Origin of the sequence: Streptomyces tibetensis (assembly GCF_007655005.1) — a bacterium.
Classification (GTDB): Bacteria; Actinomycetota; Actinomycetes; order Streptomycetales; family Streptomycetaceae; genus Streptomyces; species Streptomyces tibetensis.
This window is the reverse complement of sequence record NZ_SZVW01000013.1, coordinates 1-112,182: the sequence shown is the minus strand read 5'-3', so window position 1 is coordinate 112,182 and position 112,182 is coordinate 1. Positions and strand designations below refer to the sequence as shown.

Below are 112,182 nucleotides of genomic sequence, written 5' to 3'. Positions count from 1 at the left end.
CCTGTCAGCGGTGCGAGGCGTTCCACGTGTTCCCACAGGTCGGGCGAGGCGACGTTGATCACGAGTTCCGGGCGTTCCGCGAGATTGCGCGCGGTGTGGCTCTCGCTGCCGAGCCCCAGGACGAGGTGCTGCCCCAGGGCCCACGCCGAGGAGATCGGGGCGAGGTTGCAGGTGCCGTCGGCGTTCTCGGTGGTCAGCAGGACCACGGGCGTGCCGAAGTAGAGGATGCTCGGCCGGATCACGAGGTGGGTGCGGGACGTCATGACCCGGGACGCTACGGGCGGGACGTTTCGACGCCCACCGAAGCGTCGACCGGCGAGGCTGGGCCGGTGACCGGTGACCGGTGTCGGGGCCCGTGGCGGAAGCGGTCCGGCCGCGCCCGGGCCTGCGGGGATCAGAACCGGTCGTGCTGCTGCGGCTGCCCGTGCGCTTGGCCGCTCGGGCCGCTCGTGCTCTGGGTCTGCAGGTGATCCGCCTGCTCCTTGGTCACCTTCTGTTCCGCGCCGCAGAAGGTGCACTGCGTCAGGTACTTCGTCGAGATCGGGAACAGCGGGACGAAGAACAGGGTGAACTTCGTGACGCGCTTCCTGAGCGTGTGGGCGGCGGGGTTTCCGCACTGGCCGCACACCAGCGTCAGTATCGCCAGCTGGTACAGGTATCCCTTGGTGCCGAAGATGATCACGTGTCGGTCCTTCCCGGTCGGATCTTCATCCAGTGTCCTGTATCGCGGCGTCGGGCGCGCGGGCCCCTCGTTCGTGTGGAGCTGCCGGCGCGGGCTGATCCGGTCGGGTGACGGTGCAGCGGCGAACGGCCCGGGCCACGTGAGAGCGGCCCGGGCCGTGTTGTGCCGGGGTCAGCCGGACAGGGCCGTCAGTACCACGGACTTGGCCTCCTCCTGGACCCGGCCGAGGTGGTCCGGGCCGAGGAACGACTCGGCGTAGATCTTGTAGACGTCCTCGGTGCCCGAGGGGCGGGCCGCGAACCAGGCGTTGTCCGTGGTCACCTTGATGCCGCCGATGGCCGCGCCGTTTCCGGGGGCCTCGGTGAGCACCGCGGTGACCGCGTCCCCGGCCAGGGTGTCGGCCGTGACCTGGGCCGGGGAGAGCTTGGCGAGCAGGGCCTTCTCCTCGCGGGTCGCGGGGGCGTCGATGCGCGCGTACGCCGGTTCGCCGAAGCGGGCGGTCAGTGCCGCGTAGTGCTCGGAGGGCGTCTTCCCGGTGACCGCCGTGATCTCGGAGGCGAGCAGCGCGAGGAGGATGCCGTCCTTGTCGGTGGTCCACACGGAGCCGTCCCGGCGCAGGAAGGACGCCCCGGCGGACTCCTCCCCGCCGAAGCCGATGGTGCCACCCGCCAGTCCGTCCACGAACCACTTGAAGCCGACGGGCACCTCGACCAGCTCGCGCCCCAGGTCGGCGGCGACCCGGTCGATCATGGCGGAGGAGACCAGGGTCTTGCCGATGCCGGTGGTGGCCGGCCAGCGGTCGCGGTGGGCGTAGAGGTAGGAGATGGCGACGGCCAGGTAGTGGTTGGGGTTCATCAGACCCGCGTCCGGGGTGACGATGCCGTGCCGGTCGGCGTCGGCGTCGTTGCCGGTGGAGATCTGGAAGCGGTCGCGCTGCTCGATGAGCGAGGCCATCGCGTACGGCGACGAGCAGTCCATGCGGATCTTCCCGTCCCAGTCCAGCGTCATGAACCGCCAGGTGGGGTCGGTGTGCGGGTTGACGACCGTCAGGTCGAGGCCGTGCTGTTCGGCGATGCGGCCCCAGTAGGCGACCGACGCGCCGCCGAGCGGGTCGGCCCCGATGCGTACGCCCGCCGTGCGGATCGCGTCCAGGTCGAGGACGTCGGGCAGGTCGGCGACGTAGGTGCCGAGGAAGTCGTAGCGGCCGGTGGTGGGGGCCGCGAGGGCACGGGCGTACGAGACGCGCCGCACGTCCTTCAGGCCGCCGCGGATGATCTCGTTCGCCCGGTCCTGGATCCAGGAGGTCGCGTCGGAGGCGGCGGGGCCTCCGCTGGGCGGGTTGTACTTGAACCCACCGTCGGCGGGCGGGTTGTGGGAGGGCGTGACGACGACGCCGTCCGCGAAGCCGGTGGTGCGGCCGCGGTTGTGGGCGAGGATGGCGTGCGAGACGGCCGGGGTCGGTGTGTAACCGTCCGCGTCGTCGATCAGCACGGTCACCTCGTTGGCGGCGAACACCTCCAGGGCGGTGACGCGCGCGGGCTCCGACAGGGCGTGGGTGTCGGCGCCCAGGAAGAGGGGGCCGTCGATTCCCTGGCCGGCCCGGTACTCGCAGATGGCCTGGCTGGTCGCGGCGATGTGGTCGTCGTTGAACGCGTTCGCCAAGGACGAGCCGCGGTGTCCCGAGGTCCCGAACGTGACGCGCTGGCCCGGGTCGTCCAGGTCGGGGCGGCGCGCGTAGTACGCGGTGACCAGCCGAGCGACGTCGACGAGATCCTCGGGTCCGGCCGGACTTCCCGCTCGCTCGTGCTGCATGGGCCCGCTCCTCCGCATGGGTTGATCCTTCGTGTGCGGTCCCATCCTTTCTCGTCACGGCGGGGCGGCGCGAGGGGCGCGCCCCGGCGAGGGTCGGATGTGCGCCAGGCCACGCGGGAGGGGGCCGCTCGGATCACGAGGAAGGCGGCGCCACGGACCACCGGACCACCCGGTGGCGCGTCGCGCCGCCTGCTCCCCCGGTGCCGGCACGTCCATCGCGCCGGCCCTGCTCAGATCCGCCCGCCGGTGAGACGGGTGAGGGGGCCGTGCGCGCCGCGTTCCGCACGGCGTCCGACCGCGTAGGACGCGGCGCTCAGGGCGGTCAGACCCGCTCCGACGCCCGCCGCCACCAGCTTGCGGTGGGCGATGACCGTCCAGGCCGTCTTCGCCGTGGTGGCGACGTGCCCGGAGGCCGTGACGACCGCCTGGCGGCCCGCCTCGACACCCTTGGCCGCGGTCTGGGCGGCCGTCTTGGCCGTCTCGGCGGAGCGCTCCGCGCCCGACTTGGCCGCTGACGCCGCCTCACCGGCCTTGCCCGCCGCACCCTTCGCCGCCTGTGAGGCCGGCGCGGTGGCCTTGTCCGCCGTGCGGCGGGCCTTGGACTCGGCGGTCCGTACGGTGCTCGCCTTCTGATTCGTGCGCTTGTTCTCTTCAGTCATGGACACCGACTTGCCTCTGACTCCGGCGGCAAACACATTCGCTCGCGCACCGGCCGGGCAGGGGGTGCCTGAGCACCTCGCCGAAGGGGTAGGCGTACTGCAGGTACGTGACATCACGACAGGAAGGAAGGTGCGTCATGGCCGGAATGCTGGACCGCATCAAGCAGTTCGCCCGGAGCCCGCAGGGGCGGCGGGCCGTCGAACAGGCACGCCGGGCCGCGGCCGACCCCCGCAAGCGGGCCCAGGCCCAGCGTCTGCTCGGCAGGCTCAAGGGCCGCCACTGACCGGGACACCGTCCCGCCCGATATGCAACTCCTCGGCCACACAGGTGTGTTCATGCCCGGCTTGGGCACTTGGGTCGCACCACACACCTGAGGGGAGCTGGTTCGATGAGCAGGGCGGGAAACGGCAGGCGGGTCTGTGCCTTAGGCGTCGCCGGAGTCCTGGCCGGGACGGTGCTGGTCGGCTGCGGCGACGAGGACTCGGGCGACGGTGCGCAGGGCACCTCGGCGAAACCCAGCGCCGGCGCCAGGGAACGGGGGACGCAGGCGGTGCGCTCGGCCTACGACAGGACGGCCGAGGAGGACACCGCCAAGGTGAAACTGCGGGTGCGGACCTCGGCCCAGGGCGCCTCGCAGACCGCTGACGGGCAGGGCGCCGTGGACCTGGACGACGGCGACAGCGTCATGACGCTCACGGTGCAGGGGCAGCAGATCGAACAACGGGTGATCGACCAGATCCTGTACCAGAAGCCGCCCAAGGGACAGGCGCCGGGGGGCAAGCCCTGGATCAAGATCGACCTGGGGAAGGTCGCCGGGCAACAGGGCGCCGGTGACGGGTCCATGAGCGATCCGGCCCGGTCCGCCGCCTACGCCAAGGCGATCACCGACAAGGACGTGACCGAGAAGGGCCAGTCCACGATCAACGGCGTGGAGACCACGCACTACCGCGTCTCCGTCGACGTCGCCGATCTTCCCGACGGCGACAGCCTGCGCAAGCAGGTCGGTCCGACCCTGCCGATGGAGGTCTGGCTGGACGACGAGGGCCGGATGCGCCGTCAGCAGCTCGACATGACCGTCAAGACCCCGGAGGCAACGCGGCGGTCGTCCTCGGGCTCCTCGTCCGCGCCCGGGAAGGTCACGGTGCGCACGGTCATGGACTTCACCGACTTCGGTACCGAGGTGGAGGCGGACGAGCCACCGGCCGGGCAGGTCACCGACATGACCGGCAAGGCCCTGAAGCAGGGCAAGCGGCAGAGCTGACCCGAGACCACCTCACCTCACCTCGCCGCGCGGCCGCGGAGGCGTCGTACGAGGTCGTCCGCGGCCTCCGGCCACTCGGGATGCCGGAAGTCGAAGCCCGCTTCGAGCAGGCGGCCGGGGACGACCCGGCGGCTCTTCAGCAGGAGTTCGGTGTCCGAACGCAGGACGAACGCGCCGATCTCCGCCATCCAGCGCGTCGCGGGCAGGCCCACCGGGATGCCCCACGCGTCGCGCAGGGCGCGCATGAGAGCGCGCTGCGGCAGGGGCCCGGGGGCGGCGAGATTGACCGGCCCCTCGATGTCGTCCCGAGCGACGAGGAACTCGACCGCCCGGGCGAAGTCCCGGTCGTGGATCCAGGACACGTACTGGGCGCCGCCGCCGACCGGGCCGCCGAGGCCGAGCCGGGCCAGCCGCAGCAGGACCTCGAAGACTCCTCCGCGGTCCGGGCTCATCACCATGGCGGCGCGCAGGGCCACCTTCCGGGTGTGCGGGGTGTCGGCCTTCTCCTGCTCCCGCTCCCAGGCCTTGGCGATGTCGACGCTGTAGCCCCAGTAACCGGGGACGCCGGGTTCGCCGCCGCCGATCACGCCGGTGGCCTCGTCGTTGGCCGCGTCGGCACGGTGGGCGTAGACGGTCGCGGTGCTCATCTGCAGCCAGACCCGTGGGGGTCGCTCCGCCGCTGCGATCGCCTCGCCCACGGCCCGGGCGGAGTGGACCCGGGAGTCCATCATCTGCCGGAGGTTGGCGGGGGTGTAGCGGCAGTTCACGCTTCGGCCGGCCAGGTTGACCACGACATCACTGCCGTCGACCTCCGCCGCCCAGGGCCCAGGCGTGGCACCGTCCCAGTGCACTTCGCCAGGCCCCGAGGGGTTCCTGCTGAGCACCACGACGTCATGCCCTGCCGCGCTCAGCGCGCGCCTCAGGATCGTGCCGACCTGTCCGGTGCCGCCGGGTATCACGAACTTCACGAAGGCCTCCCCCTCGTCGTCTGCAAGCGACTCTAGCCCATATTTGAACGCGTTCAAAAGTGCGCGCGGACGGAGGGCTCGACCTGCGCAGACGTCTCATCGGGCAAGATGGGGCCCATGAGCGTAGTCAAGATCAACGTGCTGACCGTGCCCGCCGAGCAGCGGGAGACGCTGGAGAAGCGGTTCGCCTCCCGGGCGCACGCCGTGGAGAACTCCGACGGGTTCGAGTGGTTCGAGCTGCTCCGCCCCGTGGAGGGCACCGACACCTACCTCGTCTACACCCGGTGGCGTGACGAGGAGTCGTTCCAGGCCTGGATGGAGGGGCCGATGAAGAGCGCGCACCAGGGCGGCGGCGAGGGCGGCGAACGACCGAAGCCCGCGGCGAGCGGCTCGACGCTGTGGTCCTTCGAGGTGGTGCAGCAGGCCGGGCCGAAGGAGGCGTGACCGACGGCGCGACGCAGGAGGCGTGACCGGCCGCGTGACGCAGGAGGCGTGACCGACGGCGCGACGCGGGAGGCGTGACCGGCCGCGTGACGCAGGAGGCGTGACCGACGGCTGACATAGGGGGCGTGACCGACGGCGTGACGCAGGAGGTCCCCCGTGCCGCGTGGCATGGGGGACCTCCTGCGTGAGCGCCGTGTGGGCGCTCAGGTGTGCCGGGAACGCGTGGGGGCGGCGGTGCGGCCCACCGCGGCCGCCAGTTTCCGCAGCCGGCGCCAGTCGAGGCGTGGGGGCGCCTCGGGCACTCCCGGACGGTCGCGGGGCACCCGGACGCGCAGGGCGCGGCGTGCGATGCGGCAGTGGACGGGGGCGGGCATGATGAGCGCCTCACCGTCGAGACCGACCTCCAGCTCCGCCTCGTCGGCGTCGACGACGACGCGCTGGGCGGTGAGCACCGTGAGCCCCTCCGGGCGCGGGGACAGCAGCAGTTCGGCCGCTTCCACGGCACTGTCCACACGGACGGCGAGCACGCCCAGCCGCCCGGAGTTGAGCCGCTCGCGCCGGCCGAAGCCGAAAGGGTCGTCCATGCGGTAGGCGTTGTTGCTGACCAGGATGGCCTGCGGGTCGGCGACGGTGGTGCCGTCGGCGGTGGCCGTCAGACGCGGACCGCTCTGCCGGCTGAGCAGGTCGGGCAGGCGCTCCAGGGCAGCGCCCACCTTGCCGTCGCGGTAGCCGGGACTCTGCACCACCGCCCCGTACACGCCGAACGAGGCGTTGTTGACGAACGGGCGATCGTCGGCGAACCCGAGGTCGACGCGGAGTTCGACACCGTCGGTGAGGGCGTCGAGGCAGCGGGCGGGGTCGTCCCGGTCCAGACCCAGGTCCATGGCGAAGTGGTTGCGCGTACCGGCGGCGATGACGAGGAACGGCAGACCGTGTTCCGCGGCGACGGCGGCGACCAGAGCCTGGGTACCGTCGCCGCCCGCGACGCCCAGGAGGTCGGCTCCGTCGGCCACGGCGGCTTTGGCCAGGGCGGTGACGTCCTGGTACTGGTCCGGGTCGAGCAGCACGACCTGGGCGCCCAACGCCTCGGCCTTCTCCTGCAGGTTGAACTTCTCGACCTTGCCGCCCCCGGAGCGCGGATTGAGCAGCAGGAAGGGGCGCAGTGGCGGCGGTGTGCGGTACTCCTTGACCCGTACGGCCCGCAGGCCCGTGCTGCGCAGGGCGTAGCGGCCGCTCCAGACCGCCCCGCACCACAGGAGCAGGGACAGGAAGACCACCCAGAGCAGATTCGCGGTGGCGAAGAGGGTGATGAGGCCGACGGGCGCGACGACGGCCAGCGCGGCCGACGCGATACGGACCACTCCCCGCCGGGACAAAACCCACCAGAGCGCGGCCGCGGTCACGGCGAGCCCCGCGAGGCCCGCCACAAGCAGCAGCAGCCCTCGCAGGCCGCCGGAGACGAGCGGCAGCAACGCCGCCAGCGCGGCCGCGGCAAGGGCGCCCCGGGCGGCCCATCGCTGCCGGCGGTGAAACCGCTCGTCCATCGCCGATCCCATCTCGTCCCTCCGCTCGAAGGCCGGCGCGGGCGGGCCCTGACGACCGCGCCCCGCCGTGACCATGGTGCCCGCCGACGCGTCGGCTCCACCACCGTCTTCCTGGACGGCTCCCCCACCGCCGGTCACGTCGGACGTGAAGATCCCCGGGGCGGAGCCACCGGTAGCGTACGCGGCCCAGCGGGCGTGGTTCCGCGCACCGGGTCACATCGGCACGGTCACTCATCCCTCTTCAACCTCCCACCGCTTGACCTGGTGAGTCTCATTACGCAACCTCATGGCTACAGTCCTTGCCGACGAGGAGGCCGGCACGCGATGGAGTCGACGGGCGGACGGTACGCGGACCAACCGACGGTGGAGGTGACGCCATGGGTCGCCGCCCCTCCGGGAGGGTGTGGGCGCTGGTGCCGATGTGACGCGGATGCCCGAGATGAACGACGAGCCGCAGTCCGCGCGGTGGACCGGGGGTGCGACGAGACCGGCCGTAGGGGCCCGATTCGTCGGCCAGAGCCTGCACGAGCGGTTCGGCGAGTGGGAGACGACCTCGACGGTGGTCGCGTGCGATCAGGAGCGGGTGATCGCCTGGGCGGCATGGGTTCCGCGTCGACCAACTTCTCCAACCGGGCCTACAGCCGCCTGGGCTGGCCAAGGGCCACCGGTCAGGGCGGGTAAGCTCCCCTGGCTGATCACCGGCCGACACGACCGACAGGGGGGCTCCGTGCGGGCCATGGCCACGTTGACGACGACCGCGCTCTGCCTGCTGGCGGGGGCGGCCCTGGCCGGGTGCGGAGCCGGCGGCTCCGGCGAGGACAGGTCCGCGGGCGAGATCCTCGACGAGGCCAACGCGAGGATGCGGAAGCTGGACACCGTCACCGTGGACATCACCAACCGCACCACGAGCGGCGGCACGGTCACCAGCCACCTCGTGACCGACCTGGAGAGCCGGTGCAGGTCGAAGACCACCTGGTCCGGGGGTGGCGCCCTGGAGCAGATCCGTCTGGGCAAGACCGACTACGTCCGCCCAAACCGGGCCTATCTGCGCAAGTGGAAGAACAACCTCGGCGTCACCGGCGAGCAGAAGCTGTGGGTGAGGACGCCCGTGACCCCGGCTTCCAGGGGCGGCGACGGACTCACCTCCTGCACCCGGCCCTTCGACTCGTTCGGCACGGCGAAGAAGGGCGGATCCGCGCGCGTCGGAAACACGAAGGCCGTCGAACTGATCGTCACCGACAAGGCGGACAAAGAAGGGACGTACACCTTCTACGTGGCCGACGAGGGCGAACCGTATCTGCTGAAGACGGTGTACAAGAGCGCCGCGCAGCACACCACCACGGCGTTCAGCGGTTTCGACGAGCCGCTGGACCTGCGGGCGCCGAAGCCGCGTGAGGTGCTGGGCGCCGGCGACTGAGCACCCGTCAGGAGCCAGCGCTTTCCGTCGGATTTCCGGCGGCAACCGGCCGAGAGGGACGAATCGTCACACCAGGGCTTGACGGGGCGGAGCCGGGCTCGGCCTACTGGAAGCGCAGCCGGCCGTGTCGGGGGGTCTGGTCCGGCGCCGGCCCTGAGGTCGAGTCCACTCCGTACTCCCCCACCGGAACGCAGGTCAGGGGTCTGATGGCACGGCGGCGTTGGGCAGCGGTGGTGGGTCTGGTGACCTGCCTGCTGTTGCTGCAACTCGTCGTTCCTGGGCTCGCGGGCCACGGGCGTCCGCCCGTGACGGTCGCGGCGGCGGTGGACGCGACGGCTGCGGGCGCCGCTTCGAGCGCCGCGGCCGAAGGGGCCGGAGAGTCGTGTCCCTGTGAGGACGAGCCGTCGGTTCGGCAGCTCGCGGCGCGCACACCGCGGGCCACGGGGGCGGCAGGGGTGAGCCCGGTGGTGACCGGGGCGGCCGTGGTGGGCCGCGGCGGTACGGATCTGCGTGCGGCGGCAACGAGCCCGTGTCCGGGAGCGGCCGGATCCGCCCCGAGCACCGAAAGGTTGCAGACGTTCCGCTGCTGAGCGACGGCAGTACGACAAGGGCCTGCGCCGTGCGGCCTGAGTACTGCCCTGGTGCCGAATCGCGGTGATGTGCAGGCCTTCGTGTGTCCCCATGCCGATGACACAGGAGGCAGAGTTGCCTGGAAAGCGCGTTCTCGTTCTGAGGCCGGACGAACTCGGCCCGAGCGACCAGAAGATGTGGCGGGAGATCCGGACGGAGTCCGGCGCACCGGCGAATCCCTTTCTCGACCCGGCCTTCACCGTGGCGGTGGGGCAGGTCAGGCCGGGGGCCAGAGTGGCGGTGCTGCTGGACGACGGTTCCCCGGTGGGGTTCTTCCCCTACGAGGCGGGGGTGCTGGGGCGGGGCCGGGCCATCGGCCTGGGGGTGTCCGACAGTCAGGGGGCCGTGTTGCGCCCCGGGGTCGAGCTGGACGCCCGGCGGTTGTTGCGGGTCTGCGGGCTGTCGTCCTTCGAGTTCGACAACCTCGAAGCCGGTCAGGGGGTGTTCGTGCCGCACGCGGTCGAGGAACTCGCCTCCCCGGTCGTCGACATCGGCGAGGGCTTCGCGGCGTACACGGAACGTCTGCGGGCGCGGTCGCCGGGCTTCCTCAGACAGATCCTGGCCAAGGAGCGCAGGCTGGCCCGGCAGGTCGGCGAGGTGCGGTTCGTGTACGACGCCCGGGACCCGGCGGCGCTGCGGGCGCTGATGGAATGGAAGTCGGCGCAGTACCGGCGGACCGGCCGGCGGGACCGGTTCGCGCAGGAGTGGATCACCCGGCTGGTGAGGCTGCTCGGGGAGAGCGAGGAGCCGGAGTGCCGCGGCGTGCTGTCCGTGCTGTACGCCGCCGGACGACCCGTCGCCGCGCACCTGGGGCTGCGCTCGCGCACGGTGCTGTCCTGGTGGTTCCCGGCCTACGACCGCGCGTACGCCAAGTACTCCCCCGGCCTGCTGCTGCAGTTGCGGATGCTGGAGGCCGCTGCGGCCGACGGCATCGAGACCGTCGACCTGGGCAGCGGCCCGGCCCGCTACAAGGAGTCGCTCAAGACCCGTGACCTGCGTGTGTACGAAGGAGCGGTGGTGCGGCCGGTGCCGGGCGGGGCCGCCCACTGGCTGGGCCGCGAGCCCGCCCGGGCCGCCCGTCGCTTCGTCCGCGGCCGGCCCCGGCTGGCAGGTGCGGCGGCCCGGATGCTCGAGGAAGTGGGCCGGTTGCGCGGCGGTTGAGGACGGCCGCCCGAGACCTGGGCGCCCGGCCCCTGAGAGCCGGGCGCCGTGCGGCCGGCCCGTGGCCGTCAGCCCGTGGCGGTCCAGCTGTGGGCGACGTCCACGACGACACGGTCGTCCAGCTGCTGCACCCGGAAGGGCAGCCGCGCGCGGACGCCGAGACCGATCTGGGTATCCCCTTCGAAGCTGCCGGCGAACCGGGTGTCCCGGAAGGTGCGGTAACCGGTGAGGTCCACGCCCGGCAGGGGGCGCGCCACCTGGCCGGGATAGGTGGCCGCGCCGGTCTCCGGGTCGTAGGCGGGCGCGGTCACCCGCACCTCGAGCACGGCGCCGCCGGACACGGCGATGTAGCGGCCCGAGCCGTCCTGGTAGAGCTTGTCGACGTACTGGACGGTGTACCCGACGCCGCTGCCCGCGCCGGGCACGTCGATGACCATCCGGTCGAAGCAGGTGTGACGACCGGTCCTGACGTCGGTCATCGGTGCGACGCCTACGCCGGCGTCGGTCTCGGCGAGGCTTCCCCAGCCGGTCGGGCACGCCGTGGCCCGGGTGGTGGACTGCGGGCCGGCCACCGGTGCGGCGCCGGCCGGGATGGCCGCCACGCCCACCGTGGCGCCCACGAGTGCGAGAGTCGCGCATGCTCTTCTGATACGTACCATTGCCGCCCCCGAGGCTTGCATGTGGCTGATGCCGGTTGAGACGGCCGGGCGGACCAAAAGGTTGCACTTGCCGCGCCGGAGCGCCGACCATGGCACATCCTGGTGGGAAGCGATTGGTGTCCGGTGCGTCCGTACCGGGAGGACGCGACATGGATGAGGCAGCCGCCGTACCGGACGGGCCGCGGTCAGCCGTCGGCCCGAGCCGGAACGGGGCTGAGGGCCGGGTCCCGGGCGAGGACACGGGCCGGATCGAGGATGCCCTGACGGCCCCACTGGTGGAGGCCGTGCGGGACCTCGACGGCTACGGCGGGCTGGTCTACCTGCGCTCCCGCGACCGGCGCTCGCTGGTGCTGGCGATGATCACCGGGGTGCCCCGTTCGCTGCTCAGGAGCTGGTGGCGGGTGCCCGTGGGCGGTGCCCTGCCCATGGCGGAGGCCTACCGCCGCGACGAGACGCTGTGGCTGCCGGACGAGCACGCCACCATGGTCCGCTTCCCGCACTTCACAGCCGGTCTCCCCTACCCCTTCGGCTCCGCCTACCAGCCCGTCCGGACCGGCGGCGAGGCGGTCGGCGTACTGGTCGTGCTGCGCTCGGCGGCCCGGGCCCCGATGGACGGGGAAGCGGTCGGTCTCGCGCTGCGCCCCGCCGAGCGGGCCATGGAAGAGCGCCTCGACCGCCTGGTCGCGGGCCGGGCGGGCCCGGACTCCGCCGCACACCACGTCGAGTACGACGACGAGCCGATCAGCGTGCGGCTGCCCACCTCGGCCGCCCACCCGGTCCGGGTCGGGCTCATCGACTGGGACCTGGACAGCGACCGCTGCACGGCGGACGACGACGCCCTCGCGCTCCTCGGCCTGGACCGGTCGGCCTACGGTGGCACCATCGCGGACATCGAGGCCCGTGTCAGCCCCGACGACCTGCACGAACTGCGCGAGAGCCGGCACGACGCGCTGGCCGACGGCCGGGTCAGGTCCCGGCACTTCCGGGTCCGCGACGAGTCGCGGGGCGAGGAGAAGACCGGCTACCGGCCGGTCGAGCTGTGGGGCCATCTCGTGCAGGGCGGCGCCGGATCCGCGCGGATCCTGGTGGGCGCCCTCGTCGACGCGGGCGGCGGACTCACCGCGGCCGAAGCCGCCGAGCGGCTGCCCGACGGGCTCTTCTCCCTGGACCAGGACGGCCGCCTGACGTATGCCAACCGGCGCTGCGAGGAACTGCTCGGCTCCGGCCGGGAGGACCTCTTCGGCCGTTACCCGTGGGAGGTGGTCACCTGGCTCCGGGATCCCGCGTACGAGGACCGCTACCGGGCGGCGATGCTGTCGCAGGAACAGGTCTCCTTCCTGGTCCGCAGGCCCGACGGGAACTGGCTGAGTTTCGTGCTCTACCCGGACGTGCACGGGCTGACCGGCCGCGTCTTCCCTACCGGGCCGCCCACCGGTGCCGAGCAGGGGCCGGAAGCCGGTTTTGGCGCCACCTGGGGCCTCGGCGCCGTCGCGCCGCCGCCCGGACCGGTGGCGTCCGCGCGGGCCGGAGCGCTCTACCACGTGGTGCAGATGGCGAGCGTGCTCACCGAGGCGGTCACCGTGCTGGACGTCTGCCGGGCCGTGTCGGAGCAGCTGCTGCCCGCCTTCGGCGTCCGGGAGCTGGCCCTTTACACCGTCCGCGAGGGCCGGATGTACCTGCTGTGGGAGTCGGGCTACCCGGAGGGCTTCCTCACCCCGTTCGAGGGCGTCACCCTCGACACGCAGCTGCCCGGCGTCCACGCGCTGACCACGCGGCTCCCCCTGTTCTTCGAGTCGCCCGAGGAGCTCTCCCTCGCCTATCCGGGCATCACCCTGGACCGCATGCAGGCCTGGTCGTTCCTGCCGCTGATCGCCTCCGGGCGCTCCGTCGGGTCCTGCATCCTCGGCTGGGACGCCCCACACCGGTTCACCTCGGACGAGCGGTCCGCCCTCACCGCGCTGAGCGGCCTGGCCGCCCAGGCGATGGAACGGGCACGGCTGTACGACTCGGAGTCCGCCGTCGCCCGTGGCCTCCAGGAGGGACTCCTGCCGCACCGGCTGCCCTCCGTCGAGGGCCTGCGCACCACCGGCCGCTATCTGCCCGGCACGCAGGGCATGGCGATCGGCGGCGACTGGTACGACGTGATCACCACCGGACGTGGCGTGGCCCTGGTCATCGGGGACGTCGAAGGCCACAGTGTCGGCGCCGCCGCGGTGATGGGGCAGCTGCGCAGCGCGGTGCACGCCTTCGCGGCGAGCGAGCGCCCACCGCAGGAGGTCATCACGCACACCAACCGGCTGCTGAGCGAGCTGGAGTCGGACGTCTTCGCCACCTGCTGCTACATCGAACTCGACCCGGTCACCGGACGGGCCCTGGCCGTGCGGGCCGGCCATCCCCCGCCGCTGCTGCGCCACCCCGACGGGCGGGCCGAGACACTGGATCTCGCGGGCGGCGTCATGCTGGGCGTGCAGCCCGACTCGGTGTACCCCGTCACCGCGCTCACCCTGGCCCCCGGCAGCGTGCTCGCCCTGTACACCGACGGGTTGGTCGAGCGGCCCGGCAGCGACATCGAGTCGGGCATCGACGCGGTCCGCCGCCGTCTGTCCGAGACCCCGGCGGACTCGGTGGAGCACCTCGCCGACCGGCTGGTGGGCACGGCCCGGCAGGCCCGGGAGCGGCCGGACGACGTGGCACTGCTGCTCACGGCGTACCGGTGATCGCGGTTCCGCACCCCGGGCGGGCCGCCCCGACACCCGTCCGAAAGGGCGAACGAACGAACGGCCGTACGAAGCGGCACGGAGTACGGTGGTCGGGACCGGCGAGCAGGACGGTGGTTGCGGTGGAGTGGCAACGGTACGCCGAGCAGATGGCGCGGCTCGCCAGGGAACTGGGCGCGCAGGATTCGCTCCAGGCGACGCTGGACGCGATCTCGTCGTCGGCGGTGAAGGTGATCGACGGCTGCGACGCCGCCGGGATCCTGGCGGTCTCGAAGGGCCGGGCCGTGACCCTTTCCGTGTGCGGTGACATGGTCGCGGAGTCGGACCGGTTGCAGGGCGAGTTCGGTGAGGGGCCGTGCTTCGACGCCGCACGTCGCGTGGACGGGGAGCGGCTGTTCCGGATCGCCGACATGACCCGGCCGCAGCCGTCCTGGCCGCGGTACAGCCGGGCGGCCCGCGACCTCGGGATCGGCAGCATGACGGGTGTCCTGCTCTACACCCACGAGGAGGACTTCGGTGCGCTGAACCTCTACTCGCGCCGTCCCGGGGCCTTCGGCGAGGACATCGAGGCCGCGGGCTGGCTGCTCGCCTCCCATGCCGCGGTGGCGCTGGCCACGGCCCGAACCGTGGACCAGTTGGAGCACGCGCTGGAGACCCGGCACGCCATCGGTGAGGCCATGGGGATCCTGATGGAACGCCATGAGCTGAGCGAGGACGAGGCCTTCGGTGTGCTGCGGCGCATCTCCCAGGACCACAACCTCAAGCTGCGCGACGTGGCCCGGCGGGTCACCTCCGCTTCCCCTGACCGGGGTTGACGGCTCACGCCCGACCGTCGCCCAGCCGGGAGGCGCGCAGGAGGAGCACCGCGATGTCGTCGGTGTGCTGTCCGGTGGGGGTGGTGTGGCGGACGAGCCGGTCGATGAGCCGTTCCAGGTCGTGGCCGTCGGCGGTGTCCAGGTGCGCGGCGAGGTCGGTGGTGGTGCGGGTGGCGTCGGTGCCGGGGAGTTCGACCAGGCCGTCGGTGTACAGGGCGAGGGTGGTGCCGGGGAGCAGGGGCACGGTGGTGACCGGGTAGTCGGTGCCGGTGTCGATGCCCAGCAGCGGGCCGGGCTCCACGTCGAGGACGCCGGCGGGATGCCGGGCCTGGCGCAGCAGAGGCGGCACGTGTCCCGCGCTGGCGAGGGACGCCTGGTGGCGGCCCAGGTCGAGATGGACGAAGAGGCAGGAGACGAGCAGTTCGGAGTCGAGGTCGGCCAGGAGCCGGTTGGTGCGGGCGAGGACCTGGCCTGGTGCGGCGCCGGCGGTGGCGTGGGCGTGGATGGCGGTGCGGACCTGGCCCATGAGGGCGGCGGCGGCGACGCTGTGGCCTTCGACGTCGCCGATCACGGCGGCCGCGCTCGTGTCGTTCAGGCGCAGCACGTCGAAGAAGTCTCCGCCGACCTCGGTGCCGTGGCCGGCGGGCAGGTAGCGGGCGGCGACGTCGAGGCCGGGCAGGCGCGGCAGGGCCCGGGGCAGCAGGGCGCGCTGCAGTTCGTGCACGAGCCGGTGTTTGGTGTCGTAGAGCCGGGCGCGGTCGAGGGCCTGGGCGATCAGGCCGGACAGCGAGGTGAGGACGGCACGTTCGTCGGCGGTGAAGGTGTGCGGACGGGTGTAGGACAGGATGCAGCAGCCGACCGGCCGGCCGGAGATGACCAGAGGGAGGAACGCCCAGGCCTGTTTGCCGCTGATCTGGGGTGCTCCGGGGTAGCTTGCGGCCAGCTCGCCGGGGCCGGCGAAGAAGGCGGGGGTGCCGCTGGCGAGGACCTGACCGGCGGGGGTGAGGTCGGTGTCCAGGGACAGGGCGTCGAGCCGCTCCATGACGTCGGCCGGATAGCCGTGGTGGCCGATGATCTTCAGCCGGCCCGCGTCGACGCTGGACAGCACCAGGCCCTGGGCGGCGAAGGCGGGCAGGATCTGGTGGGCGATCAGCGCGACGAGGTCGCGCACGGTCACCGACTCGGTGAGCGCGGCGGCCAGGTGCACGAGCTGGTAGAGGCGTCCCGTCGGTGCGGCCACAGGCGGCCCTGCACCGGTGGGCGGCGCGTGCTCGGCATGCTCCGCGCTCGGCAGGACGCGGACGCTGATGCCGCTGGTGTCGGGGTAGAGCTGGAAGGTCAGCGGCTGGTCCGGCGGGCGGAGCGCGGTGAAGGAGACCGGAGCACGGCTGACGATCGCCGTCCGGTAGTGGTCCTCGAAGACGGGGTCGTCGAGCCAGGGCAGGGAGTGCCAGGGACGGGTGCCGAGGAGACGGTCCGCGCCGCGACCGAGCAGTCGTGCCGCGGTGGCGGTGGCGAAGGTGATGCGGCCCTCCAGATCGAGGGCCAGGGCGCCCTCGGGGAGGCGTTCGAGGTAGTCGGCGGCGGCCAGACCGGTCTGCGCGGGGTGGCGGGTGGCGTCGACGGGGACGACGCGCGGCAGGTCGGGCAGGGACGGCGGCCGGGTGGCGTCGTCCAGGAGGCGGGCCATGCGGCGGGCGCTGGAGGTGATGTGACCGTGTTCGCGTGGTGTGACCCGGGGCGGCCGGCCGGCGGGCCACATCAGCACGAGACCGCCCCAGGAGCGTCGTACCCCGGTCAGCGGGGCGGCGACCAGGGCGAACGGGTAGGGCAGGACGGCGGCGGCCCGGGGGTACCGGCGGGCCATCTCGTCCTGGCCGGCGATGCTGACCAGCGCGTCGTCGTGGATCGCGTCGGTGACCGGGACGGGTGCGGTCAGGGGCAGCCGCTGCCAGGGGGCGCTGAAGGCCACCGGAAGACCGCACAGCGCGACCAGGCGCAGCACCGGCTCCGCCTCCTCGATGAGGTAGAGGCCGCCGATCGAGGCGCCTGTACCGCGCACGGTGTCGGCCAGCGCGATCCCCAGGGCATCGTCCGGCGATCCGGAGCCGCCGGAGTGCTCCTTGCTCCCGGGCATGATGTCCTCCCGCTCCTACCCCGGACGCTACGCCTGGCCGAGCGTGCGGGCATGTCGTCCGACGGGTGCCCGGTTTGCGGGTGGATGTGCAGGCTCGGGGCCTGGCCGTCGGACGGTCGGCGACCGCGTGCCGGCGGTTTCGCACAGGCGGCCGTACCGGCGGTTTCGCACAGGTGGCCGTGCCGGCGGACGTCTGCTGGCAGAATCGGGAACCCTGGACGGCATGGGGAGGCCGGCTTGCAGACGCTGACATCGCGGGACCCGCTGGCCGTCGCCGTCACGGAGGCGATCCGGGCCGGAGATCTGCCCGGGCTCCGTCACCTGCTGGCCGAGCATCCCGGCCTCGCCACGGTGCGCATCACCGAAGAGGGTGAGGACGGCACGGGCACGCGCAGTCTGCTGCACATCGCGACCGACTGGCCGGGGCACTTCCCCCGCGGTCCCGAGGTGGTCGCGGCCCTGGTGGCCGCCGGAGCCGACCCCCGCGCCCGTTTCGCCGGGGCGCACGAGGAGACGCCACTGCACTGGGCGGCCAGCAGCAACGATGTGCCCGTGCTGGACGCGCTCATCGCAGCGGGGGCCGACATCGAAGCGCCCGGTGCGGTGATCGGCGGCGGTACTCCGCTCGCGGACGCCCGGGGATTCGGCCAGTGGCGTGCCGCCCACCGGCTGATCGAACACGGCGCTCGCGTCACCCTGCAGGACGCGGCCACGCTCGGGCTGCTCGACCGGGTCCGGGCCTACGTCGAGGCGGATCAGCCGCCGTCACCGGACGAGATCACCAGCGCGTTCTGGGGCGCCTGCCACGGTGGGCGGCTGGCGACCGCGCAGTACCTGCACCAGCACGGCGCGGACCCCGACTGGCGCGGCTACGACGGCATGACCCCGCTCGACATCGCCCGCGCCCAGGACGCCGACGACGTCGTGCGGTGGCTGTGCGACCTGGGCGCGAGGAGCGCCTCCTGAGGGTCTGTTGCGAAAGCGGCGCCTGCCGCGCGACGCCACTTTCGCGACAGATCCTGGCGGCCCGCCCGACGGGGCCTCACAGGCAGTAGCGCACGAGCCATTCGTCCTGGTTGTACGCGGTGCGCGCCGGGTCGGGCACGCTGGCTGCCCGCTCCTCGACCATGTCCTCCACGCGCACCGGCTCCGGCAGTGCCCCGAAGCGTGCCCGGCGGGCGGCGCTCTCCGCCTCGCTCCCCTGCTGCGACGTCGCCTCGTCCACGGCGATTCCCCTCTCCGGCTGGTCGGTCCGACCGTTCGGCCCTTGGCGGGCACTGAGTTGACGTGCGAGGCCTGCTGTTGGTTCCCGTGGCGCCGAGCGGCGGTGGAAGTCGCGCTGCCACCGGTGTCCGGCGAGGGGTAGCCGGCTGTTCGTCCGTGAGCGGGCGGCCGTCCCTCAGGGCGATGGTGCGCGTGGTCGCGAGGCGCGAACCGGCTTGTTCGACCCTACGAACTTCCAACCCGCCTGTTTCCCTTGCGTCTTCACAGTGATAGGAAACCTTCCTATCAGTTCTGCACGGCCCGCTCTTCCAACCCCCCACTCTGCTTGGAGGCACCGTGAGACACCCCTCTGCCCCGGCCGGCCGCCGTACCGTCCTGGCATTGTTCGGCGCGGCCCTCGCGACCACCCCGTTCCTGAAGCCGCCGCGTGCCACGGCCTCCGTGGCCGCGGCCGGGCTCGACGACCCGGCGAAGAAGGAGATCGCCATGCAGCTCGTGTCGAGCGCGGAGAACTCCTCGCTCGACTGGAGGGCGCAGTACCAGTACATCGAGGACATCGGCGACGGCCGCGGTTACACCGCCGGCATCATCGGCTTCTGCTCCGGCACCGGCGACATGCTGGACCTCGTCGAGCTCTACACCGCCCGCAAGCCCGGCAACGCCCTCGCGAGATACCTGCCCGCCCTGCGCGAGGTCGACGGCTCCGACTCGCACGCCGGACTCGACCCCTCCTTCCCCGGCGACTGGCGCCGGGCGGCGCGGGACGCCGAGTTCCGGCGCGCCCAGGACGACGAGCGCGACCGGGTGTACTTCGACCCGGCGGTCCGGCAGGGGAGGGCCGACGGGCTGCGGGTACTGGGCCAGTTCGCCTACTACGACGCCATCGTCATGCACGGCGACGGCGGCGACCCCACGAGTTTCCGCAACATCCGCAGGCGGGCCCTGCGGACGGCGAAGCCGCCGGCGCAGGGCGGTGACGAGGTGACGTACCTCCACGCCTTCCTGGACGCACGGGTGTGGGCCATGAGACAGGAGGAGGCACACAGCGACACGAGCCGGGTCGACACCGCCCAGCGCGTCTTCCTGAACCGGCGCAACCTCGATCTCACCCCGCCGCTGGACTGGAAGGTCTACGGCGACAGCTACCACATCGGCTGACGCAGCGGCCCGGGAAAGTGGTCCACCGAGCAGGCACGGAAGTGGACTCCTTCCCGGGCCGCCCGGTTGCCTAGCGTCACCCCCATGAACGCCACGACCACGCGCGGATCCCTGCTCGCCGCGCTCGCCTGCGTCCTCGTCGGAGGGTCCTTCACGGCCAACAGCGTGCTGGGCGACTACCCGTACGCGGGCGGTCAGTTCCTGCGCTACGGGCTGGCCTGTCTGTTACTGCTCCCGGTGGCCTGGAAGGGTGCTGCCGACCGGCTGCGAGCCCTGACACCCCGCCAGTGGGGCCGTCTCGCCCTGCTCTCGGCGGTCGGCATGGTCGGATTCAACCTGGCCGTCATCGCCGCCGAGCGCACGGCGGAACCGGCGGTGCCCGGCGTGTTCGTGGGCTGTGCGCCGGTGGCCGTCGCCGTGCTCGTCCCCCTGCTGGACGGGCGCGGGCCGCAACGCACGGTGCTGTACGGCGCGTTGCTCGTGGCTGTCGGCGCCTTCACCGTCCAGGGCTGGGGGCGCACGGACGGCGTGGGCATCGCCTTCTCCGTGTGTGCCCTGGCCGGGGAGGTCGGGTTCGCCGTGCTCGCGGTCCCCGTGCTGCGGCCGCTCGGGCCGCGGCTGCTGTCCGCAGTCGTGTGCGCCGTCGCCACGCTGGAGTCGGCGGCGATCGGGTTGCTGGTCGACGGGGGCGGGTGGCTGCGACGGCCCGACGGCGTCGAGACGGCCGCGCTGCTGTGGCAGGCGGTGGTGGTCACCGTGGTCGGCTTCGTGTGCTGGTACATGGGCATGCGGCGGATCGGCGCGGAACGCGCCACCCTGTTCTCCGGCCTCATCCCGGTCGCGGCGGCCTGCACCGCACCGCTCGTCGGCACGGGCTCCTACGGACTCCCCCAGGCGGCGGGCAGCGCACTGGTGGGGCTCGGGGTGGCGCTCGGTTCGGGGGTACTGGGGCGGGCGGGAGGCGAGCCCCGTTCACGGGGGCGGGCCTTTCGGGGGAACGGGCGCCCGGAGTCTCGCGGTGTCCGCGTGCCTGAAAGGCCCGAGTGATCCCACGTGCATCTAATGGACGGCATTGACCTCCCGGCCGACACAGGAGACGACGTCCATGCCGCACAGCCGCACCGGTGGAGGGGACCAGAAGGCCGTGCGCGGGGGTGTGCTGCGGCGGCTGGGCGAGTGGTGCGCACGCCACTTCGTCATCGTCATCATCGCCTGGCTGGTGGCACTGGTGGCACTGCAGGTCATCAGCCGTGAATTCGGGGGGGCGTACTCCGACAACTTCAGCCTGCCGCAGGCGCAGGCCCAGAAGGGCCTGGACGTGCTGAAGGCGCACGATCCCCAGGCCGGCGGCTACAGCAGCCAGATCGTGATGCACGACGACCAGCAGCCGCTGACCGCGCTGGGTTCCCAGATGTCCACCACGGTCGCCGATCTGGAAAAGCTCCCGCACGTGCTGTCCGCCCAGAATCCGCTGTCCGCGCCGGCCACGCCGAGCGGTCAGCAGAACGTGGGGCCGTTGTCGGACGACAAGAAGACGGCCTACATCACCGTCCGTTTCAACGTGCAGCCCTCGACGCTCGGCGACGACTACCTCAACGGGGTCGACAGCGCCGTGCAGCCGTTGCGGTCGGCCGGGGCGGAGGTCGAGTACGGCGGACCGCTCGGCGAGCTCGCCCGGCCGTCCGCCGACGACCGGGTGAGCGAGCTGATCGGTTTCGGCGTGGCGGTCATCGTGCTGCTGGTCGGGTTCGGAAGCGTGATCGCCGCCGTCGTCCCGCTGCTGAGCGCGCTGATCAGCGTCGTCGGTGGTCTCGCCATCCTCGGGCTGCTGGCGGCGGCCTTCACCTTCGCGACGGTCTCTCCGACCCTGGCCACGATGATCGGCCTCGGTGTCGGCATCGACTACGCGCTGTTCATGCTCACCCGGCACCGGCAGAACCTCATCGACGGCATCGACCCGGTGCGGGCCGCGGGTCAGGCCGCGAGCACCAGCGGCCATGCCGTTCTCGTCTCGGGCTGCACGGTGATCATCGCGTTGGCAGGCCTGTCCGCGTCCGGGGTCTCCTTCATCTCCCTGCTCGGTGTGGCCGCCGCCGTCACCGTCGTCTCGGCCGTCGTCGGCGCGCTCACCCTGGTGCCGGCCCTGCTCGGCTTCATCGGCCGGCACATCGACCGCTTCCACGTGCGCCCTCCCATCGCCGAGACCGAAGCGGGGGCGGGTGACACGCCGCAGGGCACCTGGCACCGGTACGCGCAGCGGGTGGAGCGCAGACCGCTGTGGTTCCTGTCGGCGGGTGTCGCCGTGGTCGTGGTCCTCGCGATCCCGTTGTTCTCCATCCAGCTCGGGCACATCGGCGACGGCGCCGATCCGACGTCCTTCACGGACCGACGGGCGTTCGACCTCATGTCCGACGCCTTCGGGCCGGGCTCGAACGGCCCGCTGACGGTCGTCATCGACCAGACGAACGTGCCCCAGTCGCAGCGCTCCGCCCTGGCCTCGAAGGCCCAGCAGTCGCTCGACGAGGTCCAGGGCGCCGCCGTCGTCACTCCCCTGACGCCCACGCAGGACGGCGACATCCTGACCGGCACGGTCTACTCGACCAAGTCCCCGCAGAACGCCACGACCACGGACCTGACCAACCGTCTCGTCGACGACACGCTGCCGGACGCGGTCCAGGGCACGGACGCGAAGGGGTACGTCACCGGTACGACGGCGACACAGGTCGACTTCCGTGACATCGTCGCCTCCCAGCTGCCCGTGATCATCGCCGTCGTGGTGGGTCTGGCGTTCCTGATCATCCTGGCCGTGTTCCGGGGGCTGCTCGTCGCCGTCAAGGCGGCCGTCCTGAACGTGCTGTCGATCGCCGCGTCGTACGGGGTGGTCGTCGCGGTCTTCCAGTGGGGCTGGGGCGGACCCGCCCTCGGGGTCCACGGCAAGGTGCCCATCGAGAGCTACGTGCCGATGATGATGTTCGCCATCGTCTTCGGCCTCAGCATGGACTACGAGATCTTCCTGCTGTCGCGTGTGCATGAGGCCTGGCTCCGCACCGGGGACGCCAAGGGGTCGGTCGCGCACGCCCTGGAGATCACGGCCCGGGTCATCACCTGTGCCGCCCTGATCATGGTGAGCGTGTTCGCGGCGTTCCTCCTCAGCGACAACATCGTGGTCAAGATGCTCGGTCTCGGCCTGGCCGTCAGCGTGCTCATCGACGCGACCGTCGTACGGCTGCTCATGGTGCCGGCCGTGATGACGCTGCTCGGGCGGCACGCCTGGTGGATGCCGCGGTGGCTGGACCGGGTGGTGCCGCACATCGACGCCGAGGGAGCACAGGCCGGCTCGCGTTCGGCGTCTCACTGAAACGCAATTCCGCCCGCTTCTTCAACTCGCCCACGGCATCGGCTGCTTGCGACGGCTTCGCGCCTCACCCCGAACACCTCGGCCCGAAATATCCCTTTTTACTGTTTTGGCCTAGTGGGTGTGGTTAATCGAGGAGGGTGCGCGTGGGACGGCAGCCGGAGCGAGAAGAGCCGGCCGCGAGCCCCCGCATCCGGCCGGACGCGTCGACGCGCGGAGGTGGACGGCGTATGCCGTCGCCGCGGCGCTCCGGTCCTTAGAGACCGAATCCACGGGCGGTGCCTGAGGGAGAACACCATGAGCGAGATGGCGAACGAGAGCACCGGTCGTGCCCAGCAGGCCGGCCGGACGGCGAAACAGGAGGCGTCGGCCACGGCCGGTCAGGCCAGAGAAGGGGCGAGTCAGGTCGTGGGCACGGCCACCGAACAGGTCAGAGCCGTCACCGATGAGGCCAGGGCCCAGGCCGGCGCGATGGCCGGTGACCTGCGGACGCGGGTCACCGAGGAGGCCGAGAACCAGACGCGGCGGGGAGCAAAGGTCATGCGGCAGTGGGCGGACGATCTGTCCGGTCTCGCGGACAGCTCCGACACGGACTCGCCCGCCAGGAGCCTCGTGACGCAGGCGGCCGACCGCGGTCACCGGGCCGCCGACTACCTGGACGCACGGGGCGTGGGCGGAGTGGTCGACGATCTGCAGGACTTCGCCCGCCGGCGCCCCGGCGCCTTCCTCGGCGGAGCGGTCGTGGCCGGGTTCGCCGTGGGACGGCTCGCCAAGGCCGGCAGCAAGGCCAACGGTTCCGGCTCGGACCGGTCGGCGCAGTCGAGCACCTCCGGCACCCGGACCCTGCCCGAGGACGCGGCGCCGCAGGAGCTGCCGGGTCACGGGGAGGCGTGAGATGTCGTCGCTCACGCCCCACGCCCCGTACCGACACGCTCCGAAGCACCGCGGCGAGGAGGACAGCTCGGTGGGGGAGCTGCTCTCGACGGTGACGTCGGACGTGCAGCAGCTGCTGCACCAGGAGGCGGAACTGGCCAAGGCCGAGATCCGGGAAGAGGCCACCAAGGCGGGCAAGGCGGCCGGGATGTTCGGCGGAGCCGGGTTCGCCGGGTACATGGTGGCCGTCTTCCTGAGCCTGGCGGCGACGTTCGCCCTGGCCAACGTCATGGACCTTGGATGGGCCGCGCTGATCGTCACCGGCCTGTGGGCCGTGATCGGCCTGGTCCTCTACCGACGGGGCCGCGCGCAGATGCGCACCGTGTCGCCGAAGCCGGAGCAGACCATGCAGACACTGAAGGAGGACATGCAATGGGCACGGCACCCGACCAGATAAGGGCCGACATCGAAACCACGCGGGAGAGACTGTCCGAGGACGTCTCCCGGCTGGCCGACCGCGCCCGCCCCCGCCGGATCGTCCGGCGTCGCACCCGGCGCGCCCGCGGCGCTCTGCACGGGGTCAGGGAGCGGGTGATGGGCAGCGCCTCGGAGATCACCGGGCAGACCACCGGCCGCACCAGGCAGGCCGCCCGGTCGATGCAGGAATCCACCGGTCAGGCCGCCGACACCACGCGCCAGGCCGCCGGAAAGGCCGTCGGCACCGCACGTGAGGCCGCCGGGCAGGCCGGAGAGGCGGCACGGCAGGCCCCTGAGCAGGCGATGCGGCAGACGCAGGGCAACCCGCTCGCGGCCGGCCTGATCGCCTTCGGCGCGGGACTGCTGACCGCCTCACTGCTGCCCACCTCGCAGGCCGAGGAGCAGGCGGCAGAGCGGGCCGGAGAGGCCGTCGAGCCGGTGAAGCAGGCCGCGTTGGAGTCCGCGCAGCAACTGAAGGAAGACGCCACCCAGGCCGGCCGCGAGGCCGCCCAGGAGGTCAAGGACACCGCGTCCGAAGCCGCCCGCGCCACCAAGGAACAGGCCGGAGAACAAGCCGGGCACGTCACCGACCAGGCCCGCCGCTCCGCACAGACCACGGCGGGGGAGGCACGCGGGCAGACCGGCAGCCCCGGACCGTAGGCACCCCGCCGCCCGACCGGCCGCACTCGGAGACAAGCACAGCCCGAGCCCGTCGGCCGACCGCCCATATGAAGATTTCAGGAGATATCGCAATGATCACCCGAGAGCAGATCGCCACCGTGCTGGACCACCCGGTCCATGACGCCAGGGGCGACAAGATCGGCGACGCCAGGCACGTCTTCTTCGACGACATGACCGGCGAGCCCGAGTGGGTCAGCGTACGGACGGGCCTGTTCGGCACCAGCGAGTCCTTCGTACCCATCCACGATGCGGCCCTCGTCGAGGACCACCTCGAAGTGCCGTACGCCAAGGACCAGGTCAAGGACGCGCCCAACGTCGACATAGATGCCGGCGGCCACCTGTCCGAACAGGAGGAGCAGCGCCTGTACCAGTACTACGGCATCGACTGGGACGCCGCCTGGCAGGGCCCGCACTCCGGTACCGGCCAGGCGCCCGGCACCACCGGCACAACCGGCACAACCGGCGCCGCCGACGACGCGATGACGCGGTCCGAGGAGGAAATGCACGTCGGTGTCGAACGCCATGAGGCCGGCCGGGCGCGGCTGCGCAAGTACGTCGTCACCGAAGAGCAGCAGTACACCGTCCCCGTACGCCACGAAGAGGTCCGCGTCGAGCGGGAGCCCATCACCGAAACCAACCGGGACAGGGCGATGGCCGGACCGGACATCACCGAGGCGGAACACGACGTCACGCTGTACGAAGAGCAGCCGGTGGTGGAGACCAGGGCCGTGCCGAAGGAGCGGGTCCGCCTGACCACCGAGGAAGTCACGGAGGAGGAGACCGTCACCGGCGAGGTCCGCAAGGAACGTATCGAAACCGAGGGGACCGACGAGCAAGGGGACCAGCGGCGCCGCCGCTGATCTCCACCGGGCGCCCGGGCCGGGAGGGCTGAGAACCTCCCTCCCCGGGCGTCCGCCGTACGCGCCGGGCCGAACGGGCCCTGCTGCGATGAGGGGCGGCCGCGGTCAGTGCAGCACCAGGTGGACGAGGGCGACGGTGCCGACCGACACGATCAGGGTCCGCAGGACGGCGGGGCTGAAGCGGCGTCCCGTTCTGGCTCCGACCAGACCGCCGAGCGCCGATCCGGCGGCGATGAGCAGGACGGCCGTCCAGTCGAAGTGGGCGAAGAACAGGAACACTACGGCGGCGACGGTGTTGACGACGGCGGCCAGCACGTTCTTCACGGCGTTGAGCCGCTGGAGCGTCTCGTCGAGCAGCATGCCCATCAGGGAGACGTAGATGATGCCCTGCGCGGCGGAGAAGTAGCCGCCGTAGACGCTGGCCAGCGTCAACCCGGTGAACAGCAAGAATCCGCCGTCACGGCGCACGGGGCTGCTCCCCGTCTCACGACGGCGGCGCACCCTCTTCGCGATCCAGGGCTGGCACGCGACCAGGATGAGGGCGAGGCCCACCAGGATCGGCACGATCCGCTCGAACGCCGACGCGGGCAGGGTCAGCAGCAGTACGGCGCCCGTGAGGCCGCCCAGTACGGCGCCGATGCCGAGCAGCAGGACGCGCCTGCCCTGACCGCGCAGTTCCTCGCGATAGCCGAGGACCGCGGTGACGGAACCGGGGACCAGGCCCAGCCCGTTGGACACCGTGGCGGTGACCGGGGGCAGTCCGGCGGCCAGCAGCACCGGGAAGGTGATCAGCGTTCCCGAGCCGACGACGGCGTTGACGGCTCCGGCGCCCGTGCCGGCGGCGAGCACGGCGGCCATCTCCCACGGTGTCACGCCGCCGCTCCGCCACTCGTGCCACTCCCGGTGAGGTTCATGGGGTCACGCTAGAGGGTGGACCCTTCGGCGGCCGTCGAAGGGTGCCGGAACACGGGGGGCGGGGCGCGGGGCCGGGGCGCGGGCCGGAACGCGGGGCCGGAGCAGGAGCTCGGCGGGATGCGCGTCGGGAACACGGGCTTGGCCCGGGACAGGCGGCCGGAGCAGGGGCTCGGCCCGGGACGCTGAGCCGGAGCAGGGCCCGCCCGGGACGCGCGGCCGGAGCAGGAGCTCGGCGGGATGCGCGGCCGGAGCACGGGCCCGGCCCGGGACACGCGGCCGGAGCACGGCTCAAGCCCGGGACGCTGAGCCGGAGCACGGGCTCGACCCGGGACGCGCGGCCGGAGCAGGAGCTCGGCGGGATGCGCGGCCGGAGCACGGGCCCGGCCCGGGACACGCGGCCGGAGGACGGCTCAAGCCCGGGACGCTGAGCCGGAGCACGGGCTCGACCCGGGACGCGCGGCCGGAGCAGGAGCCCGGCGGGATGCGCGGCCGGAGCACGGGCTCGGCCCGGGACGCGCGGCCGGAGCAGGAGCTCGGCGGGATGCGCGGCCGGAGCACGGGCTCGACCCGGGACGCGCGGCCGGAGCAGGAGCTCGGCGGGACGCGCGGCCGGAGCACGGGCTCAAGGCCCGGGACGCGGGACGGCGGCGGGGTCCGGTGGGGATCCCGCCGCCGTTCACGGCTCACGTCCGGGCGTGGCTTCTAGCCGCGCCGTACCCGGCGCAGGACGACGAAGCCCGCGATGACCAGCACTGCGCCCGCCGCGGCCGGCCAGAGCTGCGCTCCGGTGTCGGCCAGGCCGCCCTCGCCGACCGCCTGGGGCTCGGTACGGGACGGGGCCGACGGGGTCGGGGCGGCACTGGTCGCCGTGCCGACGGCCTGCGACTCGCCGAGGCCGTCCGCGTCCTCGCCGCCATCGTCCTTCGGCCCGCCGTCCTCCCCGGCGGCGTTGCCGCCGTCGGCCGAGGCGGTCGCCTTCACCTCGGGCTGTGCCGTGCCCGGGGCCGTGGACGCGTCACCGGGCTCCGGTTCGGGGACCGGCTTGTCCGCCGGGGGCTTCGGGGCCTCACCCTTGCCGTCGTCACCGTCGCCCTTGTCACCGGGCTTGTTGCCGCCTCCGTCGCCGTTCTGCGGGGCCTCCGGCGCCTTCGTCGGCTCCCCCTGCGGGGGCTCCGGCGTCTTCGTCGGCTCCTCCTGCGGGGCCTCGGGAGTCTTCGTCGGCTCCTCCTGCGGGGGCTCCGGCGTCTTGGTGGGCTCCTCCTCGGGCTCCTCGCCCGGTGCGGGGTTCTGCCCGCCGTCCGCTCCGGCTCCGCACTTACGGCCGTCGTTGATGCAGTCGACCATCTCCCCCATCAGATCCTCGTCGAAGATGTTGATGAAGTCGCCGTGGTCCGTGACCGGCTTGTGCAGCTGCTCCGGGAAGGAGTCGACCGCGAACAGCGGTGTCGTACGGCCGCCGTCCTGCAGACTCGGCGCGTCGACGTCGTAGACGATGCGCTGGACGAGCTGCGGGATGGGGCGGAAGCCGGACGGGCAGTTCCCTGCGGCGTCCGCGAACGCCACGTGCGTACGGTGGTTGGCGCTGTCGATGTTGCGACCGTCCCAGCAGCTCTGGAACTTGAAGGTCCGAACGACGTCGCTGCCCTGAGGGCACAGCGGGTACTTGTCCTTCAGCTGCCGGTCCTCGAAGCCGGTGCAGCTCCAGGAGGCGTTGGCGTTGGCCGGGCCGTTGACGAACGACTTGGCGTCGCCGGTGATGATGCGCAGCAGCCGCGGCATGGCCGTGACCTTCTCGCGCGGGTTGCCGACGAACGTCAGCGTGACCTGCTTCGGCGTCACGATCTCGCCGGCGTTGCCCTCGATGCCACCGCCGGGCTTGCCGGCGTCCTGCTCCTGGGCGCCGTTCTGCAGACGCACGACGGGCCAGTAGTAGGACGACTTGTCGCCCTGGTCGGCGCAGCTGGTCTCGGCCTTCGCCAGGTCCTGGTCGCTGGCGAAGGCGTTGTTGGACTGGTTGCCGACGTAGTCGTGGAAGTGGTGGGCGCCGTTGGTGACGCCCGGCGCGGCGATGATGTTGTCGGAGTTGAACAACCCGTTCTCGTTCACGCCGCAGCTGGTGGCGAAGGAACCGCGGGATGCGCCGCCCTCCTCGCGCGGGTCGTTCACATTGGGCTGGACGCTCTTGATGTCCGCGAAGTCGGCGGCGACGGGGCCGTTGCCCGCCTGTCCGCCGTTGGCGCCCTGGCCGTTCGGCTGCCCCTGGCCTGCCTGGCCCTGCTCCTGGCCGGGCTGCTCGGTTGCGTCGGCGTCCTCGCCTTCGCCCTGCGCGGGAGGCTTGTTGCCGTCCTGGAGGGTGCAGGCGGCGAGGGCGTCGAGCCCTTCGGGGCGGTCTCCCACGCGGTCGATGGCGATGGAGATGCGCTCGAGGGTCGCGACCCGCTTCTCCTTGAGCGGGTTCACGACCGCGCTGTCGGCGAAGCCGGGGTCCTGCTGCACCTGCTGGGCCGATTCGCTCAGCCGCTGGTAGGCCTTGGCTATCTGCTCGTCCAGGAGGGCGAGTCCCTTGTCGACCTCCCCCCGCGCCTGCTCGGGGACCGAGGTCAGCTTGCTGCCGACGTCCGGGCAGTCGATCGTGGCGCCCGCGGTCCGGACCCCCGTGCCGGACCGCGTCTGGGCGGAGTCACCGCCCGAACCACCGTCCGTGGCCGAGGCGTAGACGTTCGCGGCCATCAGCCCGCCTCCGCCGAGGATCAGTGCGAATGCGGCGAAGGTCGCGCGTCGTGGGCCGGTAGGGCGTCTTCGCGTGTTGCGTCCCAAGGGTGCTCTCCTGCGCTTGTGGCGTGCCGGGCATGAAAATCCCCTCGCCCCATACGTGCGGGAGCGCCGCTGTGTTCACTCGCCTCGAAAACTTTCGGAGAATTCTCATGAAGCCCGAACCCGCCCGGGCCCCGCCGGACACGCCCTCCGGCGGGGCGGCGCAGGTCAGCGGAAGTTCACGTCACTACACAGGAAGTAGGTCTGGTCCATGTGCGAGGCCTGCCAGATCGTGTACACGATGTGCCGGCCGCTCCGTCCCGAAGTGCTCACCGGAATCTCGTAGTTCTGGCTGGGCGCGTACCTGTCGGTGCGCTTGACGAGCTGGAGGTCGTTCCACGTCAGCGGCCGGGTGGTGGGGTCGAAGCCCTGCCGCGTGACGTACACCAGGAAGTAGTCGGCGCCGTGACTGGCCTGGTCGTGGAGCTTCACCGTGAAGTCGCCGGTGATGTCCGTCGTCTTCCAGGCGCCGACCGCGTCGAGGGAGTTGTACCGGCCGCCCTCGGTACGGCCACCGCTGCACAGTTGGCCGTTGGGGACGACGGCCTGGAAGTTCCCACCGGAACCGTTGCGGTACAGGCCGTTCCAGTTCCACATGGCGTTGGCGTCGGCCCGCCACGCCTGCCAGCACATGGGGTCCTGCTGGGCCATCGCGGGGTTCAGGTGGTCGCTGCCCCAGCGCAGCCAGCAGCCGTAGTTGCGGGAGGCCGGGTCGACGACCGAGCCGTGGGCCACGGCGGTGCCGCTCCACGGAATGAGGCCGAGCAGTGCGGCAACCAGCACGCTGAGGGCGAGCGTCAGACGGGACCTGAACCAGGATGCTCGTAAGTCATGACCATGACAATTCATGATCTCCTCTTTCGGATGTGGGGGTTTGCCCTGCGTTCAGTTTCACGTTTTTCGATCATGTTTCGAGGTGGGAGCGCTCCCACTTTGCATAGAGTGCGCCCGATGCCGCGGCTCGGCAATGTGCGATCGCGCCACTTCCGTGTCAGTCAGAGCCGGTCGAGTTCCTTGGTGGCGCGTCCGAGGCAGGTGACCTCACCCGGCACGGGGATGTCGATCTCCTCGAAGCCCATGCGGTCGTAGAAGGCCCTGGCCCGAGTGTTGGCGGTCGCCATGATCAGATGCACGGCCGGGACTCCCCCGTCCTGCAGGGCCCGCAGGAACGTCCGCATCAGGCGGCGGCCGTGGCCCCGGCCCTGCCAGGCGGGCAGCAGGTCGATATGCAGATGCGCGGGGCAGGCGGCCAGTTCGGGCAGAACCATCCGTTCGGGGTGGTGCAGCAAGCCCGCGATCACCTCGTCCGGGGTACGCGGCGGCCGGGGCGGTTCCGGATAGGCGTCGGCGACCAGAGGCAGCCATGTGGTGCGGAATGCCTCGGCGAAGCGCGGGGTGTCGGCCGTGCCTAGGATGTAGCCGACCGCCCGCCCGTGCCCGTCGTCCAGCACGAAGGCCAGGTCCGGCTCCAGATGCGCGTACGGCGCGGCGAAGGTCACCGGGAAGATGCCAGGGTCCGCGTAGTGGGGGCGGCTGTCCTCGCCGCGGTGGGCGGTGCGGATGCAGATGTCGTCGAGGGCCGGGCGGTCCTCGGGGTGGTAGGGGCGGACGGTGGGCGATGTGGTCATGGTGGCATCGTGCCGCTGTGGGAGCGCTCCCTCAACCCCTTCCGCCGAGCTTCCGGACACCTCACGCCGGCGCCCCGCACCCGGCCTGCACGAGCACGGCTTAAGGCCCTCGGCAGGGGTTACCCGGCTCACATGGTGAAACTGCATATTCCGGGACGGAAAGAACACCACGAGACGGAGGCCCGGCCTCCGGAAAGCCCCCGCCCGGGGCCCGAGGCGGATCGCCCGGATACTTCCGAGGAGGCACGCCGGGAGGCCCACGCCCCTGATTCCGAAGAGATCGGGCCGAGCCCCGAGGTGGAGCGTGCGGCGCCGGACACGCCGACCGACCTGCCACGGAAGTCGTGGGGCGCGATATTGAAGGGAAGTCTGCGGGAGTTCAAGGACGACGAGCTGACCGACCGGGCGGCCGCGCTGACCTACTACGGTGTGCTGGCACTGTTCCCGGCGCTGCTGGTCCTGGTGTCGATGCTGGGTCTCACCGGCAAGTCGACCACGGACAAGGTGCTCGAGAACGTCCAGCAGCTGGCACCCGGCTCGGCACGCGACATCATCACCCGGGCCGTCGAACAGTTGCAGGGCAACGCCGGCATCGGCTCGCTGATGGCGATCGTCGGCATCGTGCTGGCGGTGTGGTCGGCGTCCGGTTACGTGGCCGCGTTCATCCGCTCGGCCAACGCCGTCTACGACATGCCCGAGGGCCGGCCGGTGTGGAAGCTGCTGCCGGTGCGGGTGGGTGTGACGGTCGTGCTGATGGTGATGGCCGTGATCAGTGCGCTGATCGTGGTCTTCACGGGTGGGCTCGCCCGGCAGGTGGGGACGACCCTGGGCATCGGTGACACCGCCCTGACGGTGTGGACGTTCGCGAAGTGGCCGGTGCTGGTGCTGCTGGTGACGACCATGATCGCGATCCTTTACTGGGCGACCCCGAACGCCAAGGTGAAGGGCTTCCGCTGGATCACGCCCGGCAGTCTGCTGGCCCTGCTGATCTGGATGGTCGCCTCCGCCGGCTTCGCGGTCTACGTGGCCAACTTCGCCTCGTACAACAAGACCTACGGCACCATGGCCGGTGTCATCGTCTTCCTCGTCTGGCTGTGGATCACCAACCTGGCGATCCTGCTGGGTCTGGAGTTCGACGCGGAGACGGTGCGCCAACGGGCCATCGCCGGTGGGCATCCGCCCGAGGCCGAGCCGTACACCCAGCCGCGGGACACCCGGGCGTGGGACGAGCAGGACCGGCGCCGGGTGGAGGAGGCCTGACGGTCCGTGCGGTTCAGCCCATGAGTCCGGCGGCGACCGTCGCGCCCAGTTCCCAGCACCGTTCGAGGTCGCCCTTGTCCGGCTCGCCGGTCACGGTCACGGCCTCGGCGGTGCGGCGCCAGCCGAGGCCCGTCGTGACCGACTCGATGCCGCGTACCGCTCCGGTGACGTCGTTGCCGCCGTGCACCCAGTAGCCGAAGGGGCGGCCGCGGGTGGCGTCCAGGCACGGGTAGTAGACCTGGTCGAAGAAGTGCTTGAGCGCTCCGGACATGTAGCCGAGGTTCGCGGGAGTGCCCAGAAGGAAGCCGTCGGCGGCGAGGACGTCGGAGGCGGTGGCGGACAGCGCGGGCACGCGGACGACCCGGACGTTCTCGATCTCGGGGTCACTCGCCCCGGAGACGACGGCTTCGAACATCGCCTGGCAGTTCGGCGAGGGCGTGTGATGGACGATCAACAAGGTGGCCACGGCACCCGACCTTGCCGTCCGGGCACGCGTCACGCAAGCCCGGGCCCCGTCACCTCGTGCGGTGACGGGGCCCGGGTGTCGCTGTCGCTCAGCGGTTTCCGCGACGGCGGATCAGCAGGCAGGCCACCAGGACGGCACCCGCGCCCGCGAGCAGGGCGGCACGGTGGTCGCGCACCTGCTGCGGGGCCTTTTCCTGCCAGACCTGCTCGGCCTGCGCGGCCTTCTCCTTGGCGCCCTGAGCGGCGGCGGCGCCCTTCTGCTTGACCGGCTCGGGCAGCTTCTCCTCCACGGTGTGGGCGACGTGCGCGGCCTTGGCCCTGGCCTGCCCGCTCCACTCCTGGGCCTTCACCCCGGCCTGCTCCTTGACCGCGACGGCCTTCTCACGTGCGCGGGTCTTGACGTCGGCCCGGTCCGCAAGCGCCTGGACGGTGTCGCCGAGTTCGTGGCGGGTGTGCTCGACCTGCTCGCGCAGCTCCTCCTGGCTGCGGGCGGTCGGCTCGTCGTGCGGAGGCTGGGTCATCGCTGTGCACTCTCCTTGATCTCGGCCACGTCGGCCTTCACGCTGTCGATGGTCTGCTGCGGGGCGGGCGGGGTGGCGCTGCGCACCTGTTTGCGGCCGGCCAGCGCCGTCAGGCCCGTGGCGACGGCCAGGACGCCGGTGACGATCAGCGCCGCCGCCCACACCGGCAGCGGGACGGCCAGGGCGGCGATCACCGTGGCGACCAAGGCCTGAAGGGTGACGAAGCCGAGGACGCCGGCTCCGCCGAACAGGCCGCCCCCCTTGCCGAAGCGTTTGCCCTTCTCGGTCATCTCCGCCTGGGCGAGGCGCATTTCGCCGCGCACCAGGTCGGTCAGCTGCTCGGTGGCCCGTTGCACCAGCTCGCCCACCGGCTCCTGCCCGGCCGCCGACGCGCTCCCTGTGCGGGGAGCGGCGGGGGCCGAGCGATGCGTGTCCGCCATGACGATCACCTCCCGGTCCGTAGTTCCCGGCCGAGTACCAGCCAGGACGGAAAAAACACCTGGTCGGACAACTTGTGATGACGAGGAGTGAGCGGCGCGAGATCTGGTACCCGTCCGTCGCTCACACACGAGAGAGGGAGGTTTCGCCTTGTCGCAGGTAGAGGAATCCATCGAGGTCCGCGTGCCGGTGCACACCGCGTACAACCAGTGGACGCAGTTCGAGTCCTTCCCCGAATTCATGGACGGCGTCGAGCGCATCGAGCAGCGCACCGACACCCTCACGCACTGGGTGACGAAGGTCGGCGGACAGGCGCGGGAGTTCGACGCGGAGATCACCGAACAGGTCCCGGACGAGCGCGTCGCCTGGACCACCGTGGGCGGCGAGGCGCGGCAGGCCGGTGTGGTGACGTTCCACCGCATCCAGGACGACACGACCAAGGTCATGCTGCAGATGGACTTCGACCCCAGTGGCGTGGCAGAGAACGTCGGCGACAAGCTGGGTTTCGTGAAGCGGCAGGTCTCCGGTGATCTGAAGCGGTTCAAGCAGTTCATGGAGGCTCGCGGGACGGAGACCGGCGCCTGGCGCGGCGCGGTCTGACCGCAGGTGAGGAGGCCGCCACCACAGCTCGTGGTGGCGGCCTCTTTCGTGTCTGCGCTACGACGCAACTGGGGCGGCGATCCCGCTCCGGAAGAGGTGCCGGGCCTGGCGGCTCAGGTCGTCCAGACGCAGGGCGAGGTGCGCCGCGGCGTCGTAGAGGGCGTGGACGGCCCGGAGCCGTTCGAGACGGGGGGCCAGGGCCGACAGGGCGATGGCCAGGGCGACGCCCGTCCAGGCCACGGGCCCGAGTGGGGTGCAGCCGAAGAAGTGGCTGACGCCGGGGGTCTGGACGAGGGCGGCGAGGACGGCGGCGGAGCCGAGGGCCGTGACCCACACCAGCGTGCTGTGCCGGCGTCCGTTGAGGGTCTGCACGAGCTGGGCACCGACCACACCGCACAGGGCCATGGTGGTGGACCGGCGTTCGGTGCCGGGGGTGAGGCGGCCGATGAGGTACGCCGCGACCGCGCCGAAGCAGGTGGTGATGCCGCGGCGGCGGATCGAGCGCAGCAGGGGCGCGCCGAGGACGTCGAGGCCCATCGGGCCGGTCGCGGCGTGCTCGGCTGTGGAGGGGTCGCTGCTCGGCGTGACGGCCACGGCCATGGCCGGGAACATGTCGGTGAGCAGGTTGACCAGCAGCAGCTGACGGGTCGACAGGGGTGAGGCACCGGCGAGCAGGGTGCCGAGGACGCTGAAGCCGACCTCGCCGGCGTTGCCGCCGATGAGGATGCTCACCGCGTCGGCGACGCTGCGCCACAGGGCACGGCCCTCGGCGACCGCGTCCACGAGGACGGACAGGTCGCCGGTGGTGAGCACGAGGTCGGCGGCGTTGCGGGCGGCCGCCGAGCCGCGCGACTCGACACCGACGCCGACATCGGCCGCGCGGATGGCGGCGGCGTCGTTGGCGCCGTCACCGGCCATCGCCACGACCCGCCCGGCCTGTTGCAGGGCCTCCACGACGTGCAGCTTCTGCTCGGGTGCGACCCGGGCGATGACGCCCGCGCCGCGCAGGACCCGGACGCGTTCGCGGCGTTCCATGGCGACGAGTTCGTCGCCGGTCACCGCCTCCGTCTCCTCCGGCCAGCCCAGTTGCAGGGCGATGGCGCGGGCGGTCTCCGGGTGGTCGCCGGTGAGCATGACGGGCAGGATGCCGGAGCGGCGCAGTTCCGCGAGCAGGGCGTGCGAGGTGTCGCGCGGGACGTCGGCGAGGGCGACGAAACCACTGAACTCCAGGTCCGCGAGCGGCGCGTCCAGTTCGGCCTCGGCGTCGTCGGCCCGGCAGGCGCGGCGGGCGACGGCGAGGACGCGCAGTCCCTGCCCGGCGAGCTCGTGGGCGGTGTCCGAGGCGTGCCCCGGCAGGTCCCGGCAGGCGGGCAGGATCGTCTCGGGGGCGCCCTTGACGACGAGGAGTTCGCCCATGTCGGGGTCGCCGTCGCGACCGACGGCGGCGGCGTAGCCCCGGCGGGTCTCGAAGGGCAGCTCGCCGGTGGGTGCCCAGCCCTGGTCGGGCGGGGCCACGTCGAGGACGGCCTCGTCGGTGGCGTGCGCGACGCGGCGGCCCTGCCCCGTCTCCTCCTGCGGGCAGGCGCGCGCGGCCAGCCGCACGATCGGATCGGCCTGCTCGTCGTCCGTGGCGAGGACGGTGCCGTAGGCGGTGGCGACGCGGACCAGGCGCAGCTTGTTCTCGGTGAGGGTGCCGGTCTTGTCGAAGCAGACGGTGTCGACCCGGCCGAGCGCCTCCAGGGTGCGCGGGGTGCGGACCAGGACGCCGCGACGGGAGAGCCGGCGGGCCGCCGCCATCTGCGCGACGGTGGCGACGAGGGGCAGGCCTTCGGGGACGGCGGCGACGGCGACCGCGACACCGCCGCTGACGGCGCGCCGGACGGGGCTGCCGCGCAGCAGGGACAGGCCGGTCACGGCGGCGCCGCCGGTGAAGGTCACCGGCAGGGCCTTGCGGGTCAGTTCCTGGAGCCGGGCCTGGACCCCGGCGGGCGGCGGGGTGCGGGCGGCGAGGGTGACGGCCCGGCCCGCCTCGGTCTGGTCGCCGGTGTCCACCACGAGGGCGGTGGCCCGTCCGGCCACCACGGTGGTGCCCTCGAAGACCATGCAGGTGCGCTGGGCCACGGGGAGCCCGGGCGTGGCCTCGACCGTCTTGCTCACCGGCAGGGACTCGCCGGTGAGCGCCGACTCGTCGACCTCCAGGCCGTCGACGTCCAGCAGCCGGGCGTCTGCGGGTACGACGTCGCCGGCGTCGAGGCTGATCTCGTCGCCGGGCCGCAGCCGGGCGGCGTCGACGGTGACCGTGCGTCTGCGGTTGTCCTGCTTGCGGGCCTTGGGCTGCTGCCGGGCGGCGAGCCGGGCCAGGGCCTGTTCGGCGCGCAGCCGCTGGAGTCCGCCGGTCACGGCGTTGAGGTCCATGGCGCCGACGACGAGCAGCGCGTCGACGACCGAGCCGAGCAGCGCCGAGGCGACGGCGCCCGTGGCGAGGACGGGGGTCAGCGGGTCGTCGAGTTCGCGGCGTACGGCACCGGCCGCCTGCCACGTCCAGCGGGCGGGGGCGAGTGCCGGGTGCCGGGTCAGACGTACGGCCTGTTGCCGTGAGCGGTCGGCGACGAGGGACAGTCCGCGGGGCTCGCCGTCGCGGTCGGCGCGCCCCAGCCGGTCCCGGGCCTCGTGGGGTTCCAGGGCGTGCCAGGGGATGTGCAGCCGGGGCGGGGGCGGGGTGTCCCGGGCGACGCGGACGGCTTCGAGCCAGCCGGTGATCAGGGCGCCCGCGGCGGCGATGTTCACGGGGGCGTGCCGGGTGAGGGGCCACAGGAGGTGTCGGCCCGGGGGCTGCCCGCCGCGGGCGACCAGGAGCCCGGACAGGGCCGCGCCTGCGCGGGCCAGGGTCTGCGACCGGCGTCCGACGCGACGGGCCGCGGGGATCGCCGTGAGCAGCCGCCAGACATCGGCGAGGCCTCTCGGGGCCAGCACGTCGACGCCCCAGGAGACGGCTGCCCGTCCGTCGGTGAGGGCGATGGCCACGTCACCGGCGGGCAGTCCGGCCACGAGGTGCCCGTCGCCGGACTCGTTCAGGCGGGCGACGGTCACGACCACGCGCCCCTCGGCCTGCAGGGCCCGTACGACGTCCCCGAACGGCTTGGCGCTCGGGGCGACCTCGTCGGCGAGCCGGGTGATGTCCTTCAGGTCGGAGCCGCCCGCGATCACGACGTGCAGTCCGGCCCGGCGTGCGGCGTCCAGGACGGCCTCGGCGAAGGGGTGGACCGGGTCGTCGGGCAGGCCGTCGTCGGTGCCGTCCTGCCGCAGGCTGCGCAGGGCGTCGGCGTGCAGGACGAGGGCGTCGGCGATCTCCAGCTGCCGCAGGCGCTCTCCGTTGCGCAGCAGGATCCCGGCGTGGGCGAGGAAGGTGCCGAGGGTCGCGCCGAAGGCGGCCGGTCCGTAGCGGGCCGCTTTGGGGGATCCGGCGAGGACCGCTTCGGCGGCGTCCCTGGCGCTGTGGGTGACGAGGAGGGTGGCGGCGGCGCCGGCGAGGCTGCCCGTGCTGGCGTGGGAGGCGTACTCCGCGGCGGGGGTCACCTTGAGCGGCGGCCGGGTGTCCGCGGGGCAGGACACGCTGATGCGCCGGTGGTGGCAGACGTCGTCGTGGAGTGCCTCGAAGGCCGCGGCCCTGGCCACCGCCTCCGTGAGCTGGTTGCCCCGCAGGATGCCGTCGAGCACGAGGGCCAGCGGGGTCTGGCCGATGCCGTGGGCGGCGGCGTTGGCGGCGGCGAGGACGAGTTCCATACCGGACGTGCCGAACCGCTGCCGGAGCACGGCCCGGAAGCGGGGGTTCTCGCGCAGCAGCGTGACGGTGGCGGTGATGACGCGCGAGGCGGGGGGCAGCCGCAGGGACCGGCCGGCCAGGGCACCGGCCGCTCCGGCGGCGTCGAGCAGGATCGCCGCCGCGGTGACGCGTACCTCGGCGGGGTCGCCCGGGTGGCTGGTGTCCCGGGCGTTGGGGTCGGCGCCCTCTTCGAGGCCCAGGCGGGTGGCGAGCGCGGTGGCCCGCTCGGTGACGCGGTCGGTGGCGGCGTCCTCGGCCAGGGTGACCACCAGGCGGCCCAGTCCCCCGTCCCAGTACGCCGTGAGGACGTCCGGGTGCTCGACGAGTTCCTCGGCGACTTTGTGGGCGAGCGCTCCGGCGTCGCCGTCGGCGTGCCGCAGCGCGAGGTGGAGGCGCTGCCCGGCCTTCCAGTGCTGTCCGCCGGTGAGGGCGTTGCGTGCGACGTTGCGGACGCGGCGGGTGGTGTCGTAGACGGTCGTCACCGACTGGGCGGTGCTGCGGGCGGCGCCTGCGGCCGCGCCGGCCACGGCCCCGACGAGCGGGGTGACGTCGAAGCGTGTGAGCATCTGCTGCTGTCCCGACTCAGCCGGTGGGGCGGCTGTCGTGTGCGTGCCCGTGAGGCTGCTCGTCGTCGTGGTGCGCGGTGGCCTCGGCGACCTGCTTGAGGGCGGAGGCGGTGGCGGTGTCGCCGACCTTGGCGGGCTGTTCGTGGACGTGCTGTTCCGGCCGGTCGTGCCGGTAGTGGGAGGAGGCGAGCCTGCCGCCGGGGCCGTAGGCGGAGGTGTCCTCGTCCTCGCCGGCCCGGGCGGAACGGTTCTCGCCGCTCCTGCCGGTCTGTGTTGCGCCGTTCGGTGACGCGCCGTCGGGCCGGTGCTCGGGCCGCGGGCGGGTCAGCCAGGCGACGGCGGCTCCGGTCACCGCCACCGGCCACTCCACGAGTCCGGCCACGCCGAGCACCCCGGCGCCGGCGTAGACGGCCATCCGGCGGCCGCGCGGGGAGACGGCGCCGATCCTGTCCAGCGCGCCCGTGGCCGCCCTGCCCACCTGCTCCGCGCCGGGCAGGTGGCTGAGACCCGAGGCCACGGCCCGCAACGGCTGCGGAAGCTCCGACGAACGTGACGTGTCCTGGTTCATGTCGACCTCCACAAGCGCGTTGCCGGCGGCGTGATCCGGTTTCCCATCCTTTTGCCCCATATTCCGCCTTTGCAAGGTTATGCGCTTGTCTTGTTCGGCCGGGCGTCAGAAGCCGAACGCTCCGCGGAAGCCGTCCGTGTCGGGCCGGGAGCGCCGGGTACTCAATGCAGGCACACAGGCCGTCTCGGGTCCGGACACCGCACGGGAGCGCAGTGTCCGATTCGGCGAAGGAGTGGTCATGACGCAGAACGGTGATGACGCGACGCTCGTCCGGCGACCGGGGATCCCCGACCTCCGGACGGCACCGGACGGTGCCGAGCCCGCGCCACCACAGGATCCGCAGGCGGACCAGCCGCTGCAGGAACTCCCCCAGGACCGCAACCAGGCACTCCTGGAGGCGGCCAAACAGGTCGGCGCCCTGCTGAAGCGCGAGGGGCACCTGTTCGCGCTGGCCGGGAGTGTGGCCGCGTACGCCCACGGCGGCGAGAAGAACCTGCAGCACGACGTCGACTTCGCGATCCGCCCCGAGGACGCGGAAGCGGTGGCGGCCACGCTCCACGAGGCCGGGCTGACGGTGTACACCCCGCCGGAGGACTGGCTGATCAAGGCCACGTGCTTCGGGCAGCCGGTCGACATCATCTTCGAGCTGGCACACCGGCCGGTCGGCGCGGACATGCTGGAGCGGGCGCAGGAGCTGTCGGTCGACTCGGTGCGCATGCCCGTGCTGGCCCCGACCGATCTGCTGTGGAGTCTGACCGCGGCGTTCTCGGAGCATCACTGCGACTTCGGGGCGGCCCTGCCCATCGCACGCGCCCTGCGGGAGAAGGTCGACTGGGAGAAGGTTCGGCGCGAGTGCGGGGACGAACCCATGCCCGCGGCCTTCTTCTTCCTCCTGGAGCGCCTGAACGTCATCTGAAGGAGCACCCATGAGCACCCACGGTTCCCAGGACGCGGGCGGCGGGCCGCCTGCAGAGAACCTGGACTACCGCATCGCCCACCTCCAGGACCGCCTCGCCTCCGGCGAGCTCGGTGAACTGGGCGTACGGGTCGAGGCTCGCGGCCGGGCGGTCCTGCTCACCGGCACCGTGCCCTCGGCGCCCTGCCGCGACGAGATCGTGCGCACCGTCCACGAGGAGCTCGCCGGATTCTCCGTGCACAGCGACCTCGTGGTCACCGAGGCGTCCTGCCCCGACCACGCGGAGGAGCTCTCATGATCCGTGTCGCAGCCGTCGGAGACATCCACATGGGGCCCGACAGCCAGGGCGTGCTCCGCCCCGCGTTCGAGACCCTGCCCGAGTGCGCCGACCTGCTGCTGCTGGCCGGGGACCTGACCCGGCACGGCACGCCCGAGGAGATGCGGGTGGTGGCCCGGGAGGTCCAGGATCTCGCCGTTCCGGTGGTCGCCGTCCTCGGCAACCACGACCACCACGACGATCGTCCGGACGAGGTCACGGCGATCCTCCGGGACGCCGGCGTCCATGTCCTGGAGGGGCAGGCGACGGTCGTGGAGAGCGGCGGGGCGCGGATCGGCGTGGCCGGGACCAAGGGGTTCGGGGGCGGCTTCGTCGGCCGGTGCGCCGGGGAGTTCGGCGAGCCGGTGATGAAGGAGTTCGTCCAGCACTCACGCCGGTGCGCCGACGGTCTGCGGGCCGCCCTGGAGCAGGTGGCCCGGGAGGGCTGTGACGCGCGGATCGCCCTGACCCACTACTCCCCCGTCCCGGACACCCTGGCGGGCGAACCACTGGAGATCTACCCGTTCCTGGGGAGCTATCTGCTGGCCGAGGCGATCGACACCGCCGGCGCCGACCTCGCGGTGCACGGGCACGCGCACGCCGGTACCGAACACGGCATGACGAGCGGCGGCGTGCGGGTGCGCAACGTCGCCCAGCCGGTCATCGGACGGGCCTTCCACGTCTACCACCTGCCGGCGCGCGAGCCCGCCGCGGCCGGCGCCGTCGCCCAGCAGGCCCGCTGAGCACCTGGCCGGCGGACCGAGTTCTCCGGCACCGGCTGCGTTGCCGAGATGACCGCGGCTCCGGCCAGGAGGTGTGGTGTCGCGTGGATCGGACTCCCTCGTGGCCGTCGTGCCGCCGGACAGCCACCTGGCCGTCCTGGACGAGGTCACCTGGACGGAACTGAGTCTCGAGCCCTTCGTGGCACTGCAGCCCGGAATCGGCGTCCGCCGGCTGACGGACTTCGGGTGTGCTTCCGCCGGCGCAGCTCCCCACGCAGTGGTGACGGCCCGAGGCGTAGCCACCGTGGCCGGGCTGGTGGCGGCAGGAATCGGAGTCAGTGCGGTGCCACAGGCAGTACGGCCACTCATCGGATTCCAGCCGCTGCCTGTGCGAGCCCTCGTCGAACCCACGGTCACCAGAGAAATCTGCCTGCTCGGCCGCGACTCGCCGCCCCCGGCGGCACAGGCCTTCCGCAGAGCCGTCGCCGAAGCCTTCGCGTGACCCTTCGGTGCGCTCTGCGCTCAGCGCTCAGCGCTCAGGGCCGGTCGGCCCCGCCTTCGGCTCCTCTCGCGTGGTTCGCGTTTCGCCGGCGCGGCCTTTCTGTTGCCCGCCGACCACACGCACCGAGCCCCCGGTGTACCGCCTGTGGTGTGAACCCCCCGCACGTCGCGTCCGTTTAAGGCATTTTGTCTGCTTAGCATGCGAGCGCCGCGCTCCGCACGCCGACGATGTCCCCATGCATCCGCACGGGAGCGCAACCGCCCCGTACGAGAGGACACCAGATGGCGCTGACGGGCCGTCGAAGAGCACCGTCCGAGCATGCTTTCTCCCCGCACGACGACGTGCTGCGCACCGCCGCGCCGCACGTCGCCCGCCGCCGGTTCCTGACGGTCACCGCGGCCGCGGCGATGCTCGCCTTCGCCACCAACCGGCCGGCCCTCGGCGCCACCGCCGCTCCCGAACTCGACGCCGCCCGGGTGTCCGACGACCCGTTCACCCTGGGTGTGGCCTCCGGCGACCCGCTGCCCGACTCGGTACTGATCTGGACCCGGCTGGCCCCCGAGCCGTTCGCCGAGGACGGCGGCCTGGGCCAGCAGCGGGTCGTCGTCTCCTGGGAAGTGGCCCTGGACGAGTGGTTCGCGATCGTCGCGCAGGAGGGCACCGCCACGGCCCATCCCGAGTACGCCCACAGCGTGCACGTCGACGTCAAGGGCCTGATGCCGGACAGCCACTACTACTACCGGTTCCGCGTGGGCAGCTGGATCAGCCCCACCGGCCGGACCCGTACGGCGCCGGCCGCGGGCACGGACACCGCGGGCATGCGGCTGGCCGCCGTGGCCTGCCAGGCCTACCAGGACGGCTACTACACGGCCTTTCGCCATCTGGCGCAGGAGGACGTCGACGTGGTGTTCCACCTCGGCGACTACCTGTACGAGTACCCGGTCGACTCCACCGGCGGGGCCCGTCGCTACACCGACCGCACACTGCCTGACGTGTTCAACCGCGAGACGACCACCCTGGCGGACTACCGGCTGCGCTACGCGCTCTACAAGAGCGACCCGGACCTGATCGCCGCGCACGCCCGGCACCCGTTCCTCGTCACCTGGGACGACCACGAGACGGAGAACAACTACGCAGGCGGCTTCGACGAGAACGGCAGCCCCCCGGAGCAGTTCCTGGTACGGCGCGCCGCCGCCTACCGGGCCTACTGGGAGAACCAGCCGCTGCGTGCCGAGCAGCTGCCGCAGGGCCCCGATGCCCGGCTGTACCGCCGGCTGGCCTGGGGGTCGCTCGCCCAGTTCGACATCCTCGACACCCGCCAGTACCGCTCCGACCAGGCCTACGCCGACCGGCCGCACGCGCCCGGCAGCGAGTCGGACGATCCGGCCCGCACGCTCACGGGCGCCGCGCAGGAGCGCTGGCTCCTGGACGGCTGGCGCGACTCCGGCGCGCTGTGGAACGTGATGCCCCAGCAGGTGTGCTTCTCCCAGCGCAAGTTCGACCTGACCGAGCCGGCACGGGTCTCCATGGACGCCTGGGACGGCTACCGGGCCTCCCGCGACCGGGTCATGGCGGGCGCGAAAGCCGCCGGCATCGACAACTGGATGATCCTCACGGGCGATGTCCACGTCGGCTACGCCTTCGACATCAAGGACGACTTCGACGACCCGAAGTCAAGGACGCTGGGCACGGAACTGACCTGCACCTCCATCGCCAGCGGCGGGAACGGGACCAGCAAGCCGGACAACTGGGACACGTTCATGAAGGCCAACCCCCACATGAAGTACTACGACGGCCGGCGCGGCTACGTCCGGGTCGAGCTGGGGCGTGAGAAAGCTCAGGCCGACTTCCGGACCGTCTCGGCCATCAACACGCCCGGGGGCACCATCTCGACGACCGCGTCCTTCGTCACGGAGGTGGGTTCGCCCGGCCTGAAGTCCGCGTGACACGCCGGGCGTCGGCAGTACTGCACATGGCGCCCTTCCCCGCGCCGAAGCGCGAAACGGGGCGGGCCGGGACATCACTCCGGGCCGCTCCGGCAAGGCCTACGGCCTCGCCGGCAGTTCCACCGCGATCGAAGGAGACACATCGAATGGCCCACAGACATGCCGTGACCGGCCGCCGGGCGGCCCTGACCGCACTCGGCGCGCTCCTCGCGACCGGGTTCCCGTCCGCCGTGGCGGCCGAACCGGCACCCCCCGCGGGTCCGTTGCCCTCGACCGCCCATACCCTCGGCGCCGACCGGCCGTCGGCTCCGCTGCTGCGCGCCCTGAAGCGCGACCTCGGGCTGACCCGGGCCCAGGCCTCCCGGCGGCTGATCAACGAGGCGGAGGCGGGCACCCGGGCAGGTCTGCTGCGCAATGCGCTGGGGAACCGTTTCGCGGGGGCCTGGCTGCGCGGCACGACCTCGCAGGAGCTCGTGGTGGCGACCACCAAGGCCACGGACGTGCCCGCCATCAAGGCCCAGGGCGCCAAAGCGGCCGTCGTGAAGAAGACACTGCGCGACCTGACGGCCGCGAAGCAGAAGCTGGACCGGGCGGCGGCCCGCGTCGGCGCCCGCGACACGCACCTGTGGTACGTCGACGTCCCCACGAACCGGGTCGCCGTGGAGGCCCGGACCAAGGCCGCGGCCGCCGCGTTGATCAAGGCAGCCGGCCTCGACGGCAAGGGCGTCGGCGTCAAGGTGACGGCGGACCGGCCACGCCTCCTGGCGGACATCACCGGCGGCGATGCCTACTACATCAACAACGCCGCCCGGTGTTCGATCGGCTTCTCCGTCACGAAGGGCGCGCAGCAGGGCTTCGCCTCGGCGGGCCACTGCGGCAAGAAGGGCGACACGACCACCGGCTTCGACAAGACGGCGCAGGGCACGTTCCAGGCCTCCACGTTCCCGGGCAAGGACATGTCGTGGGTCGCCGTCAACGACCAGTGGAGCACGACCGCGAACGTGAGGGCCGAGGGAGACCAGAAGGTGCAGATCACCGGCTCGGTCCAGGCGCTCGTCGGGGCGGCCGTCTGCCGCTCCGGCTCCACCACCGGGTGGCACTGCGGCAGCATCGAGCAGCACGACACCAGCGTCAGCTACGCCCAGGGCAGGGTGGACGGGCTGACCCGGACGACGGTGTGCGCCGAGCCGGGCGACTCCGGCGGGCCCTTTGTCGCGGGGGTCCAGGCACAGGGCGTGACCTCCGGCGGTACGGGTGACTGCAGCAGCGGGGGCACCACGTTCTACCAGCCGATCAATGCGCTGCTCAGCGACTTCGGCCTCACCCTGAAGACCGCCGCCGTCGAATCGGCTCCTCCGCGGGGCGACGTCACGCAGGCGTGGGCAGTGGGCCGTGTCTACGAAGCCGGTGCCACCGTGCTTCACGCCGGTGTGCGCTACCGGTGCCTGCAGACCCATCAGGCGCAGGGCGCATGGGCGCCGACCCGCACGCCGGCCCTGTGGCGGCGGGCGTGACGAGGGGTCAGAACTGTCCGGCGTCCGCGCGGCACGTACCGCCGGCGCCGGGTGGGGCCCGCTACCCCTGTGCCAGCAGCGCGTACGCGGTGGCCAGGAACGGGTCGTGGGCGCGGAAGCGGCGGGTGCACACCGCGGCCAGAGCGGTGCCGGTGTCGGCGCGAAATCCCAGGAACGCCTGGTGGCCGAGGGTCGCGCCGCTGTGGAAGAACATCGGTCCGCCGTCCGTCGGGTGACGGAACCAGGCGATGGTGTGGACGTGCCGGTGCCCGATGCCCCTGCGCAGCACGGGGCGGCGCACCGCCCGCAGAGCGGGGGCGAGGTGCGGTGACACGCCGGTCGGGTCCAGATGGGCTTCGAGGAAGGTGAGCAGGTCGTGCGGCGTGGCCCGTACGGCACCCGCTGCCTGGAAGCCTCCGGCGTCGAAGGCGGGCACGGGTGACACACCGTCCCTTCCGTGCCCGGGGGCGTCGAGACCGGAGTCGTCCGCGCGCAGGGTCGTGCCGTCCAGAGCCAGGGGGCGCAGGATCTGGTCGGTGAGCAGGTCCTCCCAGGGGGTGCCGGTCGCGGCGGCCAGTGCGTGTCCGAGTACGGCGACGCCGAAGTTGGAGTAGCGCCACCGGGTGCCGGGGCGGTGGCGCGGCCGGTGGCGCAGGAAGGCGCCGACGACCCGGGCCTGCGGGAAGCGGGCGTACGGATTGGTGGTCCAGGCGGGCAGGCCCCGCAGGAAGAACCCGGCCGGCAGGGCGGGCAGTCCGGAGGTGTGGGTGATCAGGTGCGCGAGCGTCACCGGGTTCGCGCCCGCCTGCCGCTCCCCCTCCAGGAGGGCGGCGGCCGGTTCACCACCGGTCAGCCGACCGCTGTTGATCAGCCGGGCCAGCAGCAGCCCGGTGAAGGTCTTCGTCGCCGAGCCGATCTCGTAGCGCAGGTTCTCGCGCGCGAGCGGCGGGGACGGGGTGGTGCCGCCGCTCACGACGCTGCGGTGTCCGTGCCGGGAGAGGGCGAACACCACCTGCGGGGCGTCGGACGCGGTGACGGCGTCGGCGAGCCGCTCAAGGACCGGGCCGTCGTCGGGGGGAGATCCCGGCGACAGGACGCGCGGGGCGGGCCCCGCGGTCGTGAGCGCGGCGCGCCGGTGCCGGGACCCGTCCGACGGCATGTCATGCCGGGCGGGTGGCCGGTCCGCGGGCGTGCCGCGCGAGGCCCCCGGGTCCTCGACGGCCGGCGTGTGGCGTGCGGCCGACGACTCGTCCGCCGCGGATGCGGCGTCGCCGAGCGGTCCATCCGGCCAAGGTGCGTGCCGTCGGGACGTCATGAGGCGGGCGCCAGCAGGGACAGGGACCGGGATGTGGCCAGTACGGAGGCGTAGGCGGCGACCAGGGTGGGGTGGTAGACGATGTCGAACACCTCGTCCGGCGTACCCTCGGGCATCGTCCGCAGGGCGGGCATGGCGCCGTCGGGCTGCTGTGCCGCGGCGAAGCCCTCCCAGGCCCGTTCGTCCAGGGTCGGACGGGGCAGGCAGGCGTCGACCACCAGCAGTTCTCCGAGCAGGTCCCAGCGTTCCAGGTCCAGCCAGTCGTCGATCCAGACCGGCAGCCAGGTCGCGAGGTAGTCGGCGGTGGCGGGCGGCAGACCGTCCGGCCTCTCCCCCCAGTCGGTCAGGTGGAACACGTTGTGCGTGACGTCGTAGGCGATGTGCCCCTCCACCGTCCAGGGCTCGGGGGTGCGGGCCAGCCAGGTCGTGCCCCGCACTTCGGACTCCGGCGGCCGGGGCGGGAGGCCGAACCGCCGCTGGAACGCCGACAGGCCGAGCCGCCGGGTCGGGGTCGCCTCGAAAGCCGCCCAGCTGTCGATCCGATGGTTCAGGACGGCGGCCCGCTCCACCTCCGGCTGGCTGTAGCCGAGTTCCTTGAAGGGCAGGTACACCTCGAAGGGGATGGGTGAGATGGGCTCCGTGAGCTGTCCGCGCACCAGCATCCGGCCGCCGTCGAGTGTCTCGCGCCAGGCGTGGTCGAGGAGTTGCCGGGCCAGCTGCGCCTGGCGCGACCCCGCGACACCCTCGCGGAACAGCACCTTGCAGATCATGGCCAGTTCGCCGATCGGTTTGAAGCGCTCCAGGAAGCCGATCTCGGGGTCGACATCGGGTTCCAGCTCGAATCCGTCACGGTGGGCCCACAGCCATTCCAGGGCGCCCACCCCGACATTGTGGATCAGGCGGGTGTCGGTCATCCCAGCACTCCTTGTCCGCCGGGCCGGTGGTGCGCGGCCGGCCCGGCCCCGTCGTCGAGCCGCCCGGTGGTCAGGGTCGCCGCGAAGGCCGCCATGAGGGTGGGGTGGTAATGGGAGAGGAAGTCGGGGCTGCTGTCGTGGTCCACTCCGCTCCCCTGCTCCGGGACCGCCCCAAGAGGGTGCTGCACCGCCGCGATCCGCGCCCAGGCGTCGTCGAGGACGGCGGGTTCGGGCAGCAGGGGCAGGCTCGCCGCCACGGCCAGCAGCTCACAGCCGAGGTCCCACATCCCGGCGTCCAGACAGGTGTCGAGCCAGGGCGGCAGCCAGTCGGCCAGGTAGCCGGCGAGATCGGGTGGGAGCCCGGCGGGCCCGGCGCGTCCCCAGTCGGTGAGGTGGAAGACCACGTGGGTGAGGGAGTAGCCGGAGGACTGCTCGAAGGTCCAGGGCTCGGGCAGCCCGGCCAGCCAGGTGCGCCGCAGCGCCTGCGGCAGCGCGTCGGACTGCCGGATGCCGCTGCGGCCCTCGGCGTTCACGACGCCGAGCCGCCGGGTGGGCTCCTGCTCGGTGAGCTGCCAGCCGCGGGTGCGGGCCACGGTGGCGGCGGCCGCCTCGTAGCCCTGGTGGCGCAGGCCCGCCGCGGCCATGGCGGCATACACCTCCAAGGGGTAGGTGGCGAAGGGCTCCAGCCGCTGCAGGCGCAGGAAGAGCTCGCCCCGGCCGGTCTCCTGCCACGCGAAGGCCATCAGGTCGGCCGCGCAGGCGTGGAGCGGATCCGGGGGCGCGGTGTGCCGGCACACGGTCGCGCACACCTGGGCCAGTTCCCCGAGCGGCTTCCAGCTGCGGTTCACCTGCCCGTCGGCGGCCAGCGCGTCCTCACCCAGCGCGAACTGCGCGCGATGCGCCGACACCCATGCCAGCGCGTCCTCGGCCACCTGCCGTGTCCCCCGTGCGTCCCTCACACGAACGCTCCCGTCCGCGTCAGCCGTGCCGCACTCACGTGCAGGGCCACGAGCGGGTCCTGACCGCCCATCAGCTCCACGAAGTCCAGGCCGTTGTCGAGTCCCAGCGTCTGCGGTACGCCCTCCAGCAGGGTCAGCCAGCGGCCGGCGCCGGCCGCCTGCCGCCAGTCCCTGCGGCGGACCGCGCGCACGAAGCCCCGGGCGACGTCGACCGGACGCTGCCGTGCCGCGCGGGTTACCGCGCAGTCCTCCCCCGGCAGGGCGAGGGCGGCCAGCACCGCGAGCTGGTGTGTCAGGAGTTGCCAGGTCGCGCTCTCGAGCCAGGCGGCGTCGGGCTCCTGGTGCGGGGCGTCGGCGTGGCCCGGGTCGAGCCGCCGCAGCGCGTTTCGCATGGCCCAGTGGCTCCACCGGACGGTGGGGGCGGCGTCGGCTCCGGGCGGGTAGGCCTCCACGGCCTTGCGGAATACGGCGAGTTCGTCGGGCAGGGGCGGGGTGTGCAGAAGGGTGCTCGGCAGCAACGCGTCCGCTCCCAGCACACGTACGGCCGCGAGGGCGAGGTCCTCCGCTTCCGCGTGGGCCCGCTCGGGGGCGGCCGCACGTGTGTGGTCTCCGCTCCGAAGAGCGGAGACCACGGCGGAAGCGAGGTCCTGCACCGCGCCCTGCAAGAGGGACGAAGTGCCTGACTGCTCCATCTTCTACTCCTGTCGGTCCACTAGCCCTTCTTGGGGCGCGGGGTGGGCGGCGACAGGAGCAGGCCGAAGCCGCCCTTGAACAGCGCGAGCGCGGCGCACTCGCGGCTGTCGCGGAAGATGCCGTCGGCTTCTGCCGGGTCGAGCGCGGCTTCGATGTCGGCACTCTGGATGCCTGTCAGGTCCTTGGTGACCTTCTCCGTGGCAGTCATTGCACCATCTCCTTTGCTGAAGTGGATGCTTCTTCTCTAGTGCACCTGATGGGGACAAATCATGCCAACTGACGCAGACGTTTATTTGCGTCACTTCTTCAACATCTCGCGCATGAATTACTTGGCTCACGGCAGTTGCCGCGGCAACGTCATGGCTGTTCAGCGCGGGCCACGACCCGAAGCGTGCGCACGGAGGAATCGGCCGCGTCCGGGATCAGGACGCCGTGCTCGGCGCCGCTGCGCAGGTAGTCCAGCACCCGCTCGGTGATGACCTCGCCGGGTGCCACCACGGGGACGCCCGGCGGGTAGGGGCTGATCGTCTCCGCGGCGATGCGGCCCGCGGCCCGTTCGGCGGGCACGTGTTCGACCGGGGCGAAGAACGCCGCGCGGGGCAGCATGGCCTGCTCCAGTTCCAGCACCGAGGGCTCGGGCAGCCGGACCGGCGGGCGGCGTTCGACGGAGTCCGCGTGCTCGACGAGGGCGCGCAGGGCGTCCAGGAGGACCTCTTCGGTCTCGTCGTCGTCCGCATGGGTGATGGAGGCGCTGATGCGGCAGCTGTCCGAGCCTCCGACGTCCACGTGGCGGTGGACGCGCAGCCACTCCACGGCCTGCATGCCGCTCAGGCCGAGCTTGCGGACGTCGATCACGATCTTGAGCGGGTCGAGGTCGGCGGCGAGCCCCTCCTCCACGATCCCCCGGCCCATGGGCCGCAGGCCCGGCAGATCGGCGACCGCCGCCCGGATGCGTTCCGCGCGGCGGATGGCCGCGTCCAGCAGTTCACGCCCTTGTTCGACCATCTGGCGACGCCAGCCGTCGAGCGTGGCGTAGACGAGCGAGGACGCGCTGGTGGTGCCGAGCAGGTCCTCCCGCTGCGCGAGGGCCTCGGGCGACACGCGGTCGTACGGAGGTGGAAGACGGAGCTCTGCTCCACCGCCCCGCCCATCTTGTGCACGCTCGTCACCGTCAGGTCGGCCTCGGCGTCCATGCCCCAGGCCGGCAGGTCCGGGTGGAACGGCAGGTGGGCACCCCACGCCTCGTCGACGATGAGGGGCACATCGAACTCGTGGCACACCCGCGCCACTCCCCTGATGTCCGCGCAGGAACCCCAGTCGGTGGGTGTGATCAGCAGCATGCCCTTGGCGTCCGGGTGCTCCCGCAGGTGGCGGCGGACGTCGTCCGGCTCGGGCGGGTGGGCCAGATGGCGTTCGCCGTCGAACTTCGGGTGCACCCAGATCGGTTCGACGCCGTTGACGACGACGGCCGGGACGACGGACTTGTGGGCGTTGCGCGACAGCAGCAGCTTCTAGCCGGGTCCGGCGGCTGCGAGCATGGCGGTCTTCACGGACAGGGAACTGCCGCAGGTGGAGAAGAACGCGTGCTCGGCGCCGACCGCGTCGGCCATGAGCTCCTGGGCCCGGCTCAGCACGCCCTGGGACTGGCGGCGGTCGTCGAGCCCGTTGAGGGAGAGCACGTCGGAGCGGAACACGTCGAGGCCCACGATCTCCGCGACCCGGGGGTCCACTCCCCTGCCCTGCTTGTGGCCGGGCGGGCCGTAGGCGATGTCGCCACGGTGCCGGAAGTCCTCCAGCGCCTCCAGGACGGGCACGCGCGAGTGGTCCATGGTTCCTCCAGGGTCCGGCCCGCCCGAGCCGCCGCCGCGGCGTCCACGCTGTCGTGGCCCGGCGGGTACACCGACCGTGTTCACCCCCGGCCACGGACGAAACGCGGCGGGCGTCGCGGTGGGGTGTGGGGCGCCGGGGGCCCTGCGAGCCGGTGTCGCGGCGGCGGGCGGTGAAACCCGGCCGGGGAGACAGGGGTACCGGGGGTGAGTTCCCGTTCGCCACCGGTAGGCCGGCATCCGGCGGCGAGGGCCGCCCCGGCAGGACACGCACCGAACGTGACGACGAGGAGCCCCCGTGAGCCGAACGCCCGACGCCGTGCACCAGGTCATACATGGGGAGGTGGCGGCCCGGGCCGACGCGCTGTGGGACGTGGCCCGGCGCCTGCACGCCGACCCCGAGTACGCCTTCGCCGAGCACCGGGCGGCCGCCCTGCTCTCCGGTGAGCTGGAGCGCGCCGGTTTCGCCGTGGAGCGCGGTGTGGCGGGGATGCCGACGGCGTTCACCGCGCGGTCGGGGCGGGGCCGGCCCGCCGTGGCGCTGTTGATGGAGTACGACGCCCTGCCCGGCCTGGGCCACGCGTGCGGCCACAACCTCATCGCGGCGGCCGGGCTGGGTGCCGCACTCGCTGTGGCGGCCGCCCTGCCAAAGGCGTCCTCGGGGACAGTGCTGGCGGTCGGTACTCCCGCCGAGGAGGGCGGCGGCGGCAAGGTGATCGAGGTGGAGGCCGGGGTGTTCGACGACGTCGACGCGGCGCTGATGTTCCACCCGGGGGTGTACAGCTGGGCTCGGGCGCCGCTGACCGCGCAGGTGCAGTACCGGGTGGTCTTCCACGGCAGGGCCGCCCACCCCACGGGCAACCCGACCGAGGGCGTCGACGCGCTGGCGGGGCTCGTGGAGCTGTTCAACGTGCTGGCCGTGCTGGGGCGCCGGCTGCCCGAGGGCTCTCATGTGCAGGGCATCGTCACGCACGGCGGTACGGCCACGAACATCGTCCCGGAGTACGCCGAGGGGCTGTTCGGTCTGCGCGCGGCCACGACGGCGGCGCTGGAGGACCTGACGGAGCGGCTGCGGACGTGCGCCGACGGGGTGGCCCTGGCCACCGGCACCACCGTCGAGGTGGAGCGGGCCACGGTGCGCTACGAGCACTTCCGGGACAGCGAGGTGCTCTCCGAGCGGTTCGCCGCGCATCTCGCCCGGGCGGGGATCGAGCTGTCACCGCCCACGCCCGGGGTGTACCTGGGGTCGTCCGACATCGGCAACGTCAGCACGCGGGTCCCCGCCATCCACCCGTTCGTCGCGATCACGGGCGAGGACGGCTCCGACCACACCCCTAAGTTCGCCGAGGCGGCCGCCTCGCCCAGGGCCCGCGAGGTGCTGATCGCAGCGGCTTCGGCCCTCGCGTGCACCGCCGCCGACGTCCTGCTGTCCGGGGCGCTGCGTGAGGAGGCGTGGGCGCGGCACCGGGCGGTGTGAGTGGTTCGGCTCCGGCTGGGGAACCCGGCGAGCGCTGTACCCACCGACTCTCTGGAGAGGGCCATGAGTCTGTTGCGTGTGCTCGGCCGCCCCTTGCTGGCCTCGATGTTCCTCGCGGGCGGCATGAACTCCGTCCGCGACCCGAAGCAGGTCGCCGACGCCGCCGAGCCTGTCGTCCAACCGGTCACCGAGCGTGTCCCGGCTCTGCCGGATCGCACCGAGCAGGTCGTACGGCTCAGCGGTGCCGTACAGGTCGCGGCGGGGCTGATGCTGGCCACGGGGCGCGTGCCGCGTCCGGCCGCGCTGGCCATCGCCGCCACGCTGGTGCCGACCACACTGGCGGGGCACCGCTTCTGGGAAGCGCAGGACCCCGAGGAGCGGGCACAGCAGCGCATCCACTTCCTCAAGAACATGTCCATGCTCGGCGGACTGCTGATCGCCGCCGACGACACCGGGGCCCGCCCCTCGGTGGTGTGGCGCGGCACCCACGCCGCCCGGGGCCTGCGGCGCGACGCGGGCCTGGTGCGCCGCTCCGTCCGCGCCACCGCACGGCCGGCCACCGCGGTCGGGCGGGTCCGGGCCAAGCTGCCCGCCTGAGCCGCCCGCGCGGCACCCGGCGGACCGCACGTTAACCCCCCGAATCCGGGGGACCCGAGCGCTGGAGGTGAAGGAGATGGGACACGGAGGAAACGTCATCGACGAGCTGGTGACCGATCACCGCGAGGTCGAGGAGATGTTCGGCAAGATCGAGGCACTGCCGTCCGGCCACCAGGACCGCAAGACGTACGCCGACCAGGTCACGATGGAGCTCGTACGGCACTCGGTGGCCGAGGAGGCCTACCTCTACCCCGCCGTACGCGAGCACGTGGCGGGCGGGGACGCCCTCGCGGATCAGGAACTGAAGGATCACGCCACGGCCGAGCAGATCATGAAGGATCTGGAGGGCTGCGGTCCGGGTGACGCCGACTTCGACCGGCTGGCGGGCATGCTGATGAGCGAGATCCGCTCGCACATCGCCGACGAGGAGGGCAACCTCTTCCCGCGGCTGCGGCAGGCCTGTCCGATGGACACGCTCAACGAGCTGGGCGACAAGGTACGCAAGGCCAAGAAGACCGCCCCGACCCGGCCCCACCCTGCGGCCCCCGACAAACCACCGGCCAACAAGCTCCTGGCTCCGGGCACCGGGATGGTGGACCGGCTGCGGGACGCACTGAGCGGCCGGGGCAAGTCCGGGTGAGCCAGGTCACCCCGCTGGGCGGGGCTCGTCACTTGAGGTGACGGGCCCCGCTTCCTTGTGCGGGTGATCGACCGCGGCGTGGTCACTCCGTGTGATCAACCCCACTGCGGTCTCAAGGCCCGTGCCGGGCAGGGCCTTTCGAGGGCCGGAGAGCGTGGATCAAGGGCAGGTGGAACCGCTTCCCCGGTCCCCTCTGCCACGATGGTCGGCGCCGTACCCGTCGAGGGGTCCACCGTGCAGCGCCGCCGGTGTGACGCGCCCCTCGTCGCCCTCCTCTGAGTCCTCCGACTCGTCTTCGAGTACCGCACTGTGCCTTCCTCCCCCTCCCCTGCCCTGCCCGCCTCCGCCCTCCCCGCTTCCCGCTCGCCCTGGCGGTCACTGCGGTACCGCAGCATGCGCTGGTGGTCCGTCGCGAACTTCGTGTCGAACGCAGGCACGTGGATGCAGCTCACGGTGCAGAACCTGCTGGTCCTGCAGATCACCGGGTCCGCCGCCGCGACGGGCCTGTCCATGTCGGTGCAGGCCGCTCCGGCGCTGCTGATCAGCGTGCTCGGCGGGGCCGCCGTCGACCGGTGGCCGCGCAAGCTGACGGCCGCCGTGAGCCAGGCGGTGCTCGGCGCGATCGCGTTCACCACGGCCGTCCTCGTGGCGCTGGACCTCATCGACATGACCTCGCTGATGGTGCTGGCCGCCCTCACGGGTGTCGTCGCGACCGTCGACAACCCGGCGTGCGCGCTGCTGGGCAACGACCTCGTACCGGCGGAGGACGTGCCCTCGGCCATCGGGGTCGGGGCCTTGGTGCACCAGGCCGGTCGGCTGGTGGGGGCGGCCCTGGCCGGTGTGGCGGTCGGGTTCCTCGGCACGTCCGCCGCGTATTTCGGCAACGGGCTGTCGTTCCTGTTCGTGGCCTCGGTCATCCCGTTCCTGCGTCCGGCGGCCGGTGCGGGGCGGCAGGACACCCCGGCTGCCGAGGACACCGGTCCCGACCTGACCGTCCGGGAGGGGCTGGCCTACTTCGTGCGGCGCCCGCGCCTCGTCGCGCTGGCGGGTGTGACCGGCATCAGCTCCGTGTTCGGCCGCAACTACGGGCTCACCCTGGCGGTGCTCGTCACCGGGCCGCTCGCGGGTGGTGCCGGTTCGTTCGGCACGGTGTCGACCGTGCTCGCCGTCGGCGGCATCCTCGGCGCGGTTCTCGGCGCCCGGCTGCGCCGGCCGTCCGTGCGGCTGGTGGGCGCCCTGGCGGCTGCGGGGGCGCTGCTGCAGGTGGTGGCGGGGCTGTCACCGTCGCTTGCGGTGCTGATCGCGCTGGTCCTGCCGATGGCCGTGGTCGAGTCCGTCTCCGACACCGCCGGCACGGCCGTTCTCCAGACCGACCCGCCCCCTCACCTGCGGGGACGGGTGCTGGGTGTGTGGGGCAGCATCGGCACGGTGTGGGGCCTGGGCGGCCCTCCCGCGCTGGGCCTCCTCATGGAACTGGCCGGGCCGCGCGGCGCCCTCGTCACCGGCGGACTGCTCATCGCCGGCGCGATCGGGACGGGCTCCCTGCTGCGCAGGCGCCGGGCCCCGGCCCCGGTCGTCCTGCGCAAGGGGGAGCACGACGCGCCGGGCAGGCGAGCCCTGAGCCCGGCGGCCTGAGCGGGCTCCGTACCCGCACGGCCGGCCGGCACCGGGCCTGACCGCCCGAGCGGGCTCCCCAGTGACCGCGCGCCGCCCCGCACCGACCCCGGCGGCCCGAGCTGCGCCCTACTGACCGCGCCGACCCGCACCGGCCCCGGCGGCCCGGGGTGGGATTCCCGCCCACCGGCCCAACCAGCACCGCGCGCGGCGGCCCGGGGTGGGATTCCCGCCCACCGGCCCGACCAGCACCGAGCGCGGCGGCCCGGGGTGGGCTTCCCGCCCACCGGCCTAACCCGCACCGAGCGCGGCGGCCCGGGGTGGGATTCCCGCCCGCCGGCCCAACCAGCACCGAGCGCGGCGGCCCGGGGGGGGGTTCCCGCCCACCGGCCCACCCAGCACCGAGCGCGGCGGCCCGGGGTGGGAGTCCCGCCCACCGGCCCAACCAGCACCGAGCGCGGCGGCCCGGGTGAGCGCCCTACGGGGGCGGTTCCCGAAGCGTGGTCCGTGCAGCTCCCCTCACCGAGTGCTCCTCACGGCCGCAGCGCCGCCTCCGCCGCCCGCCGGGCCAGCAGGGTCGTGGAGCGGCCGTCGAGGTAGGGCAGGACCACCGCCTGCCCGCCCCAGGTACGGAGCACCTTCGCCTCGGGCAGATCCTGGACGGAGTAGTCGCCGCCCTTGACCCAGACGTCCGGCCGCAGCCGGGCCAGTACCGCCTCGGGCGTGTCCTCCTCGAAGACCACGACGGCGTCGACGCTGCCGAGCGCGGCGAGGACGCGGGCCCGGTCCACCGCCGGGTTGAGCGGGCGCCCCGGCCCCTTGCGGCGCGCGACGGACGCGTCGGAGTTCAGGCACACGATGAGGCAGTCGCCGATGCGCCGGGCGCTCTCCAGCAGCCCGACGTGACCGGCGTGCACCAGGTCGAAGCAGCCGCCGGTGGCGACGACGGTGCCACCGCGGGCCCTGACCCGCTCGGCGAGCCCGAACGCGTCGGTCGCGGGCCGGTCGGCGGCGCCGGGCTCGGGCTCGGTCCGCCACAGGCCGGGGTTGCCCGCACCGCCCGCCGCGACGAACGCGGCCGCCTCCGCGACGGCACGCTGCAGCGCCTCCTCGGGGAGCAGACCGTCCGCCAGAGCGGCCGCCGCCGTGGCGGCGAAGCAGTCGCCCGCGCCGCAGGGATCCCCGGCGGCCCGGTAGGGCACGGGGACCAGCATCGGGGTGCCGGGGCCGGGCCGGGCCAGCAGTACTCCGCGCTCGCCGAGGGTGACGGCCACCCCGGCGGCACGCCAGCGCTGGACGAGCTGGGCCGCCCGCTCGGCGTACGCGCCGAGCGAGGTCCCTCCGGAACCGGGGTGCAGGGCCCGTGCCTCGGCCGCGTTGGGGGTGACCAGGCGTGCTCCGGGCACGGGCGGGTCGCCCGTGGGGTGCGGGTCCCACACCAGGGGCGTGCGGCGGGCGGCGTCCTCCAGGAGCGGTCGCAGGGCGCCCGCCGTGTGCCGGCCGTAGTCGGCGACCAGGACGGCGTGCGCGTCGGCCAGCGCCTCCCGGACCGCGTCGTCGGGCTCGCCCGGGGTGCCGCCGCCCCGGTCGATGCGCACGACCGGCCGGCCGCCCGCGAGGACGCGGGTCTTGACCGGCAGGGTGCCGTCCAGCGGGATCTCCAGGATCCGGACCCGGCCGCGCAGCCCGCGGCGTACCGCCTCACTGGCCTCGTCGTCGCCGAGCGCGGTCACCAGGACCACGTCCCGGCCGCCACGGGCGGCGAGAGCGGCGGCCAGTCCGGCTCCGCCGGGGTGGCGACGATCGCCGGTGACGTCGACGACGGGGGCGGGGGCGTCGGGGGCGAGGCGGGTGGAGACGCCTTCGATGTCCTCGTCGAGGAGAACGTCCCCGACGACGACGAGGGGGTGCGGCCCGGTCCGGGTCATGGCGTCCCCCCGTGTGTCAGGACCGCACGCCGCGCGAGGGGCGTGGCCAGGGCCGTGTCGAAGCACTCGCAGAGCAGGTGGACGGCGACGAGGTGGGTCTCCTGGACGTTGGCGGTCGTGTCCGCCTCGATGCACAGCGCCTCGTGGGCGGCTTCCGCCAGGGGGTTCGGGCCGCGCCCGGTGAGCGCCCAGACGCGCAGTCCGGCCTGCCGGGCGGTCACGGCGGCGGCGACGAGGTTGCTGCTGCGCCCCGAGGTGGACAGCAGCATCAGGACGTCCCCGGGGCGACCGTGGGCGGTGACCTGACGGGCGTAGACGTGGTCGAAGCCGTAGTCGTTGCCGATGGCGGTCACGCTGGACGTCTCGGCGTGCAGGGCGATCGCGGAGTAGGCGCGGCGTTCCCGGCGGTAGCGGCCGACCAGTTCGGCTGTGAGGTGCTGGGCCTGGGCGGCGCTGCCCCCGTTGCCCGCGGCGAGGAGCCGGCCGCCGCCGCCGAGGACGTCGGCGAGGCGGCCGCCCCAGTCCGCGATCCGGTCCAGGCCGTTCTCCCGGAACCGGCCCAGGGCCTCCTCCAGCGACCGGCAGTGCAGACGGGCGGCGTCGAGGCCGGGCTGTGGTGAAGATTCGCTCATGCGGATCGGGCGCACCACCGTGCGGGGACGGCGGGGACCCACACCTCCTTCGGGCGGTGGGCGGGACGGGCGAGTCAGTGGGCACCGGTGCGGCGGGCTCGGTGTCGAGGACCTCACCGGGACCGGCGGGGTCAGCCGGTACCGGTGGCGGCGGGCTCGGTGTCGAGGACCTCACCGGGACCGGCGGGGTCAGCCGGCACCGGTGGCGGCGGGCTCGGTGTCGAGGACCTCGCAGTAGGCGGCTTCGGTGGCCGCGGCGACGTGGCCCCAGCCGTACCTGCTGAGCACCCGGCGGCGGCCCGCCGCCCCGCAGGCCGCGCGTGCCTCCGGATCGGCGAGCAGCCCGGCGACGGCACCGGCCAGGGCCGCCGGGTCGCCGGGCGGTACCAGTCGTCCGGTGCCCGGGTCGGCGACGGTGTCGAGCTGCCCGCCGACCGCGCTGGCCACCACGGGCACGCCGCAGGCCATGGCCTCCAGCGGGACGATGCCGAAGGGTTCGTAGTCGGCGGGGCAGACCACCACGTCGGCGGAGCGCAGCAGGGCCGGCACCTCCTCGCTGGGAAGGGCGCCGGTGAAGCGGACGCGGTCGGCGACGCCGGCGTCCCGGGCGAGGTCGCGCAGCCGCCGCACTTCCGGGTCACCGTCGAGCCGTCCGGCGGGCGGCCCGCCGACGACGACCAGTTCGGTGCCGGGCAGCCGGGCCAGGGCGGCGACGGTCACGGCGGTGCCCTTGCGCGGCACGAGCCGGCCCAGTTGCAGGATCCGGTGCGGGTGGGGGCCGCGCGGCGCGGCCGGGCCCTTGGGAGTGAACCGGTCGGTGTCGACACCGCACGGCACGATGCCGATCCGGTGCGGGGGGATGCCCATGCGGACCAGTTCGTGGACCTCGTCGCGGCAGGTGGCGATGACGCGGTCGCAGTTCAGGCCGATCTCGATCTCGCCGGGGATCCGCTCCGGCGGGCTGGTGTCGGCGAGCCGCTGGTGCCGTCGCTTCACGGTGCCGAGGGCGTGGTAGGTGTGCAGCAGGGGAAGGCCGTGCTCGCGGGTGGCGCGCAGCGCGGCCAGGCCCGACATCCAGTAGTGGGAGTGCACGAGATCAGGCGGCCGGGTGCGCCAGCCGCGGGCGAGGTGGCGGCCGAACTCGTCCATGTGCGGCAGCAGTTCATCCTTGGGGAGCGGTTCGGCCGGCCCGGCGGGTACGTGGTGCACCTCGACGCCGTCGCGCAGTTCCACCCGCCACGGCAGGTCGGGCGCGTCCCGGCGGGTGTGGACGGTGACGCGGTGGCCGCGGTCGGCGAGTGCCCCGGCGAGGCAGGCGACGTGGACGTTCTGCCCGCCGGCGTCGACTCCGCCGAGTGCGGCGAGGGGACTGGCGTGCTCGGAGACGAGCGCGATCGCGAGGACGCCGGGGTCGAGCGGGCCGCCGCCGAGCGGTCCGGACGGGAAGTGGCTGAGGGACGGGGTCATGAGCACACCTCCGTGATCAGGCGCTCCCAGTCGGCCAGGAAGCGTTTGAGCCCGTAGCGTTCGAGGGCCGCCTGGCGGGCGCGGGTCCCCTCCGCGGCCGCGGCCTCGGGTTCGTGGAGGTAGCGGCGGGCCGCACGGGCCAGGACGTCCGGCCGGGTGGTCAGGGTGCCGGCGCCGGGCGGGACCGCCTCGACCGCCTCGGTGGTGGCGAACGCCAGCACGGGCATGCCGAGGTGCATGGCCTCCAGCAGGGACAGGCCGAGGGAGGTCCAGCGCACCGGGTGCAGGTACATGCGGCGGTCGGCCAGCGCCGTGTGCAGCTCGCTCTGGGGCAGGTCGGCGGTGCGGCAGCGGTCCGGTGCCAGGCCGAGGTGTCCGGCCAGGCCCTCGGTGCCCATCCCGAACACGTCGAGCGGAACGGCCTCGGCGAGGGCGGGCAGCAAGTCGGTGCCGGTGTACCGGGCGCGCCGCACGGGTTCGTTGACGACGACGGCGGCGCGGGCGAGCCGGCCGCTGTAGCGGTGGCCCGGGTCGACGATGCCGTGCTCGATCACCTCGGTGCGGGTGCTGCCGCCGTCCCAGAACAGCCGGTTGAAGTGGGTGACGTGCACGAGGGTGAGGTCGTCGCGGTCGGCGCACGGGTGCCGGGTGTCGGGCACGTCGCCGTCGGGCGCGTTGTGCTCCAGGTACACCGCGGGCACGTCCCGCCCGGGGCGGCGCCCGCCGAGCCACCGTTCGGCCAGCGCCGCCTCGTGCGGCCGCTGGAGGAGGACCAGGTCGACCGGCGTGTCGCCGAGTTCCGCGGGGGTGACCTCCTGTACCGAGGCGGGCCAGGTGAAGGTCTCGGCCCGCCCGAGGCCGTCCGGGCCGCGGTCGGGCGTGACGGGGACGAGGTAGGTGTGCGGGCCCTGGACGAAGGCGGTCGTCCAGGAGCCGTGCACGTGCCACAGCAGGATGTTCATACGGCAGCTCCTCGCTCGGTCTGTTCTCCCCGGTCCGCCGGGTGGCCCGTGAGGGCCGCCACGGCGGCGAGCACCTCGGCGTCGCCGATGCCGTCGAGGCAGGGGTGTCCGGGCACCGGGCAGTGCCGGGCCCGGGTCTGCGCGCAGGCCGCGTGCGGGTCGCCGAGCAGGACGTGCGGTACGCCGTAGGGGGCCCACCGGTCGGCCGGCACGACCGGTGCGAAGAGGCTGACGACGGGCGTGCCCACGGCGGCGGCGAGATGCGCCGGGCCGGTGTTGCCGGCCACCACGGCCCGGGCTCCGGCCAGGACTCCGGCCAGGTGCGGCAGATCGGTGGCGCCGCCGAGGTCCAGGGCGCGCCGCCCGGCGACCCGTGCGGTCAGTTCGCGCTCGGCGGGCCCGCCCGTGACGACGACCCGGTGCCCCGCTGCGGACAGGGCGGCCACGGCACGAGCCGCCCGGCCCGGCGTCCAGGCCCGCGCGGGCACGGCCGCGCCGGGGTGGAGGACGACGTACGGCTCGGGGCCGGTGAGGTGGCCGGTGCTCGGCGGCGGCAGGACACGCAGCCGGCCGTCGTCGCCGGGCGGGACCGGGAAGCCCTCGGCGCGGGCCAGGTCGAGGGCGGCCAGGGCCTCATGACGGTGCGGCCTCCTGCGGTGCCGCCGGTCGAGGAGCGCGCCCGGGTAGTCCTCGCAGTCGGCGGCGGTCCGTCCGATCCCTGCCAGCTTCAGCAGCAGGGCGGCCGGCAGTGGGCTCTGGTGGTACGACACCAGCACGAGCGCCCGGTCGAAGCGGCCCGCCGTGAGCGTCTCCATCAGCCGCCGGGTGCCCGCACGCGTCACCGGCGGCGGCTCCAGCCCGACCCAGGGGGCGTCGAAGGTCAGCACGTCGTCGACGCCGGGCAGCATCCGCCCGGCCGCCGTGCCCTGGGGCCCGCAGAGCAGCGCGGTGTACGAGGATCCGGCGGCGACCGCCCGTACGGCGGGCCCGGCCAGGAGTACGTCTCCGGCGCTGTCGAGACGGACCACGAGGGTGCGGGGAGGACGGGAGGGGGTCATCGTGGCTCCCGTGCCGTGACGGCGGAGCCGAGGACGAGGCGTACGGCCGCCGGCAGGTCCGGTGCCGTGACGTCGGCCGTCGCGGTCTCAACGGCACGGGTGACGGCCGTGGGGACCAGGACCCCTCGGGCCCCCGCCGCCCGCGCCGCCTCCATGTCGGCTCCGATGTCGCCGATGACGGCGGTGCGTTCCGGTGGGACGGCGAGCCGCCGGCACGCGGCCAGGATCAGTCCGGGTGCCGGCTTGCGGCAGGCGCAGCCCTCCCCCGGCCCGTGCGGGCACACGGCCCAGACGGCGAACGGCCCGAGCAGTTCCTCCACCCGCAGCCGTACGACCTCCACGTCGCGGCGGGTCAGCAGGCCCCGGGCCACGCCCGACTGGTTGGTGACGACCCCGACGGGCACCCCGGCGGCGCGTACGGCGTCCACGGCCTCGCGGGCGCCCGGCATGAGCGTGACCCGGGACGGGTCCCCGTTGTAGGGCACGTCGGCGACGAGGGTGCCGTCGCGGTCGAAGAGAACGGCCGCGGGGTGGGGGCCGCCCGGCACGCGCGGGTGCTGCCGCACGTGCCCGGGGAGGAGCCAGGGGGCGAGGGGCGGCGTCATGACCGCAGCCGTTCCCGGGCGGCCGGGCGGGGCGCGGGCGCCGGCTCACCGTTGCCGAAGGGGGCGTACCGCCCTGCCTTGCGGTGGGCGACCCGCCCGCGCAGCCAGTGCCAGGTCGCCGCGGGAGGGACGAAGGCACTGGTCACCGCCATGGTGAGCACCTCGTCGCGGGTGCCCGGCCCGGGCAGGATGCGGGCGAGGGCGAACTCGGTGGTGCCGGCCAGCCAGGCGGCGGCGCAGGCCGCGGCGGCCCGGTGCCTGCCGAGCAGGGCGCAGCCGAGCGCCGTCACCCCGGCTCCGGTCACCGCAAGGTGCAGGGGCAGGCGCCCGCGGCGTGCCTCGGCCCGGCGCCACCAGTGACGGCCGTGCAGCCGGGTCATCAGCACGTCGTCGGCGTTTCCCGCCTGGAGCCGGACGGAGATCCAGCGCCCGGCCTGCCGTACGGGGTGGGTGGTGGTGCGCCGGCCGACGGTGAGCGTCCAGCCGGCGTCGAGCATGCGCAAGGCGAGGTCGGCGTCCTCCCGGAAGGCCCGCCGGAACCGATCGTCGAATCCGCCGACGGCCGTCAGCGCGGCCCGGCGGTATGCCAGGTCGGCGGTGATCCAGCGGGCGCCGGCGAGTCCGGCCGTGTTGCGTTCCCAGTCCGTGGGGCGCCGGTCGGCGGGCAGGGGCACATCGATGCGGGCGGTGATCCCGGCGGTGCGCTCGGTGGCCGCGGCCAGGTCCAGGGCCAGGTCGTCGCCCCAGGTGGGCCCGGGGACGACGTCGTCGTCGAGGAAGACGATCCAGGGCACGTCACCGGCGGCCCGCCAGCCGAGGTTGCGTGCGGCGGCGGGTCCGCGCGCACCGCCGGGCACGACGATGGTGCGTGCGCGCAGGGACGGTGGGACGTCGGCGGTGAGGGGGACACCGTCCGTGGCGGGCCGGTCGTCGACGAGGACCACCCGGACGGGGCCCGGCCCGGTCGTCTCCGCGAGGGCGCGCAGGCAGGCGCCCAGGCTGGCCCGGCCGAGGGTCGGGATGACGACGGCGTACGCGGCGTCGGGCGTGCGGGTCTCGGGTCGGGTCATCGTGGGCCTCCGGCATCGGCGCTGCGGGAGTCGGTACGGAAGAGGTCGCCGCGCCGGATCGCGTACGGGCCGATGGCCAGCAGGTCGACGGGCGAGGAGCCGAAGCACTCCAGGGCGTCGCGCGGGTCGTCGACCATGGGCCGGCCTGCCGTGTTGAGGCTGGTGTTGACGACCACGGGCAGCCCGGTGAGACGCTCGAACTCGCCGAGCATGCGGGCGATAAGGGGTTCGCGGTCCGGGTCGACGGTCTGGATGCGGGCGGTGCCGTCGACGTGCACGACCGCGGGGATGCGGTCCCGCCATGCGGGGGCCACCTCGTGCACGAACAGCATGTACGGGCTGGGCAACGGGCCGTCGAAGAGCTCGGCTGCGCGGCCGGCGAGGACCATGGGTGCGACGGGGCGGAACTGCTCGCGGCCCTTGACGTCGTTGAGGCGTTCCAGGTTGCCCGCGTGCCCGGGGTGGGCCAGCAGGGAGCGGTGGCCGAGGGCCCGGGGGCCGTACTCGGAGCGGCCCTGGAACCAGGCGACGATCCCGTTGTCCGCCAGGGCCCGGGCCACGGTCGCGGCGATGTCCGAGGGCCGCTCGACGGGTACGGCCGCGGTCTTCAGCCAGGCTCCGAGCTCGGCGTCGGACCACTCGCGGCCGAGGTCGGCACCGGCCATGGGCTGCGGTGCGTCGCCCTCCACGGCGGACAGCAGCAAGGCTCCGCCCAGGGCGGTGCCGGCGTCTCCCGCCGCCGGCTGCACCCACACCCGGGCGAAGGGACCCTCGCGGGCGATACGGGAGTTGGCGACGCAGTTGAGGGCGACGCCGCCGGCGAGGGTGAGCACCCGGTCGTGGGTCCGGCCGTGCAGCCAGCGCACCAGGTCGAGCAGGGTCTCCTCCAGCACGGCCTGGGCACTGGCGGCGACGTCGGCGTGGTCCTGTGTCCACGGCTCGTCGGGACCACGCGGGGCGCACAGCTCGGGCCAGGGCACGCCGGTGGCGTGGAAGCCGCCGTCGCCGGTGGGATACACGTGGCGGCGCAGTTCGGCGAGCATGCGCGGCCTGCCATGGGAGGCGAGGGCCATGACCTTGAACTCGTCAGAGGAGCGCAGGAAGCCCAGATGCTCGGTGAGTTCCTCGTAGACGAGGCCGAGAGAGTGCGGCAGGTCCTGGGCGTGCAGTTGCTCCAGGCGGTCGCCCACGCGGCGCGCGGCCAGATGGGAGGCGCGTTCCCCACGGCCGTCGAGGACGAGGACGGAGGAGTTCCCGGCGTCCGGTGCGGCGAAGGCGCTGGAGGCGGCGTGGGCCATGTGGTGCGGCACGAAGCGGACGATCCCGGGGTCGAGACCGGGCAGGGCGGTCCTCAGGAAGCCGGGTGCCTCGCGGGCGTAGGTCAGCCGCAGGTGGTCCCAGGGGTCGTCCAGGCCCATGTCCTCGGCCGGCCGGGCGAGCCGGGGGTCGAAGGAGTAGGTGACGGCGTCGAGGTCCTGCGGGCGCAGCCCGGCCCGCTTCAGGCACCAGGCCGCGGCCCGCTCGGGCAGTTCCCAGGCGGAGAACGGCAGAGGTCTCTTGCCGTGTTTGCGGCGGGAGAACCGCTCCTCCTCCGCGGCGGCGACGGTCCGTCCGTCGATCACCAGGGCGGCGGCGGGGTCGTGGAAGAGGGCGTTGATTCCGAGGATGCGCATGGAGGGCGGGCCTTTCGGCGGTCGGGAGACACCCGGACGCGGCGGTGCGGGGTGCCCGGGCGGGTTCACTCCTCGGTGCCGGCCTCGCGGAACCAGGCGATCGTGCGCCGCAGCCCCTCCTCGGCACGCACCTGCGGTTCCCAGCCGAGCTTGTCGCGGGCCAGCGTGATGTCCGGGCAGCGCACGGCCGGGTCGTCCACCGGGCGTTCGATGTAGCGGATCTCGGAGGACGACTCGGCGAGTTCCACGACCAGGCGGGCCAGGTCGAGCATGGTGATCTCGGTCGGGTTGCCGATGTTGACGGGGCCGCGCATGCCGTGGGCGGCCGCTGCGAGGACGCCGCGCACGGTGTCGTCGACGAAGCACAGCGACCGAGTCTGGCGGCCGTCGCCGGTCACGGTGAGGGGCTCGCCGGCCAGGGCCTGCCGTACGAAGGTCGGCACCGCCCGTCCGTCATGGCCGCGCATGCGAGGGCCGTAGGTGTTGAACAGCCGCACGATGCAGGTGTCGGTGCCCTCGGCCTCGGCGTGGGCGGTGGTCAGCGCCTCGCCGAAGCGTTTGGCCTCGTCGTAGACGCTGCGCGGTCCGACGGGGTTGACGTTGCCCCAGTAGCGCTCGTCCTGGGGGTTCTGCTGCGGGTCGCCGTAGACCTCGGAGGTCGAGGCGAGGACGAAGCGGGCCCGGGCGCAGTGCGCGAGTTCCAGGACGTGGCGGGTGCCGAGGCTGCCGGTCTCCAGGGTGTGCAGCGGGAGGCGCAGGTAGTCCGCCGGGGACGCCGGGGAGGCGAAGTGCAGCACGAGGTCCGGTGGCCGTTTGACCCGCAGCCCCTCGGACACGTCGGCCTGGACCAGCGTGAAACCTGGCCGTTCGAGCAGCGGCGTGATGTTCTCGGGCCGGCCGGTGCTGAAGTCGTCGACGCAGGTGACGGCCGCACCCGCGTCCAGGAGGGTGGCGCACAGATGGGAGCCGACGAACCCGGCGCCGCCGGTGACGACGGCGTGTTCCCAGGTGCGTGAGAGGGCGGTGCTCATGTCGGTCTCTCCTCCGTGGCGGCGGCGCGCGGCAGGACGGTCGCGCCCCGGCCTGCGAAGGAGCCGGAGTGCCGTCGAGCTCACGCCCAGCCTCCGACGGCCGTGCGGGCACGGCACGGCCGCGTACGGCAAACCGGTGAGTCACGGAGGGTGAGAGCCGTACCCAGGACGCTGTCCTCGCAGGTCAGCGCAGTGCACCTGAGCGTCAGGCGATCAGTGTGCGGCCCGGGAGTCAGGCGATCAGTGTGCGGCCCGGGTTCAGGCGGTGGAGGAGCTGGTCCTGGTGCAGGCCGGCGACGGGGGCGAGCAGGTCGGGGTGGCGCAGCAGGGCGGCGGCGTTCCGGTCGCCGTCGTCGGGGGCGACGAGCCGGCGGAACTCGGCCGGTGCGCCGGTGCTGTGGCTGCCGTCGGCGAGCGCGGCCACCGCCCGGGCCGCCAGCTCCGGGTCGGTGAGCAGACTGGCCGCCCAGCTGGCCACGACCTCGTCCACCCAGCTGCGCCAGGCGTGTGCGTCCACGTCGTCGCCGAGGGCGGCGTCGGCGCCGCTGATCCAGTCGAGCCGCCCGGAGCCGCCGGGGCCGGCCATGCCGAGCAGAGCGGCGTCCATCGCCGTCGGGTACCGGAGCCAGGCCGCGACGGTCACGGCCTGCCGGGCCTGGACCTCGCACAGGGCGGAGGCCAGCGCGCCGCCGGAGGCGGGGAAGGCGCGGGTCAGCCACTGGGCGGTCGCCGCGATGACAGGGGAGAGATCTGCGTGCACTGCCGGGCCGTCCGAAAGGAAGGGAGCGGGGATCTGGTCGTAGACGGTAACCGCCGCTTCCCGCCCCCGGACGTGATCGGGACCTCGTCCAGCACGTGGCCTCGGCCACATCGCCGAGGGGGCCGGGCGGGCCGGGCATCGTCCTGTGCTTCGTCGAACCGCCGCGTGCAGCGCCGGCGCCCATGCGCATCGTCGAGCCGCCGCGGTGCGCGGCGGTGGCGGCCGTTTCACCCGTACAGGCGCCGGGCCGCCGCCGTGCGCAGCGGTGACGGCCGTTTCACCCGTACAGGCGCCGGCCCGTCGCCGGGCGCGGCGGTGGCGGCCGGTTCGCCCGTACAGGCGCCGGGCCGGCGCCGTGCGCGGCGGTGGCGGCCGTTTCACCCGTACAGGCGCCGGGCCGTCGCCGTGCGCAGCGGTGGCGGCCGTTTCGCCCGTACAGGCGCCGGGCCGTCGCCGTGCGCGGCGGTGACGGCCGTTTCGCCCGTACAGGCGCCGGGCCGTCGCCGTGCGCAGCGGTGACGGCCGTTTCACCCGTGCAGGCGCCGGGCCGCCGCCGTGCGCAGCGGTGGCGGCCGTTTCGCCCGGACAGGCGCCGGGCCGTCGCCGTGCGCAGCGGTGACGGCCGTTTCACCCGTGCAGGCGCCGGGCCGCCGCCGTGCGCAGCGGTGGCGGCCGTTTCGCCCGGACAGGCGCCGGGCCGTCGCCGTGCGCAGCGGTGACGGCCGTTTCACCCGTACAGGCGCCGGGCCGCCGCCGTGCGCGGCGGTGACGGCCGTTTCACCCGTACAGGCGCCGGGCACCCGGCCCGCGTGTTCTCCCGTGGACCCGAACCCGCAGGTCCGGCGCGGCGCGCCGGTGTCCCGCCGCCGGTGCGCTCGCTGCGTTTCGACGGCTGGATCGCCGGGGTCGGCACGGCGTCCGGCGCCCGCGTGGTGCTCGGTCACTGGCCCCGGTCGCCGTTCGGGCCGTTCAGTGACGTGATGGTCGAGGGGGCCGACGGACACCGGCTGCTGCTGGCGCCGACGGCCGAGACGGCGGAGTTCGTCGCCGGAACCTATGTCTTCGACGAGGTACGGGTCGTACCGGTGGAGGTGACCGTCACCGGCCGCCGGCGCTGGACCGTCACCGCCCCGCCGCTCCACCTGGAGTTCAGCACCGGCCGCCGGACCCTGCCGGGCCTGGCGCTGCGGGTGGTCCCGGGGCGCCTCGCCGTCCGGCCGGCCTGGATCGCGCTGTGGGACCGGCCCGCCCGTCTGCTGCTGGGCGCACACACCCACGCCAGCGCCCGGGCCGGACGGCACCAGTGGTACGGCGCCCGGGATCTGCACCCGGTCACCTCGGCCACCGTGACCTGCAAGGGCGAGAGCCTCGGCGCCCTCGCCCCGGTCGAGCCCCCCGTGCGCTTCGGGACCGGCTCGACACCCCGCCCTCCCTGTCTCGTGCGGGTCACCACGACGGTGACCGTGGAGCAGGGCCGGAGTACGACAGGAGTCGCGTCATGACGGAACAGCGAGCGGATTCGCCGGGCGCCGAGCGTGCCCCGGCCACCGACATGTCCCTGCTGGGCATCTACCTCAACGACCATCTCGCCGGTGCCACCGCCGGGACCGCGCGGGTGCGCTACCTGCTGCGCTCGTGCGGCGGCTCGGCGCTCGCCGACGCACTGGCCCCGGTCGCCGACGAGATCGCCGACGACCGGACGGCCCTGCTCCACCTCATGCGGCGCCTGGACGTCCAGGTGCGCCGCTACAAGGTCTACGCGGGCCGGGCGGCCGAGCAGGTGGGGCGGCTGAAGAGCAACGGCAGCCTGGTACGGCGCTCTCCGCTGAGCACTCTGTGGGAGCTGGAGGCGCTGGCGCTCGGGGTGGAGGGCAAGCTGGCCGGCTGGGAGACGCTGCACGATCTGGCCGCCACGGACGAACGCCTCGACCGACGGCAGCTCGACGAACTCATCGAACGGGCCCGCCGGCAGCACGCCACGCTGGAGGCGCTGCGTCACAGGCAGGTCGAGGTCGCCTTCCGCGGAGGCTGAGCAACCGGCGTTCGCTCACCAGAACCTGGTGCTGAGGGCGGGCTGGTGGTCGAGCTGCACGGCGTCGCGCAGCCGCAGCGCGACGCTGATGGTGGCACGCAGGGCGGACGGGCGGACGGTCTGGGCGGTCTCGGTGGCGAGGACCAGCAGGCAGGCCGCCGCCTGCTCGACGACCGGGACCGGCAGGGTGAAGTCGTTGTCGGCGGCCTCACGGAACGCCTTCAGCGGGATCGCGGCCCCGTCGACGGCCCGCTTCGCGGCCTGCTCCAGATGCTGAGCGGCTTGTTCGCACACGGGGGCCGGCAGGGCGATGGTGCGCTGGAACGGTGTACTCGTCATGACCCGACTGCTCCCCCGGAGGTGGCCGGTTCTGTCGCCCGGCGGCGGGATTTCACCGTCCCGCGTGACCGGCGCGTGGCGAATGTCCCGGAATCGAAACAGCGGTCAAGTGCGGTACAACGGCCGCCGGATACGACAGGTCTACTCCTGCGATCGGCTTCCCGGGCGAGCGGCCCGGGAACACGGAGAAGTGACCACAACGGGGGTATCCAGAATGTTCCGCACCGCCTCGCGCCCGAACCGCTGGAGCGTTTTCGCCGTCGGCTGCGTCGCCGCCCTCGGCATCGCGGCCGCAGCGGTCCCGGCCGCCGCCGCGTCGGCCACGGAGGCCGACGACCGCTACACCGCGCAGGAGATCCACACGTTCCTGGAGGACTTCTACGGGGAGCACGGGCCGGGCGACTTCGCCCGCACGTACGGCATCTCGCCGCAGCTCAAGGAGAAGGTCGCCGACAACCCGGAGTTCGACGTGCTGCTGTGCGCGCAGAACGTCCCGGCGTCGATCGACATCGGCCCGGTCACCACGGCCCAGTCCGCGCGGGTCGGCTGGGCGACCGTCAGCACCTACTGGAACGGTGGGTCAGGCAAGGCGGACTTCACCGCGTACGTCGATCTCGACGCGACGCGGCCGATTCAGTTGCTTGACGTGGACTGTGGTTCCGAGAGCTGAGAAGGAGCGCGTATGACCGTCCGTTCGGATGTGGTGGCCCGGCTCACCGGACGGGCGGTCAGCGAGGAGAGGCAGCTGTCGGGCGGCCTCGCCGAAATCGCTCTCGACGACGGGCGGGTCGTGGTCGTCAAGCGGTCCGACGCGCCGGGGGCGGCCCGGGCCGAGGCGGCGGGGCTGCGGTGGCTGGCCGCTGCCGGGAGCGTACGGGTGCCGGTGGTGCACGGGCACGAGGACGGCTGGCTGGTCATCGACCTGGTGCCGCAGCGGCGGCCGGATCCTGCGGCTGCGGTGCGGTTCGGGCGGGACCTCGCCGCGCTGCACGCCGCCGGGGCACCCGCGTTCGGCGCGGCGCCGCCGGACGGCCCGGTGGACGCGTACATCGGGCTCGCGCCGATGCGCAACGAGCCCGGTGGCGACTGGCCGCGCTGGTACGCCGGGCAGCGCGTGCTGCCGTATCTGCGACGGGCGGTCGACCAGGGCACGCTCTCGTCCCGAGAGGCGGCCGTCGTCGAGCGGCTGTGCGAGCGGCTGCCGGAGCTGGCCGGGCCCGCCGAGCCGCCCGCGCGGCTGCACGGCGACCTGTGGAGCGGCAACGTGCTGTGGGCGGCCGACGGGCAGGTCCGGCTGATCGACCCGGCCGCGCACGGCGGGCACCGGGAGACGGACCTGGCGATGCTGCGGCTGTTCGGCTGCCCCCATCTGGAGCGGGTGCTGGGCGGCTACCAGGAGGTCGCTCCGCTCGCGGACGGCTGGGCCCGACGGGTCGGCGTGCACCAGCTGTTTCCGCTGCTGGTGCACGCCGTGCTGTTCGGCCGGGGCTACGCGGAACAGGCCCTGACCGCGGCCCGTACGGCCCTGGAGGGGTGATCCTCGTCAGCGGGTCACGACGTGCCGTTCGTCGGGGACGCAGTGGGTCATGGTGAGGCCCTCGACGTCGCGTGGCTTGTTGTTGCCGAGGTCGGCCAGGCGTTCGCGGTCCTCGTCCGTGAGGTCCTGACTCGCCAGCGGCTGCAGTCCCGCCACGTCCTTTGGGCCGATGCCCAGGCCTTCGCCGACCCGCAGGCCGAGGTCGTTCTCGACCAGCAGGAAGTGCCAGACCATGCGTTCCTGGATCGCCCGGTCGCACTGGGACAGTTGACCGATGAAGTTCTTCACCAGGTCGTCGCGTTCCCAGTCCTCCAGCAGCAGATAGCGCTGACCGGCCTGGAGGTAGTCGTTGGTGCGGGGGATGCGCTTGCGGGTGAGCCGGCCCTGGATCTCGGGCCCCTGCTCGTCGTGCGCCGGGTAGCGGGCCTCGCGCAGGCCACCGGTGATCGAGGGTTCGTAGTTGACCTGAGGGTTCTCGCCCGCCCCGTCGACGTAGTACGCCATCTGGCCGTCACGCTGGTTGGTGCGCACCTCCGCGTTCTTGGCCCGGTTGACGGGAAGCTGCAGGTAGTTCGGGCCGACCCGGTAGCGCTGGGTGTCGCTGTAGGAGAAGGTCCGGCCGATGAGCATCTTGTCGTCGGAGAAGTCCAGGCCGTCGACGAGGACGCCGGTGCCGAAGGAGATCTGCTCGTTCTCGGCGAAGAAGTCTTTGGGCATGCGGTCCAGCACCATCCGGCCCACCGGCTTGGGCGGGAAGTCCTGCTCGGGCCAGGTCTTGGTGTCGTCCAGGGGGTCGAAGTCGAGCTCGGGGTGGTCGTGGTCGTCCATCATCTGGACGAGCAGCTCCCACTCCGGGTGGTCTCCGCGGGCCACGGCCTCGTACAGGTCTTTGGTGGCGTGACCGAGCGTGTCGGCCTGGACGTTGGCGGCGTCCTCCTCGGTCATGCTGCGCACGCCCTGCTTGGGCATCCAGTGGTACTTGACGAGCTTGGTGTCGCCGTCGGCGTTGACCCACTTGTAGGTGTTGACGCCGAAGCCCTGCATGTGGCGGTAGTCGGCGGGGATGCCGCGCGGGCTGAACAGGTTGACCAGCATGTGCATGGCCTCGGGCGTCTGCGACATGAAGTCGAAGATGCGGCCGGGCTGCTGCTCGAAGGTCACCGGGTCGGGCTTGAGGGCGTGGATGACGTCCGGGAACTTGATGGCGTCGCGGATGAAGAAGACGCCCAGGTTGTTGCCGACCAGGTCCCAGTTGCCGTCCTCGGTGTAGAACTTGACGGCGAAACCCCGCGGGTCGCGGGCGGCCTCGGAGGAGTCGCGGCCTCCGATCACCGTGGAGAAGCGGACGGCCACGTCCGTGCGCTTGCCGCGCTCCTGGAACAGCTTGGCCCGGGTGTAGCGGCTGACCGGCTCGTCGCCCCAGGTGCCGTAGGCCTCGAAGTGGCCGTAGGCGGTGACGCCGCGGGCGTGCACGACGCGTTCGGGGATGCGTTCCCGGTCGAAGTGGCTGATCTTCTCCAGGAACTGGTAGTTCTCCAGCGTCGCGGGGCCCCGGGCGCCGACGGTGCGCTGGTTCTGGTTGTCGTAGACCGGATGGCCCTGGCGGTCGGTGAGTACCTCGCGGTCGTCGCCCGGTGCGGGACCGGTGCCGGAAACGTCCGTCATATGCGTGGGCTCCTTCGGCTCGTGGCCGGCGGCCGGCCGGGGCGGAGCCGCGAGGGTCCGCCCGGCCGGTCCTGGCGGGACGGGCCGGGTACCCGGGCGGCGCGGTCACTCACGTGCCATGGGCCTCGTCCGGCGCCTTCGGCGGCTCGGGCGACGGCCACCGGACAAGGGGGGGTGGGATGGTGGCTGTCGGCATCCGGCACTGACAGCGGGGCCGCGGGAGAGGAGAGGGATGCGGAACGTCTACTGGATCGGGGGCGGCAGCGGCGCGGGCAAGTCCACGATCGCCCGCCGTCTCGCCGACCGGTACGGCTGGCGCCGCTACGTGACGGACGACGCGATGGCGGATCACGCGCGCCGGACCACCGCCGAGGAGGCGCCCTTCCTGCACGCGTTCATGGCCATGGACCTGGACGAGCGGTGGGTCGACCGGTCCCCCGAGACCATGCTGGAGACGTTCCACTGGTTCCGGGGCGAGGCTTTCGGCCTGATCGTCGAGGATCTCGCGGGAGCGCCCCGGGACACGCCTGTGGTCGTCGAGGGGTTCCGGCTGCTGCCGCACCTTGTGAAGCCGCTGCTCACCGAGCCCGGACACGCGGTCTGGCTGCTGCCCACACCTGACTTCCGCCAGGTCGCGTTCACGAGCCGCGCCTCCCCCGGGGGAAGGTTCACGCAGCGGACCGGTGATCCCGGGCGGGCGGAGGACAACCTCGCCGTGCGGGACGCCCTGTTCACCGAGAGACTGCGCGAGGAGACCACCCGCCTGGGGCTGCCCTCCCTCACGGTGGACGGCACGATCACTGAGGACGAACTGGTTGAACGGGTCAGCGAGGTCTTCCGGCTCCGACACGCAGAAGGACCCGGACCCGCGCGGGGTCCGGGCTCTTGAGGGCCGGTGAGTCCCAGCCTCCGTCGAGGCGTGCGCGCAGCAGCCCCTTGCCCGGCCACCGCCGACCGGGCCGGATCAACGGCAGGTGTAGGCGAAGGACGCGGACGCCGTGTGCCGGCTGGGGGACTTGATGACCAGCCACGCCGTCGCCTGGTTGGTGCCCTTGCCGTAGAAGGTCCACAGCAGGCGCAGACGCGTCTCCTCCTGCCCCTTGCCCAACCGCCCCTCGCGCGGCCCCGAGGAGGTGCCGTCACTGCGGTTCCACTCGTAGGTGAACGCGCCGGCCGATCCGTTGGTGTGCACCACCGCGACCACCTCGGCCGTTCCGTCGCATCCGAGGACGCTGCTCGCCTGCGCCGTCACCTGGGTGATCCGCAGGTCCCCCGTCTGCCGTTGCCAGAGCGACCAGGCCAGCACGATCAGCAGGACGGCCGCCGCCAGGCCGTATCTGCGCAACCCTTGAGGTCGGCGGCGGGGCGTTTTCCGGCTCACGCGCTTCCCCGTGCTGTCCCAGACGTCGACGGCGGTGTCCGTCAGCCCCAGGGGCGGGACGCCGGGTCCGAAGTGCAGGACTTCGGACTCGGGCGCGGGCTCGGGCTCGGTACTCGTCCAGTGGGCGTCGAGGGCGGTCGGAACGTAGGTGGCGTCGACGACGTCCCTGATGGTCGGTTGCACATCCGGATCCTGCAAGGTCGGCTGCAGGTCCGGCTCCCGTGACTCCCACGGCACGACCGGGCGCTCGCCGCGGTCCGTCATCCTCGCCCTCCGTTCGGCTCGCTCTCAGACACTCGGCTGGACCGGCATCAGCCGGGCTCACCCTCCACGGCCACCGGAGCCCCCTGCCGCGGAGTCACCGCCGGTGTCCCTGCCGAACCCGAGCCGGTGCCGCTGCCGCCGGCAGAGGCGCCGGAGTCGGTGCTGCTCTGGCTGGTGGCGTTGAGGGACGGCGTGCCGGAGCCCGAGGCCGGGTTGCCGGACGGACCGGTGCCGGTACTGGGGCCGGTGCCGGTACTGGGGCCGGTGCCGGTACTGGGGCCGGTGCCGGTACTGGGGCCGGTGCCGGTACTGGGGCCGGTGCCGGTACTGGGGCCGGTGCCGGTACTGGGGCCGGTGCCGGTACTGGGGCCGGTGCCGGTACTGGGGCCGGTGCCGGTACTGGGGCCGGTGCCGGTACTGGGGCCGGTGCCGGTACTGGGGCCGGTGCCGGTACTGGGGCCGGTGCCGGTACTGGGGCCGGTGCCGGTACTGGGGCCGGTGCCGGTACTGGGGCCGGTGCCGGTACTGGGGCCGGTGCCGGTACTGGGGCCGGTGCCGGTACTGGGGCCGGTGCCGGTACTGGGGCCGGTGCCGGTACTGGGGCCGGTGCCGGTACTGGGGCCGGTGCCGGTACTGGGGCCGGTGCCGGTACTGGGGCCGGTGCCGGTACTGGGGCCGGTGCCGGTACTGGGGCCGGTGCCGGTACTGGGGCCGGTGCCGGTACTGGGGCCGGTGCCGGTACTGGGGCCGGTGCCGGTACTGGGGCCGGTGCCGGTACTGGGGCCGGTGCCGGTACTGGGGCCGGTGCCGGTACTGGGGCCGGTGCCGGTACTGGGGCCGGTGCCGGTACTGGGGCCGGTGCCGGTACTGGGGCCGGTGCCGGTACTGGGGCCGGTGCCGGTACTGGGGCCGGTGCCGGTACTGGGGCCGGTGCCGGTACTGGGGCCGGTGCCGGTACTGGGGCCGGTGCCGGTACTGGGGCCGGTGCCGGTACTGGGGCCGGTGCCGGTGTTGCCGTCACCGACCGGCGCCGTGACCTTGTCGGACCCGGGGCCACCCGCCACCCCGGATTCACCGCCGCCGGTACCCGGGTCGGCGTGGCCGTGCCCCGGGCGCGGGGTGGTGTTCCCTCCGGGACCGGAGCCGCCCTGCCCGGGCCCGGGCTCGCCTGTGACTCCTGTGCTGGGGTCCTGGCCCTCGTCGGGCACCCTGTCGCGCGTCTCGTCGGGCAGTTCGCCGGGGCTCTCGTCGTCGTAAGGGTTCGTTTCTCCACGGTCGGTGTGACCGCGGTCGGTGTCGCTCTCCACGCCGGTGCCCCCGTCGGCGTTGGTTCCGGTGTCGCCGGGCCCACCGCTCTTCTCCGTCTCGGAGCCGGCATCACCCGCCCGGTTCCGGGGGCCCGTGCCGCTGTTCCCGGCCTCACCGCCGGAGCCCGAGTCCGCCCGGGTACCACCGTCGGCCGGCGCTGTGCCCGCCCCGTCGGAATCGTCGGCCGCCTCGAGCGTGCGGTCACGCTCGCTGCCCCGCGTTTCGTTCGACGAGCCGGTGTCCTTCTTCCGGGCGTCGACCCTGGTGACGGCCTCTGTGTGCGCACCGGCGGGTGCTTCGGCCCCGCCCGCCCAGCCGTTGGGCATCATGCTCAGCAGCGCCGCCACCGCCACGGCGGCCGCACCGGTGAGCACATCACCCCGCCTGCGCAGTTGCTTGCGGCGCCGTGCGGTCACAACGGTGCGGGCCAGTTCGGCCGAGGAGCCCACCAGTCGAGCGTCCAGGCGTGAGATCGCCGGCGGCACGAGGGCCGCCGCCACCGCGGCCAGCCGGCTCTGGCCGCGTTCCTCCCAGTCGGCTCCGTACGCGTTCTCGGCCACCCACTCCAGCTCCCGCAGGAAATCGAGAGCGCCGGCGGGACGGAGTGCCGGGTCCTTGGCCATACCGTGCAGGACCAGCCCGCGTACCTCCACCGGCAACCGGTCCGTCGGCACCGGCTCCTCGACGTGCTGACGCAGGAAGTCGAGGGGTTCCGGACCTTCGAACGGGCGCACACCGGTCAGGCACTCGTAGAGGGTGGCCGTCGCCGCGTACACATCGCCGGCGGGGGTGGCCGCCCTCAGCTTCCACTGCTCCGGGGGCATGTACGCCCAGGTTCCGCACAGGTTGTGGCGGTCGCCGGTGCGCGCCGAAATCCCGAAGTCCACCAGCTTGGTCTGGCCGTCCCAGTTGACCAGTACGTTCTCCGGCTTGAAGTCGCGGTGCACGACGCCGACTCCGTGTGCGGCGGCCAGTCCGCGCAGGGACCCTTTCAGCACGACGAGTGCGGCCTCGGGGTGCGTGGGCCCCTCTTTCTTCAGCAGCGCGCGGAGTGCGGCACCGTAAACCAGTTCCATGACGATGGCCGCGCCCTGGTCGGCTTCCACGTACTCGTACAGTCGCGTCACATGAGGCGATGTCAGGCCACCGAGAAGCCGGGCTTCTTCCCGCAAGGCAGTGCGAAATTCCTCCCTCGAACACAGTTCCTTATTGAGGTATTTGATCGCGACGTTCCGGCTGGTCGCGGCATGGCGGGCGATCACCACCCGACCGTTCCCACCCTTACCCAGATTCTTCAGGTCGACATACCCGGGAACGGTCCAAGAATCGTCCCCCCGTTCGACTTCCCATCCGCCGTGACCGGCCACTCCTGCCACGTTTCCCCCTGCTGTTCCGTTGCACTGAGGCTCCTCGAACGAGGCAACCGAAGGGGAATTCTCCCAGTGGCAAAAGATCCAATACAGCAAGAAATTTCACAGTTCTGCAACCGTCGATACTGACGTCAATTCAAATGACGGTGACGGCAGTGACCACTTGTTGAGCACATCGGAGTTGTGGGGCGGTTGTGAGTTCATGCCTACGGCGGCGCCCCGAACGTCGGGCCGGTCGGGGTCCGATGGCCGCGGCCCGCTACGGCGGCCGCGTGGCGGCCGGATCGGAGGGGCAGACCCGCACACACCATCAACTCCCCACCCCCGCACGAAACTTCAGGCAGTCACTCCGGAAGCCCACAGAAAGCGATCACTTTCGGAACTAAGTGGCGCTCCACCGTGCGAGACCGGTCGATGACGGTGTGTACTGTGCTGCGGGTGGCTCGCCTGAGCACCTCGGACCCAGCCCTGCCCGACTCCCTCCTGGAATCGACTCGATGATCGAAGTACCGGACCTGGCCGTCGGCGCCCTCGCTCTCGGCACACTGTCCGCGTTCGCCCTCGGCGGCGGGCTGCTGCGCTCACGGCGGCACCTGGCCGCGCAACGTGCGAAGACGGCCGCGCTGCGGGCCCAACTCGACGGCACGACACGGGCGTTCACCTCCGAGGTCGAGCATCTGGCGGCACGACGGGTGCCCGCCGCGGCCCGGCAGGCCGCACACTCCCACGTCAGCGAGCCCGGGCCACTGAACCCGCAGCTGGCCGGCTCGCCCCTGGGGAGCGCCCTGGAGCAGGTGCTCAAGGGGCTGCACGCCGAACTGGCCGCGCAGCGCACCCGGATCGACGCGGCGGCACAGGCCGGGATGCGGGGGGCCACCCGGGAGATCCAGGCGGCTCTGTACCGGCTGCAGGACGCTCTGCGGGGACTGCAACAGCGCTACGACGACCCCGAGCTGACGCAGACCCTGTTCGAACTGGACCACGAGAACGAGCAGTCGCTGCGGCGCGCGCAGATCGCCGCGGTGGTGTGCGGGGCGTGGGTGGGACTCGCCCGCGAGGAGTCCCATCTCGTGGACGCGGTGACGGGCGGTCAGGCCCGGCTCGCGGGGTACCGCCGCGTCCGGATCAACAACCACCTCGCGGCCGGAACGGCCCTGGTGTCCCACGCCGTCGAGCCGGTCGCCATCATCGTCGCCGAGCTCCTCGACAACGCGCTGCGGCATTCCGCGCCCGACACGGACGTGGTGGTCAATCTCGAGGCGGTCCACCACGGGGTCTGCGTCACCGTGGACGACGCCGGTCTGGGCATGACGCAGGACGAGCGGGCCCGGGCCCAGCGGATGGTCGCCGGTTCGGATCCGATCCTGCTGACCGAGCTCGGGGATCCGCCGCGCATGGGGCTCGCGGCCGTCGGCCAGCTGACCCGGCAGTTCGATCTGAGCGTGGACCTGTCCTCCCCGTCGCCGTACGGCGGGGTGCGGGCGGTGCTGCGGGTCGACAGCCATCTGCTGACACGCATCGACCCGCAGGAGCAGCCCCCGGCGGCCAGTGCGCCCCGTTCGACCCGGCGGGAGGCCGTGCGGGAACCGGAGAGCGGTTCCGGCGCGTCCCACGGTGCGGTCCCGGCCCCCTCCGGCCCGCACCACACGCTCCGCCCCGGCGGGCAGGCCCAACCGCTCCCCACCGGCGCAGGCACAGACACAGACACGGGCGACGCAGGCACCGGCAACGCAGGCGACGCAGGCGACGATCACGGCTACGGCACGGAGCACCTGGGCGGCGACGACGCCCCGGTCCCCGGCCACCACGGCCCGCGGGAAAGCGGCGGCCTCCCCCAGCGGCGTCGCCGGGGTCGCGCCACGACCTCGGGCGGCCCCGCCGCGGCCGAACCCGCGGCATCTCCCCGTTCCCGCCGTCCCGAGGAGTCCGCCGCCGCCCTCGGCGCCCTCCAGTCCGGCACCGCGGCAGCGCGTACCGCCGCGCGGTCGAACACAGGCGCAGTTCCAGCCGTATGTGAGGGTGCCCCGGCCGCGACCACGGCCGACACGGCATCCGAGGACACCGACAGCAGCGAAAACGAAGGGGGAACGGCTCGATGACCAGCCGCGCAGCGGGGGACACGGCATGGGTGCTCGAACCGGTCCTGGAGGTGCCGCACGTCGTGGCCGCCGCCCTGCTCACCCGGGACGGACTCGTCACCGGCTATACCGACGCGCTGTCGCGGCCGTCGGCCGAGCGGGTCGCGGCCATCACCAGCACCGTGCAGGGCGCCTGCCGTACCGCGGCGGCGGCGTTCGCCGACACCGACCGGGCGGAGATCCGGCAGGTCGTCATCGAGTCGGACCACGGCTATGTGCTGATCGTGCCGACGGACCACGGCACCTGCGTCGCCGCGTACGGCGATCCCGAGGTGCGGCTGGACCTGCTCGCCCACCGGGTGCATTCGCAGGTCGCGCGGCTGGGCGAGAAGGCGATGGCCGCCGGGCCCCGAGGTGCCGACGGCGGCACGTCGGCATGACCGGCCGCCGAGGCGGCCGTCCCCTGGTTCCCGCGTACCTGTCAACCGGCGGTGTGGCGCGGCCCAGTCGTGCGCATCTGGAGCGGCTGTCGGTCCTCACCGGCAGCGGTGAGCAGGCCCCAGCGGACCTGCCCGCCGCCCAGGCGGCCCTGCTGGAGGAGCTGGAGCACGGCTCGCTGACGGTGGTGGAGGCCGCGGCCCTGCTGCGGCTGCCGGTCTCCGCGGTGCTGGTACTGGCCGCCGACCTCCTCGACCGTGACCTGGTCCTGGCCCGTGCGCCGATCCCGCCCGCCCGGCGCTTCGACCCCGACCTGCTGAAGAGAGTGGCCGATGGCCTCCGCGACCTCAAGCACCGTTGACGCCGAGCCGGGGGGTGCGGGCATCCACCTGCCCGACACCGCCCAGGACCTGGTGAAGATCCTCGTCACGGGGCCGTTCGGGGTGGGCAAGACGACCCTGATCCGCTCCGTCTCCGAGATCCGGCCGCTGCACACGGAGGAGCAGCTCTCGGAGGCGTCCGCACAGGTCGACGACCTCGCCGGGGTCCGGGACAAGTCCACCACCACGGTCGCCATCGACTTCGGCCGGATCAGCCTGCCGGGCGGCGTCGTGCTGTACCTGTTCGGCACGCCCGGCCAGGAACGCTTCCGGGCCCTGTGGGACGACGTCGCCTACGGGGCGCTCGGCGCGCTCGTGCTGGTCGACGCCCGCCGGATCGACGCCTCGTTCGACGTGCTGGGGCTCGTGGAGGAGTCGGGGCTGCCCTACGCGGTCGCCCTCAACACCTTCCCGGACGCGCCCCGCCACCACACGCCCGAGCAGCTGCGCGCCGCCCTGGACCTGGAGCCCACGACTCCCATGGTCACGTGCGACGCGCGGGAGACGGACTCCTCGGTCGACGCCCTGCTCGCGCTGGTACAGCACCTGATCGACCACCACCCCCCGGAGCCCCGGTGACCCACCCCTCCCCCGCCGAGCAAACCTTCTCCCTCGCGGCGCCCGTCCGCCTCTGGGAGGACGGCTTCGCCCGCGATCCCCACCCCTACTACGCCGCCCTGCGCGCCCACGGCCCGGTCGGCTGGGCGGAACTCGCGCCCGGCGTCCCGGCGTACGTCGTCACCGACCGGCGGGCGGCGCTTGATCTGCTGCACGACACGGAGACGTTCTCGCACGATCCCCGGCCGTGGGAGGCGACCGTTCCCGACGACTCGCCGGTGCTCGGCATGATGCGCTGGCGCCCCAACACCCTGTTCGCCGACGGCGGCGCCCACCTGCGCTACCGCACCTCGCTGATCGACGCCTTCGATCTGGTGGAGCCGCACGATCTGCGGGCCCGGGTGCACCGCGCGGTGCACCTGCTGGTGAGCCGGATCGGGCCGCGCGGCGAGGCCGACCTGGTCGGCGAGTTCACCCGGCCGCTGATGGCGCTGGTGTTCAACAGCCTGTTCGGGCTGCCCGACAGCGCGAGCGACCGGCTGGACACCGCCCTGGGCAAACTGATCGAGGGCGGCGCCCAGGCGGCCGAGGGCGAAGCCGAGTTCGGCGGGTACGTGCTGGAGCTGATCGCGGCCAAGACCGAGCGGCGGGGCGACGATCTGCCGAGCTGGCTGCTGGACCACCCGGCGGGCCTGACCCCCGAGGAGGTCACCTGGCAGGTGTTCCTCACCCTCGGCGCGGGGCACGAGCCCACGGCCAACCTGGTGTCCAACGCGCTGTCCAGGATCCTCGGCAACCCGGCCTACTACTCGACGCTGACCAGCGGCGCCCGCCCGGTGACGGACGCGGTGCTGGAGGTCCTGCACCACGAGACGCCGCTCGCCAACTACGGGATCCACTACGCCCGTACACCGGTCGCCCTGCACGGCGTGTGGATCAGGGCCGCGGTGCCGGTGGTGATCTCCTACGGCGCGCTCGCCCAGGCCGCCGAGCAGGAGCGCGGCGCGGAGCGCCACCCGTCGGACGCCTCTCACCTGTCCTGGTCGGCGGGCCCGCACGCCTGCCCGGTCAAGCAGCACACCCTGCTCATCGCCACCGAGGCGATCGAACGGCTCACCCAGTGGCTGCCCGACCTCGAACCCGTCCTGCCCCGCGAGCGCCTGACGTGGCGGCCCGGTCCGTTCCACCGCTCGCTGACCGCCCTGCCCGTCCGTTTCAGCCCCCGCTCCCCCGACCAGCCAGGAGGACGACCGTGACCGTGACCGACCGCATCGCTCTGGACCCGTTAGGCGCCGACATCGCCGCCGAGAGCGCCCGGCTGCGCGCCCTCGGCCCGATCGTGCCCGTGGAACTGCCCGGCGGCATCCCGGCGTGGGCGCCGACGCGCTACGACACGCTGAGGGAGCTCATCCTCGACCCGCGGGTCAGCAAGGACCCGCGGCTGCACTGGCGGCTGTGGCCCGAGATCGCCGGGAAACCGTCCTGGGCCTGGATCCTGGGCTGGGTCGGCGTGGTGAACATGCTCTCCACGTACGGACCGGACCACACCCGGCTGCGCAAGCTGGTCGCGCCCAGCTTCACGCACCGGCGGACCGAGGCGATGCGGCCCCGGGTGGAGGCGATCACGGCGGGGCTGCTGGACTTACTGGAGGCCGACGACGGCGAGGTCGTGGACGTCAAGGAAGGGTTCGCCCATCCGCTGCCGATGCGGATGATCTGCGAACTCATGGGTGTTCCCGACGAGTTGCGGGAGGACACCGGCCGGCTCATCGCGGCCATCATGGACACCTCCGATCCGAGCCCGGAGCACGCGGCGTCGGTGCAGCGGCAGATCGGGACGGTGCTGCCGGCGCTGATAGCCCACCGGGCCGCGCACCCCGGGGACGACATGACGTCCGAGCTGATCCGGGTCCGGGACGAGGACGGTGACCGGCTGAGCGACGAGGAGCTGCTGTACACGCTGCTGCTGGTGATCGGCGCCGGTTTCGAGACCACCGTGAACCTCATCGGCAACGCGGTGGTCGCCCTGCTGCGTCGTCCCGAGCAGCTGGCGGCCGTCCGGTCCGGGGAGATCGGCTGGGACGCCGTCGTCGACGAGACGCTGCGCGCCCACCCGTCGATCGCGTCGCTGCCGCTGCGGTTCGCCGTCACCGACCTCGCGGTCGGCGATGTGACGATCCCGGCCGGTGACGCCATCATCACGACGTACGCCGCCGCGGGGCTCGATCCCGAGCACTACGGGCCGGACGCCGACCACTTCGACGCCACGCGGGGCGCCGACGACCATCTGGCGTTCGGGATCGGCGTCCACCGCTGCATCGGGGCGCCGCTCGCCCGGCTGGAAGCCCTCACCGCGCTGCCGGCGCTGTTCGACCGGTTCCCGGATCTGCGCCTGGCCGCCGGCGACGACGGCCTGCGGCAGGTGCCGTCGTTCATCGCGTTCGGCTGGCAGGAGATCCCGGTGCGGCTGCGGGGCTGACGCCCCGGAAGGGTGGCGCCGCACAGCGCAGCGCGCGGGAGCGCGACCGGTCCCCCGTTCCGGTCGTGCCCCCGCGGTGAGTTGAACTTACGTCCCTGTCCGAGGCCTTGTGAACCGTGTCGATGCCCGCTGCACGCTCAGCGGGGCTCACCCGTGCACAGCCGAGTCCGGATGGCCCGGTTTCGTCCCGCCAGGATCCGGCCAACCGGTTGCCCCGGAGGCAAACAGGCTCAGGCCGGGCTTCGCAGGACCGGCAGGTCGAGGTCGCCCACGGTCAGGTGCGCCAGGACGACCTCGTACAGGTCGGTGCCCGCGGCGAGCAGCTGGCGTTCCAGGACGGGTTCGGCGCTGCGGACGTGCTCGCGCACGGTCTGGGCGTGCACACCCAGGGCCTGTGCGGCTCGTTCGGCGTTGCCGCCGACGGCGATCCAGGTGCGCAGCGTCCGGCGCGGATTGCGGGCGTCGGCGTCGAGCCGCCCCAGCAGGTCCTGCCCCCAGGTGCGTACGGCGGGGCCGGACAGCAGGTCGGCGAGCCGCAGATCCGGCTCCCCGGCGCCGTCGGACGGTGCGTCGGGCAGGCCGATCCGGGTGTTGAGCGCCAGGTGGACGACGGCCCGGACCGTGAGGTCGGCGAAATCGGTGCCGAGCAGGGCCTCGACGCGTTCCATGCGGGCGCGGACGGTGTTGCGGCTGACGCCGAGGACCTTGGCGGCGTTGACGGCGGTGAATTCCAGGCCGAGCCGGGTGGTGGCGAGCAGTTCGGCGCGGGTGTGGTGCGGCAGGGTGTCGAGGGGGCGCAGCACGCGGGACGTCCAGCCGCGCAGCGCCACCGGGTCCATCAGGCGTTCGGGGTGGGTGCGCTCGGCGTAGACGGCCGTCTTGTCGGGCCGGAAGTGGGCCACGGCCAGGGCGCTGACGGCCTGCCCGTAGGCGGTGGCGGTCTGGGCGAGGCTCTGGCGGACGCTGCCGCCGAGGAAGAGGTCCGGGTGGCGGCCGACGAGGGACCGCAGGGCGTCGCCCGTGGTCTCCCTGGGACCGACGACGATCACATGCCCGTCCATGGCCGGGCAGCGCACGACCAGGGCGTCCTCCCGGGTGCTGTCCAGGCACTCCTCGGCGACGCGGTCGCGCACGTCGGGAGCGGATTCGACGACGTACACGCACGCCGTTTCGGCGTCGAGCAGCCCGGGCCAGAGTCCGGCGGCGACGCGGCGGGCGGCGATGGTGTCCTCGACCATCAGCAGCTGCAGGATCGCCAGGCGCAGATCGGAGGTGGCCCGGCGCAGCCGCTGCCCGGCCGCGGTGGACTCGCTCGCCGTCAGCAGCAGCTCGATCACCTGGGCGGTGTGCGTGACGACACCGGAGGACCGCCGGTCGAAGGGGTCCTGCCGGGAGACGGCCAGCACGCACGCGTGGGACGGGTGCTCCACTCTGACCAGGCGCAGGTGGCGCTCCCGGCTCTCCCAGGCCGCGGAGGCGATCCGGCCGGCGGTGATGTCCGCGACCAGGCCCTCGTCCAGCGGGAGCCGGTTTCCGGCGATGAGGTTCCCGGCGGCGTCCTGGAGGGCCACGGTCGCGCCCACGGTGCCGGCGAGCCAGGCGACGACTCTGCGGACGTCGCGCCCGGCCGGACGCAGATGCTCGAGCAGTTCCTCCGCCCACGCCGGGTCCGTGCCGGCCTGCGCCGCACGCTGCCGGTTCCCGTCCTCTCGGCCAGCCACCTGGGCCTTCCCCTCGCTCCTCGTGCCGCCTCCGGCCCACCGGTCGGGGACGTTACCTCACGTCCGCAGGGCGATCCGCCCGGCCCGGACGTCGGACGGCGGGGGCCGGTGTCCCCGGGCCCGGCCCCCTCCTGCGCCGCCGACCCGCGCCGGCGGCATAAGCTCGGCGGATGGCGAAGTACTACGACGTGCACCCCGACAACCCGCAGGCCCGCACCATCGGCCAGATCGCCGACAGCATCCGCGCCGACGCTCTTGTCGCCTACCCCACGGACTCCTGCTACGCACTGGGCTGCCGTATCGGCAGCCGTGACGGCATCGACCGGATCCGCACGATCCGCAAGCTGGACGACCGGCACCACTTCACCCTCGTGTGCCAGGACTTCGCCCAGCTCGGCCAGTTCGTGCGGATCGACAACGACGTGTTCCGCGCGATCAAGGCGTCGACGCCCGGCAGCTACACGTTCATCCTGCCCGCGACGAAGGAGGTGCCGCGCGTGCTGCAGCACCCCAAGAAGAAGACGGTCGGGGTGCGCATCCCCGACCACGTCGTCACCCAGGCCCTGCTCGCCGAACTCGGTGAGCCGCTGCTGTCCAGCACCCTGCTGCTGCCCGGCGAGGAGGAGCCGATGACGCAGGGCTGGGAGATCAAGGACCTGCTCGACCACGTGCTGGACGGGGTGGTCGACTCGGGCGACTGCGGTACCGAGCCGACGACGGTCGTCGACTTCTCCGGTGGGGAGGCCGAGATCGTGCGGCACGGCGCGGGCGACCCCTCACGGTTCGAGTAAAGCGCGCGCCAAAGGCCGTTCACGGTTCAACCGTGTGCCGGGGGTGGGCGAATTGCCCCGGGTCGGGCGTGTCACGATGACCATGATCCGCCCGGTCACGCGGACGGGTTGCAGGCCCCCACCCCCGCAGAGAGGCAGCCCAGCCATGACCGCCGTACAGGGAACCGCCGTCGACATCCCCACCGAGGACGGCACCGCCGACGCGTATCTGGCCCACCCCGCCGACGGGGCCGCCCACCCGGCGGTCCTGCTGTTCATGGACGCCTTCGGTCTGCGTCCGCAGCTGCGGTCCATGGCGGACCGGCTGGCCGCCGAGGGCTACACGGTGCTGGTGCCGAACGTGTTCTACCGGCACGGTCGCGCCCCCCTGTTCGACCTTCCCGAGTTCATCGACCCGGGGTCGCGTCCGGAGATATTCGAGCGCATCGTGCCGGTCATGCAGGACCTGACGAACGAGCGGGCGATGCGGGACGCCGGTGCGTATCTGCACTGGCTGGCCGAGTCGCCCGCGGTGGCCGACGGCCCGGTCGCGCTGACCGGCTACTGCATGGGTGCCCGCCTCTCGCTGCTCACCGCGGGCACCTACCCGGAGCGGGTCGCGGCGGCGGCCGGCTTCCACGGCGGGCGGCTGGCGACGGACACCCCGGACAGCCCTCACCTGGTGGCCGGCAAGGTCACCGCCGAGCTGTACTTCGGCCACGCCGACCAGGACCACTCCCTGCCGGAGGAGCAGATCGAGCGCCTGGAGAAGGCCCTGACGGCGGCGGGCGTGCGCCACCGGTGCGAGGTGTACACGGGCGCGCCGCACGGATTCACGCAGGCCGACACCGCGGCGTACCACCAGGAGGGCGACGAGCGGCACTGGTCGGCGCTGCTGGACCTGCTGAAGCGCACATTCTGACCTCAATCGACTCCTTGGTGACACGAGTTGGCGGCCTACCGACGGTAAGGGCTTGCTCTCCCGTGATCCCTGCGCGTAGACCTTGCTGAACACCAGTCAGGACTCTGGGGGGAGTTGACTCTTGGACGGCACGGTCGACGGGTTCCGCTACGGTGCGGTGACCCCGGTGGCGGCATATCTGATGGCCTGCCTGGGAGGGGCCCTGGGGCTGCGGTGCATCGTGCGCTCGCTGCTCAACGCGCAGTCGTGGAAGACGGGCTGGCTCGCGTTAGGCGCCGCCTCCATCGGGTGCGGCATCTGGACGATGCACTTCATCGCCATGATCGGCTTCCATGTGGAGGAGACCCGGGTCCGTTACGACGCGGCCACGACGGTGCTCAGTCTCGTCGTGGCCGTCACCGTGGTGGGCGTCGGCGTGTTCATCGTCGGCCACCGCGGCGCAAGCGCTGTCACGCTGGCGGTCGCGGGGGCGGTCACCGGACTGGGCGTTGCGGGCATGCATTACCTCGGCATGGCGGCGCTGCGGCTGAACGGCGACGTCGGCTACGACCCGGTCGGCGTCGTACTGTCCGTGCTGATCGCCATCGGGGCCGCGACCGCGGCGCTGTGGTCGGCGGTCACCATCCGCGGCTTCCTGATGAGCCTCGGGGCGAGCCTGGTGATGGGCGTGGCGGTGTCCGGGATGCACTACACGGGTATGGCAGCCGTCAGCGTCCATGTGCACGACACGACCGGCGGGACGTGGGCGGGCGAGTCGCCGACGTCCCTGCTGCTGCCGATGCTGCTGGGGCCGGTGGTCTTCCTGCTGCTGGCCGGGGCCGTGGTGATGTTCGACCCGCTGCTGGTGCTGGGCGAGCGGACGTCCGCACGGCAGAACGCGCCGGCAACCGGCTCCACAGCGCCACGTCGCCCGTCGTGGCGCACCACGGCCTCCTCCAGGCGCGAGCGGTGAGCGGCCCACCCGCCGGCGAACCAAGATCGATTGCTACGGTGCACCGGTGTCCGACTCCTCACGCGATACCGCCGAAGGCGCCGGCTGGGGCACCAGCGATCGGGGCGCGTACCGGCGGTTGATGCCGCCGAAGTCCGAGAAGATCTCCTGGCTGAGCCCGAAGATGCTGTGGCTCGCCCGCAACGGCGTGCTGGCCTCCTGGTTCGGTGACCCCACCGGCCGGACACGCAGCCGGTGGGTGGCACAGCGGGCGGCTTCCGGAGCACCGGCCGACAAGGTGATCCGCCGGGACGACCCGGACCGGTTCTCCTTCCTGGTCATCGGTGACACCGGCGAGGGCGACGACCCCCAGTACGCCGTCGTGCCCGGGTTCCTCAAGACCGGTCAGGACACCCGCTTCGCCGTGCTGGCCAGTGACGTGATCTACCCGGTGGGCAGCGCGGACGACTACGGCACCAAGTTCTTCCGCCCCTACCGGGACTACCGGGCGCCGATCTACGCGATACCCGGCAACCACGACTGGTACGAGGACCTCGGCTCTTTCATGCGCGTCTTCTGCGGCGACGCCCCGCCCCTGCCGCCCGAGCCCCGGCCCCGTCCGCTCACCCGGGCCCGGCTGCGCTCGCTGCTGTGGCACCGGCCGCGCCCGGATGCGGGGCAACACCTGGCCGAGGCACGCACGTTGCGCTCCGCCCCCGGGCAACAGGCAGTCCAGCCGGGGCCGTACTGGGCGATCGACGCCGGTCCGGTGCGGATCATCGGCATCGACACGGGTCTGCTCGGCGCCCTCGATGCCGAGCAGGGCGCCTGGCTGCGCGAGGTCTCCCAGGGTCCCCGCCCCAAGATCCTGATCACCGGCTCGCCCCTGTACGTGGACGGCCGGCGCGAGCCCTGCGCCATCGAAGGGGGCGGCACCGTCGACGACATCGTCCGCGCCCCGGAGCACCACTACGTGGCGGCGATCGGCGGCGACATCCACAACTACCAGCGCTACCCGGTCCGGCTGGCCGACGGCCGCACACTCCAGTACGTCGTCGCCGGCGGGGGCGGGGCGTTCATGCACGCCACCCACACGATCCCGCGCGTCGACGTCGCGGGCGTCACCGAACAGGACTTCCGCTGCTACCCGCTGCGCGGCGACTCCCTGGCCTTCTACAGCCGGCTGTACGGCCGCCGGCTGCGGATGCGCCGCTTCTTCACCCTCACCGAGGGCGAGGCGACGGCTGTGATCGCCGAGCGGCTCGGCATCAGACCCACCCGTACCCCGGGCGCCTCGACCCGGCTCACCCGGCGCGTCCGCCTGGTCGCCGGACTGCTCGGCACCGGACACCGCCCCGACCGGGCCAAGCGGTTCCGGCTGCCCGTGCGGAAGATCTACACGTCGTTGTTCTCGCCGAGCTCGGCGACGTACGACCCGCCGTTCTTCAAGTGCTTCCTGCGCCTGGACGTCTCCCCGGAGGCGGTCCGGCTGCGCTGCTTCGCGGCGACCGGAAACCGCGCCCAGGAAGTCGCCCCGCCGGTCGAGGACGAGGTGCTGATCCCGCTGCGCTGACCGGGCGGAACGGGAACAGCGGGGGCCGCCGCCGGGTTGGAACCGTCGTACACCATTGAAGGTTCAATGATGGAGGGCTCGTGCCGCCGACCTCACGACCGCTGCGCAAGCTGGGCTTTCTGACCATCGGGCTGTTCGACCCGGCGGACCCGCGCCCGGGCCACGAGTCCACCCTGGAGATCATCGAGCTGGGCGAGCGACTCGGCTTCGACAGCGCGTGGGTGCGTCACCGGCATCTGCAGCACGGCATCTCCTCCCCTGTCGCGGTCCTGTCGGCGGCGTCCCAGCGCACGCGCCGTATCGAGCTGGGCACGGCGGTGATCCCACTCGGGTGGGAGAACCCGCTGCGGCTGGCCGAGGACCTGGCCACCGTCGACCTGCTGTCGGGCGGACGCCTCAATCCGGGCGTGAGCGTGGGCCCGCCCATGCACTTCGACCAGGTCAAGGACGCGCTCTACCCGGACACGGCCGACGCCGAGGACTTCGGCTACGGCAGGGTGGAGCGGCTGCTGGACTTCGTGCGGGGCAAGCCGGCGACGGACTTCAGCGGCGTCGAGGGCTTCGAGGTCTTCTCCGACCGGGTACAGCCGCACTCCCTGGGCCTGGGCCGCCGCCTCTGGTACGGCGGTGGCAGCCTGCGGTCGGCCCGATGGGCCGGCGAGCACGGCATGAACCTCCTCTCCAGCAGCGTCGTGAAGGCCGAAGAGCCCGAGGGCCCCTACGACTTCGCGGAGATCCAGCTCGCGCAGATCCGCGCCTTCCGGGCCGCCCACCCCGACGGCGAGGCCGCCCGCGTCTCGCAGGGCCTGGTCGTCATCCCCACGGACTCCGCCTCGCCCGCCCAGCGTGCCCGCTACGAGGAGTACGCCGCCCAGCGCACTCCCCGCACGGCGACGCCGCAGGGTCCGGCACGGCTGCTGTTCGCGCCGGACCTGGTGGGCACCTCGGCCGAGATCGCCGAACGGCTGCACGCGCACGCCGCGTTCCGGGAGGTGGACGAGGTGGCGTTCGCCCTGCCGTTCTCCTTCGAGCACGAGGACTACGTGCAGATCCTCACCGACATGGCGACAAAGCTGGGCCCGGCCCTGGGATGGCACCCGGGCTCCTAGACCTGCCGGTGCCGGATTCGGTGCGCGTTCACCGATGAGCGGCCAGCACAGCCGCGAGACCCTCCTGCAGGTCATTGACGAAATACCCGGGCACCTCCAGCGACGGGAAATGGCCCCCCTTCTCGGGCGACCTCCATCGGACGATCTGCCGGTAGCGCTCCTGTGCCCAGGGGCGCGGACACCTCTCGATGTCGCGGGGATACATCGTGATGGCCGACGGGACATCGACCCGCAGTTCGGGGTCGAGTGAGTTGTGGCTTTCGTAGTAGATGCGGGCCGCCGATGCGCCGGTCCGCGTCAGCCAGTACAGGGTGACGTCGTCGAGGACACGGTCCCTGGACATCGTCTCGAACGGGCTGTCCTCGGTGTCCGACCACTCGGCGAACTTGTCGACGATCCAGGCGAGAAGCCCGACCGGCGAGTCGACGAGCGAGTAGCCGATGGTCTGCGGCCGGGTCGCCTGCTGCTTCGCGTACGCCGCGCGGTGACGCCAGAAATGGTGGGTTCCCTCGGCCCACTCGCGCTCGACCGCGGTCAGCCCGTCCATGGTCAACCCGGGCGGTCCCGCCGCGAACGTGGAGTGGATGCCGAGCACGTGCTCCGGGAACCTGCCTCCGAGAACCGTGGTGATATTGCCTCCCCAGTCGCCGCCGTGGGCCAGGAATGTGCCGTAGCCGAGCCTTCCCATCAGTTCCACCCATGCGGCCGCGATCTTCTCGGTTCCCCACCCGGTGGTGGCCGGCTTGTCGCTGTGACCGAAGCCGGGCAGCGACGGGACCACGACGTGGAACGCGGGCGCGTCCGCATCTCGCGGATCGGCCAACTCGTCCACCACATCGACGAATTCAGCGACACTGCCCGGCCAACCGTGCGTCATGATCAGAGGAGTGGCGTCCGCACGCGCGGATCGGCGGTGCAGGAAATGGATTCCCAGACCATCGATGGTCGTGCGGAACTGGCCGATGCGGTCAAGGCGCCTTTCGAACGACCGCCAGTCGTACTCGGTGCGCCAGTACGTCACGAGATCGACGAGGTCGGCGAGCGGAACGCCCTGTTCCCATCGGCGAGGGCCGGGGGCGGCGCGGTGGACCGTCTCGGCCTCCGGCAGTCGCGCCGCGGCCAGTCGCGCGCGCAGATCGTCGAGGTCGGCGTCGCTCGCGTGGGCTTCCCATACTTGCACGTCGCTCGTGGGACGGGACATGAGACCTCCAGGCCATCGCGGAACCGGCTAAGACGGTTCTAACAGTCCGCAGAGTCATGCCGCAACCGGCTATGGTGGTTCCATGCGTGGTGAGTTCCCTGACTTCCGCCTCGGCAGCGTGCTGGCGACCAGCTTCACGGGGACGCTGTCAGAGCGTCATGGCAACGCCGTGGAGCGCATTCCCACGCCGCACCGACTCGTCGACTGGCTGGCGGTGAACGGCCTCGCCGTGGACTCCTGCACCACTGCCCAGCTCGAGCTCGCCCGTGAGTTGAGGGAGTCGATTCACGCCGCCGCCACAGCGGCCGCTATCCAGGGCCCTCTCCCCGCGCCTGCCGTCCAGGTCATCAACGACTGCAGCGCTCAGGGTCGGGCCGCGGCGATCCTGACACCCGAGGGCGAGCGGCGATGGCGGCTCAGCTCGGCTTCCCGTGTGGAAGACGCTCTCGGCGTGATCGCCGCCGACGCGATCAGCATCATCGCAGGCGAACGAGACGGAAAACTGGCCTTGTGCGCATCACCGACCTGCAAAGCCGCCTTCTTCGACACCAGCCAGAGCCGCACCCGCAAATGGTGTGACATGAACACGTGCGGGAATCGCCAGAAGAAGGCGCGCTTCATCGCCAAGCAGCGCAAAAACCCCGCGTCGGGGGAGTGATCGTTCCTCGGTACGCCCATGGGAGCCCCAGGCGGCCCGCCCCGCCCGAGGCCACTGACGAGGGCGCACTCACAGCCGGTCTCCGGCCCGGACCGGGGTCACCAACGGCCGGGCGTGGTCCCGGTGATCGGCTCCGACGGCCTGCCGTCCACCCCGACGGGTACGTCACCGGCGAGCATCACGCGGTGCATGATCCGGGGATGATCGAGGTGGGCGGTGTCGCCGGGGGCGAGGTGCATGGTCGCGCGGTTGTCCCAGAACGCCACGCTGCCCGGCTCCCAGCGGAACCGGACCGTGTACTCGGGCCGGACCGCCTGCTCCAGCAGCATCTCCAGGATCGCGCCGCTCTCGGGCCGGGAGAGGCCGTCGATCTGCTCGACGTAGTAGCCGTTGACGTACAGGATCCGCTCGCCCGTCTCCGGGTGGACGCGCACCAGGGGGTGCAGCGAGGCGACCTGCCGGTCCAGCAGGTGCCGGACGTACGCGTCGTCGCCGGGCCGTGGCTGGTAGCCGACGCCCAGCCGGTGCTCGGCCCGCAGCCCGTCGACGAACTCCCGCAGCGGCGCGGAGAGTCCGGCGTACGCCGCCGCCAGGTTCGCCCAGGTGGTGTCGCCGCCGTAGGGCGGTACGGTCTCGGCGCGCAGGATCGTCGCCGCGGGCGGGTCGACACGAGCGCCGTGGTCGCAGTGCCAGCCGCGCAGCAGGGTGTGGCGACGGCGCCGCAGCCACTCGTCGTGCTCCATTGCGAACCGCCCGCCCAGCTCCAGCCGGTCGGCGGTCGTCTCGATCTCGGGGAAGTCCGGGGGCGAGGCCTTGCCGCGCCGCGGCAGCACCACCGGCTCCCCGAACCGCCGCGCCAGGGCCACGTGCCCGCTGTGGTCCAGCCGCTGCCCCCGGAAGAACACCACCTTCCACCGCAGCACCGCCGCCCTGATCGCGGCGACCACGGTGTCGTCGAGGTCCGCCGCCAGATCGACCCCGCCGATCTCCGCCCCGATGTACCCGGCGACCGGGCTCACCTCCACCCCGGCGTCCCGCACTGCCGCGTCCGTCATCGGGCTGTCCGTCGTCATGAGCGCTCCGCTGGTCGTAGCGTGGTCCGGCCTTCCCGAAGATCGTGACAGTGATCTCCGTCGAGGGCGACCATGCCGCGACCGGCCGGTCGGGACGACCGGGCCGACGCGGTGCAGGGTTCCCGGCCGGTCGTCCGGGACCGCGGTTTCGAGGAGGCCGAGACATGGCGGGCGGCAAGGCCCGCCCCACACCCTGAACTCGCGGATCACGGTGTTCCGGAAGACCGCCTTCCCGTCGACCGTGTAGAGCGCGAGCCCCGTGTCGACCAGGTAGGGGAAGGCGGCCGACGAGTGCACGTACCGGCCGTCGTCCACGAACAGCTCCACGGAGGTGCGGTCGACCAGGATCCGCAAGCGCACCTCGCGCCGAGCCGGGTCGAAGGGGCTGTGACTGCCACTTCGACTTCCGGTTGCAGGTGGACGACGTGCTGAAGTCCTGGTCGATCCCCAAGGGCCCCTCGCCGGACCCGAAGGACAAGCGCCTTGCCGTGCCCACGGAGGACCATCCGCTGGAGTACCAGGAGTTCGAGGGAGTGATCCCCCGCGGCGAGTACGGCGGCGGCACGGTGATCGTCTGGGACCACGGCACGTACGAACCGCTGAGCCACGACCGCGAGGGCCGGCCCGTCGACTTCCCCGAGTCGCTGGAGCGCGGGCATGCCACGTTCCGGCTGAGCGGCTCCAAGCTGCACGGTGGGTACGCCCTGACCCGGTTCCGCGGCGGCCGGGGCGGTGACGGCGAGGAGGCCTGGCTGCTGGTGAAGAGGGCCGGGGGTGTGGCCCGTGCGCGCGGTACTCCCGATCCGCGTCGCGCACGCTCGGCCAAGTCCGGCCGCACCCTCGCCCAGGTCGCGTCGGACGCGGCCGCGGCCGCAGCCGCAGCCGCAGCCGGGGAGTGAGCGGCGGGAGCCGTCTCCTCGCGACCGGGGTCGCCTCCTCGCGACCTGGTCACCTCCTCACGCCCGGCCGACCAGAGCTGCCAGGACGGCCAGGGCTGTCTGGCCGGCCAGGGACTGCCGGGCCGGTCAGGGACTGCCGGGCCGGTCAGGGACTGCCGGGCCGGTCAGAACTGCGGTGTGAGCGACTGCTCGCACCAGATGGTCTTGCCCCGGGTGGTCTGCCGGCTGCCCCAGCGCTGGGTGAGCTGGGCGACCAGCAGCAGGCCGCGGCCGCCCTCGTCGTCCTGGTGGGCCCGCCGCAGGTGCGGGGAGGTGGAACTGCCGTCGGACACCTCGCAGATGAGGGTCTGGTCCCGGATCAGGCGGAGCTGGATGGGCGGGGCGCCGTACCGGATGGCGTTGGTGACCAGTTCGCTGACGACGAGTTCGGTGACGAAGGCCGTCTCGTCCAGGCCCCAGGCGGTGAGCTGGTCGGTGGCGGCCTGCCGGGTGGCGGCCACCTCCGCGGGGTCGGGCGTGACGTCCCAGGTGGCGACCTGGTCGGCGCCCAGCGCCCGGGTCCGGGCCAGCAGCAGGGCCACGTCGTCGCTGGGCTCCTCCGGCAGTACGGCCTTCAGGACGGTGTCGCACAGGGCGTCCAGCGAGTCGGCGGGCACGGTCAGAGCCCGGCACAGTTCGTCGGTGGCGTGGTCGACGTCGCGGTCGCGGTCCTCGACGAGTCCGTCGGTGTAGAGGGCGACGACGGAGCCCTCGGGCAGCTGGAGCTCCGTCGCCTCGAACGGCAGCCCTCCCACGCCCAGCGGGGGTCCCGCGCTCATCGGGATCAGCCGGGCGGATCCGTCGGGCAGCACCAGTGCGGGCGCGGGGTGCCCGGCGGCGGCCAGGCTCAGACGTCGTGTGACGGGGTCGTAGACGGCGTAGAGGCAGGTCGCGCCGAGTTCGGCGACGTCGTCGCCCTGGTCGTCCGAGGCGAGGTGGGTGACCAGGTCGTCGAGGTGGGTGAGGAGCTCGTCCGGCGCGAGGTCGACGTCGGCGAGGGTGCGGACGGCGGTGACCAGCCGGCCCATGGTGGCCGTCGAGGGGATGCCGTGCCCCACGACGTCCCCGACGACGAGCGCGACGCGGCTGCCGGACAGCGGGATCACGTCGAACCAGTCGCCGCCGATGCCGGCGGCCGAGCCGGAGGGCAGATAGCGGTGGGCGACCTGGACGGCTGCCTGTCCGGGCAGGCCCCTGGGCAGCAGGCTGTGCTGGAGTGCGAGGGCGGTGGTGCGCTCGCGGGCGAAGCGGCGGGCGTTGTCGACGCAGACCGCGGCCCGGCTGGCGAGTTCCTCCGCGAACACGGCGTCGTCGTCGGCGTAGTCGTCGGGCTGTGCCACGCGCACGGCGACGGCGACACCGAGCGTGGTGCCGCGGGCCCGCAGCGGTACGGCCATCATCGAGTGGACGCCCTTGCGGTAGGGGCGTCCTTGCGGGGCTCGGGAGTTGCGCTCGGCGACCCAGCGCATGAACGCCGGCTCCCCCGCCTGGCTGACGATGGCCCGGCCCTCCCGCATGGCCCGGGCGATCGGCGAGAACGAAGGGTAGACGTCCACTTCACCGAGGTGGACGGCCGCCTCCGGGGTGCCCTCGGTGACGGAGCCGTGGGCGACCCGCCGCAGCGTGACCTCCTGGGCGGGCGCCGCAGGCGCCTCGTCGGAGCCGAGGACCCAGTCGAACAGGTCCACGCTCGCGAAGTCGGCGAACCGGGGCACCACGACCGAGATCAGCTCCTCGGCGGTGCGGATCACGTCCAGGGTGGTGCCGATGCCGGCGGCGGCCTCGTTCAGCAGGGCCAGCCGCTGCCTCGCCCAATACTGCTCGGTGCTGTCGAAAGCGGCCAGGGCGGTGCCCACGAGCGCGCCGGCGGCGTCCCGGACCGGCCACATCTCGGTGACCCAGGCGTGCTCCCGGTTGAGGGCCGGTGCACCGGTGTAGCTCTCGTAGCGCAGCGGCCGGCCGGTCTCGACGACGTGCCGCAGATGCCAGTTGAAGCCGCGGCTGTGCTCCGCCTCCTCCACGGTGTCCGGGAATGGCCGGCCGAGCAGGGTCTCCTCCGACACGCCCATCACCTGACAGGCGGCGTCGTTGAGTCGCAGGTAGCGCTGGCTGGTGTCGAAGACGGACATCGACATGGACGCCTGCTGGAAAGCACGGCCCGCCAGGGACGTCTCCCCGCGGCCGGGCGACGCGGCGGTGATCACATAACCGCCCGCTTCCCCGCCCGGGCCCGCCACGGCGCAACCTCTGACACGGAGGCCGACCAGGTAGCCCTCGCGGTGCCGCACCATGACGGTGCCCGACCGCGCGGACACCGCCCCGGCCGGCACGTCCTCGGCGAGCAGGTCCCGTACGGACCGGCCCACGGCCTCCTCGGCCGGGTAGCCGGTCAGCCGCCGGGCACCCTCGCTCCACCCCGTCACCATGCCGCGGGCGTCGATGATCGCAGCAGCGGAGGCGTCCTCCATAGCGTCCAGGATTATCCCTTTGCCGCCCTCTATCAACCGCGACGGGGCATTCGGGACAGTGTCAGGCGCGGTGGGCGCGCAGCGCGGTGAGGGCCCGGTCGGCGTGTGCGTTCATGCGCAGTTCGCTGCGGACGACGTCGAGGACGGTGCGGTCCTGCGCTATGACGAACGTGGTGCGCTTGGTGGGCGCCAGCGAGAAGCCGCGCTTCACACCGAACCGCTCGCGGACCGCTCCGTCGGCGTCGGACAGCAGCGGCATGCCGAGGCCGTGCCGCCCGGCGAACTCCTGCTGCCGTTCGACGGCGTCGCCGCTGATGCCGACGGGGCGTGCTCCCACGGCGGCGAACTCGGCGGCCAGGTCGCGGAAGTGGCAGGCCTGGGCCGTGCAGCCGGGGGTCAGGGCGGCCGGGTAGAAGAAGAGCACGACCGGGCCCTCGGCGAGCAGCGCGGACAGGCTGCGGACGGTGCCGGTCTCGTCGGGCAGGGCGAAGTCCTCGACCGTGTCCCCGGTCTCCACACGCGCGCTCACGACCTGCCCTCCGCGTTCCGGGCCACGCCGCGCGCCCAGAGCACGAGGGGCACCTGCAGGGGCAGGCGTCCGAAGGCGGCGGCCTTCTGCGGGGCGGGTCGGTGGCGGAAGTCGGCGGCCATCTTGACGTTGGAGGGGAACACCCCGACGAAGAAGGCCGCCGTGGCCAGCGCGGCGGTCCTGCGGGTGCGCGGCAGCGCCAGGCCGGCGGCCAGCGCGAGCTCGACGGCGCCGCTCGCGTAGGTCCAGGCCCTGGGCGTGCCGGGCAGGCCGCGCGGGATGGTCGCGTCGAACGGGCGGGGATTGGCGAAGTGGGCGACGCCCGCGGTGGCCAGCAGGCCGGCGAGCAGCAGGGGTGAGCGTTCGGACCGGGGCACGGTTCCTCCTCTGAAGGCCTGCCGCGCATTATTACCGTCCGGTAGAACAGGTCAGTTCACCGGGTCCCGGGAGCGCTGGTGATGGCGGCCCGGCGTGTAGCCGAACGAGCGGCGGAAGACGTCGATGAAGGCACTCGCGGAGGACCAGCCGCAGCGGTGGGCCACGGTCGTGACGGGCAGGCCGTCGGCCAGCATCCGCAGGGCGTGGTAGAGCCGCGACTGGGTGCGCCACTGCGGGAAGGTCATGCCGAACTCGCGGCGGAAGAGCCGGCTGAGGGTCCGCTCCCCCGCCCCGGTCGCCTCGCCGAGCTCGGCGAGGGTGCGCGCGTCGGCCGGGTCGGCGTGCACGAGCGCGCAGACGGCGGCCAGCCGCGGATCGGCGGGGGTGGGCAGACGCAGGGGCTGCTGGGGCGATATGCGGAGCTGGTCGCGCAGGACGGCGCGCAGCCGGCGGCGCTCCGGGCCGTGGTCGCCCGGATCGCGGGTGTAGGCGAGGATCAGCTCGCGCAGCAACGGGCTGACGGCGAGGACGGCCGGGTGGTCCAGGCCGAGGGGGTTGTCACCCGCGGGCAGGCCGATCAGGTGCAGGTCGAGGCGGCCGTGGGCGCGGTGGGCGTGCACGGTGCCGGCCGGGACCCAGATGGCGCGGGTGCCGGGGGCGAACCAGGTGCCGGCGTCGGTGGTGACGGCGACGACGCCGGAGCCCGCGTAGACGATCTGGTGGTCGTCGTGCCGGTGCGCGTCGATGCGGTCGCCCGCGGTGAGCCGCTGGGCGCGGGTGGGAGCGGTCGGGGCGTGGCGGATGTTCGGCACGGTCCGGCAGATTATCGGAAGCGGGCCAGGCGCTGCGCGGACGACGATCGCCGGGTGACCTCTTCGAGATACGGCCGACCGATCGGCCTGATGTCCCTGGGGCACGCCTGCGTGGATGTGTACCAGGGGGCCGTGGCCGCCCTGGTGCCGTACTTCGTCGCCGAGCGTGCCTACTCCTATGCCGCCGCTTCCGGTGTCGTCCTGGCGGCGTCCCTGCTGTCGTCACTGGTGCAGCCGTTGTTCGGGGTGCTCACCGACCGGTGGGCGATGCCCTGGCTGCTGCCGCTGAGCGCACTGACGGCCGGGGTGGGCGTCGCCCTGAGCGGGGTGACCGGGTCCTATGCGCCGACTCTGGCGGTGGTGGCCGTATCGGGGGTGGGGGTGGCCGCCTACCATCCGGAGGCCGCCCGGGTGGCGCGGGCCCTGGCGCAGGGCCGGCACACGGGCATGGGCTGGTTCTCCTTCGGTGGCAACGCCGGCTTCGCCCTGGCGCCCCTGCTGGTCTTCGCCGTGGTGGCCACGGGTGGGCTGCGCGCGTCTCCTGTGCTGATCCTCCCGGCACTGGCGGGGGCGGCGCTGTGTGCGGCGGCCGTGCGCTCGGCGGGGTCCGTCCCCGGAGGGTCCGGAGCGTGCGCCGCCGCCGGTGCGGACGACTGGGGGTCCTTCCTGCGGTTGTCCGGGGCCGTGGTCTGCCGCTCGGTGGTGTTCGTCGGCCTGAGCACGTTCGTGGCGCTGTACGTGCGCGAGCGCACCGGCGGCGGCGAGGCGGCAGGTACCGCGGCGCTGTTCGTGCTCTACGCCGGCGGCGCGGTCGGCACCCTGGCGGGGGGCCGGCTGGCCGGGCGGTACGGGCGGATGCCGGTGGTGCGCCGGTCGTACGCCGTGACGGTCCTGGCCGTGGCCGGGCTGGTGCTGGTGCCCGGGCCGCCGGTGTACCTGTTCGTGGCACTGACGTCGGTGGGCCTCTATGTGCCGTTCTCGCTGCACATCACCTTGGGGCAGGACTTTCTGCCCCGCCGCGTGGGTACCGCGAGCGGGGTCACGCTGGGACTGACCGTGAGCGTCGGCGGCCTCGCGGCCCCCGCGCTCGGGGCGCTGGCCGACGCGACGTCCCTCCGGTCGGCCCTGCTGCCCCTCGTCGCGCTGCCCGCGCTGGGCCGGCTGCTGCTGTGCGGCCTGCGCGAACCGGCGCCACCGGCGGCGGCTGATGCCGTGGGGGCGGATCCGCGCGATGCGGCCGCACGGTGACCGGGGATCAGGTCGTCCCGGCCGGAGTGGACTGGGGTTCGCCCTCCTCGTCGGCGTAGGCGAGGAAGTCGTCGACCATGCGGTGGAACAGTGTGGCGAGCTGCCGCAGCTCGTCGGGCGACCACTCCGACAGCGCCATCTGCATACCGCGGACACCGGCCTCGCGGACCTTGGCGATGGCCTCGCCGCCGGCGTCGGTGAGCTCGATGCGCTGGGCGCGGCGGTCGTCCGGGTCGGGGACGCGGGTGACGTACCCGGACTTCTGCAACTGCTGCACCGTGCGCGTGACGTGCGAGGCCTCCACGCCCAGCCGCGCGGCGAGCTCCCCCGGCCGCAGCGGCTCGGAGTCGGCGATCTGCCGCAGCAGCGCCACGGCGGCGCGGTCCAGTGGCACGCCCGCCAGGGCCATCAGCCGGTCGTGCCGACGGGCGCGGGTGCTCAGGTAGGTGATACGGGTGAGCGCGCGCTCGATGTCGATCACTTCCGGGGAGGGGACGCCGGGGAGCGGTGGTGTGGGCATGAGCGCCAGGTTATCATCTCGTTGCGTAACTCAAGTAAATCGGGGCGGTCCACCGCACGTGCCGCGGTCGGCGCCGTTCAGGGGAAACAGCCACAAAACACGCGTGAGGACCGGCCGGTTCGTCGACATCTCACCCGTGGACCTGCCACTGATCCCGCCCATGCTCGCCACGTCCGGCTCCCTGCCGCCCGCCGCGCAGGACGCGCGGTGGGCCTACGAGACCAAGCAGGACGGCCAGCGGGTGGTGGTCTATCTGCCCGGGGACGGCAGCGTGCTGCTGCGCGCCCGCTCCGGGGACGACATCACCGCCGCCTATCCAGAACTCCGGCCGCTGGGCACCGCCCTCGGCACCACGGCTGCCGTACTGGACGGCGAGATCATGGCCCTGGACGCCGCGGGCCGGGCCAGCTTCCAGTTGCTCCAGTCCCGGATGGGCCTGGCCCACGCGCCGGCCAGGGCCGCACGGCGGGCGGCGGAGGTCCCGGTCCACCTCGTGCTGTTCGACGTGATGCATGTCGCGAACCACTCGCTTCTGCGGCTCCCCTACGCACGCCGCCGCACGACGCTGGAGGACCTCGGCCTCGCCGGACCCTCGTGGTCGACCCCGCGGGCGCTCGTCGGCCACGGCACCGAGGCCCTGCATGCCACCAGGGAGCACGGCCTGGAGGGGCTGGTCTGCAAGCGGCTGGACTCCGTGTACGAACCGGGGACGCGCTCGCGTGCCTGGATCAAGATCCGCAACATGCGCACCGAGGACGTCCTAGTCGGCGGCTGGCAGCCCGGAAAGGGACGGCTCACCGGCCTGCCGGGCGCGGTGCTGGTCGGGCAGCGTGCCGCGGGACGGCTGCGCTACGTCGGCAGCGTGGGCACGGGCTGGAGCGAGGCCGAACGCACGGAACTCGCCGCGCTGCTGCGGGCCGCCGCGACCGGCGTCTGCCCCTTCGACCCCGCCCCGCGCGCTCCGGGGGCGCACTGGGTCGTACCCCGCCTGGTGGGCGAGGTCCGCTACAGCACCCGCACCCGGGAGGGGCTGCTGAGGCAACCGTCCTGGCTGCGGCTCCGCCCCGACCTGGCACCTGAGGACGCGGCGGCGGACATCCCGGACGACCTGGTCTGAAACGACGACCGGTGGTCAACTGTTGGGCTGCGATTCACTGTTGAGATCCTCCACCCCTCTTGGCATGGACGCGTTCAGCCTGGAAGCTGAACCTCCCTTTCCCCCACAGCCGTTGGGCTGCGCCCGGACCAAGGAGGACGCAGTGTCGTCACGCCCGTTCGCCCACCACCGCAGGAGATGGCTCACCGGAGCAGCCGGTGCCGCCGCCCTCGTCCTCGCGGTCCCCGCCACGGCCCACGCCGCCCCGCCCTCGGCACTGCCCGCCAACGCGGACACGCTGGAGCAGACGTACCAGCCCGCCTACGACTACGACACCGACGGCTGCTACTCCACGCCCGCGATCGGCCCCGACGGCACCGTGAACGGCGGGCTCAACCCGACCGGCGCCCTGAACGGCGACTGCCGGGACGCCTCGGACCTCGACAACACCAACGGCTACGCGCGCTCCAAGTGCAACAACGGCTGGTGCGCCGTCCTGTACGCCCTCTACTTCGAGAAGGACCAGGCCGTGGCCGGCAGCAGCATCGGCGGCCACCGGCACGACTTCGAGCATGTCGCGGTGTTCGTACAGGACAACCAGGTCAAGTACGTGTCGACGTCCAACCACGGCGGGTTCACCGTGCACGCGGCGTCCGCCATCCGATTCGACGGCACGCACGCGAAGATCGTCTACCACAAGGACGGAGTCAGCACGCACTGCTTCCGCGCCGCGAACGCCAACGACGAGCCGCCGGAGAACCACAAGCACACCTGGCAGTACCCGGCGCTGGTCGGCTGGAACGGCTATCCGGCCGGGGTACGCGACAAGCTCACGTCGTACGACTTCGGCAGCGCCAACTTCGGCCTGAAGGACGGCAACTTCGCCAACCACCTCGCCAAGGCCAAGCCCTCCGGCATCGCCTTCGACCCGTACGCGTGACGCGCACGGTCCGGCCGGGGGCCCCGGGCCTCCGGCCGGACCCGGCTCGTGTCGGTGCCGCCACGCAGCGAGGCGGCGCCGTACCGCGGGGAGATCCACTCGTGCCGAACTGACGTGCCCCGCCCGGCGATCGGCGGAGGGACGGCACGTACGCCCCCGCGAGAGGGTCTATCGTGTCCGCATGTCCGTCCCCGAACTGATTCGCATCGTCTCCCGCGACTCCCCCATGGCGCTCGCCCAGGTGGAGCGTGTCCGGGCCGAGTTGGCCGCCGCCCATCCCGGAGTGCGCACCGAGGTCGTTCCGGTGAAGACCACCGGCGACAAGTGGATGGGCGACCTGTCCCAGGTCGAGGGCAAGGGCGCGTTCACCAAGGAGGTCGACGCGGCGCTGCTGGCCGGCGAGGCAGACCTCGCCGTGCACTGCGTGAAGGACGTGCCCGCCGACCGGCCGCTCCCGGCGGGCACGGTGTTCGCCGCGTTCCTCAAGCGGGACGACATCCGCGACGCCCTGATCCACCCGGACGGGCTCACCCTCGACGAACTGCCGGCCGGCACACGGATCGGCACCTCCTCGGTGCGCCGCGTCGCGCAGTTGGCCGCCACGCATCCCCACCTGGAGTGCGTGCCGTTCCGGGGCAACGCCAACAAGCGACTCGCGAAGCTGGCCGCAGGGGAGGCCGACGCCCTGCTGCTCGCGGTCTCCGGCCTGGAGCGCATCGGCCGTGAGGACGTGATCAGCGAGATCCTCTCGACGGAGACGATGATGCCGCCCATCGGCGCGGGCGTACTGGCGCTGCAGTGCCGGGAGGACGACGCCGCGCTGATCGACGCGGTCAGCGGTCTCGGCGACCCGGACACCCACCGGGAGACCACCGCCGAGCGCATGTTCCTGCATGTGCTCCAGGGGCACTGCAACAGCCCCATCGCCGGGTTCGCGCAGGTGGACCGCAGTGGCGAACTCTCCCTGCGGGCCTGCGTGTTCACCCCGGACGGCAAGACACGCCTCAACGCACACGAGTGGGCGGGCAGGCTGGACCCGGCGACACTCGGGACCTCGGTCGCCGTGGCCCTGCTGCGTCAGGGTGCCCGCGAGATCATCGACGGCATCCCGCACTGACTCCCCGCGACACCCTGACGCCGGATCAGGCGGTGCCTTCCTCCGCCTGATCCCGCAGGAAGACGCTCACCTGGTGCGCCAGGCTGTCCCGCACCGCGCCCTGCTGACCGCCGGCGGCCCCCTCGTGCGCGCCGATGCCGCCCGACCAGAGCCGGCGGTCGGTCCACTCCTCCTCGACGCGCAACTGCACCTGGACGTCCACCAGGCTCAGGGACGCCTCGGCACCGGCCGCATAGAGCACGGCGGTGGCCCGGCGCAGCGGGTAGACGTCGAAGCCCTCGATGAACTGCGAGTTGCGCCAGTCGATGAAGGCGCTCTCCCCGTCCGGACCGAGGCGGACGTCGATCTGGCCGTCCTCCAGGTGCACGCCGAGATGACGGCTGCCGCGGTTCTCGACCGTCACGCGGAGGCAGAAGTACGTCAGCCCCTCGGCGGCGTCGTCCCGGCCGCGGGGCGGCTCGGCCGGTTCCAGACGGTGGACGCGGACGCGCAGACCGGCATGCTCGTCGTACTCCTGCCAGTCCCCGACCACGTTCGGCTCGTACACGCTGCACCCTCTCGACCTCTGGAAGCTGCTTCCTATCTGTGGTCTCAGCGCACTGTCAAATGAGCAGAATGCGCTGTGGCCTGGCAGTTCATCCTTTTTGATCGGTGATCAAGCCGTGCCCAGCGGTTATCCGGAAAGAGTGGGAGAAAGCGCTTGCCCGGGCGTGCCGCACATCACTTCCACGAGTGAAGATCAACGGGCCAGACGGCCCAGCAGGGCCGAGGCCGCGGTGACGCCGAGTGCGGCGGCCAGGCACAGCACCGCGAAGTCGGACGCCAGATGGTGGGGCGTGCCGAGGAGGAGGCCGCGCAGGGCGTCCACCTCGTAGCTGAGCGGGTTGGCCTTGCTGACGGCCTGGAGCCAGCCCGGCATCACGGACACCGGGTACAGGGCGTTGGAGCCGAAGAACAGCGGCATGGTGATCGCCTGGCCGATGCCCATGAGGCGGTCACGGCTGAGGACGATACCGGCGATGGTCATCGACAGGCAGGAGAAGAAGGCCGAGCCGAGGACCACGATGGCGGCGACGGCGAGCAGCTCGATCGGGTTCCAGGTCAGGGCCACGCCGAGCAGTGCCGCGATGAGCAGCACCACGACGGCCTGGACGAGCGACTTCACCCCGGCCGCGAACGCCTTGCCGGTGATCAGGGCCGACCGCGGAGTCGGGGTGACGAGGAGCTTGTTGAGGACACCGGCGTCGCGCTCCCAGATGATCTGGATGCCGTAGAAGATGGCGATGAACATCGCGGACTGGGCGATGATGCCGGGCGCCAGGTAGTCGACGTAGGGGATGCCGCCGGTGGGGATCGCCTTGATGCGCGTGAAGGTCTGACCGAAGATCAGCAGCCAGAGGGCGGGCTGGACCGCGCGGGTGTACAGCTCGGTGCGGTCGTGGCGCAGCTTCTGCAGTTCGACCGCGCACATCGCGCCGACGCGGGCGGGCAGCAGCCGCCAACCGGCTCGGGGCGCCGGGGGTTTGAGCAGCAGGTCGACGCCGTGGGCGCGGGCGGGGTCAGCCGACACGGCGCGCGGTGCGGCGGGTGCTTCGGACATCGCGGAAATCTCCTGCCTCGTCGTCGAGACCGCTGCCGGCCACGTCCCGGAAGACGTCCTCCAGCGTCGGCAGCGCGTTCTGGGCCGCGCCCGCGGCGCGGCGGCGGGCGCCGAGCCCCTCCCGGAGCTCAGTGGGGGTGCCGAGGGCCCGGATCCGGCCGCGGTGCATCAGGGCGACCCGGTCGCAGTACTGGTCGGCCTCGTCCATGTAGTGGGTGGTCACGAGCACGGTCATGCCGGTGGCCCGGCGGACGGCGCCGATGTGCTCCCACACGCCGGTGCGGGCGATCGGATCCAGGCCGATCGTGGGCTCGTCGAGGATCAGCAGCCGCGGGGCGCTGACCAGCGCCTGGGCGAGTTCGAGCCGGCGGACCATACCGCCGGAGTACGTGGCGGCCAGCCGGTCGGCGGCGTCGGCGAGGTCGACGGCGGCCAGGGCCTGGGCGACGCGCTCGGTGCGCTCCGCGCGGGACACGTCGAAGACCCGGGCGAACAGGGCGACGTTCTCCCGTCCGGTGAGTCCGGCGTCCGCGGACAGTTGCTGCGGAACGTAGCCGAGCAGGCGGCGTACGGCCATGCGATCCACGGCGGTGTCGTGGCCGAAGACGCGGACCATGCCGGCGGGCACGGGCAGCAGGGTGGTGATGCAGCGGATGGCGGTGGTCTTGCCCGCGCCGTTGGGCCCGAGCAGGCCGAAGACCTCGCCCTGCCGGACGGTGAGGTCGAGTCCGTCCACGGCGTTGGTGTCGCCGAAGGCGTAGGCGAGCCCGGTACAGGCGACGGCGTCGGCCTGGGGGACGGTCTCGTCGCCCCGGGGACCGGCCCCGTCAACCCGGGGGCCCGTTTCGTCGGCCCGAGGGCCGGCCTCGTCAACCCGGGGGCCGGCCTCGTCGCCCCGGGGGCCCGTTTCGTCGGCCCGAGGGTCGGTCCCGTCAGCCCGGGAATCGGGCCGGTCGGCCCGGGAATCGGGCCGGTCGGTCCGGCGGGCGGGCCCGTCGGGCCGGGATGGGGCGGTGTCCCTCGTCATGATTCCTCGGCCTCCTCGTGCAGGGTGTCGGCCAGCTTGCGCAGGGCCGGGATCGCGGCGAGCAGCGCCTGGCGGTCCGCTTCGTCCAGGCGCGCCACCTGGCGGCGTACGAGCTCGGCGCGGAGCCTGCGCCACTCCCCCAGCCGCGCCTCGGCGGCCGGCGTGGGCAGCAGCCGGGCGGCCCGCCGGTCGGCGGGGTCGGTCTCGCGGACCAGGTAGCCGGCCCCCGCCAGCTGGTTGACCAGGGTGGACACCGAGTTGGCCGCCAGCCCGAGGTCCTTGGCCGCGTCGGAGATGCCGACGCCGGGCCGCGCCACGACCAGACGCAGCAGTTCCACCTCGGCACCGCGCAGCCGCGGGTCGGGCATCTGCCGCCGCAGGCGCCGTCGGATCAGCCGCTGGACCCCGACGAGCGCGTCGGCCAGCTCTTCCGGGAAGGTCTCCGGCTCCATGCGGCCGAGATTAGCTCTGTAACAGAGCTAATCGATCCAAGGTGAGGTCAAGAGAGGTCAAGAGACGTACCTGAAAGGGCAGCGACCGTGAGAGCGCCCGCGTCCCCCAAATGCCGTATTGTCTGAATTGCCAGTGCTTCGGACAGGAGGCACGTATGTGGGGAGCCGGCCGCCCGGGACTCCCAGTGCTTCCGTGAGGTCCGAGGCCGCGCTTCCCACGGTGTCTGTCCCCATTCAGCACCTGCTCAGGGAGGTGCGCACCATGCGTATCGCCGGCAGCACCCGAACGCACCCCCACGACGACGCCCCCGACACCGCGGCGGCGTTCGCGCGTCTCGCGCAGCTGCCCGAAGGGCCCGAGCGCAAGGCCCTGCGGGACGAGCTGGTCGAGGCCTGGCTTCCCATGGCCGAGCGGATCGCCGTCCGTTTCCGCGGCCGTGGCGAATCCCTCGAGGACCTCTACCAGGTGGCCGCCCTGGGCCTCGTGAAGGCGGTCGACCACTACGACCCGGCCCGTGGCAACGCCTTCGAGGCGTACGCGGTACCGACGGTCACCGGCGAGATCAAGCGCCACTTCCGTGACCACATGTGGACGCTGCACGTGCCCCGCCGGGTCCAGGACCTGCGCAACCGGGTGCGGCACGCGGCCAAGGAACTGTCGCAGACCACCCCGGGGCGCGCCCCCACGGTCGCCGAGATCGCCGAGTTCGCCCAGCTCACCGATGGTGAGGTGCGCACCGGCATGGAGGCCCTGGAGTGCTTCTCCGCGCTGTCGCTGGAGGCGGAGATGCCCGGGACCGACGGCTACGCCCTCGGGGACGCGATCGGCGGACCCGACCCGGCCTTCGACATCGTCGTCAACCGGGTGGCCGTCCGGCCCTGTCTCGAGGCGCTGCCGGAGCGCGAACGGATCATCCTCTACTTGCGCTTCTTCAAGGGCATGACGCAGAGCCGTATCGCCGAACAGCTCGGCATCTCGCAGATGCACGTCTCCCGATTGCTCAGCAGTTGCTTCGCCCATCTGCGTGAGGAACTGCTCACCGAGGCCCGCTGACGCGCGGGCGTCCGGTGCCGCCGCCGGGGATCACACCTCCGGCGGCGATCCGGGGATCTGCGTCGGTCCGGCGCGGTCGAGGGCGTCCTCCAGTACGGCCCGGATCTCCTCGGGCATCACGCCCGTGCGCCCCCAGACGAGGATCAGTTCGGCCACGTTGCGCAGCTTGATGTTGGTGCGCTGGGAGACCTCCTTCAGCACGGCCCACCCCCGGTCGGGGGAGATCCGGCCGAGTGCCACCACCATCCCGATCGCCTGGTCCACGACGGCGTGGGAAACGACCGCCTCCTTCAGCTGCTGGACCTGTTCCTGAAGTTCGAGGATCCGATCCGAGCCCCCGTCCGTGGGCATGGTCACCTCCGGGTCCGGTGCGGCGCTGCGCTGCGCCCGAGGTCCCACCGGATGCTTGAGTACCCTGACGCAGTGTCCGACCCATCCATCGTCGTCACTCGGTCCGCCCTGTGCCACCGGGGCGGACCAGGCCGGACGCCGTTTCGGCGCCCTCGCCGGGGTACTCGGCAGGCGCCCACAGCGGTTCCGGTTGGACACTGGTGTCAATCCTCCGGTGGCTGCCAGGCCGACGAGATCAGGACGCGACTGCCATGAACCACAACATGCCCACCTCCTCCGGCACGAAGGACGTCGTCTCATCACAGTCCGTGTTCGGCGCACCCTGCTGGGTGAGCCTGACCAGCCGGGACGTCAAGGCGACGGAGGAGTTCTACGGGGCCGTGCTGGGCTGGCAGTGGCGGCCGGCCAAACTCGGCGACCGGTTCCGGATCGCGCTGGTGGACGGCTCGCCGGTGGCCGGCATCGCGGGGGTGGCGACCATGTGGCAGATGGCGGTGGCGTGGACGCCGTACTTCGCGGTGCGCAGCGCGGACGAAGCGGTGGCGCGGGTGCAGGAGCGCATGGGGACGGTCGCGGTCGGGCCGATCTCCCTGCCGCCGGGGCGGGCGGCGCTGCTGGCCGACCGGGACGGGGCGACCTTCGGCATCTGGGAGGGCGACCTCTTCACCGACTGGGAGACCTGGCGCAACGCGCAGCCGGCCTTCATCACGCTCCACACCCGGGACGCCTTCGACGCGGCGATCTTCTACGGCGAGATCCTCGAGTGGGCGACCCAGCGGCCGGGTTGCTGCGAGGTCCATTACGAGGGCGGCGAGGTCGTACTGCGCAGCCGCGGGGACGTGGTGGCCCGGATCGAGTCAGGGGCCCTGGAGGCGGCCCCCGACCCCGCGATCCGGCCGCACTGGCAGGTCCACTTCTCCGTCGACGACGTGGAGGCCTGCGCCCGTGCGGCGGAACTCCACGGCGGCAGCGTCCTGTCCAAGGGCAGCGACGAGGCGGTGCTGCGCGACCACGACGGCGCGCAGTTCACGGTGACCACGCGCCGCGACCGCCGACGGTCAGCCCCTCTCGCGTGACGCCCGTGACGGCCGGGACAGCAGAACCAGGCTGCGGGCGTCGACGGTGAGGTCCGTCCCCGCCTTGTGCTCGGACTCGTCGGGGGTGCTCTCCGGGTCGGCCGTGTCGATGAGGGCCTTCCAGCGTTCGCCGTAGGAGGCGTCCGGGAGGCGGAAGTCGACCGGTTCCCAGTGGCTGTTGAGGAGCAGCAGGAACGAGTCGTCGACGACCGGGCGCCCCCGCGGATCGGGTTCGGCGATGGCGTCGCCGTTGAGGAAGACACCGACGGAGTGCGCGTCGCCGCGCTGCCAGTCGTCATCGGTCATCTCGCAGGCGTCCGGCGCCAGCCACACCAGGTCGGGCAGCGGCTGGTCCGCCCGGGTCAGGGTCTCGCCGAGGAAGAAGCGGCGCCGCCGCAGCACGGGATGTCCCGTGCGCAACCGGATGACGTACCGGGTGAACTCCAGCAGATCGCGCTGCTCCTCGGTGAGCCGCCAGTCGATCCAGGAGATCTCGTTGTCCTGGCAGTAGGCGTTGTTGTTGCCGACCTGGGTGCGCCCGAGTTCGTCCCCGTGGGAGAGCATCGGGATGCCCTGGGACAGCAGCAGCGTGGCGAGGAAGTTGCGCTGCTGACGCGTGCGCAGTTCCAGCACGGCCGGGTTGCGGGTCGCCCCCTCGGCGCCGCAGTTCCAGGACCGGTTGGTGCTCTCGCCGTCCTGGTTGTCCTCGCCGTTGTCCTCGTTGTGCTTGTCGTTGTAGGACACGAGGTCGCGCAGGGTGAAGCCGTCGTGCGCGGTGACGAAGTTGACGCTGGCGCGGGGCCGGCGCCTGCTGTGCTGGTACAGGTCGGAGGAGCCCGTGAGCCGGGAGGCGAGCTCGCCGAGGGTGTGGTCCTCGCCGCGCCAGAAGTCGCGGACCGCGTCGCGGTACATGCCGTTCCACTCCGACCACAGCGGCGGGAAGTTGCCGACCTGGTAGCCGCCCTCTCCGACGTCCCAGGGCTCGGCGATCAGCTTGACGCGGCTGATCACCGGGTCCTGCTGGATGAGGTCGAAGAACGCCGACAGCCGGTCCACCTCGTGGAACTGCCGGGCCAGCGTCGCCGCGAGGTCGAAGCGGAAGCCGTCGACGTGCATCTCGGTCACCCAGTACCGCAGCGAGTCCATGATCAGCTGGAGGACGTAGGGGTGGCGCATCAGCAGGCTGTTGCCGGTGCCGGTGGTGTCGTAGTAGTGCTCCCAGTCGCCGTCGACCAGGCGGTAGTACGAGCAGTTGTCGATGCCGCGGAAGGACAGCGTGGGCCCCATCTCGTTGCCCTCGGCGGTGTGGTTGTAGACCACGTCGAGGATCACTTCGAGACCGGCCGCGTGCAGGGTCTTCACCATCTGCTTGAACTCGGCGACCTGCTCGCCGCGCGTGCCGTGGGCGGCGTAGCCGTTGTGGGGCGCGAAGAAGCCGATGGTGTTGTAGCCCCAGTAGTTGGCCAGTCCGCGGTCGTGCAGCACCCCGTCGTGGACGAACTGGTGGACCGGCATCAGCTCCACGGCGGTGACGCCCAGGGAGGTCAGGTGCTCGACGGCCGCGGGGTGGGCCAGCCCGGCGTAGGTGCCCCGGAGTTCCTCGGGCACCTCGGGATGGGTGCGGGTCATGCCCTTGACGTGGGCCTCGTAGATCACCGTGTCGGCGTAGGGCCGGCAGGGCCGCGCGTCGTCGCCCCAGTCGAAGGCCGGGTCGGTCACCACGCCGAGCATCGTGTGCCCGGCGCTGTCGGCCGGGTCGGGGCCGTCGGGATTGCGCTCGTAGAGCGAGGGGTGGTTGTCGATCTGCCCGTCCACCGCACGGGCGTACGGGTCGAGCAGCAGTTTCGCCGGGTTGCAGCGGTGACCCGCGGCCGGGGCCCAGGGCCCGTGTACGCGGTACCCGTAGCGCTGGCCGGGCCCGACGCCGGGGACGTAGCCGTGCCAGACGAAGCCGTCGACCTCGTTCAGCGGCACCTGGGTGTGGCTGCCGTCGTCGTCGACGAGGACCAGCTCGACGCGTTCGGCGACCTCGCTGAACAGCGCGAAGTTGGTGCCCTCCCCGTCGTGGTCCGCCCCCAGAGGGTAGGGGCGCCCGCTCCAGGCGGACGCCCCTTTCCGTGACGGCCGGCGCGTCACCGGGCGTCCTCCAGGATGTCGGCCGGGATGCCGGCCGGCCCGGCCAGCTGCGCGACCCGCTCCTCGCGGGGCACGTCGAGGCCCTCGCTCTCGCGCGGCGCGGGCGCGGTCGGCACCAGCGGGACGCGTTCCCCGGCGCGGGCGCGCTGCGAGAACCAGATGACCTTGCTGCCGGTCTCGGTGGCGCAACAGCCCCAGCCGTCGCTCATCGCCGCGAGGTGCTCCAGGCACCCGCGCAGCTCCTGGTCCGGGCGCAGGGCGCGGTCGTTGTCCCCGATGGCGGTGATCAGGTGCTGCCCGTTCCACCACATCTCGATCGACGTGTTCTTGTCCGTGGCGTGTTCGTCGATGGCCTTGAGCAGCATCTCGGCACCGCCGCAGACGGGCTGGATCAGGTTGTCCAGGTCCCAGAACCTCAGGTGAGCGGCCAGAATGCGGCTGACCTGTCCCACCCGTTCCGGGTTGACTTCCACGTCGAGGTGGTAGTAGCAGGGCACTGCGGTCTTCATCGGTCGGCTCCTCACCGCGAAGCTCAGTTCCTTCTCGCTCCCGCGGTCCTGCGGGACGAGCCCCGAACACGGAACGTGAGCGCCTATCGCTTCTGAGTCACACTCAGCCTGAGGGTGATAGCCCGTTCGTGCAACACGAGCGCACAGCTGAGGCTGCCGTACACACAAGTGAGCGGGTTCGGGTGACCTGATCGGCCCAGCGAAACCCCTAGTGGTTGAAGATCCAACAAGACGCTGCGTCGCCCCGCGTGCACCATGTGTGAAGAACTCGATCGCCGTCACGGATCCGTGTCGCTGTGCGCACGGCCGCCGTCCGACCGTCGGGAGACCGTGCCCCTCGAGCCCCGAAAGGTGATCGGCGCCATGCTGCTACCCGCCAAAGCCGAAGTCGCCCGGCAGTTGCGGCGTTACCGGGCCTGGGAACGCGTGATGCTCGCGGCACCGAACGACCGCACGGTGCGGACCACGTTCGAGGACTCCGGCTACACGCTCTGTGTGCTGATGGGCAAGCGCTGCGCTCGGGAGGCCGCGGACGCGGCCGAGCGGTACCTGCGCACGAACCACATCACCTACCTGCAGGAACAGCAGATCACCTGCCTCCAGGAGCAGCACGTCACCTGTCTGCAGGAACCCGGCGAACGGACTCGTCCGGCCACGGCGGTCCGGCGCAGACCGTCGGCGGCGGAACGGAGATCCCCGGCTGCCGAGCGCAGATCCCCGGCGGGAAGGTAACGGCCTTCCCGCACATCCCGTCCCCCGGCCGGGCCCTGCGGCCCGGCTTTCGAGCACGCTGGAGGTGAGGACCATGAGAAGGACCCGGGCCATCGGCCGAATCCCGGTACGGGACGTCCGCCCGGCCGTGGAGAGCGGCAACCGGCCGGCGAAGGCGGTCGTGGGTGAAACGTTCGAGGTCACCGCCACCGTGTTCCGGGAGGGGCACGACGCGGTGGCCGCCGATGTCGTCCTGAAGGACCCCGAAGGCCGCCCCGGGCCGTGGACGCCGATGCGCGAGCTCGCCCCCGGCAGCGACCGCTGGGGCGCCGAGGTCACCGCGAACGCCGTCGGCCGCTGGTCGTACCGCGTGGAGGCCTGGAGCGATCCGGTGGCCACCTGGCGCCACACGGCGGGCATAAAGATCCCGGCGGGCATCGACCCGGGCCTGGTCCTGGAAGAGGGTGCGGAACTGTACGAGCGGGCAGCGGCCGGCGTGCCGAAGGGAGCCGGCCGCACCGTGCTGCTCACCGCGGCGGAGACTCTGCGCGACGACTCGCTGTCCGCGGCGGCTCGTCTGGCGGCGGCGCTGACGCCGGAGGTGGACGCGGTCCTGGCCCGGTATCCGCTGCGGGACCTGGTCACCAGCAGCGAGCCGCTGCCCCTGCTCGTGGAGCGGGAGCGGGCCCTGTACGGCTCGTGGTACGAGTTCTTCCCCCGCTCGGAAGGCACCCCCCAGCAGCCCCACGGCACCTTCCGCACCGCCGCGCGCAGACTGCCGGCGATCGCCGCGATGGGCTTCGACGTGGTCTACCTGCCGCCGATCCACCCCATCGGCACCACCTTCCGCAAGGGGAAGAACAACACCCTCTCCCCCGGCCCCGAGGATGTCGGCGTGCCCTGGGCGATCGGCTCGCCCGAGGGCGGGCACGACGCCGTCCACCCGGATCTGGGCACGCTGGAGGACTTCACCTGGTTCGTCCGGCAGGCCCGGGAGCTGGGCATGGAGGTGGCGCTGGACTTCGCCCTGCAGTGCTCCCCGGACCATCCTTGGGTGCACAAGCACCCCGAGTGGTTCCACCACCGCCCCGACGGCACCATCGCCCATGCGGAGAACCCGCCGAAGAAGTACCAGGACATCTACCCCATCGCCTTCGACGCCG

The 112,182-nt window shown here is 72.8% G+C and carries 104 protein-coding genes and 3 pseudogenes (1 of these 107 only partly in view); 53 read left to right on the top strand and 54 right to left on the bottom strand.

The features are described 5' to 3' along the window. From FDO69_RS22640 to FDO69_RS22625, 4 genes are all read right to left on the bottom strand, one after another. Positions 1-263 carry the 5' portion of a flavin reductase family protein gene (locus tag FDO69_RS22640; RefSeq protein WP_104781683.1) on the bottom strand. 358 nt of this gene lie to the left of the window's left edge, so 263 of the gene's 621 nt are visible here — the first part of the coding sequence; the start codon lies at positions 261-263; its stop codon lies off the left edge, out of view. A 131-nt stretch (positions 264-394) separates the two neighbouring features. Next, the gene (locus tag FDO69_RS22635; protein ID WP_104781682.1) at positions 395-682 is read right to left on the bottom strand and encodes a zinc-ribbon domain-containing protein; all 288 of its coding nucleotides are present in this window, start codon (positions 680-682) and stop codon (positions 395-397) included. A 171-nt stretch (positions 683-853) separates the two neighbouring features. Further along, the gene (gene pgm / locus FDO69_RS22630; protein WP_104781681.1) at positions 854-2,494 is read right to left on the bottom strand and encodes a phosphoglucomutase (alpha-D-glucose-1,6-bisphosphate-dependent); all 1,641 of its coding nucleotides are present in this window, start codon (positions 2,492-2,494) and stop codon (positions 854-856) included. Positions 2,495-2,724: 230 nt separating this feature from the next. Next, complete coding sequence (locus FDO69_RS22625) at positions 2,725-3,153, bottom strand: hypothetical protein (RefSeq protein WP_170320927.1); 429 nt, start codon at positions 3,151-3,153, stop codon at positions 2,725-2,727. Positions 3,154-3,290: 137 nt separating this feature from the next. Between FDO69_RS22625 and FDO69_RS41295 the strand changes: the two genes are divergently transcribed. After that, the gene (locus tag FDO69_RS41295; protein WP_167526658.1) at positions 3,291-3,437 is read left to right on the top strand and encodes a hypothetical protein; all 147 of its coding nucleotides are present in this window, start codon (positions 3,291-3,293) and stop codon (positions 3,435-3,437) included. Between the two features lie 105 nt (positions 3,438-3,542). After that, entirely contained in the window at positions 3,543-4,415 is an 873-nt protein-coding gene (locus tag FDO69_RS22620) for an SCO4651 family lipoprotein (RefSeq protein ID WP_104781679.1), read from the top strand. Positions 4,416-4,432: 17 nt separating this feature from the next. Here FDO69_RS22620 and FDO69_RS22615 read toward each other — a convergent pair whose 3' ends face one another. Further along, on the bottom strand, positions 4,433-5,383 hold the full coding sequence (locus FDO69_RS22615) for a TIGR01777 family oxidoreductase (protein ID WP_104781678.1): 951 nt from the start codon (positions 5,381-5,383) through the stop codon (positions 4,433-4,435). Between the two features lie 117 nt (positions 5,384-5,500). Here FDO69_RS22615 and FDO69_RS22610 point away from each other — a divergent pair, with 117 nt between their 5' ends. After that, positions 5,501-5,827 (top strand): antibiotic biosynthesis monooxygenase family protein, encoded by a 327-nt coding sequence (locus tag FDO69_RS22610; RefSeq protein ID WP_031113632.1) that lies wholly within the window; start codon positions 5,501-5,503, stop codon positions 5,825-5,827. Between the two features lie 203 nt (positions 5,828-6,030). Here FDO69_RS22610 and FDO69_RS22605 read toward each other — a convergent pair whose 3' ends face one another. After that, positions 6,031-7,383 (bottom strand): diacylglycerol/lipid kinase family protein, encoded by a 1,353-nt coding sequence (locus FDO69_RS22605; protein WP_104781832.1) that lies wholly within the window; start codon positions 7,381-7,383, stop codon positions 6,031-6,033. Positions 7,384-8,107: 724 nt separating this feature from the next. Here FDO69_RS22605 and FDO69_RS22595 point away from each other — a divergent pair. After that, complete coding sequence (locus FDO69_RS22595; RefSeq protein WP_104781831.1) at positions 8,108-8,788, top strand: hypothetical protein; 681 nt, start codon at positions 8,108-8,110, stop codon at positions 8,786-8,788. A gap of 687 nt (positions 8,789-9,475) precedes the next feature. Further along, the gene (locus FDO69_RS22585; RefSeq protein WP_104781829.1) at positions 9,476-10,579 is read left to right on the top strand and encodes a GNAT family N-acetyltransferase; all 1,104 of its coding nucleotides are present in this window, start codon (positions 9,476-9,478) and stop codon (positions 10,577-10,579) included. Between the two features lie 68 nt (positions 10,580-10,647). On the opposite strand, the gene FDO69_RS22580 is transcribed toward FDO69_RS22585, so the two are convergent. Next, positions 10,648-11,238 carry an AMIN-like domain-containing (lipo)protein gene (locus tag FDO69_RS22580; protein ID WP_104781677.1) on the bottom strand — a complete coding sequence of 197 codons (591 nt, stop codon included), beginning with the start codon at positions 11,236-11,238 and terminating at the stop codon, positions 10,648-10,650. Positions 11,239-11,387: 149 nt separating this feature from the next. Here FDO69_RS22580 and FDO69_RS22575 point away from each other — a divergent pair, with 149 nt between their 5' ends. Both FDO69_RS22575 and FDO69_RS22570 read left to right on the top strand, forming a co-directional pair. Then, positions 11,388-13,955: a SpoIIE family protein phosphatase gene (locus FDO69_RS22575; RefSeq protein ID WP_104781676.1), complete on the top strand. Its 2,568-nt coding sequence runs from the start codon at positions 11,388-11,390 to the stop codon at positions 13,953-13,955. A 122-nt stretch (positions 13,956-14,077) separates the two neighbouring features. Beyond that, complete coding sequence (locus FDO69_RS22570; RefSeq protein ID WP_104781675.1) at positions 14,078-14,770, top strand: GAF and ANTAR domain-containing protein; 693 nt, start codon at positions 14,078-14,080, stop codon at positions 14,768-14,770. 4 nt (positions 14,771-14,774) lie between these two features. Here the strand turns inward: FDO69_RS22570 and FDO69_RS22565 are convergent, their stop codons facing one another. Next, on the bottom strand, positions 14,775-16,907 hold the full coding sequence (locus FDO69_RS22565; protein WP_104781674.1) for a SpoIIE family protein phosphatase: 2,133 nt from the start codon (positions 16,905-16,907) through the stop codon (positions 14,775-14,777). Positions 16,908-17,144: 237 nt separating this feature from the next. On the opposite strand from FDO69_RS22565, the gene FDO69_RS22560 reads away from it, so the two are divergent. Further along, positions 17,145-17,873, top strand: coding sequence for an ankyrin repeat domain-containing protein (locus FDO69_RS22560; RefSeq protein WP_234388035.1), 729 nt, complete (start codon positions 17,145-17,147; stop codon positions 17,871-17,873). 76 nt (positions 17,874-17,949) lie between these two features. Here FDO69_RS22560 and FDO69_RS22555 read toward each other — a convergent pair whose 3' ends face one another. After that, positions 17,950-18,132 (bottom strand): hypothetical protein, encoded by a 183-nt coding sequence (locus FDO69_RS22555; RefSeq protein WP_104781672.1) that lies wholly within the window; start codon positions 18,130-18,132, stop codon positions 17,950-17,952. Between the two features lie 335 nt (positions 18,133-18,467). On the opposite strand from FDO69_RS22555, the gene FDO69_RS22550 reads away from it, so the two are divergent. From FDO69_RS22550 to FDO69_RS22520, 7 genes are all read left to right on the top strand, one after another. Then, positions 18,468-19,289 carry a chitosanase gene (locus FDO69_RS22550; RefSeq protein WP_104781671.1) on the top strand — a complete coding sequence of 274 codons (822 nt, stop codon included), beginning with the start codon at positions 18,468-18,470 and terminating at the stop codon, positions 19,287-19,289. Between the two features lie 84 nt (positions 19,290-19,373). Continuing rightward, positions 19,374-20,336 (top strand): DMT family transporter, encoded by a 963-nt coding sequence (locus FDO69_RS22545; protein ID WP_104781670.1) that lies wholly within the window; start codon positions 19,374-19,376, stop codon positions 20,334-20,336. A 58-nt stretch (positions 20,337-20,394) separates the two neighbouring features. After that, the gene (locus FDO69_RS22540) at positions 20,395-22,647 is read left to right on the top strand and encodes an MMPL family transporter (protein WP_104781669.1); all 2,253 of its coding nucleotides are present in this window, start codon (positions 20,395-20,397) and stop codon (positions 22,645-22,647) included. A gap of 294 nt (positions 22,648-22,941) precedes the next feature. Next, on the top strand, positions 22,942-23,538 hold the full coding sequence (locus FDO69_RS22535; protein WP_234388034.1) for a hypothetical protein: 597 nt from the start codon (positions 22,942-22,944) through the stop codon (positions 23,536-23,538). Between the two features lies 1 nt (position 23,539). After that, the gene (locus FDO69_RS22530) at positions 23,540-23,974 is read left to right on the top strand and encodes a phage holin family protein (protein ID WP_104781668.1); all 435 of its coding nucleotides are present in this window, start codon (positions 23,540-23,542) and stop codon (positions 23,972-23,974) included. Then, positions 23,950-24,654, top strand: coding sequence for a DUF3618 domain-containing protein (locus FDO69_RS22525; protein ID WP_104781667.1), 705 nt, complete (start codon positions 23,950-23,952; stop codon positions 24,652-24,654). Before FDO69_RS22530 ends, FDO69_RS22525 begins: the two co-directional genes overlap by 25 nt. A gap of 92 nt (positions 24,655-24,746) precedes the next feature. Further along, positions 24,747-25,535 carry a DUF2382 domain-containing protein gene (locus FDO69_RS22520; protein ID WP_104781666.1) on the top strand — a complete coding sequence of 263 codons (789 nt, stop codon included), beginning with the start codon at positions 24,747-24,749 and terminating at the stop codon, positions 25,533-25,535. Positions 25,536-25,640: 105 nt separating this feature from the next. On the opposite strand, the gene FDO69_RS22515 is transcribed toward FDO69_RS22520, so the two are convergent. The 4 genes from FDO69_RS22515 to FDO69_RS22500 form a co-directional block, all read right to left on the bottom strand. Further along, on the bottom strand, positions 25,641-26,408 hold the full coding sequence (locus FDO69_RS22515; protein ID WP_104781665.1) for a sulfite exporter TauE/SafE family protein: 768 nt from the start codon (positions 26,406-26,408) through the stop codon (positions 25,641-25,643). A 744-nt stretch (positions 26,409-27,152) separates the two neighbouring features. Next, positions 27,153-29,180: a DUF1996 domain-containing protein gene (locus tag FDO69_RS22510; protein WP_104781663.1), complete on the bottom strand. Its 2,028-nt coding sequence runs from the start codon at positions 29,178-29,180 to the stop codon at positions 27,153-27,155. A 252-nt stretch (positions 29,181-29,432) separates the two neighbouring features. Then, complete coding sequence (locus FDO69_RS22505) at positions 29,433-30,113, bottom strand: lytic polysaccharide monooxygenase auxiliary activity family 9 protein (protein WP_104781662.1); 681 nt, start codon at positions 30,111-30,113, stop codon at positions 29,433-29,435. 146 nt (positions 30,114-30,259) lie between these two features. Next, positions 30,260-30,892, bottom strand: a complete 633-nt coding sequence (locus FDO69_RS22500) for a GNAT family N-acetyltransferase (RefSeq protein ID WP_104781661.1) — start codon at positions 30,890-30,892, stop codon at positions 30,260-30,262. A 132-nt stretch (positions 30,893-31,024) separates the two neighbouring features. On the opposite strand from FDO69_RS22500, the gene FDO69_RS22495 reads away from it, so the two are divergent. Beyond that, positions 31,025-32,152, top strand: coding sequence for a YihY/virulence factor BrkB family protein (locus FDO69_RS22495; protein WP_167526656.1), 1,128 nt, complete (start codon positions 31,025-31,027; stop codon positions 32,150-32,152). A gap of 13 nt (positions 32,153-32,165) precedes the next feature. Here FDO69_RS22495 and FDO69_RS22490 read toward each other — a convergent pair whose 3' ends face one another. The 3 genes from FDO69_RS22490 to FDO69_RS22480 all read right to left on the bottom strand — a co-directional run bounded on the left by FDO69_RS22490 (position 32,166) and on the right by FDO69_RS22480 (position 33,578). Next, positions 32,166-32,618, bottom strand: coding sequence for a flavodoxin family protein (locus tag FDO69_RS22490; protein ID WP_234388033.1), 453 nt, complete (start codon positions 32,616-32,618; stop codon positions 32,166-32,168). A gap of 88 nt (positions 32,619-32,706) precedes the next feature. Then, positions 32,707-33,138 carry a DUF3618 domain-containing protein gene (locus FDO69_RS22485; RefSeq protein ID WP_104781658.1) on the bottom strand — a complete coding sequence of 144 codons (432 nt, stop codon included), beginning with the start codon at positions 33,136-33,138 and terminating at the stop codon, positions 32,707-32,709. After that, positions 33,135-33,578 (bottom strand): phage holin family protein, encoded by a 444-nt coding sequence (locus tag FDO69_RS22480; protein ID WP_170320926.1) that lies wholly within the window; start codon positions 33,576-33,578, stop codon positions 33,135-33,137. The genes FDO69_RS22485 and FDO69_RS22480 overlap by 4 nt, the downstream gene beginning before the upstream one ends. Positions 33,579-33,726: 148 nt before the next feature. Here FDO69_RS22480 and FDO69_RS22475 point away from each other — a divergent pair, with 148 nt between their 5' ends. Continuing rightward, the gene (locus FDO69_RS22475; protein WP_104781657.1) at positions 33,727-34,176 is read left to right on the top strand and encodes an SRPBCC family protein; all 450 of its coding nucleotides are present in this window, start codon (positions 33,727-33,729) and stop codon (positions 34,174-34,176) included. A 57-nt stretch (positions 34,177-34,233) separates the two neighbouring features. Here the strand turns inward: FDO69_RS22475 and FDO69_RS22470 are convergent, their stop codons facing one another. After that, entirely contained in the window at positions 34,234-38,565 is a 4,332-nt protein-coding gene (locus FDO69_RS22470; RefSeq protein ID WP_104781656.1) for a cation-translocating P-type ATPase, read from the bottom strand. A gap of 16 nt (positions 38,566-38,581) precedes the next feature. After that, positions 38,582-39,133, bottom strand: coding sequence for a hypothetical protein (locus FDO69_RS41290; protein WP_170320925.1), 552 nt, complete (start codon positions 39,131-39,133; stop codon positions 38,582-38,584). A 238-nt stretch (positions 39,134-39,371) separates the two neighbouring features. Between FDO69_RS41290 and FDO69_RS22460 the strand changes: the two genes are divergently transcribed. From FDO69_RS22460 to FDO69_RS22435, 6 genes are all read left to right on the top strand, one after another. Beyond that, positions 39,372-40,049, top strand: a complete 678-nt coding sequence (locus FDO69_RS22460; RefSeq protein ID WP_104781654.1) for a nucleotidyltransferase family protein — start codon at positions 39,372-39,374, stop codon at positions 40,047-40,049. 10 nt (positions 40,050-40,059) lie between these two features. Beyond that, positions 40,060-40,347, top strand: coding sequence for a BON domain-containing protein (locus tag FDO69_RS22455; RefSeq protein WP_104781653.1), 288 nt, complete (start codon positions 40,060-40,062; stop codon positions 40,345-40,347). Continuing rightward, a complete protein-coding gene (locus FDO69_RS22450) occupies positions 40,344-41,108 on the top strand; it encodes a metallophosphoesterase family protein (protein WP_104781652.1) in 765 nt (254 codons plus the stop codon). The genes FDO69_RS22455 and FDO69_RS22450 overlap by 4 nt, the downstream gene beginning before the upstream one ends. Positions 41,109-41,184: 76 nt before the next feature. Next, positions 41,185-41,589, top strand: coding sequence for a LysR substrate-binding domain-containing protein (locus FDO69_RS22445; RefSeq protein WP_159030639.1), 405 nt, complete (start codon positions 41,185-41,187; stop codon positions 41,587-41,589). 281 nt (positions 41,590-41,870) lie between these two features. After that, a complete protein-coding gene (locus FDO69_RS22440; RefSeq protein ID WP_104781650.1) occupies positions 41,871-43,535 on the top strand; it encodes an alkaline phosphatase D family protein in 1,665 nt (554 codons plus the stop codon). Positions 43,536-43,681: 146 nt separating this feature from the next. Next, a complete protein-coding gene (locus FDO69_RS22435) occupies positions 43,682-45,049 on the top strand; it encodes an alpha-lytic protease prodomain-containing protein (RefSeq protein WP_104781649.1) in 1,368 nt (455 codons plus the stop codon). Positions 45,050-45,110: 61 nt separating this feature from the next. Here the strand turns inward: FDO69_RS22435 and FDO69_RS22430 are convergent, their stop codons facing one another. From FDO69_RS22430 to FDO69_RS22405, 6 genes and pseudogenes are all read right to left on the bottom strand, one after another. Further along, a complete protein-coding gene (locus tag FDO69_RS22430) occupies positions 45,111-46,364 on the bottom strand; it encodes a serine hydrolase domain-containing protein (RefSeq protein WP_324826989.1) in 1,254 nt (417 codons plus the stop codon). Further along, a complete protein-coding gene (locus FDO69_RS22425; RefSeq protein ID WP_104781647.1) occupies positions 46,361-47,278 on the bottom strand; it encodes a DUF6895 family protein in 918 nt (305 codons plus the stop codon). The genes FDO69_RS22430 and FDO69_RS22425 overlap by 4 nt, the downstream gene beginning before the upstream one ends. After that, positions 47,275-48,237 carry a DUF6895 family protein gene (locus FDO69_RS22420; RefSeq protein ID WP_104781646.1) on the bottom strand — a complete coding sequence of 321 codons (963 nt, stop codon included), beginning with the start codon at positions 48,235-48,237 and terminating at the stop codon, positions 47,275-47,277. Before FDO69_RS22420 ends, FDO69_RS22425 begins: the two co-directional genes overlap by 4 nt. Next, positions 48,234-48,929: a hypothetical protein gene (locus FDO69_RS22415; RefSeq protein WP_104781645.1), complete on the bottom strand. Its 696-nt coding sequence runs from the start codon at positions 48,927-48,929 to the stop codon at positions 48,234-48,236. Before FDO69_RS22415 ends, FDO69_RS22420 begins: the two co-directional genes overlap by 4 nt. 20 nt (positions 48,930-48,949) lie before the next feature. Continuing rightward, complete coding sequence (locus FDO69_RS22410) at positions 48,950-49,138, bottom strand: hypothetical protein (RefSeq protein ID WP_104781644.1); 189 nt, start codon at positions 49,136-49,138, stop codon at positions 48,950-48,952. A 149-nt stretch (positions 49,139-49,287) separates the two neighbouring features. Further along, a pseudogene (locus FDO69_RS22405) lies at positions 49,288-50,759 on the bottom strand (aminotransferase class I/II-fold pyridoxal phosphate-dependent enzyme). Between the two features lie 295 nt (positions 50,760-51,054). Here FDO69_RS22405 and FDO69_RS22400 point away from each other — a divergent pair. The 4 genes from FDO69_RS22400 to FDO69_RS22385 all read left to right on the top strand — a co-directional run bounded on the left by FDO69_RS22400 (position 51,055) and on the right by FDO69_RS22385 (position 55,105). Then, positions 51,055-52,233, top strand: a complete 1,179-nt coding sequence (locus tag FDO69_RS22400; RefSeq protein ID WP_104781643.1) for an amidohydrolase — start codon at positions 51,055-51,057, stop codon at positions 52,231-52,233. A gap of 63 nt (positions 52,234-52,296) precedes the next feature. Next, a complete protein-coding gene (locus tag FDO69_RS22395) occupies positions 52,297-52,830 on the top strand; it encodes a DoxX family protein (RefSeq protein WP_104781642.1) in 534 nt (177 codons plus the stop codon). Positions 52,831-52,906: 76 nt separating this feature from the next. Beyond that, positions 52,907-53,470 carry a hemerythrin domain-containing protein gene (locus tag FDO69_RS22390; protein WP_104781641.1) on the top strand — a complete coding sequence of 188 codons (564 nt, stop codon included), beginning with the start codon at positions 52,907-52,909 and terminating at the stop codon, positions 53,468-53,470. Positions 53,471-53,863: 393 nt separating this feature from the next. Then, the gene (locus tag FDO69_RS22385; protein ID WP_104781640.1) at positions 53,864-55,105 is read left to right on the top strand and encodes an MFS transporter; all 1,242 of its coding nucleotides are present in this window, start codon (positions 53,864-53,866) and stop codon (positions 55,103-55,105) included. Between the two features lie 512 nt (positions 55,106-55,617). Here FDO69_RS22385 and rfaE2 read toward each other — a convergent pair. From rfaE2 to FDO69_RS22335, 10 genes are all read right to left on the bottom strand, one after another. Further along, on the bottom strand, positions 55,618-57,012 hold the full coding sequence (rfaE2, locus tag FDO69_RS22380) for a D-glycero-beta-D-manno-heptose 1-phosphate adenylyltransferase (protein WP_104781639.1): 1,395 nt from the start codon (positions 57,010-57,012) through the stop codon (positions 55,618-55,620). Further along, positions 57,009-57,644 (bottom strand): D-sedoheptulose-7-phosphate isomerase, encoded by a 636-nt coding sequence (locus tag FDO69_RS22375; protein ID WP_104781826.1) that lies wholly within the window; start codon positions 57,642-57,644, stop codon positions 57,009-57,011. Before FDO69_RS22375 ends, rfaE2 begins: the two co-directional genes overlap by 4 nt. A gap of 189 nt (positions 57,645-57,833) precedes the next feature. Continuing rightward, positions 57,834-59,111, bottom strand: a complete 1,278-nt coding sequence (locus tag FDO69_RS22370; protein ID WP_104781638.1) for a glycosyltransferase — start codon at positions 59,109-59,111, stop codon at positions 57,834-57,836. After that, positions 59,108-60,073 carry a glycosyltransferase gene (locus FDO69_RS22365; protein ID WP_104781637.1) on the bottom strand — a complete coding sequence of 322 codons (966 nt, stop codon included), beginning with the start codon at positions 60,071-60,073 and terminating at the stop codon, positions 59,108-59,110. Before FDO69_RS22365 ends, FDO69_RS22370 begins: the two co-directional genes overlap by 4 nt. Next, on the bottom strand, positions 60,070-61,131 hold the full coding sequence (locus FDO69_RS22360; RefSeq protein ID WP_104781636.1) for a glycosyltransferase family 9 protein: 1,062 nt from the start codon (positions 61,129-61,131) through the stop codon (positions 60,070-60,072). Before FDO69_RS22360 ends, FDO69_RS22365 begins: the two co-directional genes overlap by 4 nt. Beyond that, complete coding sequence (locus FDO69_RS22355; RefSeq protein ID WP_104781635.1) at positions 61,128-61,736, bottom strand: D-glycero-alpha-D-manno-heptose-1,7-bisphosphate 7-phosphatase; 609 nt, start codon at positions 61,734-61,736, stop codon at positions 61,128-61,130. The genes FDO69_RS22360 and FDO69_RS22355 overlap by 4 nt, the downstream gene beginning before the upstream one ends. Then, the gene (locus FDO69_RS22350) at positions 61,733-62,806 is read right to left on the bottom strand and encodes a glycosyltransferase family 2 protein (RefSeq protein WP_104781634.1); all 1,074 of its coding nucleotides are present in this window, start codon (positions 62,804-62,806) and stop codon (positions 61,733-61,735) included. The genes FDO69_RS22355 and FDO69_RS22350 overlap by 4 nt, the downstream gene beginning before the upstream one ends. Then, positions 62,803-64,479, bottom strand: coding sequence for a carbamoyltransferase family protein (locus FDO69_RS22345; RefSeq protein ID WP_104781633.1), 1,677 nt, complete (start codon positions 64,477-64,479; stop codon positions 62,803-62,805). Before FDO69_RS22345 ends, FDO69_RS22350 begins: the two co-directional genes overlap by 4 nt. A 65-nt stretch (positions 64,480-64,544) precedes the next feature. Beyond that, on the bottom strand, positions 64,545-65,510 hold the full coding sequence (locus FDO69_RS22340; protein ID WP_104781632.1) for an NAD-dependent epimerase/dehydratase family protein: 966 nt from the start codon (positions 65,508-65,510) through the stop codon (positions 64,545-64,547). Positions 65,511-65,742: 232 nt separating this feature from the next. Further along, the gene (locus FDO69_RS22335) at positions 65,743-66,270 is read right to left on the bottom strand and encodes a hypothetical protein (RefSeq protein WP_104781631.1); all 528 of its coding nucleotides are present in this window, start codon (positions 66,268-66,270) and stop codon (positions 65,743-65,745) included. A gap of 869 nt (positions 66,271-67,139) precedes the next feature. On the opposite strand from FDO69_RS22335, the gene FDO69_RS22330 reads away from it, so the two are divergent. Further along, positions 67,140-67,772 (top strand): hypothetical protein, encoded by a 633-nt coding sequence (locus tag FDO69_RS22330; RefSeq protein WP_104781630.1) that lies wholly within the window; start codon positions 67,140-67,142, stop codon positions 67,770-67,772. Continuing rightward, positions 67,769-68,302, top strand: coding sequence for a hypothetical protein (locus tag FDO69_RS22325; protein ID WP_104781629.1), 534 nt, complete (start codon positions 67,769-67,771; stop codon positions 68,300-68,302). Before FDO69_RS22330 ends, FDO69_RS22325 begins: the two co-directional genes overlap by 4 nt. Before the next feature lie 15 nt (positions 68,303-68,317). On the opposite strand, the gene FDO69_RS22320 is transcribed toward FDO69_RS22325, so the two are convergent. Continuing rightward, the gene (locus FDO69_RS22320; protein WP_104781628.1) at positions 68,318-68,641 is read right to left on the bottom strand and encodes a hypothetical protein; all 324 of its coding nucleotides are present in this window, start codon (positions 68,639-68,641) and stop codon (positions 68,318-68,320) included. A gap of 214 nt (positions 68,642-68,855) precedes the next feature. Between FDO69_RS22320 and FDO69_RS22315 the strand changes: the two genes are divergently transcribed. Beyond that, positions 68,856-69,311 carry a hypothetical protein gene (locus FDO69_RS22315; protein WP_104781627.1) on the top strand — a complete coding sequence of 152 codons (456 nt, stop codon included), beginning with the start codon at positions 68,856-68,858 and terminating at the stop codon, positions 69,309-69,311. Positions 69,312-69,323: 12 nt separating this feature from the next. Then, the gene (locus FDO69_RS22310; RefSeq protein WP_170320924.1) at positions 69,324-70,178 is read left to right on the top strand and encodes a fructosamine kinase family protein; all 855 of its coding nucleotides are present in this window, start codon (positions 69,324-69,326) and stop codon (positions 70,176-70,178) included. 6 nt (positions 70,179-70,184) lie between these two features. On the opposite strand, the gene FDO69_RS22305 is transcribed toward FDO69_RS22310, so the two are convergent. Next, positions 70,185-71,843 (bottom strand): catalase, encoded by a 1,659-nt coding sequence (locus FDO69_RS22305; RefSeq protein ID WP_104781626.1) that lies wholly within the window; start codon positions 71,841-71,843, stop codon positions 70,185-70,187. Positions 71,844-72,075: 232 nt separating this feature from the next. Between FDO69_RS22305 and FDO69_RS22300 the strand changes: the two genes are divergently transcribed. Beyond that, positions 72,076-72,732 carry a hypothetical protein gene (locus FDO69_RS22300; protein ID WP_104781625.1) on the top strand — a complete coding sequence of 219 codons (657 nt, stop codon included), beginning with the start codon at positions 72,076-72,078 and terminating at the stop codon, positions 72,730-72,732. 75 nt (positions 72,733-72,807) lie between these two features. Here FDO69_RS22300 and FDO69_RS22295 read toward each other — a convergent pair whose 3' ends face one another. Next, positions 72,808-73,488: a hypothetical protein gene (locus tag FDO69_RS22295; RefSeq protein ID WP_104781624.1), complete on the bottom strand. Its 681-nt coding sequence runs from the start codon at positions 73,486-73,488 to the stop codon at positions 72,808-72,810. A gap of 47 nt (positions 73,489-73,535) precedes the next feature. Beyond that, entirely contained in the window at positions 73,536-76,058 is a 2,523-nt protein-coding gene (locus FDO69_RS42135; protein WP_234388032.1) for a serine/threonine-protein kinase, read from the bottom strand. A gap of 605 nt (positions 76,059-76,663) precedes the next feature. Here FDO69_RS42135 and FDO69_RS22280 point away from each other — a divergent pair. From FDO69_RS22280 to FDO69_RS22255, 6 genes are read left to right on the top strand one after another with little or no spacing between them, the layout of a single operon-like run. Further along, a complete protein-coding gene (locus tag FDO69_RS22280) occupies positions 76,664-78,265 on the top strand; it encodes an ATP-binding protein (RefSeq protein WP_104781623.1) in 1,602 nt (533 codons plus the stop codon). Further along, positions 78,262-78,684, top strand: coding sequence for a roadblock/LC7 domain-containing protein (locus FDO69_RS22275; protein ID WP_104781622.1), 423 nt, complete (start codon positions 78,262-78,264; stop codon positions 78,682-78,684). Before FDO69_RS22280 ends, FDO69_RS22275 begins: the two co-directional genes overlap by 4 nt. Then, the gene (locus FDO69_RS22270; RefSeq protein WP_104781621.1) at positions 78,681-79,043 is read left to right on the top strand and encodes a DUF742 domain-containing protein; all 363 of its coding nucleotides are present in this window, start codon (positions 78,681-78,683) and stop codon (positions 79,041-79,043) included. Before FDO69_RS22275 ends, FDO69_RS22270 begins: the two co-directional genes overlap by 4 nt. Next, a complete protein-coding gene (locus FDO69_RS22265) occupies positions 79,015-79,641 on the top strand; it encodes a GTP-binding protein (protein ID WP_104781620.1) in 627 nt (208 codons plus the stop codon). The genes FDO69_RS22270 and FDO69_RS22265 overlap by 29 nt, the downstream gene beginning before the upstream one ends. Then, on the top strand, positions 79,638-80,876 hold the full coding sequence (locus tag FDO69_RS22260; protein WP_104781619.1) for a cytochrome P450 family protein: 1,239 nt from the start codon (positions 79,638-79,640) through the stop codon (positions 80,874-80,876). Before FDO69_RS22265 ends, FDO69_RS22260 begins: the two co-directional genes overlap by 4 nt. Further along, complete coding sequence (locus FDO69_RS22255) at positions 80,873-82,099, top strand: cytochrome P450 family protein (protein ID WP_104781618.1); 1,227 nt, start codon at positions 80,873-80,875, stop codon at positions 82,097-82,099. Before FDO69_RS22260 ends, FDO69_RS22255 begins: the two co-directional genes overlap by 4 nt. A 230-nt stretch (positions 82,100-82,329) precedes the next feature. Here FDO69_RS22255 and FDO69_RS22250 read toward each other — a convergent pair whose 3' ends face one another. After that, positions 82,330-83,820 carry a PucR family transcriptional regulator gene (locus tag FDO69_RS22250; protein WP_104781617.1) on the bottom strand — a complete coding sequence of 497 codons (1,491 nt, stop codon included), beginning with the start codon at positions 83,818-83,820 and terminating at the stop codon, positions 82,330-82,332. Between the two features lie 170 nt (positions 83,821-83,990). On the opposite strand from FDO69_RS22250, the gene FDO69_RS22245 reads away from it, so the two are divergent. From FDO69_RS22245 to FDO69_RS22225, 5 genes are all read left to right on the top strand, one after another. Beyond that, positions 83,991-84,611, top strand: coding sequence for an L-threonylcarbamoyladenylate synthase (locus FDO69_RS22245; RefSeq protein WP_053672481.1), 621 nt, complete (start codon positions 83,991-83,993; stop codon positions 84,609-84,611). Positions 84,612-84,756: 145 nt separating this feature from the next. Beyond that, positions 84,757-85,512, top strand: a complete 756-nt coding sequence (locus tag FDO69_RS22240; RefSeq protein ID WP_104781616.1) for a dienelactone hydrolase family protein — start codon at positions 84,757-84,759, stop codon at positions 85,510-85,512. Between the two features lie 121 nt (positions 85,513-85,633). Then, a complete protein-coding gene (locus tag FDO69_RS22235) occupies positions 85,634-86,464 on the top strand; it encodes an MHYT domain-containing protein (RefSeq protein WP_104781615.1) in 831 nt (276 codons plus the stop codon). A gap of 46 nt (positions 86,465-86,510) precedes the next feature. Beyond that, on the top strand, positions 86,511-88,016 hold the full coding sequence (locus FDO69_RS22230; RefSeq protein WP_104781614.1) for a metallophosphoesterase family protein: 1,506 nt from the start codon (positions 86,511-86,513) through the stop codon (positions 88,014-88,016). Between the two features lie 80 nt (positions 88,017-88,096). Continuing rightward, positions 88,097-89,125 carry an LLM class flavin-dependent oxidoreductase gene (locus tag FDO69_RS22225; RefSeq protein ID WP_104781613.1) on the top strand — a complete coding sequence of 343 codons (1,029 nt, stop codon included), beginning with the start codon at positions 88,097-88,099 and terminating at the stop codon, positions 89,123-89,125. 28 nt (positions 89,126-89,153) lie between these two features. On the opposite strand, the gene FDO69_RS22220 is transcribed toward FDO69_RS22225, so the two are convergent. Beyond that, positions 89,154-90,326, bottom strand: coding sequence for an epoxide hydrolase family protein (locus FDO69_RS22220; protein WP_104781612.1), 1,173 nt, complete (start codon positions 90,324-90,326; stop codon positions 89,154-89,156). 82 nt (positions 90,327-90,408) lie between these two features. Between FDO69_RS22220 and FDO69_RS22215 the strand changes: the two genes are divergently transcribed. Next, entirely contained in the window at positions 90,409-90,984 is a 576-nt protein-coding gene (locus FDO69_RS22215; RefSeq protein ID WP_104781611.1) for a CGNR zinc finger domain-containing protein, read from the top strand. A 98-nt stretch (positions 90,985-91,082) separates the two neighbouring features. On the opposite strand, the gene FDO69_RS22210 is transcribed toward FDO69_RS22215, so the two are convergent. Beyond that, positions 91,083-92,057 (bottom strand): TauD/TfdA dioxygenase family protein, encoded by a 975-nt coding sequence (locus FDO69_RS22210; RefSeq protein WP_104781823.1) that lies wholly within the window; start codon positions 92,055-92,057, stop codon positions 91,083-91,085. Between the two features lie 267 nt (positions 92,058-92,324). After that, positions 92,325-92,417: pseudogene (locus FDO69_RS42130) on the bottom strand (GH32 C-terminal domain-containing protein); the annotation flags it as partial. A gap of 35 nt (positions 92,418-92,452) precedes the next feature. Between FDO69_RS42130 and FDO69_RS22200 the strand changes: the two are divergent. Beyond that, positions 92,453-92,956: pseudogene (locus tag FDO69_RS22200) on the top strand (DNA polymerase ligase N-terminal domain-containing protein); the annotation flags it as partial. A gap of 164 nt (positions 92,957-93,120) precedes the next feature. On the opposite strand, the gene FDO69_RS22195 reads toward FDO69_RS22200, so the two are convergent. From FDO69_RS22195 to FDO69_RS22180, 4 genes are all read right to left on the bottom strand, one after another. Further along, positions 93,121-95,463 carry an ATP-binding SpoIIE family protein phosphatase gene (locus tag FDO69_RS22195; protein WP_104781609.1) on the bottom strand — a complete coding sequence of 781 codons (2,343 nt, stop codon included), beginning with the start codon at positions 95,461-95,463 and terminating at the stop codon, positions 93,121-93,123. Between the two features lie 61 nt (positions 95,464-95,524). Continuing rightward, entirely contained in the window at positions 95,525-95,992 is a 468-nt protein-coding gene (locus FDO69_RS22190; RefSeq protein WP_104781608.1) for a peroxiredoxin, read from the bottom strand. Beyond that, positions 95,989-96,369 carry a DoxX family protein gene (locus FDO69_RS22185; RefSeq protein ID WP_104781607.1) on the bottom strand — a complete coding sequence of 127 codons (381 nt, stop codon included), beginning with the start codon at positions 96,367-96,369 and terminating at the stop codon, positions 95,989-95,991. Before FDO69_RS22185 ends, FDO69_RS22190 begins: the two co-directional genes overlap by 4 nt. 51 nt (positions 96,370-96,420) lie before the next feature. After that, a complete protein-coding gene (locus FDO69_RS22180; RefSeq protein WP_104781606.1) occupies positions 96,421-97,182 on the bottom strand; it encodes an AraC family transcriptional regulator in 762 nt (253 codons plus the stop codon). A gap of 90 nt (positions 97,183-97,272) precedes the next feature. Between FDO69_RS22180 and FDO69_RS22175 the strand changes: the two genes are divergently transcribed. After that, positions 97,273-98,430 carry an MFS transporter gene (locus FDO69_RS22175; RefSeq protein ID WP_167526666.1) on the top strand — a complete coding sequence of 386 codons (1,158 nt, stop codon included), beginning with the start codon at positions 97,273-97,275 and terminating at the stop codon, positions 98,428-98,430. 7 nt (positions 98,431-98,437) lie between these two features. Here the strand turns inward: FDO69_RS22175 and FDO69_RS22170 are convergent, their stop codons facing one another. Then, the gene (locus FDO69_RS22170) at positions 98,438-98,950 is read right to left on the bottom strand and encodes a MarR family winged helix-turn-helix transcriptional regulator (RefSeq protein ID WP_104781604.1); all 513 of its coding nucleotides are present in this window, start codon (positions 98,948-98,950) and stop codon (positions 98,438-98,440) included. Between the two features lie 136 nt (positions 98,951-99,086). On the opposite strand from FDO69_RS22170, the gene FDO69_RS22165 reads away from it, so the two are divergent. The 3 genes from FDO69_RS22165 to hemC all read left to right on the top strand — a co-directional run bounded on the left by FDO69_RS22165 (position 99,087) and on the right by hemC (position 102,103). After that, complete coding sequence (locus FDO69_RS22165; protein ID WP_104781822.1) at positions 99,087-100,067, top strand: ATP-dependent DNA ligase; 981 nt, start codon at positions 99,087-99,089, stop codon at positions 100,065-100,067. Positions 100,068-100,209: 142 nt separating this feature from the next. Then, complete coding sequence (locus FDO69_RS22160; protein ID WP_104781603.1) at positions 100,210-100,986, top strand: NPP1 family protein; 777 nt, start codon at positions 100,210-100,212, stop codon at positions 100,984-100,986. Between the two features lie 181 nt (positions 100,987-101,167). Next, a complete protein-coding gene (gene hemC, locus FDO69_RS22155; protein WP_104781602.1) occupies positions 101,168-102,103 on the top strand; it encodes a hydroxymethylbilane synthase in 936 nt (311 codons plus the stop codon). Positions 102,104-102,128: 25 nt separating this feature from the next. On the opposite strand, the gene FDO69_RS22150 is transcribed toward hemC, so the two are convergent. From FDO69_RS22150 to FDO69_RS22135, 4 genes are all read right to left on the bottom strand, one after another. Further along, entirely contained in the window at positions 102,129-102,650 is a 522-nt protein-coding gene (locus tag FDO69_RS22150; protein ID WP_104781601.1) for a hypothetical protein, read from the bottom strand. Positions 102,651-102,842: 192 nt separating this feature from the next. Next, positions 102,843-103,703: an ABC transporter permease gene (locus tag FDO69_RS22145; RefSeq protein ID WP_104781600.1), complete on the bottom strand. Its 861-nt coding sequence runs from the start codon at positions 103,701-103,703 to the stop codon at positions 102,843-102,845. Continuing rightward, entirely contained in the window at positions 103,663-104,439 is a 777-nt protein-coding gene (locus FDO69_RS22140) for an ATP-binding cassette domain-containing protein (protein ID WP_104781821.1), read from the bottom strand. The genes FDO69_RS22145 and FDO69_RS22140 overlap by 41 nt, the downstream gene beginning before the upstream one ends. Before the next feature lie 287 nt (positions 104,440-104,726). Next, entirely contained in the window at positions 104,727-105,182 is a 456-nt protein-coding gene (locus FDO69_RS22135) for a MarR family winged helix-turn-helix transcriptional regulator (RefSeq protein WP_104781599.1), read from the bottom strand. Between the two features lie 262 nt (positions 105,183-105,444). Here FDO69_RS22135 and FDO69_RS22130 point away from each other — a divergent pair, with 262 nt between their 5' ends. Then, the gene (locus FDO69_RS22130; protein WP_104781598.1) at positions 105,445-106,236 is read left to right on the top strand and encodes an RNA polymerase sigma factor SigF; all 792 of its coding nucleotides are present in this window, start codon (positions 105,445-105,447) and stop codon (positions 106,234-106,236) included. A gap of 30 nt (positions 106,237-106,266) precedes the next feature. Here the strand turns inward: FDO69_RS22130 and FDO69_RS22125 are convergent, their stop codons facing one another. Further along, positions 106,267-106,587: an ANTAR domain-containing protein gene (locus FDO69_RS22125; protein WP_170320923.1), complete on the bottom strand. Its 321-nt coding sequence runs from the start codon at positions 106,585-106,587 to the stop codon at positions 106,267-106,269. A gap of 251 nt (positions 106,588-106,838) precedes the next feature. Between FDO69_RS22125 and FDO69_RS22120 the strand changes: the two genes are divergently transcribed. Beyond that, positions 106,839-107,663, top strand: coding sequence for a VOC family protein (locus FDO69_RS22120; protein ID WP_104781596.1), 825 nt, complete (start codon positions 106,839-106,841; stop codon positions 107,661-107,663). Here the strand turns inward: FDO69_RS22120 and glgX are convergent. Together glgX and FDO69_RS22110 are read right to left on the bottom strand one after the other, a co-directional pair. Next, positions 107,646-109,799, bottom strand: coding sequence for a glycogen debranching protein GlgX (gene glgX, locus FDO69_RS22115; RefSeq protein ID WP_104781595.1), 2,154 nt, complete (start codon positions 109,797-109,799; stop codon positions 107,646-107,648). The genes FDO69_RS22120 and glgX overlap by 18 nt on opposite strands. Continuing rightward, positions 109,796-110,308 (bottom strand): pep a2, encoded by a 513-nt coding sequence (locus FDO69_RS22110; protein WP_104781594.1) that lies wholly within the window; start codon positions 110,306-110,308, stop codon positions 109,796-109,798. The genes glgX and FDO69_RS22110 overlap by 4 nt, the downstream gene beginning before the upstream one ends. A 363-nt stretch (positions 110,309-110,671) precedes the next feature. Here FDO69_RS22110 and FDO69_RS22105 point away from each other — a divergent pair, with 363 nt between their 5' ends. Further along, positions 110,672-111,040 (top strand): DUF5133 domain-containing protein, encoded by a 369-nt coding sequence (locus FDO69_RS22105; protein ID WP_104781820.1) that lies wholly within the window; start codon positions 110,672-110,674, stop codon positions 111,038-111,040. 73 nt (positions 111,041-111,113) lie between these two features. Next, positions 111,114-112,182: maltotransferase domain-containing protein (locus tag FDO69_RS22100; protein WP_138430145.1), on the top strand; the 1,069-nt coding region annotated here is incomplete at its 3' end.

Excerpts from the sequence above, each read along its gene's own strand:
- pgm (WP_104781681.1), bottom strand. The coding sequence starts at position 2,494 with ATGCAGCACGAGCGAGCGGGAAGTCCGGCCGGACCCGAGGATCTCGTC.
- FDO69_RS22625 (WP_170320927.1), bottom strand. The coding sequence starts at position 3,153 with ATGACTGAAGAGAACAAGCGCACGAATCAGAAGGCGAGCACCGTACGG.
- FDO69_RS41295 (WP_167526658.1), top strand. The coding sequence starts at position 3,291 with ATGGCCGGAATGCTGGACCGCATCAAGCAGTTCGCCCGGAGCCCGCAG.
- FDO69_RS22620 (WP_104781679.1), top strand. The coding sequence starts at position 3,543 with ATGAGCAGGGCGGGAAACGGCAGGCGGGTCTGTGCCTTAGGCGTCGCC.
- FDO69_RS22610 (WP_031113632.1), top strand. The coding sequence starts at position 5,501 with ATGAGCGTAGTCAAGATCAACGTGCTGACCGTGCCCGCCGAGCAGCGG.
- FDO69_RS22605 (WP_104781832.1), bottom strand. The coding sequence starts at position 7,383 with ATGGGATCGGCGATGGACGAGCGGTTTCACCGCCGGCAGCGATGGGCC.
- FDO69_RS22595 (WP_104781831.1), top strand. The coding sequence starts at position 8,108 with ATGGCCACGTTGACGACGACCGCGCTCTGCCTGCTGGCGGGGGCGGCC.
- FDO69_RS22585 (WP_104781829.1), top strand. The coding sequence starts at position 9,476 with ATGACACAGGAGGCAGAGTTGCCTGGAAAGCGCGTTCTCGTTCTGAGG.
- FDO69_RS22580 (WP_104781677.1), bottom strand. The coding sequence starts at position 11,238 with ATGGTACGTATCAGAAGAGCATGCGCGACTCTCGCACTCGTGGGCGCC.
- FDO69_RS22575 (WP_104781676.1), top strand. The coding sequence starts at position 11,388 with ATGGATGAGGCAGCCGCCGTACCGGACGGGCCGCGGTCAGCCGTCGGC.
- FDO69_RS22565 (WP_104781674.1), bottom strand. The coding sequence starts at position 16,907 with ATGCCCGGGAGCAAGGAGCACTCCGGCGGCTCCGGATCGCCGGACGAT.
- FDO69_RS22545 (WP_104781670.1), top strand. The coding sequence starts at position 19,374 with ATGAACGCCACGACCACGCGCGGATCCCTGCTCGCCGCGCTCGCCTGC.
- FDO69_RS22540 (WP_104781669.1), top strand. The coding sequence starts at position 20,395 with ATGCCGCACAGCCGCACCGGTGGAGGGGACCAGAAGGCCGTGCGCGGG.
- FDO69_RS22535 (WP_234388034.1), top strand. The coding sequence starts at position 22,942 with ATGAGCGAGATGGCGAACGAGAGCACCGGTCGTGCCCAGCAGGCCGGC.
- FDO69_RS22530 (WP_104781668.1), top strand. The coding sequence starts at position 23,540 with ATGTCGTCGCTCACGCCCCACGCCCCGTACCGACACGCTCCGAAGCAC.
- FDO69_RS22525 (WP_104781667.1), top strand. The coding sequence starts at position 23,950 with ATGGGCACGGCACCCGACCAGATAAGGGCCGACATCGAAACCACGCGG.
- FDO69_RS22520 (WP_104781666.1), top strand. The coding sequence starts at position 24,747 with ATGATCACCCGAGAGCAGATCGCCACCGTGCTGGACCACCCGGTCCAT.
- FDO69_RS22510 (WP_104781663.1), bottom strand. The coding sequence starts at position 29,180 with ATGGCCGCGAACGTCTACGCCTCGGCCACGGACGGTGGTTCGGGCGGT.
- FDO69_RS22505 (WP_104781662.1), bottom strand. The coding sequence starts at position 30,113 with ATGAATTGTCATGGTCATGACTTACGAGCATCCTGGTTCAGGTCCCGT.
- FDO69_RS22500 (WP_104781661.1), bottom strand. The coding sequence starts at position 30,892 with ATGACCACATCGCCCACCGTCCGCCCCTACCACCCCGAGGACCGCCCG.
- FDO69_RS22495 (WP_167526656.1), top strand. The coding sequence starts at position 31,025 with ATGGTGAAACTGCATATTCCGGGACGGAAAGAACACCACGAGACGGAG.
- FDO69_RS22485 (WP_104781658.1), bottom strand. The coding sequence starts at position 33,138 with ATGACCCAGCCTCCGCACGACGAGCCGACCGCCCGCAGCCAGGAGGAG.
- FDO69_RS22480 (WP_170320926.1), bottom strand. The coding sequence starts at position 33,578 with ATGGCGGACACGCATCGCTCGGCCCCCGCCGCTCCCCGCACAGGGAGC.
- FDO69_RS22470 (WP_104781656.1), bottom strand. The coding sequence starts at position 38,565 with ATGCTCACACGCTTCGACGTCACCCCGCTCGTCGGGGCCGTGGCCGGC.
- FDO69_RS41290 (WP_170320925.1), bottom strand. The coding sequence starts at position 39,133 with ATGAACCAGGACACGTCACGTTCGTCGGAGCTTCCGCAGCCGTTGCGG.
- FDO69_RS22460 (WP_104781654.1), top strand. The coding sequence starts at position 39,372 with ATGACGCAGAACGGTGATGACGCGACGCTCGTCCGGCGACCGGGGATC.
- FDO69_RS22455 (WP_104781653.1), top strand. The coding sequence starts at position 40,060 with ATGAGCACCCACGGTTCCCAGGACGCGGGCGGCGGGCCGCCTGCAGAG.
- FDO69_RS22450 (WP_104781652.1), top strand. The coding sequence starts at position 40,344 with ATGATCCGTGTCGCAGCCGTCGGAGACATCCACATGGGGCCCGACAGC.
- FDO69_RS22440 (WP_104781650.1), top strand. The coding sequence starts at position 41,871 with ATGGCGCTGACGGGCCGTCGAAGAGCACCGTCCGAGCATGCTTTCTCC.
- FDO69_RS22435 (WP_104781649.1), top strand. The coding sequence starts at position 43,682 with ATGGCCCACAGACATGCCGTGACCGGCCGCCGGGCGGCCCTGACCGCA.
- FDO69_RS22430 (WP_324826989.1), bottom strand. The coding sequence starts at position 46,364 with ATGACGTCCCGACGGCACGCACCTTGGCCGGATGGACCGCTCGGCGAC.
- FDO69_RS22425 (WP_104781647.1), bottom strand. The coding sequence starts at position 47,278 with ATGACCGACACCCGCCTGATCCACAATGTCGGGGTGGGCGCCCTGGAA.
- FDO69_RS22415 (WP_104781645.1), bottom strand. The coding sequence starts at position 48,929 with ATGGAGCAGTCAGGCACTTCGTCCCTCTTGCAGGGCGCGGTGCAGGAC.
- FDO69_RS22410 (WP_104781644.1), bottom strand. The coding sequence starts at position 49,138 with ATGACTGCCACGGAGAAGGTCACCAAGGACCTGACAGGCATCCAGAGT.
- FDO69_RS22395 (WP_104781642.1), top strand. The coding sequence starts at position 52,297 with ATGAGTCTGTTGCGTGTGCTCGGCCGCCCCTTGCTGGCCTCGATGTTC.
- FDO69_RS22390 (WP_104781641.1), top strand. The coding sequence starts at position 52,907 with ATGGGACACGGAGGAAACGTCATCGACGAGCTGGTGACCGATCACCGC.
- FDO69_RS22385 (WP_104781640.1), top strand. The coding sequence starts at position 53,864 with ATGCGCTGGTGGTCCGTCGCGAACTTCGTGTCGAACGCAGGCACGTGG.
- rfaE2 (WP_104781639.1), bottom strand. The coding sequence starts at position 57,012 with ATGACCCGGACCGGGCCGCACCCCCTCGTCGTCGTCGGGGACGTTCTC.
- FDO69_RS22375 (WP_104781826.1), bottom strand. The coding sequence starts at position 57,644 with ATGAGCGAATCTTCACCACAGCCCGGCCTCGACGCCGCCCGTCTGCAC.
- FDO69_RS22370 (WP_104781638.1), bottom strand. The coding sequence starts at position 59,111 with ATGACCCCGTCCCTCAGCCACTTCCCGTCCGGACCGCTCGGCGGCGGC.
- FDO69_RS22365 (WP_104781637.1), bottom strand. The coding sequence starts at position 60,073 with ATGAACATCCTGCTGTGGCACGTGCACGGCTCCTGGACGACCGCCTTC.
- FDO69_RS22360 (WP_104781636.1), bottom strand. The coding sequence starts at position 61,131 with ATGACCCCCTCCCGTCCTCCCCGCACCCTCGTGGTCCGTCTCGACAGC.
- FDO69_RS22355 (WP_104781635.1), bottom strand. The coding sequence starts at position 61,736 with ATGACGCCGCCCCTCGCCCCCTGGCTCCTCCCCGGGCACGTGCGGCAG.
- FDO69_RS22350 (WP_104781634.1), bottom strand. The coding sequence starts at position 62,806 with ATGACCCGACCCGAGACCCGCACGCCCGACGCCGCGTACGCCGTCGTC.
- FDO69_RS22345 (WP_104781633.1), bottom strand. The coding sequence starts at position 64,479 with ATGCGCATCCTCGGAATCAACGCCCTCTTCCACGACCCCGCCGCCGCC.
- FDO69_RS22340 (WP_104781632.1), bottom strand. The coding sequence starts at position 65,510 with ATGAGCACCGCCCTCTCACGCACCTGGGAACACGCCGTCGTCACCGGC.
- FDO69_RS22325 (WP_104781629.1), top strand. The coding sequence starts at position 67,769 with ATGACGGAACAGCGAGCGGATTCGCCGGGCGCCGAGCGTGCCCCGGCC.
- FDO69_RS22320 (WP_104781628.1), bottom strand. The coding sequence starts at position 68,641 with ATGACGAGTACACCGTTCCAGCGCACCATCGCCCTGCCGGCCCCCGTG.
- FDO69_RS22315 (WP_104781627.1), top strand. The coding sequence starts at position 68,856 with ATGTTCCGCACCGCCTCGCGCCCGAACCGCTGGAGCGTTTTCGCCGTC.
- FDO69_RS22310 (WP_170320924.1), top strand. The coding sequence starts at position 69,324 with ATGACCGTCCGTTCGGATGTGGTGGCCCGGCTCACCGGACGGGCGGTC.
- FDO69_RS22305 (WP_104781626.1), bottom strand. The coding sequence starts at position 71,843 with ATGACGGACGTTTCCGGCACCGGTCCCGCACCGGGCGACGACCGCGAG.
- FDO69_RS22300 (WP_104781625.1), top strand. The coding sequence starts at position 72,076 with ATGCGGAACGTCTACTGGATCGGGGGCGGCAGCGGCGCGGGCAAGTCC.
- FDO69_RS22295 (WP_104781624.1), bottom strand. The coding sequence starts at position 73,488 with ATGACGGACCGCGGCGAGCGCCCGGTCGTGCCGTGGGAGTCACGGGAG.
- FDO69_RS22280 (WP_104781623.1), top strand. The coding sequence starts at position 76,664 with ATGATCGAAGTACCGGACCTGGCCGTCGGCGCCCTCGCTCTCGGCACA.
- FDO69_RS22275 (WP_104781622.1), top strand. The coding sequence starts at position 78,262 with ATGACCAGCCGCGCAGCGGGGGACACGGCATGGGTGCTCGAACCGGTC.
- FDO69_RS22270 (WP_104781621.1), top strand. The coding sequence starts at position 78,681 with ATGACCGGCCGCCGAGGCGGCCGTCCCCTGGTTCCCGCGTACCTGTCA.
- FDO69_RS22265 (WP_104781620.1), top strand. The coding sequence starts at position 79,015 with ATGGCCTCCGCGACCTCAAGCACCGTTGACGCCGAGCCGGGGGGTGCG.
- FDO69_RS22245 (WP_053672481.1), top strand. The coding sequence starts at position 83,991 with ATGGCGAAGTACTACGACGTGCACCCCGACAACCCGCAGGCCCGCACC.
- FDO69_RS22240 (WP_104781616.1), top strand. The coding sequence starts at position 84,757 with ATGACCGCCGTACAGGGAACCGCCGTCGACATCCCCACCGAGGACGGC.
- FDO69_RS22220 (WP_104781612.1), bottom strand. The coding sequence starts at position 90,326 with ATGTCCCGTCCCACGAGCGACGTGCAAGTATGGGAAGCCCACGCGAGC.
- FDO69_RS22215 (WP_104781611.1), top strand. The coding sequence starts at position 90,409 with ATGCGTGGTGAGTTCCCTGACTTCCGCCTCGGCAGCGTGCTGGCGACC.
- FDO69_RS22210 (WP_104781823.1), bottom strand. The coding sequence starts at position 92,057 with ATGACGACGGACAGCCCGATGACGGACGCGGCAGTGCGGGACGCCGGG.
- FDO69_RS22195 (WP_104781609.1), bottom strand. The coding sequence starts at position 95,463 with ATGGAGGACGCCTCCGCTGCTGCGATCATCGACGCCCGCGGCATGGTG.
- FDO69_RS22175 (WP_167526666.1), top strand. The coding sequence starts at position 97,273 with ATGTCCCTGGGGCACGCCTGCGTGGATGTGTACCAGGGGGCCGTGGCC.
- FDO69_RS22170 (WP_104781604.1), bottom strand. The coding sequence starts at position 98,950 with ATGCCCACACCACCGCTCCCCGGCGTCCCCTCCCCGGAAGTGATCGAC.
- hemC (WP_104781602.1), top strand. The coding sequence starts at position 101,168 with ATGTCCGTCCCCGAACTGATTCGCATCGTCTCCCGCGACTCCCCCATG.
- FDO69_RS22145 (WP_104781600.1), bottom strand. The coding sequence starts at position 103,703 with ATGTCCGAAGCACCCGCCGCACCGCGCGCCGTGTCGGCTGACCCCGCC.
- FDO69_RS22135 (WP_104781599.1), bottom strand. The coding sequence starts at position 105,182 with ATGGAGCCGGAGACCTTCCCGGAAGAGCTGGCCGACGCGCTCGTCGGG.
- FDO69_RS22130 (WP_104781598.1), top strand. The coding sequence starts at position 105,445 with ATGCGTATCGCCGGCAGCACCCGAACGCACCCCCACGACGACGCCCCC.
- FDO69_RS22125 (WP_170320923.1), bottom strand. The coding sequence starts at position 106,587 with ATGCCCACGGACGGGGGCTCGGATCGGATCCTCGAACTTCAGGAACAG.
- FDO69_RS22120 (WP_104781596.1), top strand. The coding sequence starts at position 106,839 with ATGAACCACAACATGCCCACCTCCTCCGGCACGAAGGACGTCGTCTCA.
- FDO69_RS22110 (WP_104781594.1), bottom strand. The coding sequence starts at position 110,308 with ATGAAGACCGCAGTGCCCTGCTACTACCACCTCGACGTGGAAGTCAAC.
- FDO69_RS22105 (WP_104781820.1), top strand. The coding sequence starts at position 110,672 with ATGCTGCTACCCGCCAAAGCCGAAGTCGCCCGGCAGTTGCGGCGTTAC.